General features: G+C 69.2%; 97 protein-coding genes and 4 pseudogenes (2 of these 101 running past the window's edge). 42 read left to right on the forward strand and 59 right to left on the reverse strand.

Features of this window, described 5'->3' with window-relative positions:
• The 5 genes in view from ACW5EG_RS14005 to coxB are tightly spaced (at most 26 nt apart) and all read right to left on the reverse strand, a layout consistent with a single transcriptional unit that may run on beyond the window.
• A protein-coding gene (locus ACW5EG_RS14005; protein WP_457019014.1) for a cytochrome c oxidase subunit 3 crosses the window boundary here: on the reverse strand, window positions 1–533 show its 5' portion. 367 nt of this gene lie to the left of the window's left edge; 533 of the gene's 900 nt are visible here — the first part of the coding sequence; the start codon lies at window positions 531–533; the stop codon falls past the left edge of the window.
• A 25-nt stretch (window positions 534–558) separates the two neighbouring features.
• On the reverse strand, window positions 559–1,146 hold the full coding sequence (locus tag ACW5EG_RS14010; protein WP_457019016.1) for a cytochrome c oxidase assembly protein: 588 nt from the start codon (window positions 1,144–1,146) through the stop codon (window positions 559–561).
• Window positions 1,143–1,283: a hypothetical protein gene (locus ACW5EG_RS14015; RefSeq protein ID WP_457019276.1), complete on the reverse strand. Its 141-nt coding sequence runs from the start codon at window positions 1,281–1,283 to the stop codon at window positions 1,143–1,145. The genes ACW5EG_RS14010 and ACW5EG_RS14015 overlap by 4 nt, the downstream gene beginning before the upstream one ends.
• 1 nt (window position 1,284) lies before the next feature.
• A complete protein-coding gene (gene ctaD, locus ACW5EG_RS14020) occupies window positions 1,285–2,919 on the reverse strand; it encodes a cytochrome c oxidase subunit I (protein WP_457019017.1) in 1,635 nt (544 codons plus the stop codon).
• Window positions 2,920–2,945: 26 nt separating this feature from the next.
• Window positions 2,946–3,917 carry a cytochrome c oxidase subunit II gene (gene coxB, locus ACW5EG_RS14025; RefSeq protein ID WP_457019018.1) on the reverse strand — a complete coding sequence of 324 codons (972 nt, stop codon included), beginning with the start codon at window positions 3,915–3,917 and terminating at the stop codon, window positions 2,946–2,948.
• A gap of 568 nt (window positions 3,918–4,485) precedes the next feature.
• Here coxB and putA point away from each other — a divergent pair.
• Window positions 4,486–7,818: a bifunctional proline dehydrogenase/L-glutamate gamma-semialdehyde dehydrogenase PutA gene (gene putA / locus ACW5EG_RS14030; RefSeq protein WP_457021953.1), complete on the forward strand. Its 3,333-nt coding sequence runs from the start codon at window positions 4,486–4,488 to the stop codon at window positions 7,816–7,818.
• A gap of 682 nt (window positions 7,819–8,500) precedes the next feature.
• Here the strand turns inward: putA and ACW5EG_RS14035 are convergent.
• On the reverse strand, window positions 8,501–9,811 hold the full coding sequence (locus ACW5EG_RS14035; protein ID WP_457019020.1) for an OmpP1/FadL family transporter: 1,311 nt from the start codon (window positions 9,809–9,811) through the stop codon (window positions 8,501–8,503).
• Between the two features lie 207 nt (window positions 9,812–10,018).
• Between ACW5EG_RS14035 and ACW5EG_RS14040 the strand changes: the two genes are divergently transcribed.
• The 3 genes from ACW5EG_RS14040 (at window position 10,019) to crcB (ending at window position 11,562) form a co-directional block, all read left to right on the forward strand.
• A complete protein-coding gene (locus ACW5EG_RS14040) occupies window positions 10,019–10,711 on the forward strand; it encodes a rhomboid family intramembrane serine protease (RefSeq protein ID WP_457019021.1) in 693 nt (230 codons plus the stop codon).
• Between the two features lie 137 nt (window positions 10,712–10,848).
• On the forward strand, window positions 10,849–11,169 hold the full coding sequence (locus ACW5EG_RS14045) for a DUF1820 family protein (protein ID WP_457019022.1): 321 nt from the start codon (window positions 10,849–10,851) through the stop codon (window positions 11,167–11,169).
• A gap of 3 nt (window positions 11,170–11,172) precedes the next feature.
• Window positions 11,173–11,562 carry a fluoride efflux transporter CrcB gene (crcB, locus tag ACW5EG_RS14050; RefSeq protein WP_457019023.1) on the forward strand — a complete coding sequence of 130 codons (390 nt, stop codon included), beginning with the start codon at window positions 11,173–11,175 and terminating at the stop codon, window positions 11,560–11,562.
• A 20-nt stretch (window positions 11,563–11,582) separates the two neighbouring features.
• Here crcB and ACW5EG_RS14055 read toward each other — a convergent pair whose 3' ends face one another.
• The 3 genes from ACW5EG_RS14055 to gpmI all read right to left on the reverse strand — a co-directional run bounded on the left by ACW5EG_RS14055 (window position 11,583) and on the right by gpmI (window position 16,127).
• A complete protein-coding gene (locus ACW5EG_RS14055) occupies window positions 11,583–13,190 on the reverse strand; it encodes a S41 family peptidase (RefSeq protein ID WP_457021955.1) in 1,608 nt (535 codons plus the stop codon).
• 139 nt (window positions 13,191–13,329) lie between these two features.
• On the reverse strand, window positions 13,330–14,574 hold the full coding sequence (locus ACW5EG_RS14060; protein ID WP_457021957.1) for a murein hydrolase activator EnvC family protein: 1,245 nt from the start codon (window positions 14,572–14,574) through the stop codon (window positions 13,330–13,332).
• Window positions 14,571–16,127, reverse strand: a complete 1,557-nt coding sequence (gene gpmI / locus ACW5EG_RS14065; RefSeq protein ID WP_457021959.1) for a 2,3-bisphosphoglycerate-independent phosphoglycerate mutase — start codon at window positions 16,125–16,127, stop codon at window positions 14,571–14,573. Before gpmI ends, ACW5EG_RS14060 begins: the two co-directional genes overlap by 4 nt.
• Before the next feature lie 119 nt (window positions 16,128–16,246).
• Between gpmI and ACW5EG_RS14070 the strand changes: the two genes are divergently transcribed.
• The 3 genes from ACW5EG_RS14070 (at window position 16,247) to ACW5EG_RS14080 (ending at window position 19,406) form a co-directional block, all read left to right on the forward strand.
• Window positions 16,247–16,921 carry a hypothetical protein gene (locus ACW5EG_RS14070; RefSeq protein ID WP_457019028.1) on the forward strand — a complete coding sequence of 225 codons (675 nt, stop codon included), beginning with the start codon at window positions 16,247–16,249 and terminating at the stop codon, window positions 16,919–16,921.
• Between the two features lie 153 nt (window positions 16,922–17,074).
• Window positions 17,075–18,763 carry a M28 family metallopeptidase gene (locus tag ACW5EG_RS14075; RefSeq protein WP_457021961.1) on the forward strand — a complete coding sequence of 563 codons (1,689 nt, stop codon included), beginning with the start codon at window positions 17,075–17,077 and terminating at the stop codon, window positions 18,761–18,763.
• 244 nt (window positions 18,764–19,007) lie between these two features.
• The gene (locus ACW5EG_RS14080; protein ID WP_457021963.1) at window positions 19,008–19,406 is read left to right on the forward strand and encodes an MAPEG family protein; all 399 of its coding nucleotides are present in this window, start codon (window positions 19,008–19,010) and stop codon (window positions 19,404–19,406) included.
• A 156-nt stretch (window positions 19,407–19,562) separates the two neighbouring features.
• Here the strand turns inward: ACW5EG_RS14080 and tyrS are convergent, their stop codons facing one another.
• Window positions 19,563–20,780 (reverse strand): tyrosine--tRNA ligase, encoded by a 1,218-nt coding sequence (gene tyrS / locus ACW5EG_RS14085; RefSeq protein WP_457021965.1) that lies wholly within the window; start codon window positions 20,778–20,780, stop codon window positions 19,563–19,565.
• Window positions 20,781–20,954: 174 nt separating this feature from the next.
• Between tyrS and ACW5EG_RS14090 the strand changes: the two genes are divergently transcribed.
• On the forward strand, window positions 20,955–22,445 hold the full coding sequence (locus ACW5EG_RS14090; RefSeq protein WP_457021967.1) for a peptidoglycan DD-metalloendopeptidase family protein: 1,491 nt from the start codon (window positions 20,955–20,957) through the stop codon (window positions 22,443–22,445).
• A 312-nt stretch (window positions 22,446–22,757) separates the two neighbouring features.
• Window positions 22,758–23,858 (forward strand): anhydro-N-acetylmuramic acid kinase, encoded by a 1,101-nt coding sequence (locus ACW5EG_RS14095; protein WP_457021969.1) that lies wholly within the window; start codon window positions 22,758–22,760, stop codon window positions 23,856–23,858.
• Window positions 23,859–24,009: 151 nt separating this feature from the next.
• Here ACW5EG_RS14095 and ACW5EG_RS14100 read toward each other — a convergent pair whose 3' ends face one another.
• From ACW5EG_RS14100 to ACW5EG_RS14130, 7 genes are all read right to left on the reverse strand, one after another.
• On the reverse strand, window positions 24,010–25,107 hold the full coding sequence (locus ACW5EG_RS14100) for an alpha/beta fold hydrolase (protein WP_457019038.1): 1,098 nt from the start codon (window positions 25,105–25,107) through the stop codon (window positions 24,010–24,012).
• A gap of 174 nt (window positions 25,108–25,281) precedes the next feature.
• Window positions 25,282–26,613 carry a glycoside hydrolase 5 family protein gene (locus ACW5EG_RS14105; protein ID WP_457021971.1) on the reverse strand — a complete coding sequence of 444 codons (1,332 nt, stop codon included), beginning with the start codon at window positions 26,611–26,613 and terminating at the stop codon, window positions 25,282–25,284.
• A gap of 335 nt (window positions 26,614–26,948) precedes the next feature.
• The gene (locus ACW5EG_RS14110) at window positions 26,949–27,212 is read right to left on the reverse strand and encodes a hypothetical protein (protein ID WP_457019041.1); all 264 of its coding nucleotides are present in this window, start codon (window positions 27,210–27,212) and stop codon (window positions 26,949–26,951) included.
• Window positions 27,209–28,510: an AmpG family muropeptide MFS transporter gene (locus ACW5EG_RS14115; RefSeq protein WP_457021973.1), complete on the reverse strand. Its 1,302-nt coding sequence runs from the start codon at window positions 28,508–28,510 to the stop codon at window positions 27,209–27,211. The genes ACW5EG_RS14110 and ACW5EG_RS14115 overlap by 4 nt, the downstream gene beginning before the upstream one ends.
• Entirely contained in the window at window positions 28,507–29,307 is an 801-nt protein-coding gene (locus tag ACW5EG_RS14120; RefSeq protein WP_457021975.1) for an exodeoxyribonuclease III, read from the reverse strand. Before ACW5EG_RS14120 ends, ACW5EG_RS14115 begins: the two co-directional genes overlap by 4 nt.
• 301 nt (window positions 29,308–29,608) lie before the next feature.
• The gene (locus ACW5EG_RS14125; RefSeq protein WP_457021977.1) at window positions 29,609–29,959 is read right to left on the reverse strand and encodes a zinc ribbon domain-containing protein YjdM; all 351 of its coding nucleotides are present in this window, start codon (window positions 29,957–29,959) and stop codon (window positions 29,609–29,611) included.
• Window positions 29,960–30,019: 60 nt separating this feature from the next.
• On the reverse strand, window positions 30,020–31,237 hold the full coding sequence (locus ACW5EG_RS14130; protein WP_457021979.1) for a cytochrome-c peroxidase: 1,218 nt from the start codon (window positions 31,235–31,237) through the stop codon (window positions 30,020–30,022).
• Between the two features lie 128 nt (window positions 31,238–31,365).
• Here ACW5EG_RS14130 and pyrE point away from each other — a divergent pair, with 128 nt between their 5' ends.
• A complete protein-coding gene (pyrE, locus tag ACW5EG_RS14135; protein ID WP_457019050.1) occupies window positions 31,366–32,028 on the forward strand; it encodes an orotate phosphoribosyltransferase in 663 nt (220 codons plus the stop codon).
• 25 nt (window positions 32,029–32,053) lie between these two features.
• Window positions 32,054–32,698: a hypothetical protein gene (locus ACW5EG_RS14140; protein WP_457021981.1), complete on the forward strand. Its 645-nt coding sequence runs from the start codon at window positions 32,054–32,056 to the stop codon at window positions 32,696–32,698.
• A 283-nt stretch (window positions 32,699–32,981) separates the two neighbouring features.
• Here ACW5EG_RS14140 and ACW5EG_RS14145 read toward each other — a convergent pair whose 3' ends face one another.
• Window positions 32,982–34,229, reverse strand: a complete 1,248-nt coding sequence (locus ACW5EG_RS14145; RefSeq protein WP_457021983.1) for a TIGR03862 family flavoprotein — start codon at window positions 34,227–34,229, stop codon at window positions 32,982–32,984.
• 84 nt (window positions 34,230–34,313) lie between these two features.
• Here ACW5EG_RS14145 and ACW5EG_RS14150 point away from each other — a divergent pair, with 84 nt between their 5' ends.
• Window positions 34,314–35,435, forward strand: coding sequence for a Gfo/Idh/MocA family protein (locus tag ACW5EG_RS14150; protein ID WP_457021985.1), 1,122 nt, complete (start codon window positions 34,314–34,316; stop codon window positions 35,433–35,435).
• A gap of 240 nt (window positions 35,436–35,675) precedes the next feature.
• On the opposite strand, the gene ACW5EG_RS14155 is transcribed toward ACW5EG_RS14150, so the two are convergent.
• The 3 genes and pseudogenes from ACW5EG_RS14155 to coaBC all read right to left on the reverse strand — a co-directional run bounded on the left by ACW5EG_RS14155 (window position 35,676) and on the right by coaBC (window position 39,711).
• A complete protein-coding gene (locus tag ACW5EG_RS14155) occupies window positions 35,676–38,015 on the reverse strand; it encodes a phosphomannomutase/phosphoglucomutase (RefSeq protein WP_457021987.1) in 2,340 nt (779 codons plus the stop codon).
• Window positions 38,016–38,036: 21 nt separating this feature from the next.
• A complete protein-coding gene (dut, locus tag ACW5EG_RS14160; protein ID WP_457019058.1) occupies window positions 38,037–38,507 on the reverse strand; it encodes a dUTP diphosphatase in 471 nt (156 codons plus the stop codon).
• Window positions 38,504–39,711, reverse strand: a pseudogene (gene coaBC, locus ACW5EG_RS14165) (bifunctional phosphopantothenoylcysteine decarboxylase/phosphopantothenate--cysteine ligase CoaBC). Before coaBC ends, dut begins: the two are co-directional and overlap by 4 nt.
• A gap of 195 nt (window positions 39,712–39,906) precedes the next feature.
• Between coaBC and radC the strand changes: the two are divergent.
• The 5 genes from radC (at window position 39,907) to ACW5EG_RS14190 (ending at window position 44,454) form a co-directional block, all read left to right on the forward strand.
• Window positions 39,907–40,581, forward strand: coding sequence for a RadC family protein (radC, locus tag ACW5EG_RS14170; RefSeq protein WP_457019060.1), 675 nt, complete (start codon window positions 39,907–39,909; stop codon window positions 40,579–40,581).
• 61 nt (window positions 40,582–40,642) lie between these two features.
• Window positions 40,643–42,331: an arginine--tRNA ligase gene (gene argS, locus ACW5EG_RS14175; RefSeq protein WP_457021989.1), complete on the forward strand. Its 1,689-nt coding sequence runs from the start codon at window positions 40,643–40,645 to the stop codon at window positions 42,329–42,331.
• Window positions 42,332–42,343: 12 nt separating this feature from the next.
• A complete protein-coding gene (locus tag ACW5EG_RS14180) occupies window positions 42,344–43,084 on the forward strand; it encodes an SPOR domain-containing protein (protein ID WP_457021991.1) in 741 nt (246 codons plus the stop codon).
• 75 nt (window positions 43,085–43,159) lie between these two features.
• On the forward strand, window positions 43,160–43,534 hold the full coding sequence (locus tag ACW5EG_RS14185) for a hypothetical protein (RefSeq protein ID WP_457021993.1): 375 nt from the start codon (window positions 43,160–43,162) through the stop codon (window positions 43,532–43,534).
• A 167-nt stretch (window positions 43,535–43,701) separates the two neighbouring features.
• Entirely contained in the window at window positions 43,702–44,454 is a 753-nt protein-coding gene (locus ACW5EG_RS14190) for an SDR family NAD(P)-dependent oxidoreductase (protein ID WP_457019068.1), read from the forward strand.
• Here ACW5EG_RS14190 and ACW5EG_RS14195 read toward each other — a convergent pair whose 3' ends face one another.
• Window positions 44,455–45,273, reverse strand: coding sequence for an MBL fold metallo-hydrolase (locus ACW5EG_RS14195; RefSeq protein ID WP_457021995.1), 819 nt, complete (start codon window positions 45,271–45,273; stop codon window positions 44,455–44,457).
• A 363-nt stretch (window positions 45,274–45,636) separates the two neighbouring features.
• Window positions 45,637–47,526 carry an arginine decarboxylase gene (speA, locus tag ACW5EG_RS14200; protein ID WP_457022130.1) on the reverse strand — a complete coding sequence of 630 codons (1,890 nt, stop codon included), beginning with the start codon at window positions 47,524–47,526 and terminating at the stop codon, window positions 45,637–45,639.
• A gap of 244 nt (window positions 47,527–47,770) precedes the next feature.
• Between speA and speE the strand changes: the two genes are divergently transcribed.
• Window positions 47,771–48,628 (forward strand): polyamine aminopropyltransferase, encoded by an 858-nt coding sequence (gene speE, locus ACW5EG_RS14205; RefSeq protein WP_457019070.1) that lies wholly within the window; start codon window positions 47,771–47,773, stop codon window positions 48,626–48,628.
• Window positions 48,629–48,696: 68 nt separating this feature from the next.
• Here speE and ACW5EG_RS14210 read toward each other — a convergent pair whose 3' ends face one another.
• Both ACW5EG_RS14210 and ACW5EG_RS14215 read right to left on the reverse strand, forming a co-directional pair.
• The gene (locus tag ACW5EG_RS14210) at window positions 48,697–48,951 is read right to left on the reverse strand and encodes an SHOCT domain-containing protein (RefSeq protein ID WP_457019071.1); all 255 of its coding nucleotides are present in this window, start codon (window positions 48,949–48,951) and stop codon (window positions 48,697–48,699) included.
• 147 nt (window positions 48,952–49,098) lie between these two features.
• Window positions 49,099–49,437 carry a P-II family nitrogen regulator gene (locus tag ACW5EG_RS14215; protein ID WP_457019073.1) on the reverse strand — a complete coding sequence of 113 codons (339 nt, stop codon included), beginning with the start codon at window positions 49,435–49,437 and terminating at the stop codon, window positions 49,099–49,101.
• Window positions 49,438–49,602: 165 nt separating this feature from the next.
• Here ACW5EG_RS14215 and ubiK point away from each other — a divergent pair, with 165 nt between their 5' ends.
• The 3 genes from ubiK to ACW5EG_RS14230 all read left to right on the forward strand — a co-directional run bounded on the left by ubiK (window position 49,603) and on the right by ACW5EG_RS14230 (window position 53,566).
• Window positions 49,603–49,881 carry a ubiquinone biosynthesis accessory factor UbiK gene (gene ubiK, locus ACW5EG_RS14220; protein WP_457019075.1) on the forward strand — a complete coding sequence of 93 codons (279 nt, stop codon included), beginning with the start codon at window positions 49,603–49,605 and terminating at the stop codon, window positions 49,879–49,881.
• Window positions 49,882–49,891: 10 nt separating this feature from the next.
• Complete coding sequence (locus ACW5EG_RS14225) at window positions 49,892–51,406, forward strand: YifB family Mg chelatase-like AAA ATPase (protein ID WP_457019076.1); 1,515 nt, start codon at window positions 49,892–49,894, stop codon at window positions 51,404–51,406.
• A 78-nt stretch (window positions 51,407–51,484) separates the two neighbouring features.
• Entirely contained in the window at window positions 51,485–53,566 is a 2,082-nt protein-coding gene (locus ACW5EG_RS14230; protein WP_457021997.1) for a S9 family peptidase, read from the forward strand.
• A 244-nt stretch (window positions 53,567–53,810) separates the two neighbouring features.
• Here the strand turns inward: ACW5EG_RS14230 and ACW5EG_RS14235 are convergent, their stop codons facing one another.
• On the reverse strand, window positions 53,811–55,661 hold the full coding sequence (locus ACW5EG_RS14235) for a putative bifunctional diguanylate cyclase/phosphodiesterase (RefSeq protein ID WP_457021999.1): 1,851 nt from the start codon (window positions 55,659–55,661) through the stop codon (window positions 53,811–53,813).
• A gap of 194 nt (window positions 55,662–55,855) precedes the next feature.
• Between ACW5EG_RS14235 and ACW5EG_RS14240 the strand changes: the two genes are divergently transcribed.
• Window positions 55,856–59,563: an indolepyruvate ferredoxin oxidoreductase family protein gene (locus tag ACW5EG_RS14240; protein WP_457022001.1), complete on the forward strand. Its 3,708-nt coding sequence runs from the start codon at window positions 55,856–55,858 to the stop codon at window positions 59,561–59,563.
• A 12-nt stretch (window positions 59,564–59,575) separates the two neighbouring features.
• Here ACW5EG_RS14240 and ACW5EG_RS14245 read toward each other — a convergent pair whose 3' ends face one another.
• The gene (locus ACW5EG_RS14245) at window positions 59,576–63,463 is read right to left on the reverse strand and encodes a hypothetical protein (RefSeq protein WP_457019083.1); all 3,888 of its coding nucleotides are present in this window, start codon (window positions 63,461–63,463) and stop codon (window positions 59,576–59,578) included.
• A gap of 272 nt (window positions 63,464–63,735) precedes the next feature.
• On the opposite strand from ACW5EG_RS14245, the gene ACW5EG_RS14250 reads away from it, so the two are divergent.
• Window positions 63,736–64,617, forward strand: a complete 882-nt coding sequence (locus ACW5EG_RS14250) for a hypothetical protein (RefSeq protein WP_457019085.1) — start codon at window positions 63,736–63,738, stop codon at window positions 64,615–64,617.
• A gap of 77 nt (window positions 64,618–64,694) precedes the next feature.
• On the forward strand, window positions 64,695–65,129 hold the full coding sequence (locus ACW5EG_RS14255; RefSeq protein ID WP_457019086.1) for an I78 family peptidase inhibitor: 435 nt from the start codon (window positions 64,695–64,697) through the stop codon (window positions 65,127–65,129).
• 45 nt (window positions 65,130–65,174) lie between these two features.
• On the opposite strand, the gene ACW5EG_RS14260 is transcribed toward ACW5EG_RS14255, so the two are convergent.
• From ACW5EG_RS14260 to ACW5EG_RS14305, 10 genes and pseudogenes are all read right to left on the reverse strand, one after another.
• Window positions 65,175–66,425: a TCR/Tet family MFS transporter gene (locus tag ACW5EG_RS14260; RefSeq protein WP_457022002.1), complete on the reverse strand. Its 1,251-nt coding sequence runs from the start codon at window positions 66,423–66,425 to the stop codon at window positions 65,175–65,177.
• 245 nt (window positions 66,426–66,670) lie between these two features.
• Window positions 66,671–67,816, reverse strand: a pseudogene (locus tag ACW5EG_RS14265) (lytic murein transglycosylase); the annotation flags it as partial.
• Window positions 67,817–68,173: 357 nt separating this feature from the next.
• A complete protein-coding gene (locus ACW5EG_RS14270; RefSeq protein WP_457022004.1) occupies window positions 68,174–68,548 on the reverse strand; it encodes a YchJ family metal-binding protein in 375 nt (124 codons plus the stop codon).
• A complete protein-coding gene (folE, locus tag ACW5EG_RS14275) occupies window positions 68,548–69,153 on the reverse strand; it encodes a GTP cyclohydrolase I FolE (RefSeq protein ID WP_457022006.1) in 606 nt (201 codons plus the stop codon). The genes ACW5EG_RS14270 and folE overlap by 1 nt, the downstream gene beginning before the upstream one ends.
• A gap of 138 nt (window positions 69,154–69,291) precedes the next feature.
• A complete protein-coding gene (locus tag ACW5EG_RS14280; protein ID WP_457022008.1) occupies window positions 69,292–70,752 on the reverse strand; it encodes an efflux transporter outer membrane subunit in 1,461 nt (486 codons plus the stop codon).
• The gene (locus ACW5EG_RS14285) at window positions 70,746–71,477 is read right to left on the reverse strand and encodes an SDR family oxidoreductase (protein WP_457019094.1); all 732 of its coding nucleotides are present in this window, start codon (window positions 71,475–71,477) and stop codon (window positions 70,746–70,748) included. The genes ACW5EG_RS14280 and ACW5EG_RS14285 overlap by 7 nt, the downstream gene beginning before the upstream one ends.
• A 106-nt stretch (window positions 71,478–71,583) precedes the next feature.
• A complete protein-coding gene (locus tag ACW5EG_RS14290; RefSeq protein ID WP_457019095.1) occupies window positions 71,584–74,763 on the reverse strand; it encodes an efflux RND transporter permease subunit in 3,180 nt (1,059 codons plus the stop codon).
• A gap of 365 nt (window positions 74,764–75,128) precedes the next feature.
• A complete protein-coding gene (locus tag ACW5EG_RS14295) occupies window positions 75,129–76,310 on the reverse strand; it encodes an efflux RND transporter periplasmic adaptor subunit (RefSeq protein WP_457019265.1) in 1,182 nt (393 codons plus the stop codon).
• A gap of 7 nt (window positions 76,311–76,317) precedes the next feature.
• Entirely contained in the window at window positions 76,318–77,160 is an 843-nt protein-coding gene (locus ACW5EG_RS14300) for an SDR family oxidoreductase (protein WP_457019097.1), read from the reverse strand.
• A gap of 23 nt (window positions 77,161–77,183) precedes the next feature.
• The gene (locus ACW5EG_RS14305; protein ID WP_457019098.1) at window positions 77,184–77,429 is read right to left on the reverse strand and encodes a hypothetical protein; all 246 of its coding nucleotides are present in this window, start codon (window positions 77,427–77,429) and stop codon (window positions 77,184–77,186) included.
• Between the two features lie 126 nt (window positions 77,430–77,555).
• Here ACW5EG_RS14305 and ACW5EG_RS14310 point away from each other — a divergent pair, with 126 nt between their 5' ends.
• Window positions 77,556–78,587, forward strand: a complete 1,032-nt coding sequence (locus tag ACW5EG_RS14310) for a LysR substrate-binding domain-containing protein (RefSeq protein WP_457019099.1) — start codon at window positions 77,556–77,558, stop codon at window positions 78,585–78,587.
• A gap of 16 nt (window positions 78,588–78,603) precedes the next feature.
• Here the strand turns inward: ACW5EG_RS14310 and ACW5EG_RS14315 are convergent, their stop codons facing one another.
• Window positions 78,604–79,581, reverse strand: coding sequence for a zinc-binding dehydrogenase (locus ACW5EG_RS14315; RefSeq protein WP_457019100.1), 978 nt, complete (start codon window positions 79,579–79,581; stop codon window positions 78,604–78,606).
• Window positions 79,582–79,708: 127 nt separating this feature from the next.
• Between ACW5EG_RS14315 and ACW5EG_RS14320 the strand changes: the two genes are divergently transcribed.
• The gene (locus tag ACW5EG_RS14320) at window positions 79,709–80,905 is read left to right on the forward strand and encodes a mechanosensitive ion channel family protein (RefSeq protein ID WP_457022010.1); all 1,197 of its coding nucleotides are present in this window, start codon (window positions 79,709–79,711) and stop codon (window positions 80,903–80,905) included.
• Between the two features lie 99 nt (window positions 80,906–81,004).
• Window positions 81,005–81,499 carry a lipocalin family protein gene (locus tag ACW5EG_RS14325; RefSeq protein WP_457019103.1) on the forward strand — a complete coding sequence of 165 codons (495 nt, stop codon included), beginning with the start codon at window positions 81,005–81,007 and terminating at the stop codon, window positions 81,497–81,499.
• A 464-nt stretch (window positions 81,500–81,963) separates the two neighbouring features.
• Here the strand turns inward: ACW5EG_RS14325 and ACW5EG_RS14330 are convergent, their stop codons facing one another.
• Together ACW5EG_RS14330 and ACW5EG_RS14335 are read right to left on the reverse strand one after the other, a co-directional pair.
• Window positions 81,964–82,545 carry a TlpA family protein disulfide reductase gene (locus tag ACW5EG_RS14330; protein WP_457022012.1) on the reverse strand — a complete coding sequence of 194 codons (582 nt, stop codon included), beginning with the start codon at window positions 82,543–82,545 and terminating at the stop codon, window positions 81,964–81,966.
• A 361-nt stretch (window positions 82,546–82,906) separates the two neighbouring features.
• Window positions 82,907–83,461 carry a YdeI/OmpD-associated family protein gene (locus ACW5EG_RS14335; RefSeq protein WP_457019106.1) on the reverse strand — a complete coding sequence of 185 codons (555 nt, stop codon included), beginning with the start codon at window positions 83,459–83,461 and terminating at the stop codon, window positions 82,907–82,909.
• A gap of 111 nt (window positions 83,462–83,572) precedes the next feature.
• Here ACW5EG_RS14335 and htpG point away from each other — a divergent pair, with 111 nt between their 5' ends.
• Window positions 83,573–85,456 carry a molecular chaperone HtpG gene (htpG, locus tag ACW5EG_RS14340; protein ID WP_457019108.1) on the forward strand — a complete coding sequence of 628 codons (1,884 nt, stop codon included), beginning with the start codon at window positions 83,573–83,575 and terminating at the stop codon, window positions 85,454–85,456.
• A gap of 270 nt (window positions 85,457–85,726) precedes the next feature.
• On the opposite strand, the gene ACW5EG_RS14345 is transcribed toward htpG, so the two are convergent.
• The gene (locus ACW5EG_RS14345; protein ID WP_457022014.1) at window positions 85,727–85,966 is read right to left on the reverse strand and encodes a hypothetical protein; all 240 of its coding nucleotides are present in this window, start codon (window positions 85,964–85,966) and stop codon (window positions 85,727–85,729) included.
• Window positions 85,967–86,119: 153 nt separating this feature from the next.
• Between ACW5EG_RS14345 and ACW5EG_RS14350 the strand changes: the two genes are divergently transcribed.
• The 4 genes from ACW5EG_RS14350 (at window position 86,120) to ACW5EG_RS14365 (ending at window position 89,717) form a co-directional block, all read left to right on the forward strand.
• Window positions 86,120–86,575: a PA2169 family four-helix-bundle protein gene (locus tag ACW5EG_RS14350; protein WP_457019111.1), complete on the forward strand. Its 456-nt coding sequence runs from the start codon at window positions 86,120–86,122 to the stop codon at window positions 86,573–86,575.
• Between the two features lie 222 nt (window positions 86,576–86,797).
• A complete protein-coding gene (egtB, locus tag ACW5EG_RS14355; RefSeq protein WP_457022016.1) occupies window positions 86,798–88,111 on the forward strand; it encodes an ergothioneine biosynthesis protein EgtB in 1,314 nt (437 codons plus the stop codon).
• Window positions 88,108–89,067: an L-histidine N(alpha)-methyltransferase gene (gene egtD / locus ACW5EG_RS14360; RefSeq protein ID WP_457022018.1), complete on the forward strand. Its 960-nt coding sequence runs from the start codon at window positions 88,108–88,110 to the stop codon at window positions 89,065–89,067. The genes egtB and egtD overlap by 4 nt, the downstream gene beginning before the upstream one ends.
• A gap of 98 nt (window positions 89,068–89,165) precedes the next feature.
• On the forward strand, window positions 89,166–89,717 hold the full coding sequence (locus ACW5EG_RS14365) for a DUF6630 family protein (protein WP_457022020.1): 552 nt from the start codon (window positions 89,166–89,168) through the stop codon (window positions 89,715–89,717).
• 87 nt (window positions 89,718–89,804) lie between these two features.
• Here the strand turns inward: ACW5EG_RS14365 and ACW5EG_RS14370 are convergent, their stop codons facing one another.
• From ACW5EG_RS14370 to ACW5EG_RS14385, 4 genes are read right to left on the reverse strand one after another with little or no spacing between them, the layout of a single operon-like run.
• A complete protein-coding gene (locus ACW5EG_RS14370; protein ID WP_457019116.1) occupies window positions 89,805–90,182 on the reverse strand; it encodes a hypothetical protein in 378 nt (125 codons plus the stop codon).
• Between the two features lie 14 nt (window positions 90,183–90,196).
• Window positions 90,197–90,625, reverse strand: coding sequence for a hypothetical protein (locus ACW5EG_RS14375; protein WP_457019117.1), 429 nt, complete (start codon window positions 90,623–90,625; stop codon window positions 90,197–90,199).
• A gap of 13 nt (window positions 90,626–90,638) precedes the next feature.
• Window positions 90,639–91,118 carry an RES family NAD+ phosphorylase gene (locus ACW5EG_RS14380; protein ID WP_457022022.1) on the reverse strand — a complete coding sequence of 160 codons (480 nt, stop codon included), beginning with the start codon at window positions 91,116–91,118 and terminating at the stop codon, window positions 90,639–90,641.
• Window positions 91,115–91,690 (reverse strand): antitoxin Xre/MbcA/ParS toxin-binding domain-containing protein, encoded by a 576-nt coding sequence (locus ACW5EG_RS14385; RefSeq protein ID WP_457022023.1) that lies wholly within the window; start codon window positions 91,688–91,690, stop codon window positions 91,115–91,117. The genes ACW5EG_RS14380 and ACW5EG_RS14385 overlap by 4 nt, the downstream gene beginning before the upstream one ends.
• 205 nt (window positions 91,691–91,895) lie before the next feature.
• Here ACW5EG_RS14385 and ACW5EG_RS14390 point away from each other — a divergent pair, with 205 nt between their 5' ends.
• Together ACW5EG_RS14390 and dcp are read left to right on the forward strand one after the other, a co-directional pair.
• Window positions 91,896–92,303, forward strand: a complete 408-nt coding sequence (locus ACW5EG_RS14390) for a hypothetical protein (RefSeq protein ID WP_457019120.1) — start codon at window positions 91,896–91,898, stop codon at window positions 92,301–92,303.
• A gap of 262 nt (window positions 92,304–92,565) precedes the next feature.
• Entirely contained in the window at window positions 92,566–94,719 is a 2,154-nt protein-coding gene (gene dcp / locus ACW5EG_RS14395; protein WP_457022025.1) for a peptidyl-dipeptidase Dcp, read from the forward strand.
• 66 nt (window positions 94,720–94,785) lie between these two features.
• Here dcp and ACW5EG_RS14400 read toward each other — a convergent pair whose 3' ends face one another.
• Both ACW5EG_RS14400 and ACW5EG_RS14405 read right to left on the reverse strand, forming a co-directional pair.
• The gene (locus tag ACW5EG_RS14400) at window positions 94,786–95,214 is read right to left on the reverse strand and encodes an Sbal_3080 family lipoprotein (RefSeq protein ID WP_457022027.1); all 429 of its coding nucleotides are present in this window, start codon (window positions 95,212–95,214) and stop codon (window positions 94,786–94,788) included.
• Window positions 95,211–95,408, reverse strand: a complete 198-nt coding sequence (locus tag ACW5EG_RS14405; protein WP_457022132.1) for a helix-turn-helix domain-containing protein — start codon at window positions 95,406–95,408, stop codon at window positions 95,211–95,213. The genes ACW5EG_RS14400 and ACW5EG_RS14405 overlap by 4 nt, the downstream gene beginning before the upstream one ends.
• Before the next feature lie 76 nt (window positions 95,409–95,484).
• Here ACW5EG_RS14405 and ACW5EG_RS14410 point away from each other — a divergent pair, with 76 nt between their 5' ends.
• Together ACW5EG_RS14410 and ACW5EG_RS14415 are read left to right on the forward strand one after the other, a co-directional pair.
• Window positions 95,485–95,922, forward strand: a complete 438-nt coding sequence (locus ACW5EG_RS14410) for a hypothetical protein (protein WP_457022029.1) — start codon at window positions 95,485–95,487, stop codon at window positions 95,920–95,922.
• A gap of 452 nt (window positions 95,923–96,374) precedes the next feature.
• Complete coding sequence (locus ACW5EG_RS14415; RefSeq protein ID WP_457022031.1) at window positions 96,375–97,814, forward strand: NAD(P)-binding domain-containing protein; 1,440 nt, start codon at window positions 96,375–96,377, stop codon at window positions 97,812–97,814.
• Between the two features lie 132 nt (window positions 97,815–97,946).
• Here the strand turns inward: ACW5EG_RS14415 and ACW5EG_RS14420 are convergent, their stop codons facing one another.
• Entirely contained in the window at window positions 97,947–98,864 is a 918-nt protein-coding gene (locus tag ACW5EG_RS14420) for an AEC family transporter (protein ID WP_457022033.1), read from the reverse strand.
• A 181-nt stretch (window positions 98,865–99,045) separates the two neighbouring features.
• On the opposite strand from ACW5EG_RS14420, the gene ACW5EG_RS14425 reads away from it, so the two are divergent.
• A complete protein-coding gene (locus ACW5EG_RS14425; protein WP_457022035.1) occupies window positions 99,046–99,309 on the forward strand; it encodes a helix-turn-helix transcriptional regulator in 264 nt (87 codons plus the stop codon).
• Between the two features lie 4 nt (window positions 99,310–99,313).
• Entirely contained in the window at window positions 99,314–100,636 is a 1,323-nt protein-coding gene (locus ACW5EG_RS14430) for a type II toxin-antitoxin system HipA family toxin (protein WP_457022037.1), read from the forward strand.
• Window positions 100,637–100,757: 121 nt separating this feature from the next.
• On the opposite strand, the gene ACW5EG_RS14435 is transcribed toward ACW5EG_RS14430, so the two are convergent.
• Both ACW5EG_RS14435 and ACW5EG_RS14440 read right to left on the reverse strand, forming a co-directional pair.
• Window positions 100,758–101,846: an alpha/beta hydrolase gene (locus tag ACW5EG_RS14435; RefSeq protein WP_457022039.1), complete on the reverse strand. Its 1,089-nt coding sequence runs from the start codon at window positions 101,844–101,846 to the stop codon at window positions 100,758–100,760.
• Between the two features lie 73 nt (window positions 101,847–101,919).
• Complete coding sequence (locus ACW5EG_RS14440; protein WP_457019133.1) at window positions 101,920–102,138, reverse strand: polyprenyl synthetase; 219 nt, start codon at window positions 102,136–102,138, stop codon at window positions 101,920–101,922.
• A gap of 539 nt (window positions 102,139–102,677) precedes the next feature.
• Here ACW5EG_RS14440 and ACW5EG_RS14445 point away from each other — a divergent pair.
• Window positions 102,678–104,036: a serine hydrolase domain-containing protein gene (locus ACW5EG_RS14445; protein ID WP_457022041.1), complete on the forward strand. Its 1,359-nt coding sequence runs from the start codon at window positions 102,678–102,680 to the stop codon at window positions 104,034–104,036.
• Between the two features lie 64 nt (window positions 104,037–104,100).
• Here ACW5EG_RS14445 and ACW5EG_RS14450 read toward each other — a convergent pair whose 3' ends face one another.
• Window positions 104,101–104,940, reverse strand: coding sequence for a hypothetical protein (locus ACW5EG_RS14450; protein WP_457022043.1), 840 nt, complete (start codon window positions 104,938–104,940; stop codon window positions 104,101–104,103).
• 97 nt (window positions 104,941–105,037) lie between these two features.
• Window positions 105,038–105,433 (reverse strand): excalibur calcium-binding domain-containing protein, encoded by a 396-nt coding sequence (locus tag ACW5EG_RS14455; protein WP_457022045.1) that lies wholly within the window; start codon window positions 105,431–105,433, stop codon window positions 105,038–105,040.
• A gap of 486 nt (window positions 105,434–105,919) precedes the next feature.
• Between ACW5EG_RS14455 and ACW5EG_RS14460 the strand changes: the two genes are divergently transcribed.
• From ACW5EG_RS14460 to ACW5EG_RS14470, 3 genes are all read left to right on the forward strand, one after another.
• Window positions 105,920–106,966, forward strand: coding sequence for an AI-2E family transporter (locus ACW5EG_RS14460; protein ID WP_457022047.1), 1,047 nt, complete (start codon window positions 105,920–105,922; stop codon window positions 106,964–106,966).
• A gap of 559 nt (window positions 106,967–107,525) precedes the next feature.
• Window positions 107,526–107,897 (forward strand): ArsR/SmtB family transcription factor, encoded by a 372-nt coding sequence (locus tag ACW5EG_RS14465; protein ID WP_457022049.1) that lies wholly within the window; start codon window positions 107,526–107,528, stop codon window positions 107,895–107,897.
• The gene (locus tag ACW5EG_RS14470; RefSeq protein WP_457022051.1) at window positions 107,890–108,441 is read left to right on the forward strand and encodes an SRPBCC family protein; all 552 of its coding nucleotides are present in this window, start codon (window positions 107,890–107,892) and stop codon (window positions 108,439–108,441) included. Before ACW5EG_RS14465 ends, ACW5EG_RS14470 begins: the two co-directional genes overlap by 8 nt.
• 281 nt (window positions 108,442–108,722) lie before the next feature.
• Here ACW5EG_RS14470 and ACW5EG_RS14475 read toward each other — a convergent pair.
• The 7 genes and pseudogenes from ACW5EG_RS14475 to ACW5EG_RS14505 all read right to left on the reverse strand — a co-directional run.
• Window positions 108,723–108,896 (reverse strand): annotated as a pseudogene (locus ACW5EG_RS14475) (transposase); the annotation flags it as partial.
• Between the two features lie 373 nt (window positions 108,897–109,269).
• Window positions 109,270–109,644, reverse strand: a complete 375-nt coding sequence (locus ACW5EG_RS14480) for a hypothetical protein (RefSeq protein ID WP_457022053.1) — start codon at window positions 109,642–109,644, stop codon at window positions 109,270–109,272.
• Between the two features lie 30 nt (window positions 109,645–109,674).
• The gene (locus tag ACW5EG_RS14485) at window positions 109,675–110,349 is read right to left on the reverse strand and encodes an RHS repeat-associated core domain-containing protein (RefSeq protein ID WP_457022055.1); all 675 of its coding nucleotides are present in this window, start codon (window positions 110,347–110,349) and stop codon (window positions 109,675–109,677) included.
• Between the two features lie 579 nt (window positions 110,350–110,928).
• A pseudogene (locus tag ACW5EG_RS14490) lies at window positions 110,929–111,645 on the reverse strand (RHS repeat-associated core domain-containing protein); the annotation flags it as partial.
• A gap of 266 nt (window positions 111,646–111,911) precedes the next feature.
• Complete coding sequence (locus tag ACW5EG_RS14495; protein ID WP_456998763.1) at window positions 111,912–112,205, reverse strand: hypothetical protein; 294 nt, start codon at window positions 112,203–112,205, stop codon at window positions 111,912–111,914.
• Between the two features lie 125 nt (window positions 112,206–112,330).
• A complete protein-coding gene (locus ACW5EG_RS14500) occupies window positions 112,331–113,275 on the reverse strand; it encodes an RHS repeat-associated core domain-containing protein (RefSeq protein WP_457022057.1) in 945 nt (314 codons plus the stop codon).
• Window positions 113,272–113,838: the end of a hypothetical protein gene (locus ACW5EG_RS14505; RefSeq protein ID WP_457022058.1), read on the reverse strand. Its footprint extends 591 nt past the window's final position; 567 of the gene's 1,158 nt are visible here — the last part of the coding sequence; its start codon lies beyond the right edge, outside the window; it ends in the stop codon at window positions 113,272–113,274. Before ACW5EG_RS14505 ends, ACW5EG_RS14500 begins: the two co-directional genes overlap by 4 nt.

Here is a 113,838-nt window from a genome sequence, read left to right on the forward strand (position 1 = left end):
ACGCCGGAGGTCAGCAGGATCAGCGTGTTGAGCAGCGGCAGGCCCCAGGCCGGGATGGTCTGGAACTGTCCGCCCACGCCGGCCGGGCCGCTGCTCGGCCAGGCCGAGCTGAAGCCTTCCCACAGCAGGTAGTTGGTCGCCACGCCCTGGCCGGAGCCGCCCAGCCACGGCAGCGCGAACTGGCGGGCATAGAACAGCGCGCCGAAGAAGGCGGCGAAGAACATCACTTCCGAGAAGATGAACCACACCATCCCCAGCCGGAACGAAACGTCGACCTGCTTGTTGTAGTAGCCCGACACCGATTCGAGGATCACGTCGGCGAACCACTTGAACAGGATGAAGGCCAGGCTGGACACGCCGACGAAGAACACCGCGCGGCCCCCGCTGATCTCGCTGAACCAGCTGGCCAGTCCGATCATGGTCAGGAACAGCGCCATCGACGCGAACAGCGGCCACTTGCTGTGGTGCGGCACGAAGTACGCGATCGGGTCGCTGCCGTGATCGGCTGTGGTGTCAGCGGGGGCCTGGGCCATGGCGAAAAGTCCGGATAGCGGTGGGTCAGGGTGCCGAATGCGGCACGGTGGACGATGGCGCGGCCGCAAGGCGGTCGGTGAGCACATCGTTCTTGAAGAAGGTGTAGGACAGGGTGATCGTGTGGACGTCGCGCGGCAGCGCCGGGTCGATGATGAAGCGCACCGGCAGGTCGCGCGTCTCGCCCGCCTGCAGGGTCTGCGCGGTGAAGCAGAAGCACTCGGTCTTGCTGAAGTAGCCCGACGCCCGCGCCGGCGCCACCGACGGCGTCGCGCTGCCGACGACGGCGCTCTGGCTGGCGTTGTGGGCGGCGTAGGTGGCCTCGTACTGCTCGCCCACGCGCACGCGCATGCGCGCGGCGTTCGGGCGGAAGCCCCAGGGCAGCTTCGAGTTGACCGAACCGTCGAACTCGACCGTCACCCAGCGGTCGACCGGCACCGCCGAGGTGATCGCCGAAGCGTCGGCGGCGCTGTTGTCCAGGCGGATGCCGAACACCTTCTCGCAGGCGAGGCGGTACAGCGGCACCAGCGAAAAGGTGAAGGCGAATGCGCCCAGCGAGATCCCCAGCAGCTTGAGGATGCCCTTGTTGGACACGTTGCCGCGCGGCGCGCTCATCGTCCGATCACTCCCGAGGCGATGAAGGCGGCGTAGATCGCGAACGCGATGGCGCCAAACAGCAGCGCCGTGCGCACGACGCGGCGGCGGCGCGCGGCTTCATCGGTGGGTCGTTCGGGGCCGTTCATCACCAGCATCTCAATGGCTGATGTCGCCGTGCGCCAGGTCGCCGTCGCGGATCACCGGCGGCGTGGCGAAGGTGTGGTGCGGGGCCGGCGAGGGCACCGTCCACTCCAGGCCGCGCGCCGACTCCCACGGGCGCGCCGGGGCAATCGCGCCCTTCTTCAGCGAGTGGAACAGGATGCCGAACATCAGGAACGGCGTGACGAACATGCCGAATGCGCCGATCGAGCTGACCAGGTTCCAGTCCGCGAACACCACGTTGTAGTCCGGGATGCGGCGCGGCATGCCGGCCAGGCCCAGGAAGTGCTGCGGGAAGAACAGCAGGTTGACGAACACCATCGTCCACCAGAAGTGGAACTTGCCCCAGGCTTCGTTGTACATGCGCCCGCTCCACTTCGGCCACCAGTAGTAGGCCGCGGCGATGATGCCGAACAGCGCGCCGGTCACCAGCACGTAGTGGAAGTGCGCGACCACGAAGTAGGTGTCGTGGTACTGGAAGTCGGCAGGCACGATCGCCAGCATCAGGCCGGAGAAGCCGCCGATGGAGAACAGGACCACGAACGCGATCGACCACAGCATCGGGGTCTCGAAGCTGATCGAGCCGCGCCACATCGTCGACGCCCAGTTGAAGATCTTCACCCCGGTCGGGATCGCGATCAGCATGGTCGCGAACATGAAGTAGATTTCGCCGCCCAGCGGCATGCCCACCGTGAACATGTGGTGCGCCCACACGATGAACGACAGGAACGCGATCGCGGCGGTGGCGTAGACCATCGCCTGGTAGCCGAACAGCGGCTTGCGGCTGAAGGTCGGGATGATCTCGCTGACGATGCCGAACGCCGGCAGGATCATGATGTAGACCTCGGGATGCCCGAAGAACCAGAAGATGTGCTGGTACATCACCGGGTCGCCGCCGCCGGCCGCGTTGAAGAACGAGGTGGCGAAGAACTTGTCGGTCAGCAGCATCGTCACCGCGCCGGCCAGCACCGGCATCACCGCGATCAGCAGGAACGCGGTGATCAACCAGGTCCAGCAGAAGATCGGCATCTTCAGCAGGTCGATCCCGGGGGCGCGCATGTTGAGGATGGTGGCGATCACGTTGATCGCGCCCATGATCGAGCTGATGCCCATCATGTGGATGGCGAAGATGGTGAACGCCACGTTGTGGCCGCCCTGCAGCGACAGCGGCGGATACAGCGTCCAGCCGCCCGCCGGACCGCCGCCGGGCAGGAACAGGGTCATCAGCAGCATCGCGAAGGCGAACGGCAGGATCCAGAACGACCAGTTGTTCAGCCGCGGCAGCGCCATGTCCGGCGCGCCGATCTGCAGCGGGATCATCCAGTTGGCCAGGCCGACGAAGGCCGGCATCACGCCGCCGAAGATCATCACCAGCGCGTGCATCGACGTCATCTGGTTGAAGAAGTGCGGGCTGACGTGCTGCAGGCCCGGCACCGCCAGCTCGGCGCGGATCACCACGCTCATCGCCGCGCCGATGATGAACATCGTGAAGGAGAACAGCAGGTAGAGCGTGCCGATGTCCTTGTGGTTCGTGGAGAAGAACCAGCGGTCGACGAAGGACTGCTTGTGGCCGTGGTCGTCGTGGTCGACGTGCCCGTGGGGCGCGGCGGCGGGGATCGTGTGCGTGGACATAGGGCGGTCTTGCCTTCGGTATTCGATCAGCCGGCGCTGGCGGCGTCGGCGGGAGCGGCGGCGGGCGCCTGCGGGGCGGCGGGCTCTTCGCCCTGCTGCACGTCATCGACCATGTCGGGATCGACCGAGCGCGGCGCGGTGCCGTCGCCGCCCTCGGGCACCTGCGAGGGTTCGGCCGGGGCCTGGCCCGCGGCCTTCTGCGCGGCCAGCCACTGCGCGAACTCTTCCTTCGGCACGGCCTTGACCACGATCGGCATGAAGCCATGGTCCTTGCCGCACAGCTCGGCGCACTGGCCGCGGTAGATGCCTGGCTCGAAGATTTCGGTCCAGGCCTCGTTGATGATCCCGGGGATGGCGTCCTGCTTCCAACCCAGCGCCGGCACCCACCAGGAGTGGATCACGTCGTCGGCGGTGATCACGAAGCGGATCTTGGTGTCGACCGGGACGACGAGCGGGTTGTCGACGTCCAGCAGGTAGGCCGGATGCGCGTCGAGCTCGGCGCGGGTGGTGTTGCGGTTCTGGCGCAGGCGGTCGCTCTCGCGATCGAGGCGACTGGTGATCTCCACATCCTCGCCCAGGTACTCGTACTTCCACAGCCACTGGACGCCGGTGACCTTGACGGTCATCTCCGACTCGCGGGTGTCGTACATCGCGATCAGCTTGGCGGTGGCCGGTACGGCCATGATCACCAGCAGGATCACCGGGATCACGGTCCACAGGACTTCGAGCTTGGTGCTGTGGGTAAAGCTGGTGTCCGGCACCGCGCCCTTGGAATGGCGGAACTTGAACATCGCGTAGCCCATGGCGATGAACACCACGGCGCCGATGGCCAGGCAGACCCAGAACGCCAGCATGTGCGCCTCGTAGGCGTTTTGCGCCGACGCGGTCACGCCGCGACCCATGTTCAGCTGCCAGCGCTTCGGGTCCGCCGCCATCGCCGCAAGCGGCAACGACGCCAGAACTGCCAATCCCCACCGCGAAAAACGCGCCTGCCTCATGCCTGGACCCCAAATGTCATCGATCGCGGCCTCCCGGCCGCCAGCGAACTGGTAATGAATCGCCGCGGTCGGCCTCGTATCCGGACGGGCGCGCCACGCGATACCGCGTTGCAACGACGCGCATCCGCCTGTGCGAACGCGCGATAACTGCCGAATGGTAGCGGCCGCAGCGCTAGAGGGGCAAGCCGACCGTGCGCAGGTGTGCGGAAAATGGCCCGGCCTCGGGGCGCCGACGGCCGACCGCGCGGCGGCGCGGACCCCGGATCATCGTCGGCTTCACGCGACATCGCGCCGCAGCCCGCGCCACGTCGTGCCCTGCGTCCCCGCCTGCGCGCGTGCATGTCGCGGGGCCGCCCGCGCAGGGTGGTTCGACGTCCCCGCACCGCCTTGCCGGCCCCAGCCGGGGCGGTCCACGCCCTCACGCGCCGATTTGCGCAGGTTTGTGCCGGCGCAGGCGCGTGGGCCGCGGGAAACGTTCAATCCGCGCCGGCATGACGGGGCGAGAATGGCGTTCTTCCCGCGCATCGTGCCCGCTCCCGGGCCGCGGCGCCCTGCCTTGGCCCTGCCGATGAATACACCGCCTGTCCCCTCCGCCTCCCCGGCCGCCGCCGATGTTCCGGCGCTGCGCGCCGCGATCACCGCCGCCTGGGCGCTCGACGAGGCCAGCCACGTTGGCGGCATGCTCGCCGTCGCCCGCCAGCCCGCTGCCGGCTGGAGCGAGGCCGATCGCGCCGCGGTGCGCGCCACCGCCACCGACCTGGTGCAGCGGGTGCGCAAGCGCGCCACCGACCAGGGCGCGATCGAGGCCTTCATGCGGCAGTACGATCTGGGCAGCGAGGAAGGCGTGCTGCTGATGTGCGTGGCCGAGGCACTGCTGCGCATTCCAGACGAGGACACCGCCGACCGCCTGATCCGCGACAAGCTCGGCGATGCGGACTGGAAGCGGCATATGGGCCGCTCCGACTCCGTGCTGGTCAACGCCTCGACCTGGGGACTGATGCTGACCGGCCACCTGGTCGACCTGGCCGACGACACCAAGCGCGACGTGCACGGCGCCTTCAAGCGCCTGGTCGGACGCGTCGGCGAGCCGGTGATCCGGCTGGCGGTGCGCCAGGCGATGCGGATCATGGGCCACCAGTTCGTGATGGGGCGCAGCATCGGCGAGGCGCTGGCGCGCTCGCGCAAGGGCGCCAATGCCGCCTACCGCTACTCGTTCGACATGCTGGGCGAGGCGGCGCTGACCGCGCGCGATGCTGACCGCTATCTCAAGGCCTATGGCGACGCGATCGACGCGATCGGCAGGACCGGGCCATTCGTCGACGCCATCACCGCACCCTCGATCTCGGTCAAGCTCTCGGCCCTGCATCCGCGCTACGAGCACGCCAAGCGTGAGCGCGTGCTGGCCGAGCTGGCGCCGCGGCTGCTGCAGCTGGCGCGCCAGGCCCGTGGCCACAACATCGGCCTGACCGTGGATGCGGAAGAAGCCGACCGCCTGGAGCTGTCGCTGGACGTGATCGAAGCGGCGTGGACCGACGTCTCGCTCGAGGGCTGGGACGGCTTCGGCATCGTGGTCCAGGCCTACCAGAAGCGCGCGCCGTTCGTGATCGACTGGGTCGCCGCGCTGGCCCGTCGCCATGGCCGCCGCATCCCGGTGCGGCTGGTCAAGGGCGCGTACTGGGACAGCGAGGTCAAGCGCGCACAGGTCGACGGCCATGCGAGCTACCCGGTGTTCACCCGCAAGCCCAACACCGACGTCAGCTACCTGGCCACCGCGGCGCGGCTGCTGTCGGGCACCGACGCGATCTATCCGATGTTCGCCACGCACAACGCGCAGACGATCGCGGCGATCCATCGCATGGCGCAGGCGCTGCTGCCTGCTTCGCTGCCCTCCTCCGCCTTGCTCCCTTCCCCCGCTCGCGGGGGAAGGGTTGGGGGTGGGGGCGTGTCGGGTGCGTCGCGACCTGAAGTGCCCCCATCCGCCCCTTCGGGGCGACTTCCCCCGCAGGCGGGGGAAGTGCCGACACATCGTTTTGAATTCCAGAAGCTGCACGGCATGGGCGACGACCTCTACGCCGAGGTGATCCCGGCCGACCGGCTCGACGTGCCCTGCCGCGTGTACGCGCCGGTGGGCTCGCACGAGGACCTGCTGCCCTACCTGGTGCGGCGCCTGCTGGAGAACGGCGCCAACTCCAGCTTCGTCAACCGGATCAGCGACGAAGATGTTTCGATCGACGATCTTGTGCGCGACCCGGTCGAGGTCGTGTCCGGCTTCGACGCCATTCCGCATCCCCGCATCCCGCTGCCGGTCGATCTGTATCGCAGCTTCGGCATTGAAAGGAGCAACTCCATGGGCGTGAACCTCGCCGACGACGACCAGCTGCGCAGCCTGGCCGCGCAGATCGATGCCGCGGCCGCCGACTGGCGCGCCGGCCCGCTGGTGCCGGGCGCGCAGGTGTCCGGCCCCGAAATCACCGTGACCAACCCGGCCGACCGGCGCCAGCGCGTGGGCCAGTGGCAGGCCGCCGATGCCGCCACCGTCGAGCGCGCGCTGGCCAATGCCGTAGCCGCGCAGCCGGGCTGGGACGCGACGCCGGCCGCCTCGCGCGCGACGATCCTGGAACACGCGGCCGACCTGCTCGAGCAGCGCATGCCGCAGTACATCGCGCTGTGCACCAGGGAAGCGGGCAAGACCATTCCCGACGGCGTGGCCGAGGTGCGCGAGGCGGTCGACTTCCTGCGCTACTACGCCGCCCAGGCGCGTCAGCTGTTCACGCCCGAGGCGCTGCCCGGCCCGACCGGCGAATCCAACACCCTGCAGCTGGGCGGGCGCGGCGTGTTCGTCTGCATCAGCCCCTGGAACTTCCCGCTGGCGATCTTCGCCGGCCAGGTCGCCGCGGCGCTGGCCGCCGGCAACGCGGTGATCGCCAAGCCGGCCGAGCAGACCAACCTGGTCGGCTGGCACGCGGTGACATTGCTACACGAGGCCGGGATTCCGGCGCAGGTGCTGCAGTTCGTGCCCGGCGACGGCGCCACCGTGGGCGCGGCGCTGACCTCCGATCCGCGCGTGGCCGGCGTGGCCTTCACCGGCTCGACCGACACCGCGCGCGCGATCAACCGCGCCATGGCCGCGCGCGATGCCGCGATCGGCGTGCTGATCGCGGAAACCGGCGGCCAGAACGCGCTGATCGCCGACTCGTCCGCGCTGCCCGAGCAACTGGTCAAGGACGCGCTGGCCTCGGCCTTCACCTCGGCCGGCCAGCGCTGCTCGGCCGCACGCGTGCTGTTCGTGCAGGCCGATATCGCCGACAAGGTGATCGAGATGATCGGCGGCGCGATGGCCGAGCTCAGCGTCGGCGACCCGGCGCTGCTGTCGACCGACGTCGGCCCGGTGATCGACACCGATGCCAAGTGCCAGCTCGACGAGCACGCCGGCCGCATGCAGGCCCAGGCGCGCCTGATCGCCGAGGCCCCGCTGGGCGCCGGCACCGGACACGGCACCTTCTTCGCGCCGCGCGCCTGGGAGCTGGACTCGCTCTCGCAGCTGACCCGCGAGAACTTCGGTCCGGCCCTGCACGTGATCCGCTGGAAGGCCAGCGAGCTCGACGCAGTGGTCGACGCGATCAACGCCACCGGCTTCGGCCTGACCCTGGGCATCCACTCGCGCATCGACCAGACGGTCGAGCGCATCGTGCAGCGCGCGAAGGTGGGCAATGTCTACGTCAACCGCAACCAGATCGGCGCGGTGGTCGGCGTGCAGCCCTTCGGCGGCCAGAACCAGTCCGGCACCGGCCCCAAGGCCGGCGGCCCGCACTACCTGCCGCGCTTCGCCACCGAGAAGACGGTGACCATCAACACCACCGCCGCCGGCGGCAACGCCTCGTTGCTGACGTTGGGTGAGTAGCTGCCGCTTGCGCGGCACTGCCGCGCGCAGCTACGAACGCCCGCTGCGCTGCAGCGGGCCGGACGCTTGGCGCGTTCAAGGAGCACGGCTGCGTACGCCTACGAACGCCCGGCGCGCTGCGCCGGGCCGGACGCTTGGCGCGTTCACTAGGCACTGCCGCGCGAACGTCCGTCACGGCTGACTGCGCGCCACACCGCAAAAAAAGGTTCTTCTCCCATTCGAGGGGACTCGGCCGGATTGCAACCTCTAGATCAGGCCTGCGGCCGGGGTCGTCCCAGGCCGGGGGTTGCTCCTCGGCTCGGTCAGCCATCCATGGCTGACTCGCCGCCGCAGCGCATCCATGCGCTGCTTTCCGCAACCCCCGCCCCGGGACCATCGCCCAATCACTGGCGTGGCTTCGAAAAGATCCCACCGAAGCATCGCAGCTCCAGTCGCAGTGAGTCGTGCCCTGGCGACCGGGGGTCGCGGGAAGCAAAACATGGATGTTTTGCGCGCGAGTCAGGACAGGATGTCCTGACCGAGGGAAAAGCGATCCCCGGTCGACAGGGCGCGGCGTCGATCCGAAACCCCGACGTGGCGCTTCCTCCCCTGTTGCCTCCAGCTTCCTCTCGAATAGGAGAAGAACCATAAAAAAAGCCCCGCCGAAGCGGGGCTTTTCCATGCAGCAGTTTGTCGCGGAAAATCAGAAGCGATACTGCGCCGAAACACCGAACAGATTGGCGCTGCCGTCGAACGGGCCGACGATGCGGGCGCCGTTGTTGGCCACGGTCGCGTCGATCTTCGGGTCGTCCGGCTTGATGTGCGTAAACGCGAAGTTGACGTCCAGCGCATCGCTGAATGCCCAGGTGGCGCCGATCGAGTACCAACGGCGATCGTCGTCGGGCAGGCGCGGGGTGCGGTGCACGAGGCTGGTCGGGGTCTGGTCGTCGGCGATGCCGCCGCGCAGGGTCCAGCTGTCGTTGAGCTTGTACTCGGCGCCGATCGAGGCGAAGGTCGAATCGCTCCACTCGAAGGGCTCAACCGCGTCCGGATCGGGGTTGTCGAACTGGACGCGGACCTCTTGCAGCGACGACCAGCCGGTCTCGGCAAAGGTGGCCGACAGCGCGAGGCGATCGTTGACCTGCCAGTTGGCGCCGATGGTCAGCACCGACGGCGTGGTCAGGGCAGCGCCGCCGGGGCCGGTGCGGTACAGCGGCTGGGTCAGCGGATTGCCGTCAAGCGCACCACGCACGTTGCCCGGCACGTCCCACTGGGCGGTGCCATTGAGTTCGTAGTCGATCTCCGAACGGTAGCTCACGCCGAAGGCGACGCTGTCGGTCGGACGGAAGTGCGCACCGACCAGCCAGCCGAAGCTGTTGTCGTCGCCCTGGATCTCGACGAAGCCGTCGGCTGCCTGCGGCGCGCCGAGCGCGGCGCCGAAATCGACCGACTTGGACAGGGTCACGTCCGCGCGCGAGACGATCGCGCCGATGCCGACCGAGAAACGGTCGGTGATGTCGATCGCGCCCGACATGGTCAGGTCGACGATGCGCATGTCGGAGGTGTGGGCGAAGTAGCGGCCCACCCAGTTGTCTTCGTATTCGGTCTTCAGGCCGAACGGTGCGCTGATCATCGCGCCCACGGCGGCGCCGTTGTCGAGCTTGCGGATGTAGGACATCGCCGGGACCGGGGTCACGGCGCCGGCGTTGCCGCCGTTGCTGCCGGTCATCGGGCGGCCCAGGGCGTCGGTGGCGGTGCCTTCGAACTCGTAGTTGAGGTCGATCGCGGTCAGGTCGGCCTGGAAGGTGTTGCCCTCGAACTGGGTCATCACCGCCGGGTTGTTGACCACCACCGAGGAGTCGCCGGTCTTGGCGGCGGTGCCGGCGAAGGCGCTGCCCATCGACTTGACGCTGTTTTCCTTGAGCTGGAAGCCGGCGGCCTGGACGTTGGAAGCGAAGGCCATGGCGCCGGCGATGCCGAGTGCCAGGACGGTGACGTGGGGAATCTTGCGCATTGCGGGGGTCTCTCCGGTGACGGGATGTGCTGCGTCGCAGTGCTGGCGGGCTGTGTTGCCCGTCTTGCCTCCCGGAACTCGCCCTCCCGGACCCACGACGCGGCGCGCACTATACCGTACTGCAGCGTGTGGTGAATGTGCGTTCCGGCACGCGACACGGGGACGCTGCGTTGCGCCTGGCGCGGCGCGAGCGGGTAATCTGCCCCCATGTTCGTGTCCGTCCCCACCCGTACCCGTGCCCAGTTGCGCTGGGCCACGCCGCTGCTGGCTGCGGCCCTGTGGGCGGCCTTCGTGTGGGCGATCTCGCGCTCGGACGCCTCCCAGCGCGCGCTGATGCTCGAGTGGGGGGCGCTGACCGGGGGTCCGGCCGGCGCCGACCTCTGGCAGCCGTGGATGGACGGCGGCCACTGGCTGCGCCTGCTCAGCGCGCTGTTCCTGCACGCGGACTGGGCCCACCTGCTCGGCAACCTGGTGTTCCTGCTGATCTTCGGCCTGCCCGCCGAGCGGGTGATGGGCCCCTGGCGCTTCCTGGCGCTGTTCTTCGTGGGCGGCGCGCTGGCCAACCTGTTCGCGGTGCTGGTGATCGGCGCGCCCGACCGCCTGATCATTGGCGCCAGCGGCGCGGTCTCGGCCCTGATCGGGGCCTACCTGGCGCTGTTCCCGCAGGCGCGGCTGGGCGTGGTGGTGCCGCTGGGACTGTTCCTGGAGTTCGTGCGCGCTCCGGCTTCTCTGCTGATCGGGGTCTGGGCGGCGCTGCAGATCGTGTTTGCCTACATCGGCCCGGCCTTCGGCGCGGTCGCCTGGGCGGCGCATGCGGCCGGCTTCCTGTTCGGGATCGTGTTCGCGATCGCCTCGCGCGGCGCCATCGCAAAGCGGCTGCGGCGGTTGAAGGGATATTGATGGCGTCGGGATGAGGGCGGCCGTTGCCGGCATGGACTTGCCAAGTGCCCGAGGCACCCTCACCTTCAGGTCGGATCCGCTCCAAACACCAACCCACCGCTTATTCACCCTTGACCCGCTTCCCGCCCCCGAATCCCATGTCCAAACCGCTCTACAAGGTCAGCTTCCTCAACCTCGGCAAGGTCTACGAGCTGTACGCGCGGCGCGTGGACAGCGGCCGGCTGTGGGGCTTCGTCGAGGTCGCCGACCTGGTGTTCGACGTGCACGCCGGGCTGGTGGTCGACCCGACCGAAGAGCGCCTGCGCGACGAGTTCGGCAATACCCGCGCCCTGCACCTGCCGATGCAGGCGATCGTGCGCGTCGAGGAAGTGGAGAAGAAGGGCCAGTCGGCGATCCGCGACGCCCAATCGGGCGAGAAGGTCGTCACCCCGTTCCCGCTGCCTGCGAAGCCGCGCTAGCCGATGGGGCTGCAGGCGATCGCGCTGGTTGGCCTGGGCGGCGCTGTCGGTTCGATCGCGCGCCATCTGCTGGCGACATGGACGATGCAGGCGACCGCGCCACAGAAATTCCCGCTCGGCACCTTCGCCGTGAACCTGCTCGGCTGCCTGGCCGCCGGCCTGCTGGCCGGATGGGCCGAGCGCCATCCCGGCTGGCTGTCGCCCGAGCTGCGCCTGCTGTTGCTGGTCGGGGTGCTGGGCGGCTTCACCACGTTCTCCGCCTTCGGGCTGGAAACCGCGCAGCTGCTGCGCCGCGGCGACTGGCTGGTTGCCGGCGGCTACGTCTGCGGCAGCGTGCTGCTGGGCCTGGCCCTGGTGCTGCTGGGCTTCCGCCTGGCGGGCCCCGCGGGTTGAGCTTCCGGCGACGCCGGAATCTAGTCGCCCGCGGTTGCGGGCGGCGCCTTCTTGGCTGCCGGCGCCGCCGGTGCGGTGGCTGCACCGGCCCGCATCTTCTTCAGCTCCGCGAGCGCGGCCTGGATCGGGGCTTCGCCGGGCAGCACGTCACCGGCGGTCGCGCCTTCCTCTTCGTCGCCGCGCAGGTGGCCGGGCAGGGTCGCCTCGGTGTGCCTCGGCACCGCGGCGCCTTCCGCATCGGTCTTCTCGGGCGTGAGCACGACGTCCGGATCGATGCCGCGGGCCTGGATCGAGCGGCCGCTGGGCGTGTAGTAGCGCGCGGTGGTGAGCTTGACCGCGTCGCCGTTGCCCAGCGGCAGCAGGGTCTGCACCGAGCCCTTGCCGAAGCTGCGGCTGCCGACGATGCGCGCGCGGCCGTTGTCGTGCAGGGCGCCAGCCAGCACCTCCGAGGCGCTGGCCGAACCGACGTCGATCAGCACCACCACCGGCGCGCCCTGCAGCAGGTCGCCCGGGGTGGCGTTGAACTCGGTGTCGTTGGCGTCGATGCGGCCGCGGGTGCTGACGATGCCGCCCTTCTCCAGCAGGTCGTCGGCCACGCGCACGGCCGCGGTGAGCAGCCCGCCAGGATTGCTGCGCAGGTCGAGCACCAGCCCCTGCAGGCGGCCACCAGCCTCGTCGCGCAGACGCGCAACGGTGCGCGAGAAGTCCTCGCCGGTTTCGACCTGGAAGGCGCTGAGGCGCACGTAACCGTAGCCCGGCTCGAGCATGTGCCCGCGCACGCTGGCCACGCGGATGGTTTCGCGTCGCACGGTGATGTCCAGCGGCCGCGGTTCGCCTTCGCGCAGCACGCCCAGCACCAGGCTGGTGCCCGGCGGCCCGCGCAACGGGCCGCCACCTTCGGCGTCGGATGACGTCAGCGGCCGGCCATCGACCGAGACGATGGTGTCGCCGGCGCGGATGCCGGCCTTGGCCGCGGGGGTGTCGTCGATCGGTGCGATCACCCGAACCTTGCCGTCGGGCAGCTGCATCACCTCCACGCCGATGCCGTCGTAGGCGCCGGTGGTGCCCTCGTTGAAGGCCTCGGCGGCGCTCTTTTCCAGATAGGCGCTGTGCGGGTCGAGGTCGAGCAGCAGCCCGCGGATGGCGGAGTCCATCAGCTTGCGGTCGTCGACCGGATCGACGTAGCCGCCGCGGATCGCGTTGAACAGGCCCACGTAGCGGCGGATCTCCTCCAGCGGCACGCGGGTGGTGGCGCTTTCGACGGCGTCGGGATCGTCGCTGGGGCCGGAGACGCCTTCATCGGGTGTCTGCGCGTCGGGAGCGGGAACGGGCTCCTGCGGGTCCTGCGGGTCCTGCGGGTCCTGAGCCTCCTGGGCCTCTTGGGCCTCCTGCGGGTCTTGCGCTTCCTGCGCTTCCTGTTCCTTCTGGACCTGGGGTTCGGGTTCCTGCGCCTGTGCCGCCGGTGCTTCGGGAGCGGCCTGCGACCCGGCGTCCGCCGGATCGACAGCGGCCGGCGCGTTTGGCGCGCCAACCTGCGTGGCGGCCTCCGCTTCCTGCGCCAGGGCGGGCGACACGGCCAGCGCCAGCGGCAGCAGGACAAGGAGCAGCGGCGAGGTGCGGACGGGCATGCAGGAACTCCGGAAGGGAACGGCTCGGCCCGGCGGGGCGGCCGCCCGATTATGCGGGCGCGTCAGAGGTTTTCGTGAAGCGGGACTGGCTGCGTGCGCGGGCAGTCGCTCCCATCTCTGCCCGGGCACGGCGAACGACTCAGCGACGCTGCAGGAAGCTCGATGGATTCACCGGCTGGCCGTTGCGGCGCAGCTCGAAGTACAGCGCCGGCTGGCCCTGGCCGCCGGAGTTGCCGACGGTGGCGACCGCATCGCCACGTTTGACCGGGGTCCCGGCCTCCTTGAGCAGCGTCTCGCAGTGTGCGTACAGGCTCATCGCGCCGTTGCCGTGGTCGACGATCAGGATCATGCCGTAGCCGGTCATCCATTCGGCGAAGACCACCGTGCCGTCGGCGACGGCCTGCACCCGGGTACCGGTCGGGGCGCCGATCAGCACGCCGCTGCTGCTGCGCCCGTCGGGCATGCGCCCGCCATAGTTGGCCAGCAGTGCGCCCGACAGCGGCCAGCCCAGGCCACCCACCTGGATCGGCGGCGTGCGCGCGACTGCGGGTGCGGGGCTGCGCGTCGCGCGCGGAGCGGTGCCGGCCGATTGGCGCCGCGCCGCGCGCTCGGCCGCAGCGCGGCGCTCGGCTTCGGCCTTGGCCGCAGCCGCCCGCAGTCTTGCCAGCAGGCGTTCGAGCGATTTCGCATCGCGTCCCAGCGCCCGCTCACGCGAGCTGCGGTCGCGGTAGCGGCGGTCGAGCTGGGCCACCGCCTGCGCGTGCTTGCGGCGGTCGCCATCGAGCGCGGCCACCTGCGCGCGCTGCTGCTCGCGGGACTGCTCCAGCGCCGCCCGCCGGTCGGCGATGTCGCGCTCGAGCGCGTCGAGTTCGGCCAGCTCCTGGCGCAGCGCATCGATGCGTTCGGCGCGCTGGCGCTGCAGGTAGCGGTGATAGGTCAGCGCGCGGCTGGCGTCGGCCACCTGGTCCTGCGCCAGCAGCAGCTTCAGCGGCGCCGCGCTGCCGGTGGCGTAGACCGAGCGCAGCAGCGCGTGCAATTCGTCACGCTGCGCGTCGGCGCGCGCCTGCAGCGCATCGCGCCTGCCGGCCAGCTCCGCGAGCGTCGCCTGCTGCCGCGCCAGCTCGGCCTCGGTGTCGCGCAGCGTGCGCGCCGAGCGTGCGACCTGCTCATCGGCCGTGCGCAGCTGCCGGGCGGCGTCACCGCGCTCGCCTTCGAGCCGGCGGCGCTCGCTGGCGACAGCGCCAAGCTCCTTGCGCACGCGCTCGAGCCGGCGCTCGGCCTCGCGGCTGCCCTGCTGTGCCAGGGCGACGGGCGCCGGGGCGAGCGCGGCGGCGAGCAGCGCCAGCGCCGCGCACGCCAGCCGCACGCGCGCCGCATGGATCATCCCTTGCCGGCCAGCAGGGTCGATCCGGTCATCTCGGCAGGCTGGTCGACGCCGAGCAGGTCGAGGATCGTCGGCGCCAGGTCGCGCAATGCACCGCCGCTGCGCAAGCCCGCGGCACGGCTGCCGACGTAGACCAGGTCGACCGGCCCGACCGTATGCGAGGTGTGCGGCTCGCCCGTCACCGGGTCGCGCATCATTTCGCAGTTGCCGTGGTCGGCGGTGACCAGCAGTTCGCCGCCCTTGGCGCGCACCGCGGCGATGATCTTGCCCACCGCGCGGTCGACGGTTTCCACCGCCGTGATCGCCGCCGACAGCACGCCGGTATGGCCAACCATGTCGGGATTGGCGAAGTTGCACAGGATCACGTCGAAGCGCTCTGCCTCGACCGCCTCGACGAGTCTTGCGCAGACTTCCGGCGCGCTCATTTCGGGCTGCAGGTCATAGGTGGCGACCCTGGGACTGGGCACCAGGATGCGTTCCTCGCCCGGATACGGCTGCTCGCGACCACCGCTGAGGAAGAAGGTGACGTGCGCGTACTTCTCGGTCTCGGCGATGCGCAGCTGGGTCAGGCCGCGCGCGCCCAGCACTTCGCCCAGGGTGTTGGCGAGGTTGTCGGGGGCGAAGGCAAGCGGCGCCGGCAGGCTGGCGTCGTATTCGGTCAGGCAGGTGTAGCGCGCCAGCGCCGGGCGCCGCACGCCCTCGCCAAAGCCCTTGAAATCCGGCGCCACGAATGCCGCGCTGAGCTGGCGCGCGCGGTCGGCGCGGAAGTTCATGAACACGATCGCGTCGCCGTCGCAGATCGGCTGCGCGCCGGCCAGCGCGGTCGGGGCGACGAACTCGTCGTTCTCGCCGCGCGCATAGGCGGCCTGCAGCGCCGACAGTGCGTCGGGCGCGTCGCCCTGCGCTTCGACGACCGCATCCCAGGCCAGGCGCACGCGCTCCCAGCGCTGGTCGCGGTCCATGGCGTAGTAGCGGCCGGACACGCTGGCGATGCGCGCGTTGCCGAGCGCGTCGCACTTGTCCTGCAGCGCGCGCAGGCTGGGCTGCGCCGAGCGCGGCGGCATGTCGCGGCCGTCGAGGAAGGCGTGCACCGCCACCCGCGGCACGCCGCGGCGCGCGGCCAGCTCGAGCATCGCGAAGACGTGCCGTTCGTGGCTGTGCACGCCGCCCGGCGAGAGCAGGCCCATCACGTGCAGGGTGCCGCCGCTGGCCAGCACCGTGTCGCAGGCCGTCTGGAGTTCGGCATTGGCGAAGAAGCTGCCGTCCTCGATCGCCGCGTCGATGCGCGTCAGGTCCTGGTAGACGATGCGGCCGGCGCCGATATTCATGTGGCCGACTTCGGAATTGCCCATCTGCCCGTCCGGCAGACCGACGTGGCGGCCCTCGGTGTGGATCAGCGTGGTCGGGTGCTCGGCCAGCAGGCGTCGCCAGTTGGGCACATTGGCCAGCGCGATGGCGTTGTCGTGCGGATCGTCGCGGTGTCCCCAGCCATCGAGGATCAGCAGCACGACGGGCCTGGGGCGCGGAGCGGGCGTAGCGGAAGCGGCTGGCACGGACGGGAGTCCCGGTGACTTTCGACCGGTGCGATTGTAGCCAAGCGGGCGCAAGCTGTCGGGGACGCAAACAGCCAACGCAACCGTTGCAGCGGCAACCGCGCCCGGAGGATCCCCCCATGTCACGCACCCGCCTGTCCCTTTCCCTGGCCCTGCTCGCCCTGCTGTGCGCGCCGCCGGTGCTGGCGCAGCAGGACATCAGCAAGGTCAACGGCGGCATCACTGCCCAGGCGGGCCGCCCCTATGGCGACGTGGACACGGTGAACGGCAGCATCACCATCGAAAGCGGCGCCATCGTGAAGGACGCCGAGACCGTGAACGGCAGCATCCGCGCCGCCGACGACATCCACGCAGACAGCCTGTCCACCGTCAATGGCAGCATCCGCGTCGGCGAGCGCGCAACGGTGCGCGACAGCGTGGAAACGGTGAACGGCAGCATCTTCGTCGGTGCGGGCGGCCGCATCGGCGGCAACGTCGAGACCGTGAACGGCGCGATCGGGCTGGTCGATGTCGACCTGGCCGGCGGCATCGAGACGGTGAGCGGCGATATCACCGTCGGGGTCGGTTCGCACGTGGCCGGCGGGCTCAGGATCGACAAGCCGTCGGCGAACTGGTTTCCGGTGCAGGTCAGCAAGCGCAAGCCGAAGATCGTGGTCGGCCCCGGCGCCGTGGTCGAGGGCGAGCTGAAGTTCGAGCGCGAGGTCACGCTGTACGTGCACGACACTGCACGCATCGGCAAGGTCACCGGCGCCACGCCCGTGGCCTACAGCACGGCGCGCTCGCCCGCGGACTGAGAAGCGAGAGGCGAGGGGTCGGACTCGACTTTCCCCCGGGATGGGTCGGACGGCGAGCATAGGGTGGGAAAGTCGACTCTGACCCCGGTGCCGGGCAGCCGCCGGCGCCGGCCGCGTAGAATCAGCCGCACTGCTTTTCCTGGAGTTTCCCGAATGCGTTCAACCCTGATCCTCGCCTGCGTCGGCAGCCTGCTGCTGGCCGCCTGCAGCCGCGAGCCTGCAGCGCCAGCCGGCGATGCCGCGGCGCCCGCCGCCGCGCCGACGGCCGACCACGTCTTCAAGCCCGCGATCGACGCCGACGACCTGCAGACGCTGATTTCCACCCTCGCCTCCGACGAATTCGAGGGCCGCGCCCCCGGTTCGGCCGGCGAGGAGAAGACGGTCGAGTACATCAAGGCGCAGTACGAACGCATCGGCCTGCGGCCCGGCGGCGACAACGACAGCTTCTTCCAGACCGTGCCCATGGTCGAAACCACCGCCGACGAATCGACGGTGCTGCAGCTCGACAGCAACGGCACTGCGCGCGAACTGAAGTTCGGGCCGGAGATGGTGATCGGCACCCGCACCGGCCAGGCCGAGGTGTCGGTCAAGGACAGCGAGCTGGTGTTCGTCGGCTACGGCGTCAACGCGCCCGAGCAGGACTGGAACGACTACGCCGGCCTCGACGTCAAGGGCAAGACCGTGGTGATCCTTGTCAACGACCCGGGCTTCCATGCCAACGACGAGTCGCTGTTCGACGGCAACCGCATGACCTATTACGGGCGCTGGACCTACAAGTTCGAGGAGGCCGCCCGCCAGGGCGCCGCCGCGGCGCTGATCATCCATGACGAGGCCGGTGCGTCCTACGGCTGGGACGTGGTCAAGAACTCCTGGTCGGGCCCGCAGTTCGACCTGCGCGCCGAGGACGATCCGGACCCGCGCCTGCCCGCGCAGGGCTGGATCAGCGGCGACGTCGCGCGCCAGCTGTTCTCCGAGTCCGGGCTGGAGCTGCAGGACATGTACGCCGCCGCCAACCGCCGCGGCTTCACCTCGGTGCCGCTCAAGGCCAAGGTCTCGTTCGACCTGCGCAGCACGGTCAGCGAGAAGTCCTCGCGCAACGTGATCGGCTACATCCCCGGCACCGAGGCGCCTGAGGAAACCGTGATCTACCTCGCCCACTGGGACCACCTGGGCAAGCACGAGGGCGAAGGCGACACGATCTACAACGGTGCGGTCGACAACGCCACCGGCGTGGCCGGCATCATCGAGATCGCGGAGAAATTCATGACCGCGCCACCGCGGCGTTCGGTGGTGTTCCTGGCGGTGACGCTGGAGGAGTCGGGCCTGCTCGGCTCCAAGTACTACGTCGCGCAGCCCTCGTTCCCGCTGGAGAAGACGGTGGGCGTGGTCAACCTCGACGCGATGAGCGTCGGCGGCCGCGCGCGTGACGTTGTGGTCACCGGCAAGGGCAACTCCGAGCTGGAGGACATCCTGCTCACCCACGCCACCGGCCAGCAGCGCACGCTGGTGGAGGAAGGCAACCCGGCCGGCGGCTTCTACTTCCGCTCCGACCACTTCAACTTCGCCAAGGCCGGGGTGCCGGCGCTGTATGCCAAGGGCGGCAGCGACCTGCTCGAGGGTGGCGCGGATGCCGGCAAGCTGGTCGGCGAGGACTACGCGCGCCGCTACCACCAGCCCAGCGACGAGGTCCACGACGGCTGGCGCTTCGACGGCATCGCCGAGGACCTGGAACTGCTGCACGCGGTGGGCCAGGAACTGGCCGCCGGCGAGACCTGGCCGAACTGGTACGAAGGCAATCCGTTCAAGGCCGCACGCGACACCCAGCGGGCGGCGGTGGAGTAGGCGCTCGCGGGATGCATTGATTGCGTTTCACTGGAACGGCGCCGCGAGGCGCCGTTCCTGTTTTTGTCGAGTCGGTGGCCCCCACCCCGGCCCTCCCCCGCAGGCGGAGGAGGGGGAAAAGCCGATCCCACGCCGAGCCTGTACTTGCTCCCTCCCCCGCCTGCGGGGGAGGGTTGGGGTGGGGGCCGGGAGCACGTCGCGGCCGACCTGCCCTACCCTGCACTCCCCCACCCAGGAGACCGCCATGACCCTCGCCACCGCCTACTGGTGCGTGCTGATCGCCGCGCTGCTGCCCTACATCTGGATCGGCTTCGCCAAGACCGGCGCGCAGAAGTACAACAACCGCAATCCGCGCGCCTGGATGGCCAAGCAGGACGGCAACTACCGGGTGCAGCGCGCGAACGCCGCGCACCTGAATGCGTTCGAGGCCTTCGCGCCATTCGCGGCCGGCGTGGTCATGGCGCAGCTGGCCGGCGTGACCGCCGCCACCATCGCGATGCTCGCGCTCGCCTTCATCGTGCTGCGCGTGCTGCACGGCGTGTTCTACCTTGCCGACATCGCGCTGGCGCGCAGCCTGGTGTGGCTGGGCGGCTACGGCTGCGCGATTGCGCTGCTGGTGCTGGCGGCGATGCGGGTGGCGTGAGGCAGTCGCGTTCCGGCGCTGCCAGTCGGCTATTCACTGGCGTCAGCCGTGGCGACGGCATCATCTGCCGGCCGTCGGCGCGTCGCTCGCAGCGCGGCGTCAGCCGTGGCGACGGCATCATCTGCCGGCCGCCGGCGCGTCGCTCGCAGCGCGGCCTCAGCCGGCGACCAGGCGCACCCGTGCGAAGTTGCGCTTGCCCACCTGCAGCACGCCTTCGAAGCCCGGGGCGAACTCCCGGGCGGCGTCCTCGACCACGGCGCCGTCCACCTTCACCGCGCGCTCTTTGAGCTTGCGGTTGGCCTCGGAGTTGCTGGGCGTGATCCCGGCGGCGGTGAGCAGGGCGGCGATGCGGATCCCGTCCGCCGGCACGGCCACGTCCTGCAGCGGCAGCAGCGAGGTGTCGCCCTGCCCGGTCACTGCGGCATGCCAGCCGCCGATCGCGGTCTCGGCCGCGGTGGCATCGTGGAAGCGCGTGGCCAGTTCGCGCGCCAGGCGCAGCTTGATGTCACGCGGATTGAGCCCGGCGGCCACCTCCGTCTTCAGCCCGGCGGCCTCGGCAATGGAGATCTCGAAGCTCAGCAGGTCGATCCACTTCCACATCAGCTCGTCGCCGATCTTCATGGTCTTGTTGACGATGTCGATCGGGGCTTCCGCAATGCCGATGTAGTTGCCGAGCGACTTGCTCATCTTGTTGACGCCGTCCAGGCCCTCGAGCAGCGGCATGGTCAGCACCACCTGCGGCGCCTGGCCGTGTGCTTCCTGCAGCCCGCGGCCCATCAGCAGGTTGAACTTCTGGTCGGTCCCGCCCAGCTCCACGTCGGCCTTGAGCGCGACCGAGTCATAGCCCTGCACCAGCGGATACAGGAACTCGTGGATCGCGATCGACTGCTGCGCCGCGTAGCGCTTGGCGAAGTCATCGCGCTCGAGCATGCGCGCCACCGTGTGCTGCCCGGCCAGCCGGATCATGTCGGCCGCCGACATCGCGCCGAACCACTCGCTGTTGAAACGCACCTCGGTGCGCTCGCGGTCGAGCACCTTGAACACCTGCGCCTCGTAGGTGCGCGCGTTGGCCAGCACGTCCTCGCGGGTGAGCGGCTTGCGGGTGGCGTTCTTGCCGGTGGGGTCGCCGATCATCCCGGTGAAATCGCCGATCAGGAAGATCACCTGGTGGCCGAGGTCCTGGAACTGACGCATCTTGTTGAGCAGGACGGTGTGCCCAAGGTGCAGGTCCGGCGCGGTCGGGTCGAAGCCGGCCTTGACCCGCAGCGGGCGGCCTGCGGACAGGCGCGCGGCCAGGTCCTCGCGCTTGAGGATCTCGTCGGCGCCGCGGGCCAGCAGGTCCAGGGCGGCGGGATCGGCGTCGGGAAGGTTCATCGGCGAATCGTCCAGGCACGGCGCAGTTGTGTGACGCCGGTCATAAGAAAACATTAAATAAGTGTAAAGCCGTGGACCGCCATGAAAACCCTTGACGGACAAGGGTTTGACGCTCCCACTTCATGTGCTTATCGTACCGCGCTGACGTGCCCGTCACGCCCTTTGGACAAGCCAATGACGCAGCTGCCCCAGACGTCACCGGATGACGCCCAGCACCAGTCCATCCGGGAACAGAACCTGCGGGCCGCCGCCGAGAACACCGCCAACGAGTCGCGCTATGCCGACCATGGCGATGCGGCCGCGCGGTTTTCCTTCAACGGCCGCTGGACCCGCCGCGACTGGGCGCACGCCAGCCTGTTCGCCACGCTGGGTGCGCTGGTCATCGGCCTGGTGCCCGGCTTTTCCAACGCCATGCGCCTCGATGGACACGCGCCGGAACTGACCACGCTGTCGCTGCCGCTGCCGCCGCTGCCGGCGTCGGTCGCGCGTGCCCCGGCGCAGCAGCAGCGCGCCTGGGACCTGGTGAAAGTCGAGAAGGGCCAGACGCTGGGCGCCATCTTCGAATCGCGCCAGATCCCGGCCACGCTCATGCACCAGTTGCTGGAGGCCTCCAGCGAGCGCCAGGCGCTGGCGCGCCTTCGCCCCGGTGCGGAGCTCGGCTTCGACCAGGCGCCCGACGGTACGCTGGTGGCGTTCCGCTACGACCGCAGCGACACCCAGCGGGTCGAGCTGTCGCTGGCCGGCGACAAGGTCGCGGAGAAGGTGATCGAGCGGCCGGTCGAGGTGCGCACCGCGGTGATCAGCGGCAAGGTCGGCAAGTCGCTGTTCCACTCCGCGCGCAAGCTGGGGCTGAGCCCCTCGGTGATCAACACCCTCACCGACGACGTCTTCAAGTACGACATCGACTTCGACCGCGACGTCACCTCCGGCGACCGCTTCAGCGTCGTCGTCGAGCAGACCTGGCGCGAAGGCGAGCTGATCCGCAGCGGTCCGGTGACCGCGGCGGTGTTCACCGCCAAGGGCAAGCCGTTCACCGCGGTGCGCTTCGAGCGCGACGGCAAGGGCGAATACTTCACCGCCGAAGGCCGGCCGCTGAAGAAGAGCTTCATCCGCAGCCCGATCCAGTACGCGCGGCTGAGCTCGCGCTTCGGCAACCGCCGCCACCCGGTGCTGGGCACCTCGCGCATGCACAAGGGCGTGGACTACGCCGCGCGCAGCGGCACGCCGATCATGGCCGCCGGTGATGCGCGCGTGGTGTCGTCCGGTTGGCATGGCGGCTATGGCAACACGGTCGTGCTCGACCACGGCAAGGGTCACTCCACCCTGTACGCGCACATGTCGCGCACCGCCAGGCTCAAGCGCGGCGAGCGCGTGTCGCAGGGACAGGTGATCGGCTACGTCGGCTCGACCGGCCTGTCCACCGGCCCGCACCTGCACTACGAATTCCGGATCAACGGCGTGCACCGCAACCCGCTGCAGCACACGATGCCGCCGCCGGAACCGCTGAGCGGCACCGCGCTGGCGCAGTTCCGCCAGCAGACCGCGCCGGCGCTGGAGCGCATCCGCGACGTCGAGGAAATCCTCTACGCCACCGTCCCGGCGCGACCGTCGCAGGACGATCCGCAGGTGGCGGCGGCGACGCTGCCCCGCGCCAGCAAGGGCTGAGGTACGCGGTTCCCGCCGGCAGGACTAGAACGCACGCCACGGATCACACGGATACCGCGGATTAGGCAGCGCATTCGCGTGGCTCAGGTGCGGCATGGCCCCCTCCTTTCCGCGCTTGATCCGCGTCATCCGCGTCATCCGTGGCAAGACCCTGCTTATCCGGAAGCGACAGCACGGGTCTCGGCCCACCACCGTAGATCGCTCACTGCCTCCGCGACCACATCCTGGCTGCGTCATCGCTGCTCGAGCGCCAGGGCGGGGCGACGCATGACCGATGCGAGCTCTCCCACGCGCGCGCCGTAGAATCCCGGCATGTCCGATCTTTACCTTGGCCTGATTTCCGGCACCAGCGCCGACGGCATCGATGCCGCGCTGGTGGACTTCGACGACGGCCACGCGCGCCTGCTGTTCGGCCGCACCTATCCCTGGGACCCGGCGCTGCGCGCGCAGCTGGTGGCGCTCGGCCAGCAGGGCGCCTCGCTGTCGCTGGATGCGATCGCCGAACTGGACGTGCGCGTGGCGCGCGCGTTCGCCGAGGCCGCCAACCTGGCGCTGGCCGACAGCGGGACTCCCGCATCGACCGTGCGCGCGATCGGCTCGCACGGACAGACCCTGCGCCACCGCCCGTGGGGCCCTTATCCATTCACGCTGCAACTCGGCGACCCATCGACCCTGGCCGAGCGCACCGGGATCACCGTGGTGGCCGACCTGCGCCGCCGCGACATTGCCGCCGGTGGCCACGGCGCGCCGCTGCTGCCGGGGCTGCACGCGGCCCTGCTGCACGCGCCGGGCGAGGACCGCGCCGTGCTCAACCTCGGCGGCATCGCCAACCTGACCCTGCTTCCCGCGCAGGGCGAGGTGCGCGGCTTCGACACCGGCCCGGCCAACGCGCTGATGGACGCCTGGTGCCTGCGCCACCTGGCCGAGGACTTCGACCGCGGCGGCGCCTTCGCCGGCCGCGGCAGCGTCGATGCGTCCCTGCTCGAACGCCTGCTCGACGATTCCTGGTTCAGCCAGGCGCCACCTAAGTCCACCGGGCGCGATCATTTCCACCTCGGCTGGGTCGAGGCGCGGCTGCGCGGCGACGAAGCCCCCGCCGATGTGCAGGCCACGCTCAACGCGCTGACCGCGCGCACCGTGGCCAATGCGCTGCTGTCGACCCAGCCCACCACCGGCCGCGTCATCGCCTGCGGTGGCGGCGTGCACAACCCGCTGCTGATGGCCGCGCTGGCGGCCGCCCTGCCCGGTGTCACGGTCGAATCCACCGTCGGCCACGGCCTCGATCCGGACCACGTCGAGGCGATGGGATTCGCCTGGCTCGCGCGGCAGACCCTGCTGGGGCTGCCGGGCAACCTGCCCAGCGTCACCGGCGCGGCGGGACCGCGCGTGCTGGGCGGGATCTATCCGGCCTGATCCAGCGCGGGCGTGGCACGCGGGGGCGGGCGCGAGAGCAGATCTCTCTCTGCGTTCGAGATGACAAACGTGCCTGCTGCGTTCGCGATGACGGCCTTGCCTGTTGCGTTCGCGATGGCACGCGCTCGCACGACGTTCGGGCGCGGCTGCGCTACTCGCGCACCAGCGGCCGCACGATCTCGAGCAGCGCGACCAGCGTCTTTCCCGGCTCTTCCCAGGGGATCATGTGCGCGGAACGTTCGAACCACACGCCGCGCTTGAACGGCGCCTCCACCCGCGCGAGCCAGTCGGCGGTGGGCTGGGAAGGCGTGGTGTAGTCGTGGCGGCCCATCAGCATCACCACCGGGATCGGGAATTCGCGGACCGGGTTGAAATCGACCTGCACGAATTCGTCGAGCAGGCGTTCGAGCGTGAACAGGCTGCCTGCGTTGAGCGCGGCGCGATCGTCGGCATCGTAGTCGGGCGAGAGGCGCGCGGCGCCGAAGAACCACAGGTTGGTGGCGTCGCGATAGGCAGCCATGCCGCCGTAGTGCTGCGGCCACCTGCGCGCGGCGACGATGCGTTCACGGGTGAGCGGCCCGGTGCCGGGATACGGCAGCAGCGCTTCGATCTCGCGCACCGCATCGGCGTCCCCGCGACGCTTCGCTTCGGCCAGCCCGTACTCGATGCTGATGCGCTCGTTCTCGCGCACGTTGATCACCTGGCCGATACCGACGTAGGCATGGAACAGGTCGGGCCGCGCCAGCGCCGCCCGCATCGCGGGGATCGTGCCCCAGCTGTGCGCCATCAGCACCAGACGCTGCTTGCCGAGCTTCGCGCGGACGTGCTCGGCGATCGCGACCAGGTCGTCGACATAGGTCTGGATGCGGATCGAGTCGGCGACCGCCTCGGAATGATCCTCGCGCCAGGTCTTGCCGGCGCCGCGCTGGTCGTAGTTGACCATCGTGAACCAGTCCTCGAGCGGGCGCTGGAACTGCCACAGGCTGGGGATCGTCGGCGTGGCCGGGCCGCCGTGCACGAACAGGATCACCGGATTGGCGCGGTCCTGGCCGCGGACGCTGATCCAGTGGTCGACGCCGTTGATGCGCTGGCGGTAGGTCTCCTGCACCCCGTCTGGATTGGGGATGCGCATCAGGTCCGCGACGACCGCGCGGGCGCGGGCGGCGTCATCGATGGGCGGTGTCTGTGCGCCGGCCGATGCGGCCAGCGCGCAGCAGGACAGGAGGATGGCGATCAGGAATCGGAGCATGGTCGATCCGTGGAGTGTTCGTCCACGTAGATACCGCCAGCGCCATGACCGTTGCAGCCGCGGCCACTGTAGGTGCGGCTTCAGCCGCGATGGATGCATCCAGATGCAGGGATGCCGGAGACAACGATCGCGGCTGAAGCCGCTCCTACAGATGTGTGTGGCGCTTGGGCAAGCTCAATCGATCGCGCGCATCGCCTTCGCGTGCGCCGACACGAGCTCCAGCGTGGAGGCATCGCTGTCAAACAGCGAGAACAGGCCCTGTGCTTCCTGCGGCGGATCGCCGGTGAACGGATCGCCCGCCTTCCACATCCAGTCGGCGTTGGTGGTGCGGCCACGGCCGCCCCAGGCCCAGAAGTTGGAGCCGGCGATGGCATCGCCCGCCTTCGCGCGCGCCAGCACGCGGTCGAAGATCGCGCCATAGAAGCGATCGCGCGCAGTGACGCCGGAGGCGGGATCGTACGAGCCGCCATCGCGGTTGAGCCCGAACTCCGACAGCACGATCGGCTTGCCGAGCTTGCCGGCGATGTCGATGTGGCGGTCGATGTAGGCCAGCGAGGTCGCCAGGCCCGATTCCAGCCGCGCCGCCGGGTCGTGGTGGTCGATCCAGCTCCAGTTCGACGGCCACAGGTGGAAGGTCAGGTAGTCCACGTTGGGCGAGGCGTGGGCGATGATGAAATAGTCATCGTCGCCCAGCGATCCCTTGCTGCCTTCGCTGCCGGTGCTCACCAGCTGCTTCGGCGCGAGGCCGCGGATGTAGCCGGCGGTCTCGTGCACCCATTGCCGGTAGCCGGGGAAGTTGGGCGCGCCGCGGGCGTCGCTGCCGGGCCGCGGCTCGTTGGCCAGCTGCCAGGACATCACCGTCGGATCATCGACATAGGCGATGCCGTTGACGCTGTTGGTGCGGCCGATGACGGTGCGGATCGCGTCGCGGTACAGCGCCTGCGCCTCGGGGATCGCGTAGAAGCGCGCCGAGTAATCCATGAACGCGTTCCAGTCGCCGCTGCGGTCCGGGTCCGACAGCGGCTCGCCGGTGAACCACGACACGTACTGCGCCATGCCGCCCGACCACTGCCAGAAATTGTTGAGGTAGAGCACAGCCTTCATGTCGCGGCTGCCCATCTCGGCGAGCAGCACGTCCAGGCCCTGCAGCAGGCGCTGGTCGTACTCGCCAGGCGCGGTCATGAAGGCGGGGCGCACGCCGCGGCGAAAGCCGCTGGCCTCCGACATCGCCAGCACGCGCAGGTTGTCGATGCCGGCGGCCTTGAGCTGGTCGAGTTCGGCGCGCAGGCGCGCGCGGTCGCCCACGCCATCTTCCGCGCCCAGGTAGGCGCCGTACCAGAAGTTGGCGCCGGCGAAGCGGTAGGGCCTGCCGTCGAGCATGAAGCGCGTGCCTTCGACGCGGACGAAGCCGTCGCTTCCCGCCGCCACCGCCTGCGTCGCGCACAGCGCCAACAGCAGCGCCAACAGCATGGCGCCCCAGCGGCGCCGGATCGTCTGCCTCTTCATTGCATCCCTCCCCAGGGCGATCGTGTCGTCTGCAACGGTGTGGGCGAGGCGCCGCGTTCCGCTGCAGGGATCACAGGGTAGCGTTGTAGGGCGTGGTTTGCTCCGCTGTCGCAGTACTTCCCGCTGCCGCAGCCCCTACTGTCATTTCGACCGCAGGGAGAAATCTCCCGCAGGCCGCCGGGTCCTGGACGCAGGCAGCGCCGGAGGGTCGGGCGACCGGGTCGCAGATTTCTCCCTGCGGTCGAAATGACAACAGGGTTCGAAATGACAGAAGGAATGTCGGTCCGGCGAACTGACAGGCGCGAGCGCCTGCGCAGGCCCCAGCACCCTTCCGCTCAGCCCTCGTCCATCCGCCGCACCCGACCGATTGCCGCATAGCCCGGATCGTCGGGCACCTGCTCCAGCGCCCTGACCATCGCCTGCAGCGCGTCGGCTTCGTCGTTGTCGAAGCGCACCGACCCGTCGCCCTCGTACATGTGCAGGCCCTGCTCGAGCAGGTACTGCAGCGCATGCGGCAGGTCCCATCCGCGCGCATCTGCCACGCGGCGGATGCGGTCGAACAGGATCGGGTCGGCATCCTTGAGCACGATGTCGGTCATCCCGGCGCTTCCCGTGACGAGGTGGCCGCGCCATCGTCCGACAACAGCAGCCTGGGTTTCAACCAGAAGAACAGCGCCACCGCCGGCACCGCCACCAGGGTGGTGATCGTGAAGTAGACCCCGTAGCCGGTGACCTCGACAATCCCGCCGGACACCGCGCTCAGGACCTTGCCCGGCAGCATCACCAGCGATGAGAACAGCGCGTACTGGGTGGCGGTGAAGCGCTGGTTGACCAGGGCCGACAGGAAGGCCACCAGGGTGGTGCCCTGGAAGCCCTGGGCGAGGTTCTCGCCGGAGATCACGAAGGTCAGCTTCCACACATCCCCGTCGGCGCCGATCAGCCACAGATACAGCAGGTTGCTGGCGGCGCCGAGGATCACGCCGGCCAGCAGCGGCCACTTCACGCCCCAGCGCGCGACCGCGATGCCGCCGAGGAACACGCCGGCGATCCCGACCCAGATCCCGTACACCTTCGACACCGCCGCGATCTGGGTCTTGGTGAAACCCTGGTCGAGGTAGAACGGCGCCATGATGCCGCCGCCCAGCGACTGGTCGGAGATCTTGGCCAGCAGGATGAAGGCCAGCAGCCCCAGCGCCAGCGAGCCACCGAAGCGCCTGAAAAAATCGGCGAAGGGTTCGACCACGCCCTCGCGCAGGCCCTGCGCCCAGGTCTCGGCGCGCACCCGCAGCACGTCGGGTTCGCGCGCGATCAGCACCGCGACGATCGGGACCAGCATCACCAGCGCCATCACGCGGTACACCACCGGCCAGGCCACGTGGTCGGCCAGCACCAGCGCCAGCGCGCCGGTGACGATCAGGGCGATGCGATAGCCCAGCGAGTACGTTGCCACCAGCGCGCCCTGCGATTCCCTCGGCGCGATCTCCACGCGGTACGCGTCCACCGCGATGTCGAGCGTGGCGCCGGCAAAGGCGGTCATCAGCGTGATCCACACGAAGGCGGCGAGGCGATCGGGGGTGAGCTCGGCCATCATCAGCAGGCCGGCGGTCACCACCACCAGCGCCAGCAGCAGCCAGCCCCGGCGCTGGCCAAGCCGGCCCAGCAGCGGCAGGCGCCAGCGATCGACCAGCGGCGCCCACAGGAACTTGAGCGAGTAGGTCATGCCGGCGCTGGCGATCAGGGTGATGTTGCGCAGCTCGATGCCGTTTTCCTTGAGCCAGTACGCAAGCGTGCCGGCGACCAGCAGGAACGGCATGCCCGAGGCGAAGCCGAAGAAGAACATCGTCCACGCCGCGGGCTGCGTAAACGCCTTCCAGGTCGACGGCTTGCCGCCACTCACGCGTCGTAGTCCACGACGTAGGGCGCGTGGTCGGAGAAGCGCGGCTCGGGTGCCACAAAGCAGCCGGTGATCGATTCGGCGATGCCCGGCGTCGCCAGCTGGTAGTCGATGCGCCAACCGACGTCGTTGGCGCGCGCCGCGCCGCGGTTGCTCCACCAGGTGTATTCGACCGCATCGGGCTTGGCGACGCGGAAGCTGTCCTTCCAGCCGCGCGCGGGCGGCTCGACCAGGCCGTCGCCGTGCGCGTCGGCGATCATGCCGTTGAGCCAGGCGCGCTCGGGCGGCAGGCAGCCGGAATTCTTCTGGTTCGACGTCCAGTTCTTGATGTCGTTGCGCGCGCGCACGATGTTCCAGTCGCCGCACAGCACGTACTCGCGGCCGCTGGCCAGCCACTCGTCCATGATCGGCTTGAGCCAGGCCATCACCTCGAACTTGAAGCCCTGGCGCAACTCGCCCGACGAACCCGACGGGATGTAGAACGAGACCACGCTGAGGTTGCCGTAGCGCGCTTCGATATAGCGGCCCTCGTCATCGAACGGCGCCCAGCCCAGCGAGGTACGCACTTCGTCGGGCTCGCGACGGCTGTAGATCGCCACGCCGCTGTAGCCCTTCCTGGTGATCGCGTCGCGGTAGACGCAGTGGCCGAGCGGGCGGAAGCAGGGATCGGCGAGCTGGTGTTCCTGCGCCTTGGTTTCCTGCAGGCAGACGATGTCGGCCTGCTGGGCTTCCAGCCAGCCGAAAAAACCCTTGGTCGAAGCGGAGCGGATGCCGTTGGCGTTGAAGCTGATGATGCGCATGCGGGGGCCTGCGGAAAGCGTCGCGCAAGCCTAGCCGAAATCCCGGTGACCGCCCTCTGCCGGAGCCTCCGCAAGGTCAATGACGGAGAGGCCACGGATTCACGCGGATGACGCGGATGAACGTGGCGCCCGCCCGGATGAGGCCCGCGGCCCTGACCGGGCGATGGTGGTGCGAAGCACCTCAGCCACGGATTTCGCGGATTTCACGGATCAGGGGCAAGAAGGGACAGAAGCGACCAACCCACATCGGCGTAATCCGCGTCATCCGTGGCAAACACGGCTTCGCGCAGGTATCGGGAGTTCAAGCCTTGCGCACGAACTCCGACTTCAGGCCCATCTGGCCGATGCCGTCGATCTTGCAATCGATGTCGTGGTCGCCCTCGACCAGGCGGATGCTGCGGACCTTGGTGCCGACCTTGACCACCAGCGAGGAGCCCTTGACCTTCAGGTCCTTGATCACGACCACGCTGTCGCCATCGGCCAGCGGCGTGCCGTTGGCATCGCGGACCTGGGCGGCGGCCTGCTCGGCGGCGGCCTGCTCGGCCTGTTCGACCGGCGACCACTCGTGCGCGCATTCGGGACAGACCAGCAGCGCGCCGTCCTGGTAGGTGTAGGTCGATCCGCATTGCGGGCAGGCGGGCAAGCCGGACATCCGGGCTCCTTGGTTTCAGCAGGGAACCCGGGATTGTCGCATCCAGCCAGCCTGCGCCGGTTATTCCGGCCGCGGCGTGCGCGCGGTGCTCGGCGGCAGGATCGGGTATTGCACGGTCGGCTGGCGCCCGGTCAGGGTGCGCAGGAAGGCGGCGATGGCCCTGGCTTCCTCGTCGTTGAGCTCGCGGCCCAGCTGCGCCGTGCCCATGATCGCCACCGCCTGCTCGAGGTCCCAGACCTGGCCGCTGTGGAAGTAGGGCGCGGTCAGCTCGACGTTGCGCAGCGGCGCGGCGCGGAACACGTACTCGTCGCTGGCGGTGGCGGTGACCTCGAAGCGGCCCTTGTCGCCCAGCGGCAGGATGTCCGCGCCGGGGCGCTCGATCACGCCGAACGGGAAGTAGGTCTGGCCACCGAAGTTGCGCCCGTTGTGGCACGAGGCGCAGCCGCTGGACACGAACAACTCCAGGCCGCGACGCTCGGTGGCGTCGATCGCGCCCTCGTCGCCCAGCACCCAGCGGTCGAAGCGCGAATCGGGCGTCACCAGGGTGGCCTCGAAGGCTTCCAGCGCCAGCGCCATGTTGTCGAAGCTCACCGGCGTCGCGCCCGGGAAGGCCTTGCCGAAGCGGTCGACGTATTCGGGAATGCTTTCCAGCGTCTGCACCACCAGGTCCGGCGTGCTGTTCATCTCGACGCTGGCCTGCACCGGGCCCTTGGCCTGCTCGGCGAGGTCGGCGGCGCGGCCGTCCCAGAACTGGGCGGCGTTGAACACCGCGTTGAACACGGTCGGCGAGTTGCGCGGGCCGCGTTGCCAGCCGTGGCCGATCGAGACCTGCACTTTGTCGGCGCCGCCGGTGCCGATGCTGTGGCAGGTGTTGCAGGTGATCAGCTGGCTGCGCGACAGGCGCGGATCGAAGAACAGCATGTGGCCCAGCTCGACCTGTTCGGCCGACAACGCCTTGCCGCGCAGTTCCTCCACGCGCTCGGGAATGGTGCCGAACAGGGCCGCGGCGGTGGCGCGCAGCGCGTCACCACCGCCCGCAGCGGCGGCGGCGGCCGGATCAGCGGCCGCGGCGGTCGGCGCGGTGCCGGGGACGCCATCGGTCGTGACCGGTCCGCCGGCAGGAGTGGTCGCAGTCGACGTTGCCGCCGGTGCCGCAGTCGCCGCCGTGTCCGCGCTGCCATCGGCCGGCGCGGCGCGATCGTCGTCGGTCTGCCCGCAGGCCACCGCCACCAAGAGGGTCGCCACGATCGCCAGCCCAAGCCTGGACCGATTCTGCATGTCACTCCTCCGCCACAGGGATTGCGTCAGCTCGACCATAGGCCATCCCACGTCAGCCTGGCGTTGATCCGGGTCAATGCCGTTCGGGTTGCTACCATGGCGATCCCCGCGGCCGCCCTGCACACGCCATGCCCGACCATCGCACCCGGTTTCTGCGCCTGGCACTACAGGCCGAGGCCCTGGGCTTCGGCGAGTTCACCCTCAAGTCCGGCCGCAGCAGCCCCTATTTCTTCAACGCAGGCCGCTTCGATTCGGGCGCGGCGCTGGCCGTGCTGGCCGGCTGCTATGCGGATGCCATCGACGCCGCGGGCCTGGACTTCGACCTGCTGTTCGGCCCGGCGTACAAAGGCATCCCGCTGGCCACCGCGCTCGCCTGCGAATACGCGCGCCGCGGCCGCGACCTGCCGCTGGCGTTCAACCGCAAGGAAGCCAAGGCACACGGCGAGGGCGGCAGCCTGATCGGCGCGCCGCTGGCCGGGCGCCGGGTGCTGATCGTGGACGACGTGATCACCGCCGGCACCGCGATCCGCGAGGCGCTGGCCATCATCGGCGACGGCGGCGGCACGCCGGTCGGGATCGTGATCGCGCTCGACCGGCAGGAAATCGCCGGCGAGCGCCAGTCGCAGTCGGCCGCGCAGGCGGTATCAGCGGAGACCGGGATCCCGGTGATCGCGGTGGCCACGCTGGACGACCTGCTGGCTTTTGCCGACGCAAGTGCATCGCTCGCCGACGAGCGTTCACGCCTGCTGGCCTATCGGGTGCAATATGGCGTCCGCGACATCCATCGCTGATTCGAGCCGCGGGGGGCGGAATTCGATGAAGATCCAGGCAATGCTGGCCATTGCGGTGCTGTGCGTGCTGCCCACGGCCGTCCAGGCCCAGGCCCGCCCGGCGCAGGCCGAGAAGAAGCTCTACTGCTGGAACGAGAACGGCCGCAAGGTCTGCGGCGACGCGCTGCCGCCCGAGGCGGTGGACGCTGCGCGCACCGAACTGAGCGCCAGCAGCGGCCGCCCGCTGGCCCGGCTGGGCGAGCAGCTCACGCCCGAGCAGCGCGCCGTCGCCGAGGACGCCGCCCACCTGGACCGCATCGCCGCCAACGCGCAGGCCGCGCGCCTGCGCCGCGAGCGGGCGATGGCCGAGTCCTATGAAACCGAGGCCGACCTGCGCAGCGCATTCGGCGACCGCATCGTGCTGGTCGACGAGGGCCTGAAGACCTCGCGCATGGGCGTGGCCAACCTGCGCCAGAGCCTGGTCTCGCTGCTGCGCCAGGCCAACGACGTGGAGCTGCAGGGCAAGCCGGTGGCCCCGGCACTGGCCGGCAACATCCGGTCCCAGCACGCCGACCTGCGGCGCCAGCAGGCGATCATGCGCCAGCAGCTGGAGGAACGCGCCTCGCTCGACGCCGAACTCGAGCACGCCGTCGAGCGCTACCACGCGCTGCGGACGCCCAAGAGGGGTTAGGCGGGCTTCAAGGGCAGGCGCCCTGCGTCCGGCCCGGACGGAGGGATAAGGCCACCGGGCAGCCCATCGGGGACCCTGCGGTTTCGACCGGCGAACGCAGGCACGGCCCCGCCCGAACGCATCACCCGCCCCGTCATCCCTGCGCAAGCAGGGATCCATGGTGACTTCGTCCACGCCCATGCCCGCATCGCGCATCGGCCTGCCGCCAAGCCCGTCCCTGGCTTGCGAGGGATGACAAGTCAGCTGTCACCACACGTGTCCTCGGACTTGCTGCGCGGCGCGATCAGCTGGTTGCCGCTTGGCCCAGCCAGTCGATCACCCCGTCCGCCGCGACCAGGCCGCTGGCGAAGCTGGCGGTCAGCAGGTAGCCGCCGGTCGGCGCCTCCCAGTCCAGCATCTCGCCGGCGGCGAACACGCCCGGCAGCGCGCGCAGCATCAGCCGTTCGTCCAGGGCCTCCAGGCGCACGCCGCCGGCGCTGCTGATCGCCTCGGCGACCGGGCGCGGGCGCAGCAGGCGCAGCGGCAGGCGCTTGATCGTCGCGGCGAGGCGGCCGGCGTCCTGCATCGCTTCGGGGCCAAGCACCTCGCGCAGCAGCCCGGCCTTGGCGCCATGCAGCGCGGTGCTGCGGCGCAGGTGCTCGGACAGGCTGCGGCCGCCGCGCGGGCGCGCCAGCGCCTGCCGTAGCGCCGGTTCCTCGCGCCCGGGCGCCAGATCCAGGGCGAGATCGGCGTAACCGTCGCGCTCGATCAATGCGCGCAATGTCGCCGAAACGGCATAGATCACGCTGCCTTCAAGCCCTGTCTGGGTCACCACGCACTCCCCCTGCAGGGCATGCGCATGGCCCTGCGCATCGCACCAGTGCACGACCACCGGCTTGAGCGGCGCGCCGGCGTGGCGCTGCGCGAAATGCGCCGACCAGCCGACATCGAACCCACAGTTGGCCGAGCGCAGCGGCGCGACCTCCACGCCGCGGGCCACGAGTGCCGGCACCCAGCCGCCATCGCTGCCCAGCTGCGGCCAGCTGGCACCGCCCAGCGCCAGCACGGTGGCATCTGCGAACACCTGCCGCCCGCCGTCAGGCGTGTCGAAGCGCAGCGCGCCATCCTCGGCCCAGCCAAGCCAGCGGTGGTGCACATGGAACGCCACGCCCTGCTCCCGAAGACGCCGCACCCAGCCGCGCAGCAGCGGCGCGGCCTTGCGGTCGAGTGGAAACACCCGGCCCGAAGTGCCGACATAGGTCTCCACGCCAAGATCCCGCGCCCACTCGCGCAGCGCCTGCGCATCGAAACGCGCCAGCCAGCGCGCGACTTCGGCCTCGCGCTCGCGGTAACGGCTGGCGAACAGGTCCGGCGGGGCGGAGTGGGTGAGGTTGAGCCCGCCCTTGCCGGCAATCAGGAACTTGCGCCCGACCGAACCCTTGCCCTCGTACAGGTCCACCGCCAGCCCGGCCGCGCGCAGGCGCTCGGCGGCGATCAGCCCGGCCGGGCCGCCGCCGACCACCGCGACGCGTCGGGGGTGCAGGCCATGCATGTGCGCATTATCGCCGGCCCACGGCCCCGGCCGGTCCGGGTGAGCGCTAACATGCAGACGACACCCGGGAGGAGGGAGTACACGATGGGCAAGCAAGGCAGCAACGGCTGGACCCGGCGCGCAGCGCTGCAGTCGATGGCAGTGGCGGGCGCGGCGGCGGCCTGGACGCCACGCGGACTGGCGCAGGACCGCAAGATCGGCGTGGCCCTGGTCGGCCTCGGCCACTACGCCGGACAGCTGCTCGCGCCGGCGCTGCAGCTGACCAGACATTGCCAGCTCACCGGCCTGGTCAGCGGCACCCCGTCCAAGCTCGATGAATGGCAGGGCAAGTACGACATCGCCGACGGCAGCGTCTACTCCTACGAGGATTTCCACCGCATCGCCGACAACCCGGCGGTCGACGTGGTCTACATCGCCACCCCCAACCACGTGCACAAGGACCTGGCCCTGGTCGCGGCCAAGGCAGGCAAGCATGTGTGGTGCGAGAAGCCGATGGCGATGAACGCGGCCGAAGGCGAGGCGATGATCAAGGCCTGCCGCGACAACCGCGTGCAGCTGGCCGTCGGCTATCGCATGCAGCACGAACCCAACACGCGCCGCTTCATGGCGATGGCGAAGGAGCGGCCGTTCGGCAGGATCATCAAGCTGCGCGCCGACGCCGGCTGGTTCGGCTGGCGCGACGGCGCCGACGAGGCCTGGCGCCTCGACCCGGTGCGCGGCGGCGGCGCGATGTACGACATGGGCGTGTACTGCATCAACGCCGCGCGCTACTCCACCGGGATGGAGCCGATCGCGGTCCAGGCCTGGGACGAGACCGCGCGCCGCGAGCTGTTCAAGGGCGTGGACGAGACGATGCGCTTCCGCCTCGAGTTCCCCGAGGACATCGTGGCCGAGTGCGTGACGAGCTTCGGCCACAACCTCAACATCCTGCAGGTGGACTGCGAGCGCGGCTGGTACACCATGACTCCGTTCCAGGGCTACGAAGGCAACGCCGGCCGCGCCAGCGACGGCACCGTGTTCGAGCCGCAGCTGGGCAAGACCCCGCGCATGCAGGCCGAGCAGATGGACCAGGACGCGCTGGCGATCATCGGCGGCACGCAGCCGCGCGCGCCGGGCGAGGAAGGCCTGCGCGACCTGCGCGTGCTGGATGCGGCGTTCGCCTCGGCCAAGGCCGACGGCAAGCGGGTGGAGATCGTGCAGGGCTGAGCTGCACCAAGTCGAAGCCGCTTCCCGACCTGGGCGGCCGTCATCGGGCGAGCTTTTGCCACGGATGACGCGGATAACGCGGATAACGCGGATAACGCGGATGGAACGATCGCCGATCCCGCCATTAGTTCTGATCCGCGTCATCCGCGCAATCCGTGGCCAACCTGCTTTGCTGCGAGGCAGCCCGGACAGGTCCCACGACCGTACCCGCGCAACACGCCGACGATCGCCACCAGCGCGTCAGAACGGCAGCTGCAGCTCCGGATCGACCCGCGCGATCTGCGCGCGGAAGTCGGCCACGATGCGGTCCAGCGCGTCCTGGTCGTCGGCGTCGAAGCGCATCACCAGCACCGGGGTGGTGTTGGAGGCGCGCACCAGGCCCCAGCCGTCGTTCCAGTCCACGCGCAGGCCATCGATGGTGGACAGGCGCGCACTTTCGAACCTGGCCTGCTTCTGGAAGCGCTCGACGAAGCCATGCGGGTTGCCGTCGGCGACCTCGACCTTGATCTCCGGCGTCGATACGCCGCCCGGCAGCGCCTTGAGCGCCGCACTGGGTTCGCCCGGATCCAGCGCCAGGATCTCCAGCAGCCGCGCGGCGGCATAGATGCCGTCGTCGAAGCCGTACCAGCGCTCCTGGAAGAAGAAGTGGCCACTCATCTCGCCGGCCAGCTCGGCCTCGGTCTCGCGCATCTTGGCCTTGATCAGCGAGTGCCCGGTCTTCCACATCAGCGGGCTGCCGCCGTGGCGCAGGATGTGGCCCGGCAGGCGCCCGGTGCACTTGACGTCGTACACGATCACCGCGCCCGGGTTGCGATCGAGCACGTCGGCCGCGAACAGCATCAGCAGGCGGTCGGGATAGATGTTCTCGCCGTCCTTGGTCACCACGCCGAGGCGGTCGCCGTCGCCGTCGAAGGCGATGCCGAGGTCTGCGTCGAAACGCTTGACCGTGTCGATCAGGTCCACGAGGTTGTGTGGATCGCTGGGATCGGGATGGTGGTTGGGGAAGGTGCCGTCGATCTCGCAGAACAGCGGGATGACCTCGGCGCCGATCGCCTCCAGCACGCGCGGGCCGATCTCGCCGGCCGCGCCGTTGCCGGCGTCGACCACGACCTTGATCGGCCGCGCCAGCTGCACGTCGTTGCTGATCCGCTCGACGTAGGCATCGCCGATGTCGCGCTCGCTGGAATCGCCGGGCTCCGGTGCGTCATGCAGGCGGCCATCGGCGATGCGCGCATGCAGGTCGGTGATCGCGTTGCCCGACAGCGTGTGCCCGCCGACCACGATCTTGAAGCCGTTGTAGTCGGGTGGGTTGTGGCTGCCGGTGACCGAGATGCAGCAGCCGGTGCGCAGGTGGAAGGCGCCGAAGTAGATCACCGGGGTCGGCGCCAGGCCGATGTCGATGACGTTGCGCCCGGCCTTGCGCAGGCCGCGGATCAGGCCGGCGACCATGTCGGGTCCGGACAGGCGGCCGTCGCGGCCGACCACCATGTCGTCCAGGCCCTGCTCGTGCATCAGCGAGCCGACCGAATGGCCGATCAGCTCGGCCACGCCGGTATCCAGGGTCTGGCCGACGATGCCGCGGATGTCGTAGGCGCGGAAGATGCTGCGATCGATGTTCACTGGGGCAGGCCTTGGCGAGTCCTTCAGGACGATGGCGGGCACCGTCTCGGCGCCCGGTGAAGCGACATCGCCCGCGGGTGCGGCGATCAGCGTCTCGGCCAGCGTCGGCGTCGGGCCGTCCTCGGGCGCCTGCGCTTCCAGTGCGCGCCGCATCGGCGCGGGCAGGCGCCACAGCAGGTAGGCCAGCAGCAGCAGTCCACCCACGGCCACGAACAGCGGCGTGCCCTCCAGCCCCAACGGCGCGGTGACAGCGGGCGGCAGTGCGGCGGCCACGCGCAGCGAGGTCCCGGTCACCGGCACCGCCATGCGTTCAGCCGCCTCGGCCTGGGCCGCGTCGCCGCGCTCGAGCAGGGTGAACCCGCCCTGGCGCAGGGCGACATAGGTGGCCGGGTCCACGTCCACCGCCTCCAGCCCCAGGGTGGCGCGCGACAGCGGCAGTTGCACGAGCACCACGCCGACAAGCGTGTCGCCGACCCGGGCAGGCGCAGCCACGGCCACGCGCGCGCCTTCGCCGACGCGGATCACCGACACCACCGGCGCGTCCTCGACCAGCGCCGCCTCCAGCACCGACACCGGCCCGAACCCGCCCTCGGGCAGGGCCGCATAGCGTGCGGACAGGTCGGCCGGATGCATCTGCGCCTGCTCCAGGTGCGGCCAGTCCACGGCCAATGCCCGGGCCGCGGCTTCGAGATCGCCCGCCTGCAGTGCAGCCTGCACGTCGGAACGCGCCAGGTGTTCCTCCATGCGCTTGCGTTCGCCGCCCAGGTTGGACGAGGCCACGCTCGCGGCCGTGTCGCGCGCCAGGCTTGCGCTGTTGCGGCGCGACTCCTCCTGCAGCCCGCGCCAGCCGCTCCAGGCCAGCCATACGGCCAGCAGCGCCACGGCCAACGCCAGCCACGGCAGCAACGGCCGTGCCTGCGCGAACACACGTGCCCTGGATGATCCGCTCGTATCGCTCATGTCGTTGTCCCCTGTCCCCTGTCAGCGCACGCCGGTGTGGCCGAAGCCACCCGCGCCGCGCGCACTGTCGCTGAAAGTATCCACGACCTGCAGCTGCGCCCGCACCACCGGCAGGATCACCAGTTGCGCGATGCGGTCGCCCGGTTCGATGGTGAAGGTGTCACGCCCGCGGTTCCACACGCTGATCAGCAGCGGACCCTGGTAGTCGGCGTCGATCAGGCCGGTGCCGTTGCCGAGCACGATGCCGTGTTTGTGGCCGAGGCCGGAGCGCGGCAGGATCACCGCGCACAGCGACGGATCGCCGATGTGGATCGACAGGCCCGACGGCACCAGTGCGGCATCGCCCGGCGCCAGCGCCAGCGAGGCGTCGAGCGCGGCACGCAGGTCGAGCCCGGCGCTGCCTTCGGTGGCGTGCGACGGCAGCGGCCATTGCCCGCCGAAGCGGGCGTCGAGCAGCTTCACCTGCAGCACGAAACCGGGATTGCCGGTCATGCCGGGAGTCGCTCCGCAATCAGCCCGACCAGTTGCGCGGCGACCTCGGTCTTGGGCGCGGGGCCGAGCCGGCGCTCGCCGCCCTGCCAGTAGACGACCAGCGCGTTGTCGTCGCGCTCGAAGCCGCCTTCGGCCGCGCCGACGAGGTTGGCGGCGATCAGGTCGAGCTTCTTCCTGTCGAGCTTGCCGCGCGCGTAGTGCTCGAGCTCGTGCGTTTCCGCAGCGAAGCCGGCCACCAGCGCAGGCCGCCGCGGATGCGCGGCGACCTCGGCCAGGATGTCGGGCGTGCGCACCAGCTCCAGCACCAGGGTGTCGCTGCCGGCGGTCTTCTTGATCTTGTGTTCGGACACGCTGCGCGGGCTGAAGTCGGCGACGGCGGCCGCACCGATGTAGACGTCGGCCGGCAGCGCGCCCAGCACCGCGGCATGCATCTGCGCGGCCGAGCGCACGTCGATGCGCTGCACGCCCTGGGGCGTGGGCAGGTGCACGGGACCGGCCACCAGCACCACTTCGGCGCCCAGCGCGCGCGCCGCGGCGGCCACGGCGAACCCCATCTTGCCGCTGCTGCGGTTGCCCACGAAGCGCACCGGATCGATGTCTTCAAAGGTCGGCCCGGCGCTCACCAGCACCCGCCTGCCCGACAGTGGCCCGTTCATGCGGCCTCCAGCGCGGCGACGATCGCGGCCGGTTCGCTGAGCCGGCCCGGCCCGGATTCGCCCTCGGCCAGCGGCCCGTCCTCCGGCCCGATCAGCATCGCGCCGCGCTCGCGCAGCAGGGCGATGTTGGCCCGGGTGGCCGGGTGCAGCCACATGCGGTGGTTCATTGCCGGGCACAGCACCAGCGGCGCGGTCGTGGCCAGGCACAGGGTGCTGACCAGGTCGTCGGCGAGCCCATGCGCCAGCTTCGCCAGCGTGTTGGCGGTGGCCGGCGCGACGACGATGCGGTCGGCCCAGCGCGCCAGTTCGATATGGCCCATCGCGGCTTCCGCCGCCGCATCCCACAGGCTGGTGCGCACCGGCCGCCCGCTCAGCGCCTGGAAGGTCTGCGCGCCGACGAAGCGCTGCGCGCTGTCGGTCATCGCCACCTGCACGGTGGCCCCGGCATCGCCGAGCCGGCGCACCAGTTCGGCCGCCTTGTACGCCGCGATGCCGCCGCAGACGCACAGCAGCAGGCGTTGTCCTCGCAGGCCGCGCTGCGCTGCCATCGTCAGGAAAGTCCTACGCCGGATCCGGTCGACAGCTTACCCGATGGCGGGTCGGCGCCCGGCTGCGCCGTCGCGGCCGCTGCGCTCCAATCGTGGCCATGCTGGCGGCCGGGCCGATGCGGCGCCCGACGCGACTTCCCCTGTCCCGCCTGGCCCTCGCGCCGGCCGCCAGCGCCCGTTCTCCGAGCATCGATCATGCATATCCGCGACTGGCCCAGCCTCGAACGTCCCCGCGAAAAACTGCTGGCGCGCGGCGCCGGCGTGCTCTCGGACGCCGAGCTGCTGGCGATCTTCCTGGGCTCGGGCCTGCGCGGCCAGGACGCGGTGACCACCGCCCGCCAGTTGCTGGAGCGCCACGGCCCGCTGCGGCGTCTGCTGGAGCTGCCGGCGCCGGAGCTGGCGCGCCTGCCCGGCCTGGGGCCGGCGCGCGCCAGCCAGCTTTCGGCGGCGCTGGAGCTGTGCAACCGCTGGCTCGCCGCCGGACTCGAACGCGGCGAGGCGCTCACCGACCCGGCCTCGGCCGGCCGCTACTTCGCCCAGCGCCTGCGCGGCCAGGCGATCGAGGTCTTCGCCGTGCTGTTCCTGGACACGCGCCACCGCGCGCTGGGGTTCGAGGAACTGTTCCGCGGCACCATCGACGGCGCCGAGGTGCATCCGCGCGAGGTGGTGCGGCGCGCGCTGGCGCACAACGCCGCCGCGGTGATCGTCGGCCACAACCACCCCAGCGGCAATCCAGAACCCAGCGCCGCCGACCGCGCGGTGACCGCCCAGCTCAAGCAGTCGCTGGCGCTGGTGGACGTGCGCCTGCTGGATCACTTCGTGATCGGCGACGGCGCGCCGGTGTCGCTGGCCGCGCGCGGCTGGGTGTGAGGCCGGGGCGGGAGGTACGCTCGCGTACAATACCCGGCTGTCGAACCCTGACGCCGACCCCGTGAAATCCAAGCTCCGCGGCCTGATCGAACAGGCCATCGCCGACCTGCGCGACGCAGGTGCCCTGCCCGCCGACCTTGCCGTGCCCGACTTCGTAGTCGAGCGGCCGAAGGATCGTGCGCACGGCGATTTCTCGACCAACGCCGCGATGCTGCTGGCCCGACCGGCGAAATCCAACCCGCGCGCGCTGGCACAACAGCTGGTGGACGCGCTGCCGCAGGGTGGCGACATCGCCGCGGTGGAGATCGCCGGGCCGGGCTTCCTCAACTTCCGCGTCTCGGCCGAAGCCTGGCGCCAGCAGTTGGCCGACGTGCACGCGCAGGGCGCCAACTACGGGCGCAACGCCAGCGGTGCCGGACGCACCGCTGGCGTGGAATACGTCTCGGCCAATCCCACCGGCCCGCTGCACGTCGGCCATGGCCGCGCCGGGGTGATCGGCGACTGCATCGCGCGCGTGCTCGACGCCAACGGCTGGAACGTGCGCCGCGAGTTCTACTACAACGACGCCGGCGTGCAGATCAACAACCTGGCGCTGTCCACGCAGGCGCGCGCAAAGGGCCTCAAGCCCGGCGACGACGCCTGGCCGCCCGACGCGTACAACGGCGACTACATCGGCGACGTCGCGAGCGCCTACCTGCGCGGCGACAGCATCGAGATCGAGGGCCATCTGGTCACCGGCAAGGACGATGCCGACGACCTCGACGCGATCCGCGCATTCGCCGTGGCCTGGCTGCGCCGCGAACAGAACGCCGACCTGGCTGCCTTCGGCGTGTCGTTCGATGTCTACTTCCTCGAGTCCTCGCTGTACACCGGCGGCAAGGTGGAAGAGACCGTGCGCGCGCTGTCGGCCAACGGCCACACCTACGAAGAGGGCGGCGCGCTGTGGCTGAAGACCACGGACTTCGGTGACGACAAGGACCGCGTGATGCGCAAGTCCGACGGCACCTACACCTACTTCGTGCCGGACGTGGCCTATCACCTGTCCAAGTGGCAGCGCGGCTACGAGCGCGCGATCACCGAGCTGGGCGCCGACCACCACGGCTCGCTGGCGCGGGTGAAGGCCGGCCTGCAGGCGCTGGACAAGGGCATCCCGCAGGGCTATCCGGAATACGTGCTGCACCAGATGGTCACGGTGATGCGCGGCGGCGAGGAAGTGAAGCTGTCCAAGCGCGCCGGCAGCTACCTGACCCTGCGCGACCTGATCGACGAGGTCGGCATGGACGCGGTGCGCTGGTTCCTGGTCGCGCGCCGGCCCGATTCGCAGCTGGTGTTCGACATCGATCTGGCGCGCAGCCAGTCGCTCGACAACCCGGTCTACTACGTGCAGCTTTCGCACGCGCGCATCTGCGGGCTGCTGCGGCAGGTGGACGAGCGCGGCCTGGCCTTCGACCTCGGCAACGGCCTGGCGCAGCCGCTGGACCTGGGCGACGGCCCGCTGCGCGACCTGCTGATCGACCTCTCGCGCTGGCCGGAGATCGTGACCGCGGCCGGCGAGCAGCTTGAACCGCACCTGATCGCGGCCTACCTGCTCGAACTGGCGCAGGGGTTCCAGACGTATTACAACGACCATCAGTTCCTGGTCGACGATGCCAGCGTGCGCGACGCGCGCCTGGCGCTGGCGCTGGCGGTGCGGCAGGTGCTGGCCAACGGCATGCAGTTGCTGGGCGTCAACGCGCCCGAACGGATGTGAGGCGGTAGCACGATGGCGGCAAGACGCGGCAAATCGCAGGCAAGGCGCAACGACGGCAACGGGCTGCCGGGCTGGGCGTGGATGATCCTCGGCATCGTGATCGCGCTGGTCGCGGTGCTGGTGGTGCCGCGCTACCTCAAGTCCGCCGGCAACGACGGCTTCTTTCGCCCGCAGCCCAACACGGCCGCGCAGCCGCCGGTCCGTGCGACCGACGATGACGAGGTGCCGGACCAAGCGCCGACACCAGGGCGTCGTCCAGCCGCAGCGGCGACCCCGGCGCCGGAAGTCCCCGAATACGATTTCTACACCGTCCTGCCCGAGCAGGAAGTGGCGCTGACCGACGCCGAGCTGGCCGCCAGCGCGCGCGAAGAGGCCGAGCGCCAGCGCCGCACCCTGGCCGCCCAGCGCCAGCGCGAGGAGCAGGTGGCCGCGGCCGAACAGGCCACCACCCCGCCTGCGACGCCGCCGGCAGTTGCGGCCGCCGCGACCCCCGCGACGGCGGCTGCGACCCCATCCGACGGCGCCCGCTACATCCTCCAGGCGGGTTCGTTCAGCGCCTCGGGCGACGCCGAAACGCTCAAGGCGCGCATCGCCCTGCTCGGCCTGAGCGCCCGGGTCGAATCGGGCACCGCCAACGGCAAGACCGTCTACCGCGTGCGAATGGGCCCCTACGGCACCGCCACCGCGCTGGCCGAGGCCAAGCAGAAACTGGGCAACGGCGGCCTGCCGGCGCTCGCGATCAAGGCGAACTGAGCGGCCCGTCGCAGGCCGGTCGCAGGCCTCGCGATGGCGCGGCCCGACACTGGCGGTGTTCGAGGAGACACCGCCATGGCGATCGAAGCCGCACTGATCAAACCCGTCGTCGACGCCCTGCTGGCGCTGTTCCGGGAAAGCAACGACCTGCAGCTCAAGCGCAGCGCCGACCGCGCGCTGCGCGAGGCGATCCGCGAGCTGCTGCAGGCCAATCCCGACGAAAACCGCGCCCAGGCGCGGATCGCGATCGCCAAGGCCGCGGGCATCCTGTCCGAGGACGTGGTGCTGGCCGAGGGCATGCTGGAAAAGCACCGCGCGACCAAGGCCAGGACCCGCGGCAAGTCGGCGACCGGGCGCAAGCGCGCGGCGGGCGCGGGACAGGACGAGGCGGGCGCGGGGAAGGCCGTGAAGGCGGCGCCGAAGCCTTCGGGCGGGAGCGGAGCGTCGTGACTGCCGTGGCTCCGTTCGCCCCCACCCCAACCCTCCCCCGCACGCGGGGGAGGGAGTCCATGCGTCCAGGGAAACCCCAAAGCGCCACGACCTGCAGGCTACTGCTCCCTCCCCCGCGTGCGGGGGAGGGTTGGGGTGGGGGCCCGTCCCCGGCATAGAATCCCCCCATGCCCAGGACCATCCTCATCACCGGCGCCACCGCCGGCTTCGGCGCCGCCGCGGTGCGGCGCTTCCTCGACGACGGCTGGCGCGTGGTCGCCACCGGGCGGCGCGCCGAGCGCCTGCAGGCGCTGGTGGACGCGCACGGCAGCGAGCGCCTGCACGTGGCCGCCTTCGACATCCGCGACCCCGTCGCGATGGACGCCGCGCTTGATGCGCTGCCTGCGGATTTCCGTGGCATCGACGTGCTGGTCAACAACGCAGGGCTGGCGCTCGGCACGGCGCCGGCGCAGCACGCCGACCTCGCGCAGTGGCGGCAGATGATCGACACCAACATCACCGCCCTGGTCACGCTTACCCACCGCCTGCTGCCGGCGCTGATCGAGCGTCGCGGCGCGATCATCAACATCAGTTCGATCGCCGGCAGCTATCCCTATCCCGGCGGCAACGCCTACGGCGGCACCAAGGCCTTCGTCACCCAGTTCTCGCTCGGCCTGCGCGCCGACCTGCACGGCACCGGCGTGCGCGTGACCTCGATCGAGCCGGGCATGGCCGAAACCGAGTTCACCCTGGTGCGCACCGGCGGTGACCAGGGCGCGTCAGACCGGCTCTACTCCGGCGCCCAGCCGATGACGGCCGAGGACATCGCCGACCAGATCCACTACGTCGCCACCCTGCCGCCGCACCTCAACATCAACCGGCTGGAGATCATGCCGGTGACGCAGTCGTTCGCCGGGTTCCAGGTGCATCGCGCCGGCTGATCACGGCGCCGGCACCCAGGCGAAGCCGTGGTCGCGACGTTCGATCCGGCCCACGCCCGGGAACGGGAAGTGCGGCGAGGACACCGGCAGCGCTTCGTCAGCGGCGCGCGCCAGCAGCGCCTCGCGGCTGTCCTCGGCAAGCGGTGCGTCGCCGTCGAACTGGATCGTCCAGCGCGGTCGCTGCACCGAGATCACGTGGTGGTGGGCGCTGTCGCCGATGTACAGCAGGCGCGCATCGCCCTCGCCGATCAGATAGGCGCTGTGCCCGGGCGTGTGCCCGTCCACCGGCACCGCGCTCACGCCCGGCACCACGTCCTGCACGCCGGGGGCGAAGGCCTGCACCTGCGGGGCGATCGCCTGCGCCAGCGCCGCCTGGCCCTCGTCTGCGCGCAGCGCGGCCCATTCGGGCTCCGACAGCCGGACGGTCGCATTGGGGAAGGCGGGCTGGCCGTCGCCATCGACCAGGCCACCGACATGATCCTGGTGCGCATGGCTGATGAACACATCGGTGACCTGCGCCGGCTCGAAGCCCGCTGCGCGCAGCGACGGCAGCAACCGCCCGCCGTCGGCCCACTCGGCGGCGCCGACGCCGGTGTCGAACAGGACCACCCGCTCGCCCGCCTCCACCAGCAATCCCTGGATCGCCAGGCGGAGCGGGTCGGTGGACTCGCCGGCAGCCGCCAGCAGCGCGTCGACCTCGGCCTTGGGCTCGCCCATGGCGACGATCGAACCGTCATTGGGCAGGGTGATGTCGCCGTCGCGCAGCACGGCTGCCTGCAGCGCGCCGATGGTGAACCGATGCACGTCGGGCGAAGGCACAGGCGCGGCATCCGTAACAGGCGGGTCGGCCTGTGCGCCGGTCTGCGGCGACGGCTGCGTGCAGGCCGCGCACGCGATCAAGATGGCGCCGGCGAGCGCCAGCAGGCTGCGTGGTGATGTCGTTCGGCTTGCCATTCCAATCCCCGGTTGCGTCCCTGTCGAGCGGCGAGGATAGCAAGCCTTGGACCTGCACCACGCCGCATGCGATAGCGGACCACGCGGCACATGCATCCCGTAGTTCCCGCACGTCGAGCACGCATCCACACACGCCGAGCGGGAGCATGGCGCTCGCGTCGCGCGATCCACGTGGCAGCCCTCGGCGATGGCGACGCGGCGTGTCGCGTCGCGTCGCCGCAACGACGCTCACTCCAGCGGCGAAGCGTCCAGATAGGTGTAGCCGGTGAGTCCGGCCTCCAGCGCCTCGTTGAGGCGTGCGGCTTCACCCTTGCCCAGGTCGACCGCGCCCACCCGCGCGCGGTAGATCCGGCGCAGGTCGTCGAGCTTGTAGCCGACGTAGTCGAGCATCACGTCGGTGGTGTCGCCGCGGCGCTGCTGGGTGATGGCATAGCCGTCGCCGGACAGCCTGACCTCGACCGCATCGGTGTCGCCGAACAGGTTGTGGATGTCGCCGAGGATCTCCTGGTAGGCACCGATCAGGAAGAACGCCAGCCGGTAGCTTTCGCCCGGCACCAGCGGGTGCAGCGGCAGCGAGCTGTCCAGGCCCTCGTTCTCGACGTAGATGTCGATCTTGCCGTCCGAGTCGCAGGTCATGTCGGCGATCACGCCGCGCCGCTCGGGCATCTCGTCGAGGCGCTCGATCGGCATGATCGGGAACACCTGGTCGATCGCCCACACGTCGGGCATGGATTCGAACACGCTGAAGTTGACGAAGTACTTGTCGACCAGGCGCTCGGCCAGCTCGTCGAGCACGACCCGATGGTTCTTCTCGTCGTAGCTCAGGCGCGCGCGTACGCCGTGGGCGATGGCGTAGAACAGGTCGTCGATGCGCGCGCGGTGCACCAGGTCGACCTGGCCCAGCGCATAGGCGGCCAGTCCCTCGGCGTGGAAATGCTGCGCCTCGTGGAACAGCTCCACCGGTGGACGTTCGTCGAGTTCGGCGTGGATCACGCGCAGGTGGCGGATCACGCCTGGCTCGTCGTCGTGTACGTCGGGCACGCGGCCTTCGGGCGCCTGCTCCACCTCGACCACGTTGGCCACCAGCATGGCGTGGTGGGCGGTCATGGCGCGGCCGCATTCGGTGACGATGCGCGGCTGCGCCAGGCCGTGTTCCTCGCAGGCCGCGGCCAGCGGCTGCACGATGTTGCCGGCGTAGGTGTCCAGGCCGTAGTTGATCGAGCAGAAGCTGCGCGAGCGCGTCCCCTCGTAGTCCACGCCCAGGCCGCCGCCGACGTCGACATGGCTGATCTTCGCGCCCAGCTTCGACAGCTCGACGAAGTAGCGCGTGGCCTCGCGCATGCCGTTGGCGATGTCGCGCACGTTGGAGATCTGCGAGCCCATGTGGAAGTGCAGCAGGCCCAGCCAGTCGCTCTTGCCGGCATCGCGCAGCGCCTTCCACAGGTCCAGCACCTGGCGCGGCGAAAGACCGAACTTGGCCTTGTCGCCGCCGCTGTTCTGCCACTTGCCGGCACCCAGCGAGGCCAGGCGCATGCGCACGCCAATGCCGGGCTCGACCCCGAGCGCCTGCGCCTCCTCCATGATCAGGCGCAGCTCCGACGGCTTTTCCACCACGATGAAGGTGTCCAGGCCGAGCTTGCGCCCGATCAGCGCCAGGCGGATGTACTCGCGGTCCTTGTAGCCGTTGCACACGATCAGTCCGCCCGGACGCGAGAGCGCCAGCACCGCCATCAGCTCGGGCTTGCTGCCCGCCTCCAGGCCGAAGCCCTCGCCGTGGTGCGAGGCGAGCGTGCCGGCGACCGCAGCGTGCTGGTTGACCTTGATCGGATAGACCGCGGTGTAGCCGCCGCTGTAGCCGTTGGCGGCCTGCGCCTGCTCGAACGCGGCCTGCAGCTTGCGCAGGCGGTCGCCGAGGATGTCGGGGAAGCGCACCAGCAGCGGCAGCTTGGCGCCGCGCTCCATGGCCTTGTCGACGATCTCCGGCAGCGGGACGGCGATGCCCGCCTCGCCCAGCGGGCGCACCAGGACGCGGCCGGCTGCGTCGACATCGACATAGCCTTCGGACCAGTGCGGGATCGAGTAGGTCTTGCGCGCGTGCTCGGGCGACCAGGCGGTCATCGCAGGCATCCGTGGATCAGGCCGGACATTCTAGGCCCTGCGGCGCCGCGGCCGTGCCAGGGCCAATTCCCGGGCGAAAAACCGCGCGCGCACGCATGGGCGCCGGAACTCGCCAGGGAGACGTGCCGGTTTCGCACTGTCGCGGGGCCGTCGTCAACGGTCCGCTACAATGCGCGCCCGCCGCGGCGCGCCAATGTCGCGCCCGGCTCGTTGCCGACTCCACCCGCACCACAGGACGCGCCCCATGACCGCCAGCAGCTGGCTGCACGAACAGTTCGAGCCGACCGGCTCGTCGATCGGTTTCCGCATCACGCGCAAGCTCGACGAGGTGCAGTCACCGTTCCAGAAGATCGAGATTTTCGAATCGACCGACTGGGGCAACGTCATGCTGATCGACGGCGCGATGATGGTCACCACGCGCGACAACTTCCTCTACCACGAAATGATGTCGCACCCGGCGCTGTTCACGCACCCGGATCCGAAGCATGTCGTGATCATCGGCGGCGGCGACTGCGGCACCCTGCGCGAGGTGCTGCGGCATCCGGGCGTGGCGAAGGCGGTGCAGTGCGACATCGACGAGCAGGTCACGCGCATGGCGGAGAAGTATTTCCCCGAACTTTGCGAATCCAATGACGACTCGCGCGCCGAGGTGTTGTTCGACGACGGCATCGCGTACATGCAGAACGCCGCGCCCGCCAGCCTGGACGTGGTGATCGTGGACTCCACCGATCCGGTCGGCCCGGCCGAAGGCCTGTTCAACCGAGCCTTCTACGAAAGCTGCTTTCGCGCGCTCAGGGACGACGGCATCCTGGTGCAGCAGTCCGAATCGCCGCTGGTGCTGCTGGACCTGATCCGCGAGATGCGCACGGAAATGGGCAAGGCCGGCTTCGCCACGTTCCAGACCCTGCCCTTCCCCCAGCCCTGCTATCCCTCGGGCTGGTGGAGCTGCACGCTGGCGCGCAAGGGCCAGGGCTTCGACTTCCGCGAGGCCGATGCGCGCGCCAAGACGTTCGCCACGAAGTACTACAGCGCCGACATCCACAAGGGCGCGCAGGTGTTGCCGCCGTTCGTGGCCGAGGCGCTGGGCGAAGCGCAGGGTTGAAGAAACCGCGCGGCGCGATCCGGGGCCGGCAGCGCCGTTCCCGGATCACGCACGCTGCCGGCAAGCACTCAGCCGGCAAGGATCTTGGCCTTCTCGGCCGCGAATTCCTCCTCGCTCAGCAGGCCGCCCTTCTGCAAATCGCCCAGCTTCTGCAGCAGGGCGATCTTGTCCTCGGTCATGCCCGCCGGCGCTGCAGCGGCGGCCGGCGCGGCCGGTGCTTTCGCCGAGGGTGCGTTGCCACCCCTGCCCATCACCGCCTTGGCTGTCCCGGTGATGACCGCAGTGCGCGCGGCCGTCCCAAGCAGGCTCCTGGTTCTCCTCATTGCCGTTCTCCGTCATGTCCCCGCGGCAGGGCGCGGTCCCATGCCGTCCACAGCCGGGCGGCCGATCCACTCTACGCCCGGGTCCGGGCGCGGACGGTAAGGAGGCGTGAAATCCGACCGGCGGCCGCATCGGGGCCGCCGCTTGCGCTAGAGCGCGTCGCCGTCCAGTTCGCCGGTACGGATCCGCACTGCGCGGCCGAGGTCGTAGACGAACACCTTGCCGTCGCCGATCTTGCCGGTGCCGGCGGCCTTGACGATGGCTTCGGTGACCGGCTCGACCTGGTCGTCGGTGACCGCGATCTCGAGCTTGACCTTGGGCAGGAAGTCGACCACGTACTCGGCGCCCCGGTAGAGCTCGGTGTGGCCCTTCTGGCGACCGAAGCCCTTGACCTCGGTGACGGTGATGCCGGCCACGCCGACCTCGGCCAGCGCCTCGCGCACGTCGTCGAGTTTGAACGGCTTGATGATCGCCATCACCATCTTCATCTGCGGGCTCCACGGATCCGGTTGGTCGCCACGGCAGTCGCGGCGCGGCGTTAGCATACCCTCGCCGGCGGTCGGAGTTTTCCTACAGCCGGCCGCGCCAGCTACCGACTGCATCCTCACGCGGCGCGGACGAAGCTGGACGCATCCACGCACCGGAGCAGCGGCATGATCGACCTCAACCACATCGACGACCTCGCCCGCCGCCTCAGCGGCCTGGTCCCGCCGGGACTGCGCGAGAGTCGCGAGGAGCTGCAGGAGAACTTCAAGGCGGTGCTGCAGTCGGGCCTGTCCAAGCTCGACCTGGTCACCCGCGAGGAGTTCGAGGTGCAGCGCGCGGTGCTGCTGCGCACCCGCGAGAAGCTGGAGCAGCTGCAAGCGGTCGTGGCGGACCTCGAAACGCGCCAGGCCGGGTCCGGCCCGGCTCCCCGCACGCCGGCCCACTAAGCCCGCCGCCGTGGGGCTTGCGCTCGTGCATGGACGCGCGCGTGCCGGCGTGCGCGCGCCCCCGGTCCAGATCGAGGTCCACCTCGGCGGCGGACTGCCGTCGATGTCGATCGTCGGGCTGCCGGAGGCGGCGGTGCGCGAGGCCAAGGACCGCGTGCGTGCGGCGATCCAGTGCGCCCAGTTCGAATTCCCGGCGCGCCGCATCACCGTCAACCTGGCCCCGGCCGACCTGCCCAAGTGCGGCGGCCGCTTCGACCTGCCGATCGCGCTGGGGATCCTCGCCGCCAGCGGCCAGATCCCGCGCGAGCCGCTGGCCGCCTATGAATTCATCGGCGAGCTGGGCCTGACCGGCGAGCTGCGCCCGGTCGACGGCATCCTGCCTGCGGCGCTGGCGGTGGCGCAGGCGGGACGGCGCCTGGTGGTGCCGGAAGCCAATGGTCCCGAGGCAGCGCTGGCCGCAGGACGCGTGGCAGTGACCGCCCGCACGCTGCTCGAGGTCTGCGCGCTGCTTGGCGGCAGCAAGATCCTGCCCGATGCCGTCGCGCCCCAGCAGCGCGCGCCGGAGCGGCCCGACATGCGCGACGTGCGCGGCCAGTCCCAGGCCCGTCGCGCGCTGGAGATTGCCGCCGCCGGCGGCCACCACCTGCTGCTGGTCGGTCCGCCGGGCTGCGGCAAGACCCTGCTGGCCTCGCGCCTGCCCGGGCTGTTGCCCGAGGCCAGCGAGGCGGAGGCACTGGAGACCGCGGCCATCGCCTCGGTCAGCGGCCGCGGGCTGGACCCGGCCTGCTGGCGCATCCGCCCGTTCCGCGCCCCGCACCACACCGCCAGCGCGGTCGCCCTGGTTGGCGGCGGCGGCGAGCCACGGCCCGGCGAGATCTCGCTGGCCCACAACGGCGTGCTGTTCCTGGATGAACTGCCCGAGTGGCAGCGACATGCGCTGGAAGTGCTGCGCGAACCGCTGGAGTCGGGCGTGGTGACGATCTCGCGCGCGGCGCGGCAGAGCGAGTTTCCCGCGCGCTTCCAGCTGGTGGCGGCGATGAACCCCTGCCCCTGCGGCTGGGCCGGCGACGGCTCCGGCCGCTGCCGGTGCTCGGGCGAGGCGATCGCGCGCTACCGCGGCCGCATTTCGGGGCCGCTGCTGGATCGCATCGACCTGCACGTCGATGTCCCGCGGCTGCCGCCGGCCGAACTCCGGCCCGATGCGCCGCAGGGCGAGTGCAGCGCCACGATCCGCGAACGCGTTGAAGCCGCACGGGCCATCCAGCAGCAGCGCGCCGGCTGCGTCAACGCGCAGCTGTCGCAGGCCGGCACCATGGCCTGGTGCCGGCTGCAGGCACATGACCAGGCGCTGCTCGAGCGCGCGATCGAAGCGCTGCACCTGTCGGCACGCTCGATGCACCGGATCCTGCGCGTGGCCCGCACCATCGCCGACCTGGCCGGCAGCCCCGCCATCGCCAGCTCGCATCTCACCGAGGCCCTGGGCTACCGCCCCGCCGATCGCGGCGCGGCGCGGCAGGCGGCCTGAGCGGGCAGGACGACCGGCGGGCGCAACCACCGCCGCCCGGGCCGTATCCTCTCCGGTTCAACCTGCCTGGAGTTGCCCATGCCGCGTCTTCTGCTTGCGTCCGCCATCACCCTTGCCCTGGCCGCGTGCGGCGGCGGCAAGGCCGATGAACCCAGTGCCGCGGCCAAGGCCGCGCCGACCTCGATCGACGGTGTCGAGCTGATCCCGCGCGAGGCGCTGTTCGGTAACCCCGAGCGCGCCAACGTGCAGCTCAGCCCCGACGGCAAGTACCTGAGCTGGGTTGCGCCGCTGGACGGCACGCTCAACGTCTGGATCGCCCCGGCCGACGACCTGTCCGCGGCCAAAGCGGTGACCCGCGACACCGCGCGCGGCATCCGCAACTACTTCTGGTCCTACCGGCCCGACACGCTGCTGTACCTGCGCGACAGCGGCGGCGACGAGGACTTCCACCTCTACGCGGTGGACCTGACGTCCGGCGAAAGCCGCGACCTCACCCCCCATGAGAAGACCACGGCGCAGGTGGTGGGCGTGAGCGACCGCCATCCGGACACCGTGCTGGTCGGCATGAACGACCGCGATCCGCAGTGGCATGACCTCTATCGCGTCGACCTGGCCAGCGGCGAGCGCAGCCTGGTGGAGAAGAACACCCACCAGATCGGCGAGTACGTCGCCGACGCCGACTACAGCCTCCGCTTCGCTACACGCTCGCGCCCCGACGGCGGGCTTGACCTGCTGCGCCGCGCCGGCGAGGCCTGGGACAAGTACGACGAGGTCCCGTTCGAGGACGGCATGACCACCGGCTATTCGGGCCTCAGCAAGGACGGCAGCACCCTGTACATGCGCGACTCGCGCGGTCGCAACACCAATGCCCTGTTCGCGGTCGACACCGCGAGCGGCACCAGGACCCTGGTGCACGAAGACCCTCGCGCCGACATCGGCGATGGGCTCGCCGACCCGGCCACCGGCAAGGTGCAGGCGGTGGCGGTCAACTACCTGCGCGAGCAGTGGGCGGTGCTCGACGATGCGATCAAGGCCGACCTGGAGCGGCTCGATGCGATCGGCCCGGGCGAGGCCTCGATCAACACCCGCACCCTCGACGACAAGACCTGGATCGTGGCCTATTCGGCGGCCGAGTCGCCGGTCGAGTACTACCGCTACGACCGCGACGGCAAGGGCGGCGGCGAGCTCACGCGCCTGTTCTCCGGCCGGCCCGCGCTCGAGGGCAAGCCGCTGGTGCCGATGTGGCCGCAGGAGCTGCAGTCGCGCGACGGCAAGACCCTGGTCAGCTACCTCACCCTGCCCGCGCACGCGGATGCCAACGGCGATGGCAAGGCCGATCGTCCCGTGCCGATGGTGCTGCTGGTCCACGGCGGCCCCTGGGCGCGCGACGCCTATGGCTACAGCAGCTACGACCAGTGGCTGGCCAACCGCGGCTACGCGGTGCTGAGCGTGAACTTCCGCGGCTCGACCGGCTTCGGCAAGGACTTCACCAACGCCGGCGACGGCGAGTGGGCCGGCAAGATGCACGACGACCTGGTAGACGCTGTGCAGTGGGCGGTCGAGAGCGGCGTGACCACGCAGGACAAGGTCGCGATCATGGGCGGCAGCTACGGCGGCTACGCCACCCTGGTCGGCCTGACCTTCACCCCCGACACCTTCGCCTGCGGCGTGGACATCGTCGGTCCGGCCAACCTCAACACCCTGCTCTCGACCGTGCCGCCGTACTGGGCCAGCTTCTACAAGCAGTTGGTGCGGCGCATGGGCGACCCCGAGACGGAAGCAGGCAAGGCCTGGCTGAGCGAGCGCTCACCGCTCTCGCATGTCGACGCGATCAGCAAGCCCTTGCTGATCGGCCAGGGCGCCAACGACCCGCGCGTGAAGCAGGACGAGAGCGACCAGATCGTCGACGCCATGACTGCCAAGAACATCCCGGTGACCTACGTGCTGTTCCCCGACGAAGGCCACGGCTTCGCGCGGCCGGAGAACAACAAGGCCTTCAACGCGGTGGCCGAAGGCTTCCTGTCGCAGTGCCTGGGCGGCCGCGCGCAGCCGATCGGCGAGGAGTTCAAGGGCTCCAGCATTACGGTGCCGACCGGCGCGGACGGCGTGCCGGGCCTGGCCGAGGCGCTGCAGTCGCATACGCAGGAAGTGCGGAAGTAGGGCGGAAGGCAACGCGTCCTGCGGAGGTGGGTTGGCGTGTTGGCCCCCACCCCAGCCCTCCCCCGCGAGCGGGGGAGGGAGCAAAAGCACGGCAGTTCCGGCTCCTCGCCCGGGGAAGGATTCAACTCCCTCCCCCGCCCGCGGGAAGGATTCAACTCCCTCCCCCGCCTGCGGGGGAGGCCTGGGGTGGGGGCAAGCCGAAGCCGCGGATGCCGGGCAGCGTGCTTGGATCCGGGCAAGCGGCCTATCCGCCGCGCCTGAATCCTTCGACCAGCTCCGCGTCCTCCACCGCCGCCGAGAACAGGTAGCCCTGCGCGCGCTCCACGCCGCATTCGCGCAGGGTGCGCGCCTGGGCCTCGGTTTCGACCCCTTCGGCCACCACGTCGATGCCGACCCGCCGCGCCAGCGTGGCCACCGCCTGCACGATCGCCAGGTCGTAGGGATCGTCCGGCAGGCCGCTGACGAAGCTGCGGTCGATCTTGATCACGTCGATCGGCAGGCGCTTGAGATAGGCCAGCGACGAGTAGCCGGTGCCGAAGTCGTCGAGTGCGATCGAGACGCCCAGCTCGCGCAGGCGGGTCAGGGTCTGCGCCGCCACGGCGAAATCGGGCAGCAGGATGCTTTCGGTCAGCTCCAGGCACAGCCGGCCGGGCTGCAGGCCGCTGCCGGCCAGCGCCGCGGCCACGTCGTCGACCAGGCTGGCCTGCTCGAACTGCCGCGTCGACAGGTTCACCCGCAGCTTCGGGCCAATCCCGCCATCGCGCGTTGGCCACTGCCGCGCCAGGCGGCAGGCTTCGTGCAGCATCCAGCGCCCGATCGGCACGATCAGGCCGCTGTTCTCGATCACGTCGATGAAATCCTGCGCCACCCGGCAGCGCCCTTCCTCGTCGCGCCAGCGCAGCAGCGCCTCGGCCGCAACCCAACGGCCGCTGGACAGTTCGACCTCGGGCTGGAACTGCACGCACAGCCGCCCGGCCTCGTAGGCCTCGCGCAGCGTGCGCTCCAGCCGCAGCCGCTCGACCAGGCCGCGGTGGTGCTCGGCATCGAAGATCTCGCAGCGGTTGTGGCGATGGCGGTTGCGATGCGCCTCGTGGCTGGCGGTCTCGGCGTTGCGCAGCAGGTTGTCGGCCGACGGCGCGGCGAGGTCGCGCGAGAACGCGATGCCGGCGGTGACGATCACCGCGATGCCCTGCTCGTCCAGGCAGGCCTGCACCAGATCCACGCAGCGCTCGGCGAGGATCAAGGCCTGGGTTTCGTGCAGGTGGCGGTGCGGCAGCACGGCGAAGGCATTACCGCGCACACGTGCCAGGGTGGCCTCGCCATCGAGTTCGCGGCGCAGGCGGGACGCAGCTTCGACCAGCAGCTCGTGCCCGGCGTCGCCCTCGTGCGGCGAGGCGTCGAAGTTGAGGTGGATCGCGACCAGGCCATTGTCGGCGCCATGCATCGGCCGCAGCGCCGCATGCACCACGCCCAGCAGGTGGTCGCGATTGGGCAGGTCGGTATGCGGGTCGTGCAGCTCGAGGTAGCGCACGCGCCCCTCGAGCCGGCGGCGGCGGTCGATCTCGAACGCCATCGCCACGTAGTCGCCGATGCTGGCGGCAAAGGCCTGGTCCTCCGGCGACCACGCGCGCGGCGGCCCCACGTGCTCGTGGCAGATCACGCCCAGCAGTTCGCCGGCCGAGCGCACCGGCGCATCCAGCAGCGAGCCGATGCCGTGGCGGTGCAGGTACTCGCCCAGGTCATCGTCCGCGTCGCGCGCGGCGTTCTGGTTGATGACCCGTACCTCGTCCAGAGCCGCGCTGTAGTCGCGGCCCACGCTGAGCACGGTATCGGGGCGGTCGGCGCGACGATGGCCGCGGTTGCGCTGGAAGTGGTGCAGGCAGTGCAGGCTGCCGCTGCCCGCGTCCCAGCGCCAGATGTTGACGCGCTCGACCTCGAGCGTGCCGGCGGCGGTCTCGCAGATCAGGGCGAAGGCGCGCTCGAGGGTGCAGTCGTCCTGCCAGACGCGCCGCGCCAGCGACACCAGCGCGTGGTTGTGCCGCCTTGCCCAGGCACCGCGCTCCTGCGGCGTGTCAAGCTGACTGCCGGGTAACATCGTCCCCCCAATTTCCGGCCTATCCTGCGCGCCGGCGACCCCCGTCGCGCCTTTGTATACCCATGCCTGCAGCCACGCAAACGGGCCAGCGCAGGCACCGCCACTGTTACACTTGACACGTTTACCCGGACCCGCGGCGTCCGTGCTGCGTCCCCCGCCAGCGGCCGTGCGCCGCCCGCCAAGCCAAGACGCCAATGACCAGCACAGCCGAACTCTCCTCGCCCGCCTCCGCCCACACCGGCCTGACCCTGGGCGTCACCGACCCCGACTACACGCTGGAACACAAGTACAGCCGCACCGAAGGCCGCATCTACCTGTCCGGCGTGCAGGCGCTGGTGCGGCTGCCGCTGATGCAGCGGCTGCGCGACCAGGCGGCCGGCCTGAACACCGGCGGTTTCATTTCCGGCTACCGCGGCTCGCCGCTGGGCGGCTTCGACCTGGAGCTGTGGCGCGCGAAGAAATACCTCGCCGATGCCCACGTGAAGTTCCAGCCAGGCATCAACGAGGACCTGGGCGCGACCATGGTCTGGGGCACGCAGCAGACCAATCTGTTCCCGGGCGCCACGGTCGATGGCGTCTATGCCATGTGGTACGGCAAGGGTCCGGGCGTTGACCGCAGCGGTGACGTGTTCAAGCACGGCAACGCCGCAGGCACGTCCAGGCATGGCGGCGTGCTGGCGCTGGCCGCCGACGACCACGCCTGTCGCAGCTCCACGCTGCCGCACGGCAGCGAGGGCGAGTTCACCAGCGCGATGATGCCGATCCTCAACCCGGCCGGGGTGCAGGACATCCTCGACATGGGCCTGGTGGGCTGGGCGATGAGCCGCTTCACCGGGCGCTGGGTGGGCTTCAAGACCATCGCCGAAACGGTGGAGTCCTCGGCCTCGGTGGACGTCAATCCGCTGGCCCTGCACATCGCCACGCCCGAGGACTTCGAACTGCCGCCGGGCGGGCTCAACATCCGCTGGCCCGATCCGCCGCTTGACCAGGAGATGCGCCTGCATCGCTACGCGGTCAAGGCCGCACAGGCCTTCGCACGCGCCAACCGGATCGACCGCATGGTGCTCGACGCACCCGACGCGCGCTTCGGCATCGTCACCACCGGCAAGAGCTACCTGGACGTGCTGCAGGCGCTGGAATACCTGGGCCTGGACGTCGAGCGCTGCCGCGAGCTCGGCATCCGCGTCTACAAGATCGGCATGACCTGGCCGCTGGAGCCGCTGGGCATCCGCGCCTTCGCGCGCGGCCTGCGCGACATCCTGGTGGTCGAGGAGAAGCACGCCTTCATCGAGAGCCAGATGAAGGAGTTGTTCTACAACTTCGATGGCGATCGCCCGTCGATCGTCGGCAAATACGACGAGGAAGGAAACTGGATCCTGCCGTCCACCGGCGAACTCACGCCCGCGACCATCGCCGGCGTGATCGCGCGGCGCCTGCAGCAGTTCGTGCCCGAAGGCAGCCGCGACACCCAGCACATCCACGAAGTGCTGCACTGGATGGAGCAGAAGGAAGGCGAACTGGCGCTGCCGCGCGCGCAGTTCCCGCGGGTGCCGCACTACTGCTCGGGCTGCCCGCACAACACCTCGACGGTGGTACCGGACGGTTCGCGCGCGCTCGGCGGCATCGGCTGCCACTACATGGTCACCTGGATGGACCGCAGCACCGACACCTTCACCCAGATGGGCGGCGAAGGCGTCACCTGGTGCGGGCAGGCGGGCTTCACCGAAACCGCGCACGTGTTCCAGAACCTGGGCGACGGCACCTACTTCCACAGCGGCTCGCTGGCGATTCGCCAGTCGGTCGCGGCCGGCGTCAACATCACCTACAAGATCCTCTACAACGACGCAGTTGCCATGACCGGCGGCCAGCCGGTCGACGGCACCCTGAGCGTGCCGCAGATCGCGCACCAGGTGCGCAGCGAGGGCGTGTACACGATCGTGCTGGTCAGCGATGACCTGTCCAAGTGGCGCGACCGTTCGCAGTTCCCGGCCGGCACCGAGTTCGAGGACCGGCGCGAGCTCGACGCGGTGCAGAAGCGCATGCGCGAGGTGAAGGGCGTTTCGGTCCTGATCTACGACCAGACCTGCGCCACCGAGAAGCGCCGCCGCCGCAAGCGCGGCAAGATCCCCGATCCGCAGAAGCGCGTGTTCGTGAACACGCTGGTGTGCGAGGGCTGCGGCGACTGCGGCAAGAAGAGCTTCTGCGTCTCGGTGCTGCCCAAGGACACCGAGTTCGGGCGCAAGCGCGAGATCGACCAGAGCAACTGCAACAAGGACTATTCCTGCGTCGAGGGCTTCTGCCCGAGCTTCGTCACGGTGCACGGCGGCAAGCCGCGCAAGGGCAACAAGGCCGCGACCGCGGCGCGCCTGGCCAGCCTGCCGCCGCCGGCGTTCGCCAGCGACCTGTCGCAGCCCTGGAACATCCTGATCACCGGCGTCGGCGGCACCGGCGTGGTCACCATCGGCGCGCTGCTGGGCATGGCCGGGCACCTGGAGGGACGCGGTTCGACCGTGCTCGACCAGACCGGGCTTGCGCAGAAGGGCGGCGCGGTCACCACCCACATCCGCATCGCGAAGGCACCCGACGACATCCACGCCGTGCGCATCGCCGCCGGCGAGGCCGACCTGGTGCTGGGCTGCGACATGGTGGTGGTCAACGACTACTGGACACTGTCGAAGCTGCGCGCCGGCCGCTCGCAGGTGGTGCTCAACACCTGGGAAGCGATGCCGGGCACCTTCACCACGCGCCCGGACATGCAGTTCCCGGCCGCCGACATCGTCTCGGCCGTCACCCAGGCCACCGGCGGCCAGGCGCCGCTGCAGATCGACGCGACCGAGCTTGCGACCGCGCTGATGGGCGATGCGATCGCGTCCAACCTGTTCATGCTCGGCTACGCCTGGCAGCGCGGCCTGGTGCCGCTGTCGCTGGACTCGTTGATGCGCGCGGTCGAACTCAACGGCGCGGCAGTCGAGATGAACAAGACCGCGTTTGCCTGGGGCCGCCTGGCCGCGATCGATCCCGAATCGGTGTACGACGCTGCCGGGGTGGTGCGCAACGCGCCGACCACAGCCGAAGCCACGCCGCGCGCGCTGGCCTCGCTGCCGCCGGGCGAATGGGAAAGCACCGAATGGGGCGCCACCTCCGCGCCCCGTCCGCTGCGCGCCGAGGACGAGCTGCGCCACGTGCCCGCGCATGCCGGCACCGATGCGGTCGCGTTCCTGCCGATGGACGACCTGCGCCTGTCGCGCTCGCTGGACGAGCTGATCGCGCGCCGCATCGAGTTCCTCAGCGACTACCAGGACGCGAAGTACGCACGGCGCTATTCGGATTTCGTCGCGCGCGTGCGCGAGGCCGAACAGCTGAAGGCGCCGGGTTCGAACGACCTGTCAGAAGCGGTGGCGCGCTACTTCTTCAAGCTGATGGCCTACAAGGACGAGTACGAAGTGGCGCGGCTGTATACCGGCGGCGAGTTCCGGCGCCGCGTCGAGCAGCAGTTCGACGGCGATTACCGCCTGCACTTCCACCTCGCGCCGCCGCTGCTGTCCAAGCGCAACGGCAAGGGCGAGCTGGTCAAGCGCGAGTACGGGCCGTGGGTGTTCAAGGCCTTCGGCCTGCTGGCCAAGCTGCGCTTCCTGCGCGGCGGGCCACTGGACGTGTTCGGGCGCACGCAGGAGCGGCGCATGGAGCGCCAGCTGATCGAGGACTACGCGCGCACGGTCGGCGGCCTGCTGGAGAAGCTGGACGCAGGCAACGTCGACCTCGCCGCGGAAATCGCCGGCATTCCCGAGCAGATCCGCGGCTACGGCCACGTCAAGGAAGCGCACCTGCACGCCGCCAAGGCACGCGAGGCCGAGCTGCTGCGCGAATGGGACAACCCGCTGCGGATCGTGCAGGCGGCGTAGCAGTCGATCCGCTCAGTCGGCGGGCGGCGCCTGCCGCCTCGCCTGCCTCGCCTGCCGCGCCTCGCGCGCAGCGCGCGCCGCATCGTTGCGCGCACGCTGGCGCCTGCGCGCCAGCGCCAGTGCGCCTTCCAGCCACTGCCGCACCTGGGCGGCACCGCGGTTGCGGCACACGCCGCCAAGTCCGTACCAGCCGCCACGGATGTCGACCGCCTCGATTACCTCGCGGTTGATCAGCAGGCGCATGAACTCGGTCGCCAGGCCAAGCCGGCGCACGTGGTCCTGGACGCGCAGCAGGCGCAGCGTGCCTTCAGCCATGGCCGCGACGCCCAGCGTGGTGTCGGCAAGCCCGCCGCCAGCGCTCACCAGCGCGGCCGACCACTTCAGCCGCAGCAGGTACAGGTGGGTCGGCCGCACCGCATGCGCGCACAGGGGTTCGGCCAGCAGGATCGAATGCTCGACGTGGTTGATCGTGCCCTGCGCCATCAGCCGGTCGCACATGCCCTGCCAGCCCTCGTCCCCGACCGGCGCGTGCCGCTCCATGCGCAGCACGCGGTGGCGGTCTTCGGCATCGTTGTCCAGCCGCGGCAGGTCCAGGCGCTGCTGGCAAAAGGCGACGAAGCGTGCGCCGATCATCGGCGCGCCGATGATCCAGGCGATGCGGAACATCGGCGCCCAGCTCCAGTGGCGGAAGGCGTTGAGCCAGCCGCGGTTGTCGGGATGGTCCCAGGCGTGCTCCAGGTCGAGGTCGTGGTAGACCGCCTCCATCAGCCGGATCAGCGCCTGGCAGAAGTAGAAGCAGGCGCGGAAGTCCTCCGGCTGCGGGAGCTTCGTGCGCCGCTCCAGCGGTGATGGCGGCAGCAGCCCCTCGTATTCGGGCACGCCTGCGACCAGGTCGGTCCAGGCCGGATGGAACTGTGCATCGAGCACCGCCAGCGCAGGCGTGTCGCGCAGCTCGCCGAACAGCGCCGCCAGCGCCTTGCCGTGCAGCGCGAAGCGGTCGGGCACGCCCGGCACCGGCGCCACCCAGCGCTGGCGCAGCGCGATCAGCAGCTTCTCCTTCAGCGCCGAGTCGTGCACGGTCAGTTCGTCGTGGCGCGGCATGCCCGGCTCGGCGCCAATGCGTTCGAGCACCGGCGCCAGCGCGCGCGTGGCGATGTCCTGGCCGAGCCGGCGGTAGCTTTCGAACTGCGCCTCGTCGAAGAACTGGTCGGAGGTCGGCTCATGCGGGAAGCATGCGTGGCTGCGCGCGTAGTGCGCGATGTCGGCGGGCTCCTCGCCGGTGAGCGTGGGCTTGAGGTAGAGCAGGGTGCCGCTGCTGCCGTCGGCGTAGCGGATGCGGCCGACCGCGCAGCTGCGCTCGGCCAGGCCGTCCTGACCCGGGGCGAGCGCGGACACGTCGATGTCGATGTCGGCGCCGAAGTCGACCCGGCACTTGTGCACCGCGTTGCCGAGGTCGCCAAACGCGCGCTCGCCGTCGGCGGCCGCATCCACGCACAGCACGAAGCGGCAGCGGCGGCGCACCAGTTCGTACAGGCCCAGGTTCTCGAAGTGGCCACCGTCGGACAGCTGCACGAACTTGCCACCGGCGTGGGTGCGCCCGAGCAGCTCGGCCAGCAGCCAGCGGCCGAAGAACGGCGCACTGTCGGCGCGCGGGTGTTCGGGATGGCGCGGGTTGGGCAGCCACCAGCCCAGGCGCGCATCGAACAGGGTCAGCAGGAAGGTCACCGCCGGCGAGCTGTGGTAGCCCATGTTGGGATTGACCGCGGCGCCGGAGATCGCGATCGCGCTGCCCAGGGTGAGCGATGCGGCCAGCGGATCGTTGCGCCCCGCCGGCGCGCCAGCGGCGGTGCCGGCCGTGGCCGCGCACCGGTCGCCAATCGGCGGCTCGCCACGGCGCGAATCCGGCGGCAGGTGCCCGCACCAGCCGGGCGACAGGCAGAACGAGGCGGCCTTGCGATCCTGCCAGTCCAGCTGCTTGGCCGCGACCAGGTTGAGCGCGGTGCCGATCAGCGGATACAGCGGGCGCGCGCCGTCCAGGCGCTGCACCTCGACCAGGTCGGCCAGCACCAGGTCGTCCTGCAGGTCGAAGTTGGTGGTCGGCTCGGGATTGCGATGCTCGTTGCTGGCGCCGAGGTAGCAGCGCACCAGCCGGTTCCGGTAGAAGGCGTTGAGACTGAACTCGTTGACGTTGACCGCCCAGCCGAACAGCAGCCACACCGCCAGCGCCGCGGCCACCAGCAGCGCCAGCGCGCGTGGATACGCGGTCACGGTGGCATCCAGCGCGCGCAGGTATGCGGCCAGCCCGGTACCGTCGGCCGGCGCCGGAAGCACCGGGTTGCCACCGGCCAACCGCTCCAGCGCCGGCCCGGCCGCCTGCAGCAGCACGTGCCCGGCCAGGCTGAGCGCGACCAGCAGGCCCAGCACGAACACCCAGGGCGCGAGCCGTGCGACCAGGTCGAGCAGGCGCGAGCGCCGCGATCCCGCCTTGCCGGCGCGCACGCCGTGCGCGGCCAGCAGTCCGATCCCCGTGGTCGACAGCCACGCGAGCGCGCCGGCCCAACCGGCGCCGGACAGCGCCTGCACGCCCTGGCCCGCGCCCGTGCGCAGCAGCCAGGGGCCGTAGAGCGTCAGCGACAGCGCCAGGGTCATGCCCAGCGCCACCAGCGCGCAGGTCTTGCCGCCCACGCGCGCCCAGATCTCGCGCTGCAGGTCGCTCATCGCCGGCCCGGCCAGGCCCAGGTGCACGATCGCGGTCAGCACCACCGCCGACACCACCAGCAGCGGGCCGACCACCAGCACGTGCCACAGCCCGTCGGTCGCCGCCCAGCCCGCGAGCCAGCCGCGCAGCAGCACGATCGCCACGCCCGCGAACGCGGCCGCGCCCACCGTGCCCAGCACGAACCGCCAGGGATGCCGCTGCAGCGGTGGCGGCGGCGCATCGCCGGTCGCCACGCGCCGCGAATACCAGGGATCGAACACCAGCCAGGCGTGCCAGACCAGCAGATAGAGCGCGGCGGTGACGATGCCCAGGTCGGCGCCGCCGGCGCGCCAGCCGGTCGGCAGCCAGCCCAGCGCACTGCCGAACAGTCCCGGCAGGCGCTCGAAGCGCGCCAGCCCAAGCGCGCCGAGCATGCACGCCAGCGCCAGCCCCAGGATCGTCGCCAGCGCCGCCAGCACCAGGCGGCGCGGCGGCTGCGGCGGCTCGCCGTCGACCGGCACCGGGCGGCGGTTGGCGAAGGTGCTGACCCAGGCCAGCAGCGACACCGCGAGCATCCCGATCAGCCCCGCCAGCGACAACGGCAGGGTCGGGTTGCGCACGCTGAGCGTGTCGGCGCCGGCGTACAGCAGCAGCGGCAGCAGGCACAGCGCCAGGATCAGCGCGCACAGCTGCACCTGCACCAGCAGCACGTTGCGCACGTAGGTGCCGACCATGCCCAGCGTGTCGCCGGAGAACGGCGATTTGCGCGGCGCCAGGTAGTTGCTGTACTCGCGCAGGTGGCGGATCGGACGCGCGCCCGGCCCCTCGTCGTCAGCCGCGGCCGCGCCGCGCATGCCGGCAGCCAGGGTCGCGAACGCCTGCGTGAAACCGTGGCGCCGGATCAGCGCCTGCAGGAACGCGCCGATGTAGCCGCCGCCCGACACCGTCGACTGGTAGTGGAAGCAGCGCAGCAGCCCGAGTCGCGACAGTGCCTGCAGCACGCCCAGGCCGAAGGTGGCGCTGCGGATACCGCCGCCCGACAGGGCCAGCCCCCAGGTCTCGATCGCGGCCGGGTCCTCGCCCGCGTCCTTGCCGAGGATGGTCCGCAGCTCGGCGGCGCGCACCGATTCCAGGTCGGGCGTGGCCGGTGCAGCGCTCCAGCGCTCTTTCAGGGCAGTCGGCAGCAGGTTCTGCAGGCGCACCACATCCTCCATGTGCGTGGCGAATCCCCCGGCCGGCCACTGTAGTGCAAACGCGGCGCGGCAGAGCGGGCGGACGTGACCGCCGCAGACGGTGTCGCGCGTTGGTCGTTTGGGGCGGCAACGCCACCGCAGGCACGGTCGTGCCGACGCACGCATCCGCTCGCGTGCAATCTGTCTGCGTTTGTCGGCGGGCGTGCGGCGTCGCTGCCGTCCTGCACCCTCACTGCACCGCCGTGCCTTATCGCAGCAGACTTGCCCCAGGAGACCCCCGCATGGCGCTCAAGCGCATCTACGACAACTGGCAGCAGCTGCGCGGGGCCAGCGGCACGCCCTCGTCACGACAGCGGCGCGAATGGAACGCCTACCTGGAGAAGCGGCCGCTGATCGCCTACTGGGGCGATTCCTGGTTCAGCACGCCGCTGTACCGCAACCTGTGCTGGAACAGCTTCGCGCGCATCGACGGCATGTCGATCCGGCTCGGCGGCCCCGGCCTGGCCGCGGCGCAGATGCTGACCCCGGCCGCGTGCCGCGACAACGCCGAACGCTTTGCCTCGCGCGGCTTCGACCTGCTGTGCCTGAGCATCGGCGGCAACGACTGCCTGGGCGAGCGGCTGGCAGCCGTGTTCGCGGGCGCGCCGCGCATGGATGCCGATGCCGCGTTCGAAGCCCTGGTCGCGCATGGCGTGTTCGAGCGGCTGCGCGCGCGCTACGACCTGCTGCTGTCGGCAATGTCCGGCGTGGGTGGCCTGCGCGTGGTCGGCCACGGCTACGCGCCGCTGTCGCGCCACGCGATCGGCAAGGAGGGCGCGCTCACCGTGCGCAACCTGGGCCTGGCGGCGATGGTGATGGGCACGGTCGGGCCGTGGCTGTGGCCGGTGATGCGGCCGGTGCTGGGCAGCAAGGCCGAGGCCGAACGCTTCGCCTGGCGGCTGCTGGTGGACGGCTTTCGCGACCAGGTGCTGGCACCCAGCCGCGCGGCGTATCCGGGGCTGTTTTCCTTTGCCGATTTCTCGGCGATCGGTTCGATCGCGGACAGCGGCTTCTGGTACGACGAGATCCACCCCACCGAGGCCGGCTTCGGCGTGCTCGCCGTCGGCTTCAACGCGATGGTCCGCAATGCGCTGCCCGCGGCCAAGCGCGGCGCGGTGGGCTGATCGCACGCTGGCCGCGATCCGGCCGGTCTTCACGGGCGCGGCGCTATCTTCGCCGTTCCCTCAGAGGAGACTCCGCCATGGCTGGTTCAACACCCCTGTCCGCGCTGCAAACCGCACTGCTGTCGAGCGCGCTGGTCGCGCTGCTCGGCGCCTGCTCGCCCAACCGCGATACCGCCGATGCTCCGGCGACGGTCGACCCGGCATCCGCGGCGGCACCCGCCGACCCGGCCGGCAGCGCGAACGCGCCGACGCAGCCCGTCGACGGCGCGATGTCCACGGCCCCGGCCACCGATGCCGCTGACCCCGAAGCGATCTGCAATGCCGACGGCCTGCAGGCCCTGGTGGGCCAGCAAGCCACCGAAACGGTCACCGCCAAGGCCACCGCCGACAGCGGCGCCACCAGCGTGCGCGTGCTCGGCCCGGACGATGCGGCCACGATGGATTTCCGCGAGGACCGTCTGAACATCCACACCGACGCCGCCGGCGTGATCCAGTCTCTCAACTGCGGTTGAGTCCACTGCCCGGCCCTGCGCGCAAACGTGCGCGGGGCCGGTGTTTCAGCCTGTCGCCTCTTCGGCCGGTGCTGCCGTGTTGCGCGGCGCATGCCGCCACGCGATCAGCGCGCCCGTGGCCAGCAGCATCGCGGCCAGCAGCCAGGGCGCGCCTGCGAACGCCACCGGCGCACGTTCGCCGATGAACAGGCCGAACACGCTGGCGAAGGAGATTGGCGCGATGATGCCGGCCACCGATACCAGGCTCATCAACGCGCCCTGGATGCGGCCCTGCATGTCCGCTTCGACCTGGCGCGTGATCAGCGCCTGGCTGGCCGGCGAGGCGATCGCCCACAGCGCGCTCACCGGCAACCCGAGCAGGAAGATCCAGCCCTGCCCCGCAAACGCATAGACCACGAAGCCCAAGGTGCCGCAGCACAGGCCGAGGATCAGCGCGCGCCGCTCGCCCAGCGCGCGCACCACGCGCCCGACCACCGCCACGTTGACGATCACGCTGCACACGCCGACCAGGAACAGCACCCAGCCCACCTGCCACGGCCCCCAGCCAAAGCGCACGTCGGCAAACAGCACGAACACGCTGGGATACACGTAGTGCGCGAGGTTGGCGATGAACACCACCGCCGCCAGTCCGATGATCGCCGGGTAGCGTCCGATCAGCAGGATCGCCGCATACGGATGAGTCGCGCGCCAGTCGAAGCGCTTGGCGCGCGATTGCGGCGGCAGCGACTCGGGCAGCACGAACAGGCCGTAGCAGAAGTTGAGCAGGGCCAGCCCCGCCGCGAACCAGAACGGCAGGCGCAGGTCGACCTCGCCCAGCCAGCCGCCGAGCACCGGGCCGATGGTGAAACCCACGCCGAACGCAGCGCCGATCATGCCGTAGCTCCTGGCCCGCGCGTCGGCCGGGACGATGTCGGCGACATAGGCGTTGGCGGTGCTGAAGCTGGCGGAAAACGCGCCCGAGAACACGCGCGCCAGCAGCAGCCACCACAGCGATGGCGCCAGCGCCATGATCACGAAGTCCAGGCCCAGGCCCAGGCACGAAAGCAGGATCACCGGGCGGCGTCCGTAGCGGTCCGACAGCGCGCCCTGGATCGGTGAGGAGATGAACTGGACTGCGGCGAACACCGTGCCGAACACACCGATCCACAGCGCCGCGCGCGCGGTGCTGCCGGTGAATTCCTCGACCAGGTGTGGCAGCACGGGGATGATCAGCCCGAACGCCAGCACGTCGATCAGCACGACCAGGAAGATGAAGACCAGCGCGGCCTTGCGCCGGACAATTGTCGGTTCGCTCACGCAGGCGGGCCGGGAATGGGGGCGCGCATTATCGGCCAATCAACCAGGAGGGGCGGGGTGATGGGCCCCGGATGAGTCCGCTCGCGACGTGCGGCAGGCGCTCTTCTCCTTCCCCCGCGTGCGGGGCTACGTGCCCGCCGGGGTAGAAGGCCGGGATGGGCGCGCGCGTTGAGTGACGTGCCGATCGGCCTGCCCCCACCCCAACCCTCCCCCGCATGCGGGGGAGGGAGCAGAGCGCGCCGTCAGGGCCCCGCGCGCAGCGCCTTGAGGATGCGTAGGCCGGCGCGGCCGTCCGCAGGCTGCAGGCCCAGGCGCTGTTGCTCGTCGCGGATCGCGCGGCGCGTGGCGGTGCCGACCATGCCGTCGACCTCGCCGATGGCGTGGCCGCGCGCGAGCAGCAGGGTCTGCAGTTCCCGACGCTGCGCGCGCGACAGGCCCGGATCGTCGGTCGGCCAGGACGTCGCCAGCCCGCTGCCGCCGCGCAGGCGGTCGGCCAGCGTGGCGATCGCCAGCGCGTAGCTTTCGGCGGCGTTGTAGGAATAGATCGCGTCGTAGTTGCGGAACACCAGGAACGCCGGTCCGCTGCGCCCGGCAGGCAGCACGATCGCGCTGCGCGCGTCGGAGGGCGCGATCGCGCTGCCGTCCACCCGGGTCACGCCGCGCGCGACCCAGTCCGACAGCGGGCGGCGGCTGGTGCGCCCGGCCAGCGCGGTATCGAAGCCGCCCGGAAGCGTGACCTCGTAGCCCCAGGGCCGTCCCGTCTGCCAGCCGCTGCGCTTGAGGTAGTTGGCGGTGGAGGCGAGCGCATCGGGAATGCTGGTGACCAGGTCGCGGCGCCCGTCGCCGTCGAAATCGACCGCGATCCGCGCATAGGTGGTCGGCATGAATTGGGTGTGGCCGAACGCGCCGGCCCAGGACCCGGTGATGCCGGGATCGCGCAGGTCGCCATCGTGCAGCAGCTTGAGCGTGGCGAGGAACTCGCCGCGGAAGAACTCCTGGCGCCGGCCGAAGCACGACAGCACCGACAGCGACTGCAGCAGCGGCCGCTTGCCCGACACCCGGCCGTAGTCGCTCTCCACGCCCCACACCGCGACCACGGTTGCGGCGTCGACGCCGTATTCGGCCGCGACCCGCGCAAGCAGCTCCCGGTGCGTGTCGAGCATGGCCTTGCCGTCGGTCACGCGTTCCTCGTCGACTAGGCCGGCCAGATAGTCCCAGATCGCCGTGGTGAACTCGGGCTGCGCGTCGAGCAGGTCGAGCACGCTGCGGTCGGGCGTGATCCCCGCCATGTAGCGGTCGAAGGCCTCGCCCGGGATGCCGCGCGCGACGGCCTGCGGACGCAGGCGGTTGACGACGCAGGCGGTGTATTCGGGGTCGCTGGCGGGCGCGATTTGCTGCGCCGGAGTCGCCTGCTGCGGTGGGGCGGCTTCAGATGCCGGCGCGGCGCTCGGGGCGGGGACGGCCTGCGGTGCCGGAGCGGCTTGCGACGCCGGCACAGGCGTCGTCACTGGCACGGATACCGGAACCGGCGCTTGCGCCAGCGTCATCGCGGGCAGCGTGCAGCCCAGGGCGAAGGCGGCGACGCGGAGCGCCGCAGCGGGTCGACGGTCGGCAACGGATGTGCGGGACATGCGGGCACCTGCGCTGGTGGGCCGTGCAGGATATCGGCGCGCGTCCACTCCTTCATGCGCGGGCGCGGCGCGGTTGCTGCGCGTTCATGGCGATCGCCGGCGCGGCGCGCGCCGGGCTCAGTGCTCGACCGCATCCAGGTAGTACCAGTGCCCGTCCTCGCGCAGGAAACGGCTGTGCTCGCGCATGCGTACCGCGCTGCCGCCGCCGACGCGGTAGCGGGCGACGAACTCGACCTCCGCGCTGTCGGCGCCGGTCACGATGTGGCGCAGCACTTCGAGCTTCAGCCAGGTCGGGCGCGGGTCGTCGAAGGCCAGCGCGTCCGGATGCGTCGATGGATGCCATGTGCGCAGCAGGTAGTGCGCATCCTCGCGCACGTAGGCGCTGTAGCGCGAGCGCATCAGCGCCTGCGCATCGGCCGCGGGTGCGCCTGCATGCAGCGGCCCGCAGCACCCGTCGTAATCATGGCCGCTGCCGCAGGGGCAGCCGGCCATCAGCGGCGGCCGCCGCCGGTTTCGATGAAGCGCAGGAACTCCGCACGCGTGCGCGCGTCCTCGCGGAAACTGCCGAGCATGGTCGAGGTGACCATGCTCACCCCGCGCTTGTGCACGCCGCGGGTGGTCATGCATTCGTGGCTGGCGTCGACCACCACGCCGACCCCGTTCGGCGCCAGCACGCGCTGGATGCAGCCGGCGATCTGCGCGGTCATCTTCTCCTGCACCTGGAAGCGCTTGGCGTAGGCATCGACCACGCGCGCCAGCTTGCTGATGCCTACCACCTTGCCGTCGGGCAGGTAGCCCACGTGCACGCGGCCGATGATCGGCGCCATGTGGTGCTCGCAGTGGCTCTCGAACTCGATGTCGCGCAGCACGATCATCTCGTCGTAACCAGCCACTTCCTCGAAGGTGCGTCCCAGGTATTCGTCCGGGTCGAGCGCGTAGCCGCTGAACCACTCGCCATAGGCGTTGACCACGCGCTTGGGCGTGTCGAGCAGGCCTTCGCGCTGCGGATTCTCGCCGGCCCAGCGCAGCAGGGTGCGCACCGCGTCCTCGGCATCCGCGCGCGATACGCCGTGGCGGGCGTCGTCGGATTCGTTCACGGGCGGGCTCCTCAGGGTCGTCGATCGGGCCGCACATGGTAGCGCGCCGCCAGCCCGGGGCCTGGCGACAGCAGATCGTGCGGTGACCTGTGGCAGCGTCTGCAGGCGCGACCCGGCGACCAGGCCATAGCCCGGCGCTCAGCGCCGCCCGGCAATGCGCTCGCGCTCGGGCACCACCTGCGGCCAGCCTCCGGCCAGCGCGCGATACAGCGCCACCGCGCTGCTTGCACTGCGGGTGCGGCCATCGGCGAAGGCATCCTGCGCCTGCAGCTGCACGCGTTCGGCATCGAGCACTTCGAGCAGGCCGGACGCACCGGCCTCGAAGCGCACCCGGGCCAGCTGCGCGGCCTGCGCGGCGTCGATCGCGGCGCGCTCCAGGTGCGCGTCCTCGCTGCGCGCGCGGGCGTGGCGCACCAGTGCGTTCTCGGTGTCCTCCAGCGCCAGCAGCACCGATTGCTGGTAGCGCGCGAGTTCGCCCTCGGCCTCGGCATTGGCCGCGGCAATGCGCGCACGCACGCGGCCGATGTCGAGGAACGACCAGTCGATGCCCAGCGCGACGATGCGCGTTTCGCTGTCGCGTTCGAACAGCGCACTGCCGTCGATTGCCTGGCTGCCGATCAGCCCGCCCAGGGTGAAGCGCGGGAACAGGTCGGCGGTCGCCACGCCGATGCGCGCGGTGGCGGCGTGCAGGCGCGCCTCGGCGGCGGCCACGTCGGGGCGCACGCGCAGCAGTTCGCCGGGGGCACCGGCATCGATGCGCGGCGGCAGGGTCGGCAGCGGCCGCGGCGGCGCGAGGATGGCCACGAGCGCCCCCGGGTCGCGTCCGCTCAGCACCGCCAGCCGGTGCATCGCCACCTGCGCCTGCGCTTCCAGCGCCGGGATCCGGGCCGCGGTGGTTTCCAGCTGGGCGCTGGCCCTGGCGGTATCGAAGTCGGTGCCGGCGCCGGCGTCCAGCCGCGCCTGCACCAGGTCGAAGGTGCGCTGCTGGTTGTCGCGATTGGCGCGGGCGACGCGCAGCCGCTCCTGGGTGCCGCGCAGCTCGACCCAGGTGCGCGCGACCTCGCCGGCGACGGCCACCTGCAGCGCGCGCAGGTCGGCCGCGCTGGCGCTGGCTTCGGCGCTCCCGGCCTCGATGCCGCGGCGCACGCGGCCGAACAGGTCCAGCTCCCAGCCCGCGGCGATGCCGGCATTCCACTGCTCGCCGTCGCGCGCGGCGCGCGGCACGCCCGGCGCCTGGTCGGCGCTGCTGCGCACGTCGGCCGCCTCGCCCTGGGCGGTGATGGTGGGCAGGGCATCGAAGCGGGTCCTGCGCAGCAGGGCGTTGGCGCGGTCCAGGCGCGCCAGCGTGATGCGCAGGTCGTGGTTGGCGTGCAGCGCCTCGTCCACCAGTTGCGCCAGCAGCGGATCGCCCAGGCCCTGCAGGAAGGCATCGTCGAAGGCGGTCAGCGCAGCCGGCGCGGTGGCGGGGCTGTCCGCGGCGAGGTCGCCGGCGCCGAAACGTTCGGGTACGACCACATGCGGCCGCACGTGGTCCGGTCCAACCGCGCATGCAGAAAGCAGCGCGGCAGCCAGCGTGCCCATGACGAGGCGCCTTACCATGGCAGCGTCTCCCCGAGATGGCTGAAGGTGCCGCTCGGACCATCCGCAGCCAGCAGTGCCATCTGCACGCTGCTCTTCGCACCTTCGGTGACATCCAGTTCCGCACCCGGGTTCATCTCGGTCTTCACGTTGCCCGGATGGATCGCATTGACCTTGATGCGGCTGTCGCGCAGTTCGTGCGCGAGCTGGGCCGTCCATGCGTTCACGGCGGTCTTGGACACGCTGTAGGCCGGCACCTTGATGGCGTAGTACACCGACTCCGGATCGGACTGCAGCGCAACCGAACCCAGCACGCTGGATACGTTGACGATCCGCGCCGCCGGCGATTGCTGCAACAGCGGCAGGAAGGCCAGGGTGACCGCGACCAGGCCGAACAGGTTGGTCTCGAAGGTTTCGCGCCACACCCCGAGCGACTGCTGCGACGGCGACTTGTCCCAGTCGTCGAGCGCGATGCCGGCGTTGTTGACCAGGATGTCGAGCCGGCCGTGCCGGCGCTCCACCTCGGCCACGGCCGCCGCGATGCTGGCTTCGTCGCTGACGTCAAGCGCGATCGCCTCCACCGGCAGGCCCTGCGACTGCAGGGCCAATGCGGCTTCGACGGCCCGCTCGCGATTGCGGCCGGCCAGCAGGGTGTGCACGCCGGACTGGGCAAGCTGGCGCACGGTCTCCAGGCCGATGCCGCGGGTGGCGCCGGTGACCAGGGCGATGCGGGAAGTGGTGTTCATCTGTGTTGTCCTTGGCTTGGGGAATGGCAGGCCGCGGGGGGCCGCGGCGTCGTATCAGTGTTGGACCCGGCCCGCGCATGGCGCACCGGATCCGGACATCAATGGCTCATGCGTCGATCCGCGCAGCCATCGGCGCGGCGTGCGCTGGCGCATGCGAGACCAGCGGCTTGTTGGCCAGCTTGCGCAGGGCGACATAGAACACCGGCGTCAGGAACAGGCCGAAGATGGTGACGCCGAGCATGCCTGCGAACACCGTGACGCCGGTGATCGAACGCACCTCCGCGCCCGCGCCGCTGGACAGCACCAGCGGCACCGTGCCGGCGATGAAGGCCACCGAGGTCATCACGATCGGGCGCAGGCGCAGGCGGCTGGCTTCCAGGGCGGATTCGACGATGCCCTTGCCCTGCATCTCCAGCTCGCGGGCGAACTCGACGATCAGGATCGCGTTCTTGCACGCCAGCCCCATCAGCACCACCAGGCCGACCTGCACGAAGACGTTGTTGTCGCCGCCGGCCAGCCACACGCCGAACAGTGCGGACAGGATGGTCATCGGCACGATCAGGATCACCGCCAGCGGCAGGGTCCAGCTTTCGTACAGCGCGGCGAGCACCAGGAAGGCCAGCAGCACCGCCAGCGGGAACACCACCAGCGCCGCGCCGCCCTGGCTGGCCTGCTGGTAGCTCAGGTCGCTCCAGCCGATGTCCATCCCGGTCGGCAGCGCCTGCTGCGCCAGTTCGGTCACCCTGGCCATCGCCTCGCCCGAGGACAGCACGCGGGGGTCGGCCTCGCCCATCAGGTCGGCGGCGGGATAGCCGTTGAAGCGGATCACAGGATCGGGGCCATAGGTCTGGTGCACGCTCACCATCGCGCCGATCGGCACCATGTCGCCGGCGGCATTGCGCGTGCGCAGGTTGCCGATGTCCTCGACCTGGTCGCGGAATTGCCCGTCGGCCTGCGCGATCACCTGCCAGGTGCGGCCGAACATGTTGAAGTCGTTGACGTAGGCCGAGCCGAGGTAGGTCTGCAGGGTGTCGAACAGCTCGGTCAGCGGCACGCCCTGGGCCTTGGCCTTGACCCGGTCGACCTCCGCATCGAGCTGCGGCACGTTGGCCTGGTAGCTGGTGATCGGATAGCCCAGCCCCGGCGTCTGCGCGGCCGCGCCCTGGAAGGCCTGCACCGCGTCCTGCAGCGCGCCGTATCCCAACCGGGTGCGGTCCTCGACGAACAGCGACCAGCCCGATCCGTTGCCCAGCCCCTGGATCGGCGGCGGCATGAAGGCGAAGGTGAAGCCTTCCTGGATCGCGCCAAGCTTCTGGTTGAGCTCGGCGGAAATCTCCTCGGCGCTGCGCGAGCGCTCGGAGAACGGCGCCAGGGTGAAGAACACCACGCCGTTGTTGGGGGTGTTGGTGAACTGCAGCGGGTTGAGGCCCGGGAACGCGATCTCGTGCTCGATGCCGTCGATCTCCATGGCGATCTGCGCCATCTTCTTCATCACCGTATCGGTGCGCTCGATCGAGGCGCCCTCCGGCATCTTGACCCCGGCGATCAGATACAGCTTGTCCTGCACCGGAATGAAGCCTGCCGGCACCACCTTGAACATCAGCGCCGCGCCCGCCAGCAGCACCAGGTAGACCACGAACACCGCGCCGCGCCGCCCCAGCGCACGCGCCACCGAGCTCTCGTAGCGCTGCGAGCTGCGGTTGAAGAAGCGGTTGAAGGGACGGAAGATCCAGCCGAACAGTCGGTCGATCACGCGCGAGGGCGCATCCTTTTCGGCGCCATGCGGCTTGAGCAGTTTGGCCGCCAGCGCCGGGGAGAGCGTCAGCGAGTTGATCGCCGAGATCACGGTCGAGATCGCGATGGTGACCGCGAACTGCTTGTAGAACTGGCCGGTCACGCCGTCCAGGAAGGCCATCGGCACGAATACCGCGCACAGCACCAGGGCGATGGCGATAATCGGCCCGGACACCTCTTTCATCGCCAGGTGCGCGGCTTCAAGCGGCGTCGCTCCGAGTTCGATGTGCCGTTCGACGTTCTCCACCACCACGATCGCGTCGTCGACCACGATGCCGATCGCCAGCACCAGCCCGAACAGGGTCAGCGTGTTGATCGAATAGCCCAGCAGGTGCAGCACCGCGAACGTGCCCACGATGGACACCGGCACCGCCAGCAGCGGGATGATCGAGGCACGCCAGGTCTGCAGGAACAGGATCACCACCAGCACCACCAGCGCGGTGGCCTCGAGCAGGGTGGTGATCACCGACCGGATCGAATCGCGCACGAACACCGTTGTGTCGTAGATCGACTGGATCTCCACGCCCGGCGGCAGGCTCGGACGCAGCTCGTCCATCTTCGCCACCACCGAATCGCGGATCTCCAGCGCGTTCGCGCCCGGTGCCTGGAAGATGCCGATCGCCGCGGCGTTCTTGCCGTCCAGGCGCGCGCGCAGGGTGTAGTCGCCGGCGGCCAGCTCGATGCGGGCGACGTCGCGCAGGCGCACGATCTCGCCGCCGGCGCCGGCCTCCAGCACGATGTCGCCGAATTCCTCGACGCTTTCCAGACGGCCGCGGGCATTGATCGGCAGCAGGAAATCACTGCCGTTGGCCATCGGCTCGGCGCCAAGCTGGCCGGCCGAGACCTGCACGTTCTGCTCGCGCACCGCGCGCAGCACGTCGCCGGCGGTGAGTCCGCGCGAGGCGACCTTGTCCGGATCCAGCCACAGCCGCATCGCGTAGTCGCCGCCGCCGAACAGCTGCGCGTCGCCGACACCGTCGATGCGCGAGAGTTCGTCGCGCACGTGCAGGCGCATGTAGTTGCGCAGGTACAGCGAGTCGTAGCGGCCATCCTCCGATGTCAGGTGCACCACCATCAGGAACACCGGCGACTGCTTCTGCGTGGTCACGCCCTGGCGGCGCACGTCTTCGGGCAGCCGCGCCAGCGCCTGCGAGACGCGGTTCTGCACCTTGACCGTGGCCTCGTCCGGATCGGTGCCGGGCTTGAAGGTGACGGTGAGCTGCAGCACGCCGTCGGAGCCGGCGACGGACTTCACGTACATCATGTCCTCGACGCCAGTGATGGCTTCCTCCAGCGGCGTGGCCACCGTTTCGGCGATCACCTTGGGGTTGGCGCCGGGATAGACCGTGCGCACCACCACCGAGGGCGGCACCACTTCGGGGTACTCGCCGATCGGCAGCAGCGGGATCGCGATCAGGCCAGCGGCGAAGATCACGATCGACAGCACGGCGGCGAAGATCGGGCGATCGATGAAGAATCTGGAGAAGTCCATGGGGCGTGTCCTTGCGGCGGGGCCGCGACCGCCGCGCGGAGCGCGGCCTTGGTTGGAAAAACCGGTCCGGCGGCCTTCCCTGGGGAGGGGATCGGGAAGACCGCCAGCCGGACGGGCCGAGGGGAACGGCCCGGGGAACGGGGTACTGCATGCGCAGTAGCGTCTGCTCCTCCCTCTGTCCGCACAGCGGACGGGGGAGGTTGGGAGGGGGGCGCTTTTGCCTTTCGTTGAAGCGCAGAGCACCCCCACCCCGGTCCGTCCGGTCCGGCGCAGCGCGCCGGTCGTTCGGGCAGCCTGCACGGCATGCCGTGCAAGCAGGCTTCCCTCACCCCCCGCTGCGCGGAGGAGGGAGTGAAAAGCAGTGACTAGCGGGTGCTTGCCACGCTTTCGGCGGCCGCCTTCGGCGCCTCCATCGCCACCTGCGTCGCTGCCACCGGCATGCCCGGCATGAACACCTTCTGCAGGCCGTTGACGATCACTTTGTCTTCCGGCTCCAGGCCCGACTGCACCACGCGCAGGCCGTCGACCACGCGACCGAGCACCACGTCGCGGCGCTGCGCGGTGTCGCCCTCGCCCAGCACGTAGACGTACTTGCGGTCCTGGTCGGTCATCACCGCCTTGTCGTCGACCAGCAGCGCGTCGAACCTGGCGCCGCCCTCGAGCTGGACGCGCGCAAACATCCCGGGCGTAAACAGCCCGTCGGGATTGCGCAGCACCGCGCGCGCGCGGATCGTGCCGGTGGCCGGATCGACGCGGTTGTCGACGAAGTCGACCGTGCCCGCATGCGGATAGCCATCCTCGCCGGCCAGGCCGACGCGGACCGCACTGTCCGAACCGGCGCGCTCACCGTCGCGCGCCGCGCGGCTGTAGCGCAGCCAGGTCTGCTCGTCGGCCTCGAAGTACACGTGCACCGGATCGTGCGAGACCACCGTGGTCAACAGGGTGGCGTCGGCCTGGGCGAGGTTGCCGACCGTCACCATCGCGCGACCGGCGCGGCCGTCGATCGGCGATCGCACCTGGGTGAACTGCAGGTCCAGCTGCGCCGCGGCGACCGCGGCCTCGGCGGCACGCACCGACGCATTGCCCTGGGCGGTGGCGGCATTGCGCGTCTCGAACTCTTCCCGCGAGATCGCACGCGCCTCCACCAGCGCCTGTGCGCGCACGTTCTGCGCGCTGGCCAGCTTGGCTTCGCTGCGCGCCCGCTCCAGCTCGGCCTGGGCGCGATCGAGCGCGGCGCGGTAGGGGCGCGGATCGATCTCGAACAGCAGGTCGCCCTTGCCCAGCACCTGCCCTTCGTCGTAGGCCACGCGATGCACGTAGCCGCTCACGCGCGGGCGCAATTCGACGGTCTCCACCGCGCTGAGGCGGCCGGTGAAGTCGTCCCATTGCTGCACCGGCCTGGCGATGACCTGGGCGACGCTGACCTCGGGCGCGGGCGGCGCGCCGTCGCCGGGCGAGGCGTTGCTGCTGCAGGCCACGGCAAGCGCGGCGGCAAGCAGGACGGGGACCAGGCGCATGCCGTGCAGGCGGCGGGCGGCGGCGATCATGTGGCGATCAGCGGTGTTCATCGTGGAAGCTTCCTGGAGACGTGGGGAATTCAATGGCGCCGAGCAGTGCGCGCGCGGCGCGCAGGTCGCGTGCGGGCAGCACGTCGGCGGGACTGGCCGCATGCGCGCGCTGGCGTCTTGCCGGCGACGATGCAGTGGATGCCGCTGCGCTGGCGATGACGCCGGAGGCAGGCGACGCGGCGTAGTCGACGATCGGCGCGGGGCAGCTGCGGCGCGCGGCCTCGAGCATGGCCAGCGCGCGATGCCCGAGTGCAACGGCTTCGGTCGCGGCCTTCGCGCCGAGCGGCGCGTCCATCGACAGCAGCTGTACGCGCTGTCCCTGGCGCCCGGCTTCGTCGTGCAGCACGCGCGCCATCATCCGCAGCGCGGCGGCCGCGATCGAACAGTGGCCGTAGCCGGCCCAGGGATAGCGCCCGCCGGGCCCGCCGACCAGCACGTAGCCGGCGCTGTCGTCAGCCAGCAGCGGCAGCAGGTGGCGGGCGGCGAACAGGTGCGGCAGCAGGTCCTGGTCGAGCGTGCGCTGCAGCACCTCGGCCGGCTCGTCCATCAGCCGGCCGCAGGGATGCACGCCGGCGAGGCTGGCGATCACCCCGTCGATCCGGATATGCAGCGCGCGCAACCGCAGCGCAAGCACGGCGGCATCGGCATCGCTGCCGATGGCCGCGTCGATCGCGATGAGCCGCGCCTGCGCCCGGCCAGCCAGCAACGCGTGGCGCGCGCCTTCGTCCATGCCGACCGCGACCACGGCGCGGCCCGAATCCAGCGCCGCCTCGACCACGCCGGCACCAACGGTACCGCCGGCGCCCAGCACGACCAGGGCGCGGGCCATTGTCCCGGAATCGATTATCCCGCTCACGGGAATGTTCCTCCCGCGATCGGGATATTCCTGGCCGTACGGGCCGCCACGAACACCCGGTCGACCAGCCCCAGCAGGGCCGGCAGCAGGACCAGGGTGAGCGCTGCACCGAGCACCCAACTCCAGCCACGACCAATCGCAAGCCATTGATCGATAACAAGAGAGCTCAATGCGAGCAGGTCGACGGCCAGCAGCATCAGGAGGCTGGCGTGGGACAGGTGGCGGCGCGGCGCGGCGTGCATGGCGGCGGTCCATCAGCGGGGATGGCGCACATCCTGCGCTTCGAATCAGGACTTGATTAGTCCGCAATTAAGGGAATAATTGTCCAGCAGGTGGGCCAATCAACCGATGTAACGCAGGAGACGGCAATGACGCACGATCTCAACGACACCCTGATCTTCGTCAAGGTGGTCGAGCACGGCAGTTTCGTGGGTGCGGCGAAATCGCTGCGTCTTCCCAAGACCACGGTCAGCCGCAAGGTGCAGGAGCTTGAATCGCGCCTGGGCGCGCAGCTGCTCCATCGCACCACGCGCAAGCTGGGGCTGACCGAGGCCGGCAACGTGTACTTCGAGCACTCGCAGCGGATCGCGCGCGACCTCAACGAGGCCGAGAGCGCGGTCAACCAGCTGCAGGCTGGCCCGCGCGGATGGCTGCGGTTCACCGCGCCGTACTCCATCGGGATCGACAAGATCGCGCCGCTGCTGGGCGAGTTCCACATGCGCCATCCGGAAGTGCGCGTGGAGATGATCCTGTCGAACGAACCGCTGGACATGATCGCCGGCGAGATCGACGTCGCGCTGCGGCTCGGCCCACTGCCCGATTCGAGCTTCGTCGCGCGCCGGCTCGGCACGCTGCACACGCAGGTCTACGCCGGCAACGCCTACATCGAGCGCTACGGCGAGCCGCTGCATCCGGACGAGCTGCAGTACCACCGCACGCTGGCGATGCCCAAGCATCGCCACGGCCAGGGCTATGCGTGGACGCTGGACGACGGCAACGGCCGCCAGCAGTTCCCGATCAACCCGATCCTGGTGGTCAACGACCCGGCCGCGCTCAAGGGCGCGCTGCTGTGCGGCGAAGGCCTGATCATCGGCGCCGACGTCATGGTCAAGCCGGCGGTCGAGCACGGTGCGGTCAAGCGCGTGCTGGCCGGCTGGACCGGCGGCGACTACGAGTTCAACGCGGTGTTCCCGCGCGGGCACGGCCAGTCACCCAAGGTGCGCGCCTTCGTCGATTTCCTGCTCGAGCGGCTCAACCTCGAGATCGACTACATGTCCGAACACTGCCCGCTGATGGCGGCGCGCTGCGGCAGCGTGCATGCGGCGGGCGCGGAAGCGGCAGAACAGGCCGAGAACATCGCCACCGGCAAGCGCATTCTCGAAACGGTGACCGCCGGATAGGCGGGCATCGCGCGACTCAACCGCGCAACAACACCTTGCCGGCCCGACCCGGGCGCTGGCTTGCGGCAGCGGCTTCGGCGGCCTGCCCCAGCCCGTAGATGCCGTCCACGGGCAGGCGCAGTTCGCCGCTGGCCGCGCGCTGCACCAGTTCGGCCAGCAGCGCCCGCTTGTGCGCGGCGGGCATCTCGCGGCTGGTCTTGCTGCCCCAGAAGCCCTTGACCACGAGGTGGCGAAAGATCATGTCGCCGGATGGAATGACCATCGGCTCGCCGCCCATCGAGCCGAACGACACCAGCACGCCCTCGTCGCCAAGCAGCGCAACCAGTTCGGCGCTGGCCTGGCCACCGATCGAATCCACCGCCGCACGCGCGCGGCCCTTGCCCAGCAGCGCCCTTGCCGCGTCACGCCAATCCCCGCTTGCGGTGCACACCACGTTGTCGATGCCCAGCGAGGCCATCTCCTCGACGCCGGTTTCGCGCCGCACCAGGCTCAACACGTGGACGCCGCGCGCGGCCCCCAGCATCGCCAGCGTCTTGCCGACCGCGCCGTTGGCCGCGTTCTGCACGATCCACTGGCCGGGCTCCACGACCAGGAACTCGAGCAGCATCAGCGCACTGAGCGGCATCGCCACCAGCTGCGCGGCCAGTTCGTCTTCGATCGCATCGGGGATCGGCACCAGCATGCGCGAGGAGGCCACGAAATACTCCGCCCACGTCCCGTGGCCGGAGGCGGCGGTCACGCGCTGGCCGACCGCGATGCCGTCGACACCTTCTCCCAGCGCATCGACCACGCCGAATCCTTCGCTGCCGCCGATGGCAGGCAGCTCCGGCTTCCAGCCGTACTGGCCGCGGACGGTGATCAGGTCGTGGTTGTGGATCGGCGCCAGGCGCATGCGCACGCGCACCTCGCCGGGTCCGGGCTCGGGCACGGGACTGTCGTTCGCGACGAGGACCTGGGCCGGATCGCCAAAGTCGTGGTGCATGACGCTGCGCATGGCGTCTGTCTCCTCGTGACGGTGCGTCACGCTAGCGCAGCGCGGCGCGCAATGCGAACGACGCGCGTTCGACGCCTTGTATACGGCACGTGTGCGAGCCTGCGCGATTGCCGTGACTGGAGGAGTGATGATGTCCGACTGGCAATTGGCCATCGCGGTTGTGTGGCCACTGCTGGTGGCGCTGCTGCTGGGCCTGGTGGTGCGCCTGGTGCTGCTTGGCATCGCGCGGCGCGCGCGCAGGCACGTCGATACGCACACATTCGCGCGCGTGGTACGGGTGATCGTCGTGCCCGCGGCTGTTGCGTTGCCGCTGCTGTTCCTGGCGATCGCGATCCGGTACACGCCGCTGCCGGGCGAGGCCATCGCGGGGCTGCAGCACTGGCTCGGCATCGGCGTGCTGCTGTGCGCGGTCTGGCTTGCGGTGCGCGCGGTCGATGCACTGCAGGCGCGGATCCTGCGCGAACACCCGGTCGACATCGAGGACAACCTCGCCGCGCGCCGCATCCAGACGCAGACGCGGGTGATCGCACGCGTGATCCAGGGCGCGATCATCCTGGTCGGCGTGGCGCTGGCGCTGATGACGTTCCCGGCGATCCGGCAGATCGGCGCCACCCTGCTGGCCTCGGCCGGCATCATCGGCCTGGTTGCCGGCATCGCCGCCAAACCGGTGTTCGGCAACCTCATCGCCGGCCTGCAGATCGCGCTGGCACAGCCGATCCGGCTCGACGACGTGGTGATCGTGGAAGGCGAGTGGGGCCGCATCGAGGAGATCACCAGCACCTACGTGGTGGTGCGGGTCTGGGACGAACGCCGCCTGGTGGTGCCACTGCAGTGGTTCATCGAGAACCCGTTCCAGAACTGGACGCGCACCAGCGCGCAGCTGCTGGGCACCGCCTTCCTGTGGCTGGATTACCGCACGCCGATGGCGGACGTACGCGCCGAGCTGCAGCGCATCTGCGAGGACGACGCGCGCTGGGACGGCCGCGTGTGCGTGGCCCAGGTCACCGAAACCAGCGAGCACACCATCCAGGTGCGCCTGCTGGTCAGCGCAGGCAACTCGGGCGAGCTGTTCGACCTGCGCTGCGTGGTGCGCGAGCGCATGATCGCCTACCTCGAGCGCTGTCATCCGCAGGCGCTGCCGCGCCTGCGCGCCGACCTGTCGCGCGAGGATCGCGCGGTACCGCAGCCGTCCGGTGCGCCGGGACCGGACGCCTCGGATACAACATCACCCGGCGCCGAGGCAGGGCTGGACGAGCTTGCTGCCGCGGAAGCGGCCGAAACCGCTGCAGGCGCCGAAGCAGCGCGGTCACCGGCGGGCGACTGAACCCGCTCGGCGCGTGCCCGATCGGCGGCGCGACGGATGCTTCACCGCCCCGGGCCTATACCTGCCGCTGCCTGCCAACCGTCTCAACAAGGATCCCCCATGGCCGACCAAGCCGAACTGCGCACTGTCGCCAGCGTCGACATCGCCCGCTACATGGGCACCTGGTACGAGATCGCGCGCCTGCCCATGCGCCACGAACCGGAAGACGGCACCGACGTTTCGGCGACCTACACGCTCGAAGGGGATGGCTCGGTGGAGGTGCGCAACCGGATGCGCCGCGACGGCAAGGTGGAGGAGGCGGTGGGCCGCGCCACGGCCGTCGACGACACCGCCAGCAAGCTGGAGGTCACCTTCCTGCCGGAAGGGCTGCGCTGGATTCCCTTCACCAAGGGCGACTACTGGATCATCGCGCTTGATCCGGCCTACACCGTCGCGCTGGTCGGCAGCCCCGACCGCAAGTACCTGTGGCTGCTGGCGCGCGAGCCCGCGCTCGACGAAGTGACGCGCAACCACTACTGCGCCATCGCACGCCAGCAGGGCTTCGACCTCGGCCCGCTGATCCACACCCCGCACACCGGCCAGCCGACGGCCTGAGCGCGCAGGGTCGCGTGCAGCCGCGCGGATCAGCCTGCGCGCGGCCCGCGCGCAAATCCCATCCACCCTGCATCCGCCACGCGTTCGGCCACGTTCACCGCGCGATCCGCCTGTAGGAGCGGCTTCAGCCGCGAACAGTCGATCAGCATCGTGGATGCCCATGCCTATGCCGCCACTTGCCCAGCGCGCGACAGCAGGACACCGGAAAGCCTCCGCATCGCTCGCGGCTGAAGCCGCTCCTACAGGAGTTGCGGGGCGTGTGCGCAGCCGCAAGCTCGCCAGGGCGCCGAAGGTGCGGGGGAAATGGATTCCCGCTTGCACGGGAACGGTGGAACAGAGGGACGTGTCGCGCTCGCGCTGGATTGACCGAACCCGGCTGCGCGCTTCGCCCGCACCGACATGAGGTCCGGCACGCGCGTATCGCGTACCGGCACCGACCAGGCCAGGGCCACTGCGGCCGGGCTTCAGGCGCCGCCGGCTGCCGACGCCTGCGGCGCCACGACATCATCGTCGGCCGGCGCCACCGGTCGTGGATCGGGCTCGGCCAGCAGCTCGTTGAGGATCGCGATCGTCTGCGCCGCGGACTCTTCCGAGTAGCCGCCGCGCACTGCGGCCAGATCACCGGCCTTGTCGAAGATGAGCATGTACGGCACGCCGTCCACGCCAAAGACGTCGGAGAGCGCGCCATCGCTGTCGTGGGTCCAGGTCACCGGCGATTTGCGCAGCGTGCGACGGATCCTGCGGTAGTCGGACGCGGGCTCCTGGTAGTTCACCACCACCACGCGCAGCCGCGCGGGGCCGACCGCGTCCTGGACATGCTCGAGCAGCGGGAACTGCCTGCGGCAGTAGCCGCACCATGACGCCCAGAAGCTCACCACCATCACCTTGCCGCGATGCTCGCTGATGCGGATCTGCTCGCCTTCCGGGGTCGTGCCGAGCAGGTCGACCGGCGACGGCTCGCCGATGACCGGCGCGGCCTGGACCAGGCTCGCGAAACACAGCACCAGCAAGGCCGCGGCCTTCCGGAGCATCCCGTATGTACGCATCCCCCTTCCCCCTGCGCGTCCCGCGCCGGCACAACATCCGCTGCAGGCGACGCGCCGTCAAGCGGGCGGCGGGGTCATTGTCATTGCGACCGCAGGAAGGGATCCGGCTCCGCGGCAAGGACCCTGTCATTTCGACGCAGGGAGAATTCTGCTGCCGATTGTCATTTCGACCGCAGGGAAGAAGCTGCTGTCAATTGTCATTTCGACCGCAGGGAGAAATCTGCTGCCGGTCGATGCGTTGCCGAGATTTCTCCCTGCGGTCGAAATGACAGGAGATGTTGGCGATGGCATGCGGCGGCCTGGCGACCGGCGGCCTGGCGACCGGCAACCTGCCACCGGCACACGCGGGCGTTGTGGGCTGCTACTCCGCCGCCACCGGCGCCGCCATCGACTTGCTGTACATGCCCGAACGATCGAAGCAGCAGGCGCGGCGCTGGCCGGAGGCGAGCTTGTCGCAGGCGGTGGCGATGCGCTTGATCCGGGTCTCGGCCTTCTTGCCCGAGCTGATCCAGTGGATCCAGTCGCGGCGCGCCACCGCGCTGATGTCGTCCCAGGTGGCGCGCGCGGCGGGGTGTCCGGCCAGCGCCTTGCGCAGGTCCGGCGGCAGCTTTGGTTCGGGTTCCTGCGCCACCGGCGTGAGTACCAGCGGCACCGTGTCGCCCGCCTCGACGCCGGCCGCCTCGCGCAGCTCGCGTTCGACCTTTAGCCAATGGCTGCCCTGCCCGTCGGGCTCCAGCGTGGCCTGGAACGGTTCTCCGGCCAGCTCGCCCTCGACGCTGACCATGCTGCGCGTAGGCAGTTTCGCGCTTGCCGCCGCCGGCAGCACCAGGAAGGTCCAGCTGGCGTTCGCCGGCGTGGCCGGGCGCAGCAGCCTGGCCTTGCAGCGCACAGTGGGCCTGGCGGTTGACTGGGGCATGCGCGGACGATAATCCCCTCCCCGCGGTTCGACAAGAGACCAGCCTGCGCTTGAATTCGCCGCCATCGCACGCATATCCCGCCCCTGCATGGCCAAGCGAGGGAGCCCTCCATGAACACCACCACTGAGACGCGCAAGTTCGAAGCCGAGGTTGCCCAGGTCCTGCACCTGGTGACGCACTCGCTGTATTCGCACAAGGAAATCTTCCTGCGCGAGCTGATCTCCAATGCTTCGGACGCCTGCGACAAGCTGCGCTTCGAGTCCATCGCCACGCCCGACCTGCTGGCCGGCGAAGCCGAGCTGCGCATCGACGTGAGCTGGGACAAGGACGCGCGCACGATCACCATCCACGACACCGGCATCGGCATGAGCCGCGACGAGGTGGTGGCCAACATCGGCAGCATCGCCAGCTCCGGGACGCGCCGCTTCCTGGAGGCCATGGGCAGCGAACAGAAGGCCGACGCGCGCATGATCGGCCAGTTCGGCGTGGGCTTCTACTCGGCCTTCGTGGTCGCCGACCGCGTCACCGTGCTTACCCGCCGCGCCGGCGATCCGGCCGAGGCGGGCGTGCGCTGGGAGAGCGACGGCCGCGGCGAGTACACGCTCGAAGCGGCGGCGCTCGCGCAGCGCGGCACGACCGTCACCCTGCATCTGAAGGAGGGCGAGGACGAGTTCCTCGACGGCTGGAAGCTGCGTTCGCTGGTGCGCAAGTATTCCGACCACGTCGCCTTCCCGATCCGCATGCCCAAGGATCCAGAGGCGTCGGGCGAGGACAACGACGACGCGCCCGGCTGGGAAACGTGCAATGACGCCTCGGCGCTGTGGACGCGCCCGAAGTCGGAGATCAGCGACGAGGAATACCAGAACTTCTATCGGGCGCTCGGCCACGACTTCAACGACGCCGCGGCCTGGTCGCACAACCGCGTCGAAGGCAGCCAGAGCTTCACCACCCTGCTCTACATCCCCTCGCAGGCGCCCTTCGACCAGATGATGGGCGGGCGCGACGAGCGCAAGGGGCTCAAGCTCTACATCAAGCGCGTCTTCATCATGGATGCCGCCGAGGAGCTGCTGCCCAACTACCTGCGCTTCGTGCGCGGCGTGGTCGATGCCGACGACCTGCCGCTCAACGTCAGCCGCGAGATCCTGCAGCACAATCGCCAGCTCGAGCGCATCAAGGGCGCCTGCGTGAAGCGCGTGCTGGACCTGATCGAGAAGCTCGCGCGCGACGAGCCCGAGAAGTTCGCCGCCTTCCTCAAGGCCTTCGGCAATACGCTCAAGGAAGGCATCGTCGAGGACCACGGCAACCGCGAGCGCATCGCCAAGCTGCTGCGGTTCGCCTCGACCAAGGGCGATGGCGAGGCGCGCAGCGTGTCGCTGGACGATTACGTCGCGCGCATGGGCGAGGGCCAGGACGCGATCTGGTACGTCACCGCGGACGGCTATCGCGCCGCCGTGGGCAGCCCGCAGCTGGAGGGCTTTCGCGCACGCGACATCGAAGTGCTGCTGATGTCGGACCGCATCGACGAGTGGATGCTCGGCCACCTGCGCGAGTACGACGGCAAGCCGCTCAAGCACATCGCAAAGGGCGAGCTGCCGCTGGACGAGGCGGAAAAGGCCCAGCAGGAGGAAGCCACGCAGGCCGCGGCGCCGCTGCTGGAGCGGATCAAGTCGCTGCTTGCTGACCAAGTGGACGCGGTGCGCGTGTCGGCGCGGCTGACCGATTCGCCTTCATGCCTGGCCCTGTCGGAATGGGAGATGGCGCCGCACCTGGCGCACCTGCTGCGCGAGGCCGGCCAGGACGTGCCCGAGCAGAAGCCGACGCTGGAGATCAACCCGCAGCACGCGCTGGTGCGCAGGCTGCTGGGCGAACACGACGACGCGCGCGCGGGAGATATGGCCAACCTGCTGCTGGAGCAGGCGCAGCTGGCCGCGGGTGCACCGCTGGCGGATCCGGCGGCATTCGTGCAGCGGATGAACCGGTTGCTGGCGGGCTGAGGCCAGGCAGGCAACCATTCTGCCCGGGGGCGCTGCGGTGGCCCGGGCTACGGGGCTTCGGCCTGCCCCCACCCCAACCCTCCCCCGCAGGCGGGGGAGGGAGCAAAGCCGGTGCGCTGTTGCTTCCGCTGCACGCGCGCCAACGCAGCAACGCCGATGACCGGGACTCCCTCCCGCCTCCGCCCCGTCCGGCTGCGCACCCGTTGCGCCAGCGTGGCCGGGCCGTTGAGCGTCCTGTCCAACTGCGTGGGTCCGGTCCACTGCGCGCGTTCAGTCCAGCCGCTCCGCGTAATCGTCACGGACGTGCTGGTTGATATAGGTGTTCAGCCCCTCCCCGGAATCGGCCAGGCGCTGCATCTCCATCACCTGCAGCGCCCCGGGGTGGCGATCGTCGTAGCGGTAGGTACCGCCGCGGTGGAAGCGGATGATGATCCAGCCCGGCCCGCACTCGTAGGCGGCCACTCCGGACTCGTCCGCCGACTTGTAGCGCTTCACGGCCTTTGCCCTCACTTGGGCTGCCGACGTTCGCAGCGGTGTGCGCACGACCACGTGAAGCCGAGCGGGGATGTACGACGTGAACGCGAAATGGCAGCCACGTTCAGATTGCACGCTCGCTTCATCGCGACACATGGAAAGTAGGTCCCACTTTCCAGGAGACAGCCGATGAACACCGACAAGAAGATCCAGCACAGCCTCAACGACCTGATCGAGATTGCGCGCGACGGCAGCGACTTCTATACCGAGGCCGCCGGCAAGGTCGACAACGCCGAACTCGCCGCCCTGTTCCAGCAGATGGCCGGGCACAAGCGCGACATCGTCGCGGGCCTGACCGCAGACGTGGCCGCGGTCGGCGGCGACCCGGCCGACCACGGCACGATGGTGGGCTCGATGCGGCAGGTGTACGCCAAGGCACGCGCCGCGATGGGCAATACCGACTACGCCTACGTCGCCGAACTCGAGGAACTCGAGGACCGCCTGATGCACGCGTTCCAGGACACCGTCAAGGACAGCGACACGCCGGCCGCGGCCAAGGCCGCCGCGCAGAAGTACATGCCGCGCGTGGTCGAGTGTCACGACATCATGCGCAACCGCAAGATGGCGCTGAAGAACGCCAGCTGACGCGCACCGCGGCATGACGCGGCACGCTCTGGGCCCCGGCAATGCCGGGGCCTTTTTTGTGCGGAAGCCCGGCGAGGTGAACCGACGAGCGACCGCAGCCGTGAAGCCGGTCGGCCTGGCACTGCTGTAGGAGCGGCTTCAGCCGCGAACGGGCGCGCAGTATCGACGACTCTCCCGGCGCCTCCACCTGGACGTAAACCCGCCGGTGCTAGGCTCCGGGCCATGCCGATCCCACAGGCCAGCAGCGCGCCCGCGACGACCATGGCCGACGCCATGCCGGGCCTGCGCGCCCTGTATGCGGAGGTCCGCGATCGCACGCGCGCGCTGGCCGCGCCCCTGAGCGCGGAGGACGCGCAGCTGCAGTCCATGCCCGACGCCAGCCCGGCCAAGTGGCACCTGGCGCACACCACCTGGTTCTTCGCGCGCTTCGTGCTTGAAGACCAGTCAATCATTCCCGACGGCTGGGACGTGTTGTTCAACAGCTACTACGTCGGCGCCGGCGAACGGCGTCCACGCACGCAGCGCGGCCTGCTCTCGCGCCCGTCGCTGGACGGGGTACTGGCCTGGCGCGAGCAGGTGGATGCGCGCGTGCTGCGCAGCATCGATGACGCGCGGTTCGCCCCGGCGCAGCGCCAGGTGCTGCTGATGGGTCTGCACCACGAGCAGCAGCACCAGGAGCTGCTGTTGACCGATATCAAGCACGCGCTGTGGTGCAACCCGTTGGCGCCCGCCTACCGCGGCGATCTGCCGATCAGCCACGGCCCGACCGCGACCGCGGATGCGTCAACGCACTGGCTGCGCTGCGACGAAGCCATCATCGAGATCGGCGCGCCACGCTGGCCCGACGCCGGCGCCGGCTTCGCCTACGACAACGAGACCCCGCGCCACCGCGTGCTGCTGCCCGCGCACGCGATCGCGCAGCGACCCGTGTCCAACGCCGACTACGCCGCCTTCATCGCCGACGGCGGCTACACCACGCCCACCCTGTGGCTCAGCGATGGCTGGGACCGGCTCGAACGCGAACGCTGGCGCCGCCCCCTGTACTGGCACGAGGACGGCGCGCGCGAGTTCACCCTCGCCGGCTGGCGCGAGCGCGAGCCGCACGCGCCCGTCTGCCACCTCAGCCACTACGAAGCCGACGCCTATGCGCGCTGGGCTGGCGCACGCTTGCCCACCGAAACCGAATGGGAAGCGGCCGCGGCCGCGTGCGCCGTCGATGGCAACTTCGCCGACGGCGCCGCGCCGCTGCATCCGGTCGCGCGCCGCCCCGCAGCCGCCGCAGCCGACGCGCCGCAGGACCTGTTCGGCAACGTCTGGGAATGGACCTCCAGCGCCTACGCGCCCTATCCGGGCTTCCGTCCGCTTTCCGGCACCCTGGGCGAGTACAACGGCAAGTTCATGAGCGGCCAGCTGGTCCTGCGCGGCGGCAGCTGCGCCACCCCGCGTGGCCACGCGCGCGCCAGCTACCGCAACTTCTTCCCGCCGCACGCGCGCTGGCAGTTCTCCGGGCTGCGCCTGGCCAGGGACCTCGATTGAACAGCCCCGAACTCACCGACCTGCATCCCAGCACCGACGACATCGCCGGCGACGTGCTGCGCGGGCTTGCGCTCGCGCCCAAGCGCCTGCCGTCGAAGTACTTCTACGACCAGCGCGGCTCGGAGCTGTTCGAGGCCATCACCCGCCAGCCCGAGTACTACCTCACCCGCGTCGAGCTGGCCCTGCTGTCCGACCGCGGCGCCGACATCGCCGCCGCCGTAGGCCCGCGCGTGCACGTGGTGGAACCGGGCAGCGGCAGCGGCCGCAAGACCCGCCTGCTGCTCGACGCGCTCGACGACCCGGTGGCCTACACGCCCATCGACATCTCGCGCAGCGCGCTCACCGCCAGCGCCGGGCGCCTGGACCGCGAGTTCGGCGACGTCGAGGTGCTGCCGGTGCTGGCCGACTTCACCCGGCCCGTGCCCTTGCCCACGCCCGCGCGCCCGGCCGACTCGGCGCTGGTGTTCTTCCCCGGCTCGACCCTGGGCAACTTCACCCGCGACGAATCGGTGCGCCTACTGTCCGCGATGCGCGCCACCATGGGCGAAGGCGGCGCCGCCCTGCTGGGCCTGGACCTGGAGAAGGACCCGGCCATCGTCGAGGCCGCCTACAACGACGCCGCCGGCATCACCGCCGAGTTCACCCTCAACCTGCTGCGCCGCCTCAACCGCGACGTGGGCAGCGACTTCGACCTCGACGCCTTTGCGCACCGCGCCCGCTATGTGGCCGACGAAGGCCGTATCGTCACCACGCTGATGAGCCTGCGCGACCAGGTGGTGACCGTCGAAGGCCACCGCTTCCACTTCGTGGTTGGCGAGCAGATGCACGTGGAGCAGAGCCAGAAGTACACCGACGCGCGCATCGCCTCGCTGGCCGCCGAAGCCGGGCTGCGGGTGGTGGACGGATGGAACGATGCGCGGGACTGGTTCGGGTTGCGATTGCTGCGGGTTGGGTAAGCGTGGCGCGCAGGCATTAGCATGCGCGCTGCGAGACCCGGCTCCTGCCGGATCCGACAGACTTTTCATCACCACAGACCACAGCGGATACGCACACAATGACCCTCCCCGACCATGAATTCGATCCGGACGACAACTACACGGGCGACGCCGAACGCGCCGAGATCGACGAAGACGCCAGCGCCGAGGCGCTGGTCTGGCAACTGCTGCTGATCATCAACCCCGGCGACGAGGACGCGGCGCTGCAGCAGTTCGGCGCGTTCCAGGAGGCGCTCGACGGCGGCGACGCCGAGGACATCGACGCGGTGTGGCTGCTCAAGGACGTGATCGACTGGAAGTCCGGCTTCTACATCGAAGAGACCGAGACCGGCGCCCTGATCGACTGCATCGTCGAGCTTGCCGCGCGCTTCAACCTCAGCATCGACTGGGGCGTGGAGGACCCGACGGACGAGTCCTTCCTGGCGCGCGTGTCGACCGACGGGATTCTCGAGACCGCGTACGACCAGCTGCGCCTCGACGGCTACACGCTGTGGACCTGGGAGACCGGAACCGAGTCGCGCGCGGGATGGATGACTCTGTCCAGCGACGATGAGGCGATGCGGGTGCTCGCCCCCGCGCTGGGAATCGACGTGCGGCCTGCCGACGTGTGATCCGCCGGCGGGTGACGTCGCGCCAGCGTCGATCGATGACATGCGCCCCGGAGCGGGTGCCCCGCGCGTGCCGCCGGATCGCGGCCCTCAACGCGCCTGCAGACGCAGGCGCTCCAGCGCTTGCGTCGCCTTGCCCTCTCCCAGTTCCGCGGCCATCTCCAGCCACGAGATCGCTGCAGCGTGGTCGCCGTTCTCCACGTGCATGAGCCCGGCGTTGTAGGCGCCAGTGGCGCTGCCCATCGTGGCCGCGCGTTCGAACCAGCGCAGCGCCTCCGCCGGACACAGCAGCAGGACGTCATGGCTGATGCCCGCTTGCACCAGGCCCTCAACCATGCCCATGGCTGCGAACTGAGCCCCGAACTGCCCGAGCGCGCCAGGCACCAGCGCCATCATCACGTCCTCGCCCTTGGCCACGGTGTAGGGCCCGGTCTTCCAGATTGAAGCGGCCTGGTGCGTGGTCCGCATTCCGCCGGCAGGCGTCAGCCAGAGGAAGCCGTCGCTGCCGTCAACCGGAAGGCCATCCAGCGCCGCAGACAGCCTGCGCGCCAGCGTCTCCGCGCCGCCGTCCACGATCCCACCAGGTGCACGCGCCGGTCGCTGTCCGGGCGCGCGGCGCGGATCGCAGCAGCGAGTTCCTCCACGGTCAGGATCCGTCCCTCGGCGTCGTACATGCGCCACGGACTGGTCTGCAGCCCGACAGTGAAGACATCGGGGATGTCCAGCGCCTCGAGCGCCTCGAACACCGCCTGCGCGCCCGGCACGCATGCGTCATCTTCGTTAGCGGGATCGCACTGCGGGACCGACAGTGTCCCGGTCAGCGTCGGGGCATCGCCGCAGGCATGACCAAGGCCCGGCAGCAACGCCAGTGCCAAGGCCAGCGCGCGGTATCGGAATGGGTGTCTGCTCATCGCCTCGTTCTTCCTAACGATTGCCGCGGAAAAGAAGGTTGTACTGGAATCGTCTGGTCGCGCGCGCCGTGATCTGCTGCGAGTCGGGATGTCGCGCATTGATCATGACGATCGGCTCCTCGGGTACGATGACCGACGGCAGCTCGATGATCGCGTGGCGGTTCGCCGTGTACCAGGCCGAACCAGCGTCGACCGAGACGATCCCGTGCGGGATGGCGTCCCAGCCGGCAGGAAGATCGTCTGCAGTGAGTGCCAGGCGCTTGAGCCAGACACCATCCGGCACCTCGATCTCGATAACGTACTTGTTGAGTGGCAGGCCACTGTCATCAATGTGCGCAGCGGTCTCGAGTGTGGCCATCGCGAGGGTGGGTGCCGCGTAGATCACCATCTCGCCGGGTTTGTTCCAACGGCCGGGCGAGTGCGCGGCACCCGCCCCCGTCATGTCATCCGGCCGCCAGGTGGGGCCGGTGGACGCGATGCGCGCCAGCTTCACTGATAGGCGCCGCTTTGGATCGCCCCCAGGACCCGCATCACCGATTCCCGGCCGGACGGGGTGTCCATCAGCTCGGCCGGGGTCATGCCGCCCAACGCGGGTTGAGGCCGCTGGATCCAGCCGCCCACCCACTTCTCCACGTCGAAATCTGCCGCTTCGGGGTTGTCCTGCTCGGCTGCGAGCATGTCTTCGACGCGGTTGAGCAGGTCCATGAAGCCGACCACCGATTGCCCGGTTGCACCAGCGAACTGCTGTTGCTCGCGCATCTTCTTGGTGAATGTCGCTTTGGGGATTCCGACGTAGACCTGGAAATCGGTGCTGCTTACGCCGATCTGGTCGATGAGCGCTTTGACGACCTTGGATGGGACGCCTTCGCGCTCGATCCGGATACGTTCGGTCAGCGGCGCCGTGCGAAGCAGAGTGCGGAACGCTTTGACTGGCGGGCGCTGCTTCGCGCTCTTCGCCGACGCCGCATCGCGCACCGAAAACGCCGCCTTCTTGCCTTGCCCGATGGTGGTCCCGGCCCGCTTGGGGGCTGGCCTCGGCGCTTGCTTGGGGATGGGCTCGCTCATGATCGACTCCGGCTGAGACTATATCTGCTCCCACTGTAGCGCATTTATGCCCTGCTTGGCGGGTGGCGATGTGCCTGCCCGCGATCACCCGGGCTGATACGTCGCAGATCCGGGCGATGGACCACTTCAGCAGCAGCGCGCTCATGGCGCCTCGCCCTTGGCCTCGCCATGCTGTTGGTCCCGCCTTGCCATGGAGCCCGGTTCGATGGCCCTGCTGTTCGCGTCGCTGCTGATCGGTCTGGCCTGGGGACTCGGCGCGCTGCAGCTGTGGCCGCGCACGCGCTGGGTCGGCGACGTGCTGCCGTGGCTGGGGGGCGCGCTGGCGCTGGCGGTCGGGGCGTGGGTGGTGCTGGACATCGCCGGGATGCTGTTGCCGCTTGGGGACTGGCAGTCGCCATCGACCGGGCAGGCCGTGCACCGCCTGTTCGGCGAGGGCACGCTGGCGATGCGCCGCACGGACTGGGCGTGGCTCAACCGGGCCGCGAATGTCTATCTGAATCTCGACGTCGCCTGGACGCTGCTGGCACTGTGCCTGGCATTGCTGCACGGGTTGGTGTTCTGGGCCGGCGTGGCCGAGCGCGTGCGGCAGGCGCGGGTGCGTGGCACGCGATGAAGCCTTGGGCATGCCGGCGCAGTAGGCGGCGCGGCGCGCTGGCAACTGTGTCCATCGAAGCTGCCCGGCACGCTGATAGCCGCGGGCACGGGCACGCGTAACGCGCGGCGACCCGCGCCGGCCCGCGACGACCGCGGCGGCGAAGAAATCACCGCCCTTGCCACCAAGTTCAGCCCCCTGCCAATCGGCACCTCCCGCAGCGGCCGCCGCGGGCGCATCCTGAGCGGCCACCCTTGTCCTGCCCCCACCGGAGCCCCCATCCATGTTGCGTACCCTGCTGCTGTCTTCCGCGATCGCGCTCGCCCTGGGCGCCTGCGACCGCACCCCCACCGAGTCGCCGATGCCGAACACCGCCACCGCACCCGCCGCGCCTACACAGGGCGAGAACCCGCTCCTCGCCGCCAGCACCCTGGCCTTCCAGGCGCCGGTGTTCGACCGCATCCAGGACGCCCACTACCAGCCGGCGATCGAGGAAGGCATGCGCCAGCACCTGGCCGAGGTGCGCAAGATCGCCGACAACACCGAGGCGCCGGACTTCGCCAACACGATCGAAGCGCTCGAGCGCAGCGGCGACCTTCTGACGCGTGCCGCCTCGATCTTCTTCGCCATGACCTCGGCGCACACCAATGAGGCCTTGCAGGCCGCCGAACAGGCGCTGGCGCCGAAGCTGGCCGAGCACACCGACGCCATCCACCTCGATCCCAAGCTGTTCGCGCGCGTGAAGAGCCTGCACGACCAGCGCGCGCAGCTCGGCCTCAACCCCGAGCAGCTCACCGTGCTTGAACACAGCTTCGACAACTTCGTCCGCGCCGGCGCCGAACTCGATGCCGAAAGCCAGGCCGAGCTGCGCAAGCTCAACAGCGAAGAGTCCTCGCTGACCACCACCTTCTCCAACAAGCTGCTGGCCGCGACCAAGGCCGGCGGCGTACTGGTGGACGATGTCGCCAAGCTCGATGGTCTCGACGATGCGGCGATCGCTGCCGCCGCCGAAGCCGCCAAGGCCGATGGCCACGAGGGCCAGTGGCTGCTGGTGCTGCAGAACACCACCCAGCAGCCGGTGCTCGCCTCGCTCAAGGACCGCGGCCTGCGCGAGCAGGTCATGGCGGCCTCGCTCGAGCGCGCGCAGAAGGGCGACGACAACGACACCCGCGCCAGCATCCAGCGCCTGGCCGAGCTGCGCGCGCGCAAGGCCGAGCTGCTGGGCTACCCCAGCTACGCCGCTTACAGCATTGCCGACCAGATGGCAGGTACGCCCGAGGTGGCGCTGAAGCTGCTGACCGACACCGTGCCCGCCGCCACCGCACGCGCACGCGCCGAACTGGCGAAGATCCAGGCCGTGGTCGACACCCAGGGCGGCGGCTTCCAGGCCGGCGCCGCCGACTGGGACTTCTACGCCGAGCAGGTGCGCAAGGCCGAATACGATCTCGACGAAGCGCAGATCAAGCCCTACTTCGAACTCGACCGCGTGCTCAAGGACGGCGTGTTCTTCGCCGCCGAACAGCTCTACGGCATCACCGCGAAAGAACGCACCGACCTGCCGCTCTACCACCCCGACGTGCGCGTGTTCGACATCTTCGACGCCGACGGCACCCAGCTGGCGCTGTTCTACCTCGACCCGTTCCAGCGCGAGAGCAAGCAGGGCGGCGCCTGGATGGGCAACTTCGTCGAGCAGAACGGCCTGACCGGCGATATCCCGGTGATCTACAACGTCTCGAACTTCACCAAGCCCGCGGACGGCCAGCCGGCGCTGCTGAGCTGGGACGACACCACCACGCTGTTCCACGAGTACGGCCACGCACTGCACGGCATCTTCTCGAACACCACGTATCCGAGCGTGGCGGGCACCAACGTGCCGCGCGACTTCGTCGAGTTTCCCTCGCAGTTCAACGAACACTGGGCGCTCGACCCGAAGGTGTTTGCCAACTACGCCAAGCACTACCAGACCGGCGAGCCGATGCCGCAGGCGCTGGTGGAGAAGATCGTGCGCGCCCGCACCTTCAACCAGGGCTACGCGACCACCGAGTACCTGTCCGCTGCACTGCTGGACATGGCCTGGCACACGCTACCCGCGGGCGATGCGAAGAAGGACGTGGACGCGTTCGAGCGCGAGGCGCTGGCGAAGTACAAGGTCGACCTGGCGGCGGTACCGCCGCGCTACCGCACCAACTATTTCAGCCACATCTGGGGCGGCGGCTACGCGGCGGGCTACTACGCCTACTTCGGCGCGGAAGTGCTCGACCACGACGCGTTCCAGTGGTTCCGCGAGAACGGCGGACTGACGCGCGAGAACGGACAGGTGTTCCGCGACAAGATCCTCTCCATCGGCCACTCGCGCGACCTCGCGGCGGCGTATCGCGAGTTCCGGGGCAAGGAGCCGAGTGTGGAGCCGCTGCTGGAGCATCGCGGGCTGAAGTAAACCGAGACCCGCGCTCGGTTTGTTGCCGCGCCGTCGGAGACCAGTTGCGTCTCCGCCGGCGTTCTCTCAATGCCCGGCCCGGGCGCCCGCAAGCAGCTGGTCGATGACCGGACCCATCTTCTTCTTTGTCCCCGCAAACTTCGTCAGGGCAAAGCCCCCTCGATGCCGGTAGTCGGCAGCGCCGATCTGACGTCCGTCACGCCAAAGCCTGAGTTCCGCTTCGTCGAGGTAGGGCACAAGATCCCAGCCGCGGGCGGCCGTATACGTCAGCGTGGTTTCGCATGCATCGGCTTGCGCAGGCTGGACCACGCTCGTGGCAATGCCGTGCCGCTCGAAGCCGTCCCTCAGTACCGAGAGGAAGTCGTCGACCAGGACTTCATCATTCTCAACGATGCAGGCCCGTTCGAGTTCTGCTCCCGCTGCGACGGGCCGCACGTCGATCGAAGTGCATCCGACCAACAAGACCAGCGCGAAGGCTGCTGCGATCAACTTCATAACCATCCACTCCCCAGAACACGTCCAGCGAACATGCATGATCCATTCCAGTCGGGGACGAAATGCGCCGACATCGTGGGCTTGGAGACATCGAACTGGTCGCTCAGCTCTCCAGCGCTCAGTGGCCCGCTGCGCAACACCTGCAGGACGCGCCGGCGGGTGGGATCGGACAGGGCCGCGCCACCATTGGTCATGGCCACTCACGACACTTCTGCAACAGTGCGCGATCGCCAACCATCGGCATCGACACGACAACGCGGGTGCACGCGCATGGCAAACGGCATTTCCACCCTGCGACTGTGGCTGCTGCGCGCGATGTACGCGCTCATCGCGGTGGGCCTGGGATTGACCATCTGGCCGCTGATCCTCGCCCCGCCGGCCACCGCGGACGAAGGATCGGTGATCCATGCCCTGCTGGGCGCGCTGGCGGTGATGGCGGCGCTGGGCGTGCGCTATCCGCTGAAGATGCTGCCGCTGCTGCTGTTCGAGCTGCTGTGGAAGCTGCTGTGGATCGCCGCGTCCGCGCTGCCGGTGTGGCTGGGTCCCGGCCTCGACGCCTATGGCACCGAGACCTTCTTCGCCTGCCTGATGGGCGTGGTGCTGGTGCCGCTGGTGGTGCCGTGGGGATACGTGCGCGCGCAGTACTTGCAGGCGCCGGCCGAGCCGTGGCGGCGTCCGGCGCAGCTGCCGGCGCGGGAGCAGGCGTAAGCGCCGCTACCGACGCAGCGCGGTCTTGAGCGGGCCACACCGCGACACGACAACGCGATGGATGGTCGCGCAACACGTGGGATACGGCTCGGCAAGCGCGTTCAGCGTAGCGTTCGGACGGCATGTCGGGATGGCGCCGGGGCGGTATGCGGCTTTGGCGCGGGTTTCCAGCTGACCGGACGCGGCCCGGGGCGGCGACCTCCCCTGTGCTAGAATCGCCGCAGTTTCGTGCATTTTGCCGCCAATCGCTTCGTTTTCAGCGAAGTTTCGGCCCGCTGCGGCCGTGCATTGGTGATGCCCCATCGCGCGAGCGCCATGCCCGGTATCGGCAGGAACGGAGCCAGGCTCCGGTCGGAGTTCCGACGTGCTCTTCCAGCGGTCCATCGGGTGCAGCCCTGCTGCCGCCGGGTGCCTGCCTGCCGGCGCGACACACCCAAGGAGATGACACCAGCATGACCCAACGAATCGCCGTCCTCGGCGCCGGCCCCAGTGGCCTGGCCCAGCTTCGCGCCTTCGATGCCGCCCGCCGCGCCGGCGCCGACGTCCCCGAGATCGTCTGCTTCGAGAAGCAGTCCGACCTGGGCGGGATGTGGAACTACACCTGGCGCACCGGCCTGGACCAGCACGGCGAGCCGGTGCACGCCAGCATGTACCGCTACCTGTGGTCGAACGGGCCCAAGGAGTGCCTGGAGTTCGCCGACTACAGCTTCGAGGAGCACTTCGGCCGCCCGATCGCTTCGTATCCGCCGCGTCCGGTGCTGCGCGACTACATCATGGGCAGGATCGAGCGCAGCGACCTGCGCCACCAGATCCGCTTCAACACCGCCGTGCACTCGGTCGAGTACAGCGAAGACACGGGCAAGTTCACCGTCACCGTGCGCGAGCTCAAGGACGACCGCATGGTGAGCGAGGAGTTCGACTGGGTGGTGGTGGCCACCGGCCACTTCTCCACGCCCAACGCGCCCGCGTTCGAAGGCCTGTCGCAGTTTCCCGGCCGCGTGCTGCACGCGCACGACTTCCGCGATGCCTGCGAGTTCACCGGCAAGGACCTGCTGCTGGTCGGCAGCAGCTATTCGGCCGAGGACATCGGCACGCAGTGCTACAAGTACGGCGCCAAGTCGGTGACCTTCAGCTACCGCAGCGCACCGATGAGCTACGACTGGCCGCAGTCCTTCAGCGAGCGCCCGCTGCTGGCGCGGGTGGAGGGCAATACCGCGCACTTCGTCGACGGCAGCAGCCAGGACGTTGACGCGATCATCCTGTGCACCGGCTACCAGCACCACTTCCCGTTCCTGCCCGACGCGCTGACCCTGCGCACCCGCAACCGCCTGTATCCGCAGGATCTGTACAAGGGCGTGTTCTGGATCGACAACCCGAAGCTCATCTACCTCGGCATGCAGGACCAGTACTACACCTTCAACATGTTCGATGCGCAGGCATGGTTTGCGCGCGACGTGGTCCTGGGCCGCACCGCGCTGCCCGACACCGACGCCATGCGCGCCGACAGCGACGCCTGGTTCGCACGCGAGAACGCATGCGCCGGCAGCGATGACGACATCGATTTCCAGGCCGCCTACGTGCGCGACCTGGTCGACCGCACCGACTATCCCGAGTTCGCGATCGAGAAGATGGGCAAGATGTTCAAGGAGTGGATGCGCGACAAGCAGGCCGGCATCCTCGACTACCGCGACAGGAGCTACCGCTCCACGATCACCGGCACCCTGGCACCGCGGCACCACACGCGGTGGATGGAGGCGATGGATGATTCGCTGCAGGCGTTCCTCGAAGACTCGCGCGAGCTCGAAGACCAGCTCGAGGTGACGCGGTCAGCGGTATCGGCAGGGGCGGACCTCCGTGGTGCTGCGACCGAGCCGCTCCGGCGACGCGCCTGAGGCTATGGGTCGCCAGCCCTTTTCCAGAGCTGCCGGCCTGAAGGCCCGTCCGGTGCGACGGGTCCACCATGACGCGCTCCACAAGCGCCGCGTCCGGCGCGCCGACGATGCCCGATCGGCGCCATCGCGACATCAGCCTTCCAGCCGCTGCAGCAGGAAGTTCCACGCCGGCAGGGTGACCATCGCCAGCACGATCCCGTAGCCGACCAGCGCCGCGGCCAGCCGTGGCGCCATGCGGTGCGAGATCGCCAGGGCAGCGGCGGTGACCATGGTCGGCATCGCCGACTCCAGCACTGCGACGTGCCGCGTGTCGCCCTCCAGGCCGAAGGCCAGCGCCAGTGCCAGGGCCAGCGCCGGCAGTACCACCAGCTTGAGCGCCAGCCCCAGCGCCAGCGGCCCGACCTCGTCGCGCGGCAGCCGCAGCTGCACCGTCAGCCCCACCGCCAGCATCACCAGCATCAGCATCACCCCGGCCAGCTGGTCGAGCGCGGCCGCGATCCACGCAGGTGGGTGCTCGGGCATCAGGGTCAGGCCGAACACCAGCGCCCAGACCGGGGGAAAGCGCACGATGCGCATCGCGATCGCACGCGCCGTGGGCGGGTGGTCGCCGCCGTAGCGCGCCAGCACCACCAACCCCAGCGTGGACAGCATCACGAAGGTGCCGAACTGGTCGTAGACCACCGCATAGGGCAGCGCCTGCGCGCCGAGCAGGGCCTCGATCATCGGATAGCCGATGTAGCTGGTGTTGCCCAGCATCGTGCACAGCAGCAGCACGCCCAGTTCGTCGCGACGCAGACGCATGCGCGGCGCCAGCAGGCGCAGCAGCAGCCAGCTCGCCGCGGCCAGCAGCCAGGGCACCGCCACCAGGCCCAGCAGGTCCGGCTCGAAGCGCAGCCTGGGCACGTAGACCAGGATCGCCGCCGGCAGGCAGACGTACAGCACCACCAGGTTGAGCGTGTCCGCGGCGCCCTCGGGAAACACCCGCAGGCGCGCGAACAGCATGCCCAGCGCCAGCATTGCCAACATCAGGGCGAAGGCGTCAAAGGCCATCGCGGGCCGTTATTCGTCGTGGGGAGCGGCCATGATAGGGACCGGGGCAGGACGCGCCATCCGCCGTTGGGCGAAGCCTCGCAAGCAATCACTTGCATTTGCAGAAAGCAAGCTATCTGTTGCCTTTTGTCAAAGCAAGCGATACCTTGCGTGTTGGACATGCAAGTCGAAGGTTGCGCACATGGCCGGATTTCCTCCGCTGCACATCATCCGGACTCCGCAGCAACTCGGCCCGCTGCTGCGCGCCCTGCGAAAGCAGGCAGGCCTGACCCAGGCCAACGTCGCCGGCCAGCTGGGAGTCACCCGCCAGGCAGTCAGCGAGCTGGAGAACCGCCCCGAGGCGGCCACCTTCGAGCGCCTGATGAAGCTCTGCGCGGTGTTGGGCGTGGAGATCGCACTGCAACCCCGGGACACGTCGGGCCGTGCCCAGGCGCCGGAGTGGTAGGCCGATGAGCACCCTGCAGGTATGGATGAACGGCGAAATGGTCGCCGCCTGGGAGCGCGGTGATCGCGGCGGCGGCCTGACCTATGCGCCGCAGTGGCTGGAATCGTCCGCCAACCGGCCCCTGTCGCTGTCGCTGCCCCTGCTGCCGGCCGGCCAGGGCCACCGCGGCGAGGCAGTGGGCAACTGGTTCGAGAACCTGCTGCCAGACAGCAGCGACATCCGCACCCGCATCCGCGACCGCTTCGGACTGCGGTCGACGGCAACGTTCGAACTCCTGCAGGCCATCGGCCGCGACTGCGTTGGCGCGGTGCAACTGCTGCCGGAAGGCACCCGGCCCGACGGCCTGCACGGCATCCACTTCCGGCCGCTGGACCAGGCGCAGGTGGCGACCCTGCTGCGCAGCGTCGTGGCGCCGTCCGGGCCGGGGCATCAGGCAGGGGACGATGATGCATTCCGCATCTCGATCGCCGGCGCACAGGAAAAAGCCGGCCTGCTGCGGCACCAGGGCCAGTGGTGCGTGCCGCTGGGCAGCACGCCCAGCACGCATATTTTCAAGCTGCCACTTGGGCTGGTGGGCAACGTGCGCGCAGACATGCACGACTCGGTGGAGAACGAGTGGCTGTGCCTGCGGCTGATGTCCGCCTTCGGCATCCCCGTGGCCGAGGCCGCGATGGATAGTTTCGACGGGCAGCGGGTGCTGGTGGTCTCCCGCTTCGACCGCCGCCTGGCGGGCGACGGCAGCTGGTGGATACGACTGCCCCAGGAGGACATGTGCCAAGCGTTCGGCCTGCCGCCGTCCCGACGCTACGAAAGCGACGGCGGCCCCGGGATCAGCCGGATCATGGAGCTGCTGCGCCGGTCCGAAGAACCGGCAGACCGGGCCACCTTCTTCAAGAGCCAGATTCTGTTCTGGATGCTGGCAGCGACCGACGGACACGCCAAGAACTTCAGCCTGCGCATGGAGGCGGGTGGCCGGTTCCGCCTCACTCCGCTGTACGACGTGCTGTCCGTCTACCCGATCATGGGCCGGGGCCCGCGCCAGCTCGATCCGCACAGGGCAGAACTGGCGATGGCGGTCAGCGGCAGCAACCGCCACCGCCACCTGCACACCATCCGTCGCCACCACTGGAACGAGACCGCGCGGGCGTGCGGGATCCCCGACGGGGGGGAATCGTGGATCGCGGAGTTGCTGGACGGCGTAGAGCCCGCCATCGCAAGCGCCGAACGGCAATTGCCGGACGACTTCCCGGACCGGCTGGCAAGCAGCATTTTCGCGGGGCTGCGGGATGCGGCGCGACGGCTTGCGTCCCAGGGGCCCGAGGGCTGATCACCAGCCGGTTCAAGTGGTAAAGCAGGGCTGCCGTTCGCGTCCCTGCGCACGACTGGCAGAAGGCGCTGGGTGGTTCGACCTGACGCCGTCACGCGATCCGCAGGCAGGGGCGCGGCCGCTACTCGCGGCTGCGCAGGAACTCCAGCATCGAGCGGAGCGCGACCTGCCCTTCCCCGCTGTCGAGGTCGAACGGATACAGGTGCGGCAACCCCGGCGCATGGTCGTCGGGCCAGAACAGCGAGGTCACGGGCACCGCGAGCGTCTCCAGTCGCGCTGCGAAGGCCACCGAGTGGCCGGCCGTGAGCGGATCGGCATTGCCACCGGTGATCCAGACCGGCGGGAAATCCGCGGTGAGATGCAGGATCGGCGACATCTGCGCCAGCACCGGGCTGTCCGGATCGCGCGTGCCGGCATAGGCCAGCACGGTGGTGCCCGTGCCCCAGCCGATCAGCCGCGAACCACCACGCTCGCGCCGCACCAGCGCCGGCAGGTCGAGCACCCCGCACTGCAGGACCACCCCGCGCACCACGTCGGGCGTAAACACGGCCGGAAGCCCGACCTCGGCGGCATACGCCGGATTGCTGCCCATTGCCGCGAGCTGGGCGGCCAACTGCGCGCCGGCTGAATCACCGGCCAGGAACAGGCGCTCGGGATCGATCGGATAGTCGCCCGCATGGCGCTCCAGCCAGGCATGCAGTTCGGAGAGCTGCCGCAGCGGCTGCGGATAGACCGCCGCCGGCGCCAGCGAATAGTCCGGCGCCACCACCGCATAGCCCTCGGCGGCCAGCAGGCGGAACAACGGCGCCGCATCCTGCCGGCTGCCCGACAACCAGGCACCACCGTGGATCCACACCAGCACCGGCAGGCGCGCGTCGGTCGATGCCGCGGACGCGGGATAGTGGATATCGAGCAGCGCGTCGGGATCACCGACGCGATAGGAGAGGCCTTCGACGGTAGTGACTGGAACGGCGGGCAGGTGCTCCGCCATCGCGCGGCGCGTGCGCGCGCCCTCCCGGTTGAACGCAGCACGGATCATGCCGACGCCGAGGCGCCGGTTCAGCGGCAGCCGTGCAGTGGCGGCGGCCGGCGGCGATGCGGCGGACTCATCCACACCGAGTACTGGTTCGTTCGCTGTTGCGAACCCGAGCGGCAGCAGGAGCAGCGCCAGGCACAGGATGCGGAATGCAAACGGGAGAGGTGTGTTCATGGACGTTTTCCATCAAGCCCTCTTTGGCTCATGCGCGACCGGCGATCTGATCGTGTCATGCCGGTTTCCGGACTCAGCGCTTGAGACCGGCCACGATCTCCGACACGTCGACGCCCATCTCAAGCTGCACGCGCACGTACTCGCGCTCCTTGCGCGACAGGACGCGGCCAGCTTCGATGCGCACGTCCTCCGCCTGCAGGATGCGCATGATGCGCGGCAACGCCGACCCGATGGCATCAGGGCCGTAACCTGCTTCACGAAGGGCTGCGAGGAGGAGAGCTTCAACGTCCATGCCAGGTCCTGGTCGTGCGGGGCTGTGCATTGTGCGGCATGCGGCAGTGCGGCATTCGCGAGGGTGGGCCTCACGCGCCCGGCAGGTAAGTTCGATGCGGGCGTCCCGGATCGGGGCCGTTCCGGCCGATATGTCGACATGCCCAGCCCGCTGCGCGGGGAATCAGATGGATCCTTCCTTCTGGGCACATATGAATCGGCCCCATTTCGCGCGGATGACCCCTGCCACCTCTGCTCCCTGTTTCGTTGAAGGGAATGGGCAATCTTTTGTACCCTCGGGTGCGTCGCATCCACGCGATCGCGTTGGTTAGGGCACCGGACCAGCGTTGCATCTACCGTCAGGCGGGCGCTGCCGAACAATCGCGGAGAGCAGCAAATGCCTGTCATCAACCGTCGTGACTTGCCAGCAGCCTTGCCCTGCCGTTCCTTTCGCTGGCGGCGACAGGCCAATCCCGGCCACCATCGTCGGAAACGTTCCAGGACTTCCGCCTGCGCCCCACGGCCCACACGGGGATCGAGCTATGGTCGCTGGCGGAACGCATGTCCTTCCACGCCGTGCCCGGCGTCGCCGTTGCCATCCTCCGGGATGGAGAGGTCGTGGGCTTCGGCGGCTACGGTTCCAGGCTGGCAGGCAGCGCCATGTCCGTCGGGCCGGACACCTTGTTCTCGGTAGGTTCGGTCAGCAAGGTGGCGACCGCGGCGGTTTGCCTGAAGCTCGTTGCCGACGGAATCCTGGATCTCGATGCAGACGTCGACCGTTGGCTGCGTCGCTGGCGCACCCCTCCGGGTCCGGATGGCGATGGCGCCAGCATTTCCCTGAGGATGCTCCTGTCGCATACCGCAGGATTCAACGTGCACGGCTTCAGGGACTTCGATCCTTCCGCGCAGCTGCCGACGCTGGTGCAAACCCTGGCTGGCGCGCCGCCCGCCCACAACAAGCCACTGGCCCGGATCGACCGCGCGGGAACGCGTTGCCGCTACTCCGGGGGCGGCTACATGGTTGTGCAGGCCGTCATCGAGGACGCGACAGGCCAGTCCTTCGATGAGGTAGCGCGCCGGCATCTGTTCGAGCCGCTGGAGATGAGACGCACTCGATTCGTTGCCGCACCCGATGCGGGCACCATGGATATCGCGCATGCCCACGACGGCAAGGGCCTGCCCACCGCACTGCCCCGGGGGTGGCAGAGTTTTCCGGAGCTCGCGCCATCCGGGCTGTGGACCTCTGCCCGCGACCTCGGCCACCTGGTGCGATCGCTGGGCAAGAGCTATCGCGGGCGTAACGGATTGCTGCCGCAGGCATCCGCGTTCGACATGATGACCGAGGTCTCGCCGGGAACGTTCGGGCTCGGGCCGCGCCTGGCGGGCGAAGGCGCGGCTCGGATCTTCCACCACGCAGGCGCCAACGACAGCTACAAGGCCTATATCGAGGGCAACCTGGAGACTGGAGACGGCCTGGTGATCCTCACCAACGGCGAGCACGGCGATGTCCTGTGCGACGAGATCCGGAACGCGGTGTCCGATGCATTCGGCTGGCCGGGCGACTGGTCCATCCGCACCAGTTCCGTCACCGCTTCGACGCTATTGGACAGCTTCGCGGGCCGTTACGCGCGACGCGCGAACCAGAGCCCGATCCTGTCCGGCATCCTGGATACGACGCTCGAGGCGGAGGAACTGGCGGTGCGCCGCACGCCCGAAGGACTTTCGCTGGAAGCCAACGGCCGATCGCGACCGTTGAAGCCAGTCAGCAGCCATCGCTTTGTCATCCCGGATGCCTACATCCCCGCCGGCACTCTGCAAATCGTGTTTGACAGGGGAACTGATCGCCAGGTTGTACGCATGAGGCTCATCGCCGATGACGGGACGCTTACCTTCGAACGCTCAGGTTCCGGCACCTCTTAGAACGCGTGCCGTAGAGTTGGAAGTGCGCCTGCCGTCCGTTCGAGGATTGTCCTGACACCTTGTCCTAGTGTTCCTGAAGATCGGCAGAGAACGCCAGGCCGTCACCGACATCGTCGATGCACAGCGGCGCGTTCGAGCCCAGGCGGGTCGGTCGCTTCGCACCCGGTGTGTCGTCCGAGATGCTGCCGGGCTGGATCCAGGCGCGGCCGGTCAGGTAGTTCACGCTGGTTGTCGTGATCTCGCCGGAAGCGCGATGCAGGTGCATGTCGTCGTAGCCGACCAGGCGCATGCAGTCGCCTTCGAGGCGGAACGTATACGCCACCTGGCGCATGCTCCAGGTGCCGGCGCTGGCCCAGCTGTGCAGGGCCACGGACCAGGTCCGGTTGGGACGGATGGTCACGGCGCTGCCCGCAGCGTCGCCGAGGAAGTCGTCCATCACCGGCGACTCCGGCCGCGGCACCAGGCGGTGGTCGCGCATCACCTGCCGCCAGCCGCCGTCAGGCTGGGCAAGCAACGCTACCAGCATGCGTGGATTGGTGTCGAAGCGATCGGGGCCGAAGCCGGTGTTGTCGATGACGTTGGCAGGATCGTCCATGCGCAGCACCAGCAAGGCGTCCTCCCGGTCATCGGCGTCGAGCCGGCCGCGGGCGAGGTGTTCGAGGCGCCAGCCTGTCGGCACAAATGCCTCGGGCGCAGCGGCGCGATCCGCGATGGGAGGATAGGCGACGCCCCGGATCTCCAAGCCGTGCGCAAGCGCAGGGATCAGGCAAAAGGCGGTCGTGAGGAGCCGGCGGGCGAAAAGCCGGGGCATTGGTATGGCTGGCCGGTCGCGCGGGTGGCCGACAATTATCCCTGGCACGATTGTTTCTTTCCCTGACACCATCTTTTCCGTTTCGTGGTTCAAGGCCCTCACCGCAGCCATCTGGCACCCGCACGGGCGCGCGGTTCGCACCGCGCCACAGTATGGCGGAGGGTCGTGGCGCACACCCCGCCCACGCGGATCAGTTGCACCACTGCTGCTCGCAGGGCTCACCATCGTTGTTGCCGTCCATCTTCGTATTTGGACAGTTGCGGAGGAAGTATTCCGCCTCCGCGCACGACGTCATCTGCGAGCAATGGGTGCGGCCGTCGCACTGGAACGTTGCGGCGGCGGCGACTGGTAAATTCGAGGTCCCAGGAGCCACTCTGGAAGCGCCCCAAGGGGGATCGCCTGCCGGCGCCCTGGCTTGCGCGGCCTGCACCACGGGTGCCTCGGGGCGGTCGGCCATACGGGTCCTGTACTGGTCGAAGCCAACCAGGGCGACGATGCCCACCCCAATCAGTGCCAGGAAATGTGTGAGCTTCATGGAAGCCTCCGGATCATCGATGACATCACTGTACGGGCGCTCGTTCGACACGCGACTCGTCCACCGGCCCCTTGTCGCATGCAATGGCCCGGATGTGACCCAACTCCGGGCCAGCGGCCGGTCCATCCAGCCGTTCGGCGATCGCCCCGGCGACCAGACCCGACCACCCTGCGACCGGTCCACCGAGGACACGGACCCAGTCGAGGCAACCGAGCGCGACGGTTGCGGTCGCTGAACCGGCTATCGCTCTAGCTCGCACGCCACCAGCAGCAGGCACCAGCCGATCAGGGCAACGAGGGTGGTCATGGGGGGATTCCTTGCGCACGCGTCCGGCAGTGGACACGGCACCAGCGTGCGGGCCGCGCATCGCGCGTGGCAAGCACCGCGCGACCGGGCCACGGATCGGCCGATGGAGCCCGGCCCGTGGCGATGAAACCCGCTGGCTGCACGCCGCGCCGGGATTGCAACACAATGGACGCCTTGCCGGTCCGGGAACCGGACCGGCAAGGCCCGTTCCGCCGCACAGGCCGCATCCGCATGAACGAAAGATTCCGGGCGCTCGTGTACGCCACCGTGTTCGCGGTGCTGCTGGGCTGGGTGCTGTACATCGGCCGGGAGATCCTGGTGCCGATCGTCTTCAGCATCATGGTGATGTACGTGATCCTCGGCGCGGCGCGGCTGCTGTCGCGGGTGCCGGTGATCGGCCCGGCGCTGCCGGTGCAGGCGCACTACGCCCTGTCGACGCTGCTGATGCTCGGCGCGCTGCTGGTACTGGGCTGGCTGGCGATGGACAGCGTGGACCAGTTGCTCGCGCGGGTGCCCCATTACCAGTTGCAACTGGTGGCGCTGGTGCAGCGTGCCGCTGCGCTGGTCGGCATCGAGTCGGAACCGAGCTGGGATGGGATCCGCGCGGCCGTGCTCGCCCACGTCAACCTGCAGCGGCTGGCCGGTTCGACCCTGGGCTGGGCCGTCGGAATGATCGGCGGCCTGACTGTGGTCGGGCTGTACGTGGCGTTCCTGATGATCGAGCGCCGCCACTTCGACGCCAAGATCGATCGCCTTTCGCCGGACCCGGCGCGCGGCACGCAGGTGCGCCGGGTCATCGGCGACGTCAACCGCCGGATCGGCGCCTACCTGGCGCTCAAGACCCTGCTCAGCGTGCTGCTGGGTCTGGTCAGCTGGATCATCCTGGCCGCGATGGGCGTAGAGCTGGCGCCGTTCTGGGCGCTGGTGATCGGCCTGCTCAACTACGTGCCCTACATCGGCTCGGTGCTGGGCGTGGCCCTGCCGGTGCTGTTCGCGCTGCTGCAGTTCGGCGACATCAGGACGGCGCTGGTACTCACCGGCGCGCTGTCGCTGGTCCAGTTCCTCAACGGCAACCTGCTCGATCCCTGGCTGATGGGCAGCTCGCTCAACCTCAGTCCGTTCGTGATCCTGGTCTGCCTGACCGTGTGGACCGCGCTATGGGGCATCCCCGGCGCGTTCTTGGCCGTGCCGGTCACCGCGAGCATCGTGATGGTCCTGGCCGAGTTCCAGGGCAGCCGGCCGATCGCGGTGCTGCTGTCGAAGAAGGGCGAGGTCTAAACCCTGCCCGTCGCTGCAAGCGCGCTAGTTCGCGATGCAGCGACGGAGCGTGTCCAGGGTCCGGGTGGTGATGTTCTTGCCAAAGGTTTTTCCAGCAGGACCATGAAAACCGGATCGTTCGTTCGCGGCTCGTAGGCTGAACCCCATGCCCGCGACAATTGGCCCTGGCACGATTGTTTCTCGGCACGATTGTTTCTCACATGGACCTTGTCGGATGCCATGGCCCGGATGTGATGCAATGCCGGGCCAGCGGCCGGACCATCAATCCGCTGGACAATCGCCCGGCGCGACCAGACCAGGCCACGCTGCGACCGCTTCACGGACCCGGTTGAAGCAATACCGAGCGCTGCGGTTACGGTCGCTTACCCGCCTGTCGCTGCGCTGCACGCCGCTGGCGCTCTGATTCGCCTGTAAAGCCTGGCGAGGCCAAGACGAACAACTGGCCCTGCCCGGTTCCCTTTTCCCCGGAGGTGAGAACTGGCACGCAGAGGCATCGCTCGACCACAACACTCAACCGAACGGTTGACAATCCCCATACACCAGCGCGACACTCAACCTCATGGTTGAACGAAACCTCGACAGCACCTTTACCGCGCTGGCCAACCCGACCCGCCGCGGGATGCTGGCCGACCTGATGCTGGGCGAGAGATCCATCGGCGAACTGGCCGCGCCGCACCGGATGAGCTTCGCGGGCGCCTCCAAGCATGTGGCGGTGCTGGCGCAGGCCGGGCTGATCGAACGCTACAAGGTGGGCCGGCAGCACGTGTGCCGGATCAGGCCGGAACGGCTGAAAGACGCCAGCGACTGGCTGGGCCAATGGCAGCGGCTGTGGACCACCCGCCTCGACGCCCTGGAGCGCGCATTGAAGGACGACGTCGCGCCACGTGCGCGCGCACCCGGCAAACCCCGCAAGGAGAACACCCATGACTGACACCCGGCACACCGACCACGCCACCACTGCCATGCTGCGCTTCGAACGGCTGCTGGACGCGCCCGTGGACAGGGTCTGGCAGTACCTGGTGGACCCCGACCTGCGCGCGCGCTGGTTCATGGCCGGACCCACCGACGCCCGTGTGGGCGGCAGCATCGGCCTGACCATGGACCACGACCGGCTCTCCGACCTGGACGTGCCCACGCCGGAGCGCTACCGCCCCTACATCGGCCACAGCTGGAGCGAACGCATCACCCGCTGCGAACCGCCCAACGTGCTCGCGTTCACCTGGGAGAACGGTGAGGCCGGTGAAGTCACCATCGAACTCGACGACGCCGGCAACGACCAGACGCGCCTGGTACTGACCCACAGCGGCCTGCGCGGTCGCAGCGATGCGCTGAACTTCGGCGGCGGCTGGCATTCGCACCTGGCCGTGCTGGAGCGTCGCATCCGCGGCGAAGGCGTGGAGGACTTCTGGGCGCTGCATGCCGAGGCGCAGGCGCGGATGGTGGATATGCTGCCCGACGAGGGTGACAACCGCTGAGCGGGCACGCCGGCTCACTCCCCTTGCACATGGCTACAACAGAACGGCGGCGACGGCATCGATGCGTTTACCACTCGCGCCATGCAGACCTCGCGGCGCATGGCGCGGGGTCACGATTACCACCACCACATCTGAAGCACACGCCACACCGCAACAACAACAAGGCCCCCTGAGGCGGGCCTCGTGCTTCATGGATGACCAGGAAAGTCTACTCTGACCCCTGTTTTGCCCCGACGGTGGAAGCCTGTCAAGGCTAGGGCGAATAAGTGAATCTGACTCCGATCTTGCAAGCGCTTGGCGTCCTCGGCCTCCATGCCGCCGTATTTGGCCCGCCAGGCGGAGAAGCTGGCCGGACTGAAGCCGTGCTGCCGAGCGAGCTCCGACACAGCCATGCCGGCCTCGGCCTGCTTGATGAACCCGATGATCTGTTCGGTAGTGAAGCGACTCTTGCGCATGTCCGTCCTCTCTGGGTGACGGACTTTACTCAGGAATGCGTGGTACGGCTCAATGGGGGCAGGTCAATTCGAGGCGCTGCAGCAATTCGACGAAGAAGAACGCCAGACGGCGCAGGCGGTGCTTGAAGGACTGATCCTCAAACACTAGGCCAAACAGTCGCAGTTGCGTATGCAGCCCGCTCGTGCCAGCGAGAAGAAGACCGCCGAAGGCTGAGCGACGCGATCACCATCGCCGACAACGAACAAGGCCTGCATCGCGGGTCTTGTGTTCATGGACGATAAGTAAGTAAACCTGGAACCGATATTCCGCACCAACAACAAGGCCCGCTGATGCAGGCCTTGCTGTTATGGCGCAAGTTACTTACCCCAACACCTATTTAGGTTCCGACCCCGCTAGTCCCGGCTGGACTAGAAGCCACTGACGATGCCTATTGAAGAACAGCCGACGAGCAGCCAAAAAGAGCTTCTCCATGCGACCGATGTGGAAGAATGTGAAACCAGAGTCATGCCCCTCGTTCTCGGAATACTTCTCCATAGTGACTTCCCATATGTCATGAACCCAGTAGTAAGCCATAAACAATCCTGTATCAACACCAACTACGAAGTGCGCGACCATCCTCTTTGCCAGCAGTTCTTTCACCTTATACGAGGCATTAGCTGCATTTACCGCTGTAACAAAAAAAGTAGCGTGGAACCCACCTGTAAGTCGGCCCAGTTCCGGGGATCTCACAAAGACCCCTTCGATCATGACCTGATATGCGTTCATGCAGATAGGTACTTATCTTTTCTTGTCCAAGTCTTCAGATAGTCGTTTCGAGTCAATCCGCCCCTCCACTCGAAAGTAGCCCTGGAATCCACCGCCTTGACCCATCTTGACTCCGGGCATTGGCACTCCAGTCGCCTCACTTATAGCGCCCATAGCGTTGTTCCAACGAGAAATATCTGATTGCTCGGCAGGTCTTGGGGCAGGATCAGGTATGTATTCCGCAGCTTCAGCGACTTGATCTAGCGCACCTGCTGCCGCAATCGTTGCGACACTTAACTTGCCCCAGAATGTATGACCTCGCTTCCCCTCGACCTGATAATGAGGCAACCCTTTGCTTCCATCTTCCAATTCATGAGCAGCATGCTTTAACTGACCATCCCTGCCACCACGAGATGCTGTTTCAATCTGGCTTGCCACCTGCCTCCTGTCCGCCACGACGTTTTGCTCCGCACCTCTGGCGCGGACAGCCTGATCTTGCGTAATCCGACCTATCTTGCGCATGCCGTTAGCAGTGAGCTTTATAAGCCAAGCCACCTTTCCTTCATTTCCATCTGGATCGATGAACTTGTAGGGGTTATTCCGGGCATAGCAGTAGCGGCAGAAGTTCGTGATCGGCTGCTCGTAAGCGGTAACAGGATCGACACTGAGCATCATTCCGATGCCGGGATCGTAGTAGCGCTGCTGCAATAGTTCTGTGGCTGACCTATCTCACCCACTTGCCAAATCTCCGCGCAGTACGGAATACATTTTCCTCAGGGCCGAGCGATAAAACGGTCGAATCTCCTGACTTATGCCCGTACAACTCGATTGGCCGAATGAGTACGGCTGCAGTTGTCAGGAACGACATGAGTTCTTCGGCAGATTCGGCTTGAACGGCAATTCCAACCCATTGCGGAGGCCACGCCGCACCCTCCTCGCACGACAAGCACGCGCTTGCGACGGCCAATTTGTCCGATTTCCTTATCCACGTGAACGCATTGTGTCGCGCCAAGTCTCTACCAACTCCGCCAGCTTGCTTTGCCACGATAGCGATTACGACGCCTGGCTTTAAGTGGGCACGCAAGACCGATTCGCGCAAGGTCAGATCCGTTTCTGTAACAACACGATCTACAATAGTAGGCAGCTCTGGAGCGATTCTTAAGCACAGATTTGTCATGCATGTAGTGAGCGGCTCTACTGGCGGCGGATCAGCAGAGCTTGTCCCTGGGATCAGCATGGCAAGCGTCATTGCAAAAACGCGACACCGTCTGAGCTCTTTGCGCACGATCATTTCTGTCTCTCCCTCTCCTGATTTCTCGCATCAATTCGGCCTTCGACTCGTCGCCACTCGATGCCACTTCTGAGGCGATTGTTGTTTCCGGATAAGCCGCTGGTCTCATGGCTTCTAACTTCGTTCCCGCTAGTGTTCGCCATAATCTGGTCACGGGAATAGCCGGGCTTAAGTTCAGCAGGGCCGCGGTTTCCGAACGTACTGTCAGGACTCTCTTTGTAGCCATCCGCAAGGTCCACAAAATGCAAGATCTCGTGGACCGCAGCCCCAAGAATATCCGGCCGGGAGGAGTTCAGATGAGCAGCCGAATTTTCCACTACACCGGGTGCATCAATGACACCCTCACCGAACTGCGTATATTGGTTGTTTGAATGAGGGGAAAGATCAAGCACATTGACGCCCCCAACCAAGCTTGAAACGGGCACCACTTGGAATTGAATCCCGCTCTCGACCCCGAGACTGTTCGCGCGGCGAGTGATGTCAGAGATCAAGGATGGCGAAGCGCCTGAACCTTGGAAGTAAACAGGAATTACGATCACACCCGGATTGACTTCGTAACCAATCCGTCCATCTGGATCGGTGAAGCGGTAGGGATTGTTGTTGGCGTACCAGTAGCGGTTGAAGTTGACGCCCGTTGCGCTGTCAGCATTCACCGGATCAACACTAAGGAACCGTCCGATCTGCGGATCGTAATAGCGCTGAACACTCTGACCCGACGCGGATTCCGCCTGTTGCTGCGATCAACCCCCGACGCCATGCGGCCTGCCGCCGCCAACTGCCCTTGAAGCACCCCTGCCGTTCTCGCCAAAGCTCTTGAAGCGACTTTCGGCTGCCAGCGTCGCAGCGTCAAGGACGCTATCCACCCGTTGCCCCCCCCACGCAAGCCCAACTGTGGGGATGCAATGAGCATCGCCGCCGTTGGTTGCGGGCGCGCAAAAGGCGTGAAGCTGACCCGGTTAGTTGGTCCTCGGTAATCACTTCAATTGTTCGCAGCGAGAATTATAGGAACCAACGGGCTCGATATTTTTCCGGAGAAGTAGCCGCCACCTTCAAGAAAGACGCAAGGCTTCTCATAGCGTTGAAAGCTATTGATAGGCATGGTGCCGTAGACCGTGGTAGGTCTCGCGCTCGGGAAATTGCCGCCCTCAATCCTCTTGCCATCCAAGAATGGCTGCAAGGGAAACTTCTTAGAGTTGTCCGCACACTCAACCACAACAATCGAAAAGTATAACTCCCGTTCTTTGATCACTTGGACATCACGCTGGTCAAGCATAACTTCAACAATTACATTCGCGTCGATAATGCGTGCGCTAGTCGAAGTCGGGTCTGCGCTATGTGTGCACGCGGTCAAAATCAATGCGAACGCGCAAACTGTGATTGTATAATTCGGTCGCATGATTAGGGGTTCCGCTTTTCTTGATAAGAGGCGTCGATGGTCTCCGTGGCTTTGGCCTCGTTCATCATCGTATTGAAATAACCGTGATGTGCGGTGGATGTCTGGGACGTGGTGGCTCCTGACGTGTTAGTCGCTCCGAAAACCGCACGACCAACACTTGCGACCTTGTCTGAGCGATCGCCGGTTCCAGGATCTGCTGCGATGTTCACCCAGTTCTCAGTGTTGGCGGGTTTTACGCCATTGCCGGCTTGCTCACCCACTGGATCAATCGTAACCAGGTTGGTTATCGTCGCACCGGAATCATTGGCGTGCTTAATCGCTTGACTACCACCCAAGCTGTGTCCAATCACATTGAGAGGCTCGCCGTCGGCCAACCCCTTGGACATGGCTTCCGAAATACTTCCAGACTCTCTCCAGCTGAAGTATTGAATGTCACGGTCTGGGTGCAACTGTTGTTGAGCTGCAGCATACGACTGAACAATCTGCGAACCGTTCTTGTCTCCACCGCCACCGATGTAAATGTCACGACGCCCATCCGGATCAACTCGGGTGTATGGATTGTTGCTGGCGTACCGATATCGATGGAACTGCCCTACCGGGTTTGAATACGCCGTCACCGGATCAGCGGATAGGAACACGCCCAGCATCGGATCGTAATAGCGCTGCTGCATGTACACCACCCCCGTCGCCGCGTCCTGGACGTGACCGGTGTATCCGGGTCCATCCTGCATCGCAGGCATGAGCTGCTGCCCATAGGCCTCGTACTCCCGGTGTCCCTCGACGACGGCCCCCGTCGCGTCCGTCATCGCCACCACGCTTCCCAGCGCGTCGGTGTGGACGTACTTGACCGTGGTCTGGGCCGTAGCGACCTGCGGCAGCAGGGATACAGCGACGAGCAGCAGGCTGCAGAGGCGCAACAGTCGATGGATGAACTTCTGGACGTTCATTCGCCGCCCTCCCCATCATTATCCGCCACCGGGTCTTGAGGCGGATCAGCGATGTCGGTATCTTCCGGCTTTGCGGCCCCATCTACGGTCGGCTCCGGATCGGCGTTGACGACAGGCGGATCACCCGGGTCGCCAGGTTCGCCGATCACGATTGTTTCCTGGGCTGCCGGGGGCGCGGACCAAGCCGAGCAGCCTGCAAGGTTGCAGGCCCGAACCACGTGCGAGGGAGCACAGTAGGCTGACGAGTTGCCAGTTCCGGCCACCGTCGTGAGGGGGCCCGTGTACTGGACCGCGCCGCCATAAGCCTGCAGCTCGTAGCTCGTGGCCGATGCCATCGACGTCCACCGCACCTCACACCGGATGTGGGTCAGAGCTCCGACGTAAGTCTGGGTCTTCAACGAGTACGTGATGGTGGGAGCCCCCGGCGGCCGCGTTACCTGCACCGCCTTGACCGTGGAGTAAGCCCCGCACCCGGCCTCATTGCATGCGCGGACCTGGTACCCCCAGCTCCCCGTGGCCTTGCCGCTGATCGCACGGCTGGTCGCGGAGTTCGCCTGCAGCGT

This window comes from Luteimonas sp. A611, assembly GCF_054072715.1.

Bases quoted from the DNA above. Each gene is read 5' to 3' on its own strand.
- ACW5EG_RS14010 (WP_457019016.1), bottom strand. From the start codon at position 1,146: ATGAGCGCGCCGCGCGGCAACGTGTCCAACAAGGGCATCCTCAAGCTG.
- ACW5EG_RS14015 (WP_457019276.1), bottom strand. From the start codon at position 1,283: ATGCTGGTGATGAACGGCCCCGAACGACCCACCGATGAAGCCGCGCGC.
- ctaD (WP_457019017.1), bottom strand. From the start codon at position 2,919: ATGTCCACGCACACGATCCCCGCCGCCGCGCCCCACGGGCACGTCGAC.
- coxB (WP_457019018.1), bottom strand. From the start codon at position 3,917: ATGAGGCAGGCGCGTTTTTCGCGGTGGGGATTGGCAGTTCTGGCGTCG.
- putA (WP_457021953.1), top strand. From the start codon at position 4,486: ATGAATACACCGCCTGTCCCCTCCGCCTCCCCGGCCGCCGCCGATGTT.
- ACW5EG_RS14035 (WP_457019020.1), bottom strand. From the start codon at position 9,811: ATGCGCAAGATTCCCCACGTCACCGTCCTGGCACTCGGCATCGCCGGC.
- ACW5EG_RS14040 (WP_457019021.1), top strand. From the start codon at position 10,019: ATGTTCGTGTCCGTCCCCACCCGTACCCGTGCCCAGTTGCGCTGGGCC.
- ACW5EG_RS14045 (WP_457019022.1), top strand. From the start codon at position 10,849: ATGTCCAAACCGCTCTACAAGGTCAGCTTCCTCAACCTCGGCAAGGTC.
- crcB (WP_457019023.1), top strand. From the start codon at position 11,173: ATGGGGCTGCAGGCGATCGCGCTGGTTGGCCTGGGCGGCGCTGTCGGT.
- ACW5EG_RS14055 (WP_457021955.1), bottom strand. From the start codon at position 13,190: ATGCCCGTCCGCACCTCGCCGCTGCTCCTTGTCCTGCTGCCGCTGGCG.
- ACW5EG_RS14060 (WP_457021957.1), bottom strand. From the start codon at position 14,574: ATGATCCATGCGGCGCGCGTGCGGCTGGCGTGCGCGGCGCTGGCGCTG.
- ACW5EG_RS14070 (WP_457019028.1), top strand. From the start codon at position 16,247: ATGTCACGCACCCGCCTGTCCCTTTCCCTGGCCCTGCTCGCCCTGCTG.
- ACW5EG_RS14075 (WP_457021961.1), top strand. From the start codon at position 17,075: ATGCGTTCAACCCTGATCCTCGCCTGCGTCGGCAGCCTGCTGCTGGCC.
- ACW5EG_RS14080 (WP_457021963.1), top strand. From the start codon at position 19,008: ATGACCCTCGCCACCGCCTACTGGTGCGTGCTGATCGCCGCGCTGCTG.
- tyrS (WP_457021965.1), bottom strand. From the start codon at position 20,780: ATGAACCTTCCCGACGCCGATCCCGCCGCCCTGGACCTGCTGGCCCGC.
- ACW5EG_RS14090 (WP_457021967.1), top strand. From the start codon at position 20,955: ATGACGCAGCTGCCCCAGACGTCACCGGATGACGCCCAGCACCAGTCC.
- ACW5EG_RS14095 (WP_457021969.1), top strand. From the start codon at position 22,758: ATGTCCGATCTTTACCTTGGCCTGATTTCCGGCACCAGCGCCGACGGC.
- ACW5EG_RS14100 (WP_457019038.1), bottom strand. From the start codon at position 25,107: ATGCTCCGATTCCTGATCGCCATCCTCCTGTCCTGCTGCGCGCTGGCC.
- ACW5EG_RS14105 (WP_457021971.1), bottom strand. From the start codon at position 26,613: ATGAAGAGGCAGACGATCCGGCGCCGCTGGGGCGCCATGCTGTTGGCG.
- ACW5EG_RS14110 (WP_457019041.1), bottom strand. From the start codon at position 27,212: ATGACCGACATCGTGCTCAAGGATGCCGACCCGATCCTGTTCGACCGC.
- ACW5EG_RS14120 (WP_457021975.1), bottom strand. From the start codon at position 29,307: ATGCGCATCATCAGCTTCAACGCCAACGGCATCCGCTCCGCTTCGACC.
- ACW5EG_RS14125 (WP_457021977.1), bottom strand. From the start codon at position 29,959: ATGTCCGGCTTGCCCGCCTGCCCGCAATGCGGATCGACCTACACCTAC.
- ACW5EG_RS14130 (WP_457021979.1), bottom strand. From the start codon at position 31,237: ATGCAGAATCGGTCCAGGCTTGGGCTGGCGATCGTGGCGACCCTCTTG.
- pyrE (WP_457019050.1), top strand. From the start codon at position 31,366: ATGCCCGACCATCGCACCCGGTTTCTGCGCCTGGCACTACAGGCCGAG.
- ACW5EG_RS14140 (WP_457021981.1), top strand. From the start codon at position 32,054: ATGAAGATCCAGGCAATGCTGGCCATTGCGGTGCTGTGCGTGCTGCCC.
- ACW5EG_RS14145 (WP_457021983.1), bottom strand. From the start codon at position 34,229: ATGCATGGCCTGCACCCCCGACGCGTCGCGGTGGTCGGCGGCGGCCCG.
- ACW5EG_RS14150 (WP_457021985.1), top strand. From the start codon at position 34,314: ATGGGCAAGCAAGGCAGCAACGGCTGGACCCGGCGCGCAGCGCTGCAG.
- ACW5EG_RS14155 (WP_457021987.1), bottom strand. From the start codon at position 38,015: ATGAGCGATACGAGCGGATCATCCAGGGCACGTGTGTTCGCGCAGGCA.
- dut (WP_457019058.1), bottom strand. From the start codon at position 38,507: ATGACCGGCAATCCCGGTTTCGTGCTGCAGGTGAAGCTGCTCGACGCC.
- radC (WP_457019060.1), top strand. From the start codon at position 39,907: ATGCATATCCGCGACTGGCCCAGCCTCGAACGTCCCCGCGAAAAACTG.
- ACW5EG_RS14180 (WP_457021991.1), top strand. From the start codon at position 42,344: ATGGCGGCAAGACGCGGCAAATCGCAGGCAAGGCGCAACGACGGCAAC.
- ACW5EG_RS14185 (WP_457021993.1), top strand. From the start codon at position 43,160: ATGGCGATCGAAGCCGCACTGATCAAACCCGTCGTCGACGCCCTGCTG.
- ACW5EG_RS14190 (WP_457019068.1), top strand. From the start codon at position 43,702: ATGCCCAGGACCATCCTCATCACCGGCGCCACCGCCGGCTTCGGCGCC.
- speA (WP_457022130.1), bottom strand. From the start codon at position 47,526: ATGACCGCCTGGTCGCCCGAGCACGCGCGCAAGACCTACTCGATCCCG.
- speE (WP_457019070.1), top strand. From the start codon at position 47,771: ATGACCGCCAGCAGCTGGCTGCACGAACAGTTCGAGCCGACCGGCTCG.
- ACW5EG_RS14210 (WP_457019071.1), bottom strand. From the start codon at position 48,951: ATGAGGAGAACCAGGAGCCTGCTTGGGACGGCCGCGCGCACTGCGGTC.
- ACW5EG_RS14215 (WP_457019073.1), bottom strand. From the start codon at position 49,437: ATGAAGATGGTGATGGCGATCATCAAGCCGTTCAAACTCGACGACGTG.
- ubiK (WP_457019075.1), top strand. From the start codon at position 49,603: ATGATCGACCTCAACCACATCGACGACCTCGCCCGCCGCCTCAGCGGC.
- ACW5EG_RS14230 (WP_457021997.1), top strand. From the start codon at position 51,485: ATGCCGCGTCTTCTGCTTGCGTCCGCCATCACCCTTGCCCTGGCCGCG.
- ACW5EG_RS14235 (WP_457021999.1), bottom strand. From the start codon at position 55,661: ATGTTACCCGGCAGTCAGCTTGACACGCCGCAGGAGCGCGGTGCCTGG.
- ACW5EG_RS14240 (WP_457022001.1), top strand. From the start codon at position 55,856: ATGACCAGCACAGCCGAACTCTCCTCGCCCGCCTCCGCCCACACCGGC.
- ACW5EG_RS14250 (WP_457019085.1), top strand. From the start codon at position 63,736: ATGGCGCTCAAGCGCATCTACGACAACTGGCAGCAGCTGCGCGGGGCC.
- ACW5EG_RS14255 (WP_457019086.1), top strand. From the start codon at position 64,695: ATGGCTGGTTCAACACCCCTGTCCGCGCTGCAAACCGCACTGCTGTCG.
- ACW5EG_RS14270 (WP_457022004.1), bottom strand. From the start codon at position 68,548: ATGGCCGGCTGCCCCTGCGGCAGCGGCCATGATTACGACGGGTGCTGC.
- ACW5EG_RS14280 (WP_457022008.1), bottom strand. From the start codon at position 70,752: ATGGTAAGGCGCCTCGTCATGGGCACGCTGGCTGCCGCGCTGCTTTCT.
- ACW5EG_RS14285 (WP_457019094.1), bottom strand. From the start codon at position 71,477: ATGAACACCACTTCCCGCATCGCCCTGGTCACCGGCGCCACCCGCGGC.
- ACW5EG_RS14290 (WP_457019095.1), bottom strand. From the start codon at position 74,763: ATGGACTTCTCCAGATTCTTCATCGATCGCCCGATCTTCGCCGCCGTG.
- ACW5EG_RS14295 (WP_457019265.1), bottom strand. From the start codon at position 76,310: ATGATCGCCGCCGCCCGCCGCCTGCACGGCATGCGCCTGGTCCCCGTC.
- ACW5EG_RS14300 (WP_457019097.1), bottom strand. From the start codon at position 77,160: ATGGCCCGCGCCCTGGTCGTGCTGGGCGCCGGCGGTACCGTTGGTGCC.
- ACW5EG_RS14305 (WP_457019098.1), bottom strand. From the start codon at position 77,429: ATGCACGCCGCGCCGCGCCGCCACCTGTCCCACGCCAGCCTCCTGATG.
- ACW5EG_RS14310 (WP_457019099.1), top strand. From the start codon at position 77,556: ATGACGCACGATCTCAACGACACCCTGATCTTCGTCAAGGTGGTCGAG.
- ACW5EG_RS14315 (WP_457019100.1), bottom strand. From the start codon at position 79,581: ATGCGCAGCGTCATGCACCACGACTTTGGCGATCCGGCCCAGGTCCTC.
- ACW5EG_RS14320 (WP_457022010.1), top strand. From the start codon at position 79,709: ATGATGTCCGACTGGCAATTGGCCATCGCGGTTGTGTGGCCACTGCTG.
- ACW5EG_RS14325 (WP_457019103.1), top strand. From the start codon at position 81,005: ATGGCCGACCAAGCCGAACTGCGCACTGTCGCCAGCGTCGACATCGCC.
- ACW5EG_RS14330 (WP_457022012.1), bottom strand. From the start codon at position 82,545: ATGCGTACATACGGGATGCTCCGGAAGGCCGCGGCCTTGCTGGTGCTG.
- ACW5EG_RS14335 (WP_457019106.1), bottom strand. From the start codon at position 83,461: ATGCCCCAGTCAACCGCCAGGCCCACTGTGCGCTGCAAGGCCAGGCTG.
- htpG (WP_457019108.1), top strand. From the start codon at position 83,573: ATGAACACCACCACTGAGACGCGCAAGTTCGAAGCCGAGGTTGCCCAG.
- ACW5EG_RS14350 (WP_457019111.1), top strand. From the start codon at position 86,120: ATGAACACCGACAAGAAGATCCAGCACAGCCTCAACGACCTGATCGAG.
- egtB (WP_457022016.1), top strand. From the start codon at position 86,798: ATGCCGATCCCACAGGCCAGCAGCGCGCCCGCGACGACCATGGCCGAC.
- ACW5EG_RS14365 (WP_457022020.1), top strand. From the start codon at position 89,166: ATGACCCTCCCCGACCATGAATTCGATCCGGACGACAACTACACGGGC.
- ACW5EG_RS14370 (WP_457019116.1), bottom strand. From the start codon at position 90,182: ATGCGGACCACGCACCAGGCCGCTTCAATCTGGAAGACCGGGCCCTAC.
- ACW5EG_RS14375 (WP_457019117.1), bottom strand. From the start codon at position 90,625: ATGAGCAGACACCCATTCCGATACCGCGCGCTGGCCTTGGCACTGGCG.
- ACW5EG_RS14385 (WP_457022023.1), bottom strand. From the start codon at position 91,690: ATGAGCGAGCCCATCCCCAAGCAAGCGCCGAGGCCAGCCCCCAAGCGG.
- ACW5EG_RS14390 (WP_457019120.1), top strand. From the start codon at position 91,896: ATGGCCCTGCTGTTCGCGTCGCTGCTGATCGGTCTGGCCTGGGGACTC.
- dcp (WP_457022025.1), top strand. From the start codon at position 92,566: ATGTTGCGTACCCTGCTGCTGTCTTCCGCGATCGCGCTCGCCCTGGGC.
- ACW5EG_RS14400 (WP_457022027.1), bottom strand. From the start codon at position 95,214: ATGAAGTTGATCGCAGCAGCCTTCGCGCTGGTCTTGTTGGTCGGATGC.
- ACW5EG_RS14405 (WP_457022132.1), bottom strand. From the start codon at position 95,408: ATGACCAATGGTGGCGCGGCCCTGTCCGATCCCACCCGCCGGCGCGTC.
- ACW5EG_RS14410 (WP_457022029.1), top strand. From the start codon at position 95,485: ATGGCAAACGGCATTTCCACCCTGCGACTGTGGCTGCTGCGCGCGATG.
- ACW5EG_RS14415 (WP_457022031.1), top strand. From the start codon at position 96,375: ATGACCCAACGAATCGCCGTCCTCGGCGCCGGCCCCAGTGGCCTGGCC.
- ACW5EG_RS14420 (WP_457022033.1), bottom strand. From the start codon at position 98,864: ATGGCCTTTGACGCCTTCGCCCTGATGTTGGCAATGCTGGCGCTGGGC.
- ACW5EG_RS14425 (WP_457022035.1), top strand. From the start codon at position 99,046: ATGGCCGGATTTCCTCCGCTGCACATCATCCGGACTCCGCAGCAACTC.
- ACW5EG_RS14430 (WP_457022037.1), top strand. From the start codon at position 99,314: ATGAGCACCCTGCAGGTATGGATGAACGGCGAAATGGTCGCCGCCTGG.
- ACW5EG_RS14435 (WP_457022039.1), bottom strand. From the start codon at position 101,846: ATGAACACACCTCTCCCGTTTGCATTCCGCATCCTGTGCCTGGCGCTG.
- ACW5EG_RS14440 (WP_457019133.1), bottom strand. From the start codon at position 102,138: ATGGACGTTGAAGCTCTCCTCCTCGCAGCCCTTCGTGAAGCAGGTTAC.
- ACW5EG_RS14445 (WP_457022041.1), top strand. From the start codon at position 102,678: ATGTCCTTCCACGCCGTGCCCGGCGTCGCCGTTGCCATCCTCCGGGAT.
- ACW5EG_RS14460 (WP_457022047.1), top strand. From the start codon at position 105,920: ATGAACGAAAGATTCCGGGCGCTCGTGTACGCCACCGTGTTCGCGGTG.
- ACW5EG_RS14465 (WP_457022049.1), top strand. From the start codon at position 107,526: ATGGTTGAACGAAACCTCGACAGCACCTTTACCGCGCTGGCCAACCCG.
- ACW5EG_RS14470 (WP_457022051.1), top strand. From the start codon at position 107,890: ATGACTGACACCCGGCACACCGACCACGCCACCACTGCCATGCTGCGC.
- ACW5EG_RS14480 (WP_457022053.1), bottom strand. From the start codon at position 109,644: ATGATCGAAGGGGTCTTTGTGAGATCCCCGGAACTGGGCCGACTTACA.
- ACW5EG_RS14495 (WP_456998763.1), bottom strand. From the start codon at position 112,205: ATGCTTGACCAGCGTGATGTCCAAGTGATCAAAGAACGGGAGTTATAC.
- ACW5EG_RS14500 (WP_457022057.1), bottom strand. From the start codon at position 113,275: ATGAACGTCCAGAAGTTCATCCATCGACTGTTGCGCCTCTGCAGCCTG.